The sequence below is a fragment of the Polynucleobacter sp. MWH-Berg-3C6 genome, assembly GCF_018881855.1.
Lineage (GTDB): Bacteria > Pseudomonadota > Gammaproteobacteria > Burkholderiales > Burkholderiaceae > Polynucleobacter.
Genome location: NZ_JACVPN010000005.1, coordinates 1 through 115,343, shown reverse-complemented (window position 1 = coordinate 115,343; position 115,343 = coordinate 1). Strand labels below are relative to the sequence as shown.

Annotated in this window: 83 protein-coding genes, 3 tRNA genes and 1 pseudogene (1 of these 87 running past the window's edge); 55 read left to right on the top strand and 32 right to left on the bottom strand. The window is 45.7% G+C overall.

What is annotated here, in order from left to right; translation table 11 throughout:
* Both ICN13_RS08710 and ICN13_RS08705 read right to left on the bottom strand, forming a co-directional pair.
* Positions 1-52, bottom strand: partial view of an LrgB family protein gene (locus tag ICN13_RS08710; protein WP_216139967.1) — the 5' portion only. 677 nt of this gene lie to the left of the window's left edge; only the first 52 of its 729 coding nucleotides appear in the window; its start codon is at positions 50-52; its stop codon lies off the left edge, out of view.
* Positions 45-392, bottom strand: coding sequence for a CidA/LrgA family protein (locus ICN13_RS08705; protein ID WP_216139966.1), 348 nt, complete (start codon positions 390-392; stop codon positions 45-47). Before ICN13_RS08705 ends, ICN13_RS08710 begins: the two co-directional genes overlap by 8 nt.
* Positions 393-538: 146 nt before the next feature.
* Between ICN13_RS08705 and ICN13_RS08700 the strand changes: the two genes are divergently transcribed.
* From ICN13_RS08700 to soxA, 6 genes are read left to right on the top strand one after another with little or no spacing between them, the layout of a single operon-like run.
* A complete protein-coding gene (locus ICN13_RS08700) occupies positions 539-988 on the top strand; it encodes a (2Fe-2S)-binding protein (RefSeq protein WP_216139965.1) in 450 nt (149 codons plus the stop codon).
* 10 nt (positions 989-998) lie between these two features.
* Positions 999-3,215 carry a xanthine dehydrogenase family protein molybdopterin-binding subunit gene (locus ICN13_RS08695; RefSeq protein WP_216139964.1) on the top strand — a complete coding sequence of 739 codons (2,217 nt, stop codon included), beginning with the start codon at positions 999-1,001 and terminating at the stop codon, positions 3,213-3,215.
* 19 nt (positions 3,216-3,234) lie between these two features.
* On the top strand, positions 3,235-3,681 hold the full coding sequence (gene soxX / locus ICN13_RS08690; RefSeq protein WP_216139963.1) for a sulfur oxidation c-type cytochrome SoxX: 447 nt from the start codon (positions 3,235-3,237) through the stop codon (positions 3,679-3,681).
* Positions 3,678-4,166, top strand: a complete 489-nt coding sequence (locus ICN13_RS08685; protein WP_255534103.1) for a SoxY-related AACIE arm protein — start codon at positions 3,678-3,680, stop codon at positions 4,164-4,166. Before soxX ends, ICN13_RS08685 begins: the two co-directional genes overlap by 4 nt.
* Positions 4,163-4,492: a thiosulfate oxidation carrier complex protein SoxZ gene (locus tag ICN13_RS08680; protein ID WP_216139962.1), complete on the top strand. Its 330-nt coding sequence runs from the start codon at positions 4,163-4,165 to the stop codon at positions 4,490-4,492. Before ICN13_RS08685 ends, ICN13_RS08680 begins: the two co-directional genes overlap by 4 nt.
* A 7-nt stretch (positions 4,493-4,499) precedes the next feature.
* Positions 4,500-5,285: a sulfur oxidation c-type cytochrome SoxA gene (soxA, locus tag ICN13_RS08675; protein WP_370622976.1), complete on the top strand. Its 786-nt coding sequence runs from the start codon at positions 4,500-4,502 to the stop codon at positions 5,283-5,285.
* A 6-nt stretch (positions 5,286-5,291) separates the two neighbouring features.
* Here the strand turns inward: soxA and purU are convergent, their stop codons facing one another.
* The 4 genes from purU to ICN13_RS08655 form a co-directional block, all read right to left on the bottom strand.
* The gene (gene purU, locus ICN13_RS08670) at positions 5,292-6,146 is read right to left on the bottom strand and encodes a formyltetrahydrofolate deformylase (protein WP_216139961.1); all 855 of its coding nucleotides are present in this window, start codon (positions 6,144-6,146) and stop codon (positions 5,292-5,294) included.
* Positions 6,147-6,181: 35 nt separating this feature from the next.
* Positions 6,182-6,610: a hypothetical protein gene (locus ICN13_RS08665; RefSeq protein ID WP_216139960.1), complete on the bottom strand. Its 429-nt coding sequence runs from the start codon at positions 6,608-6,610 to the stop codon at positions 6,182-6,184.
* Positions 6,588-7,001, bottom strand: a complete 414-nt coding sequence (locus ICN13_RS08660; RefSeq protein WP_216139959.1) for a surface-adhesin E family protein — start codon at positions 6,999-7,001, stop codon at positions 6,588-6,590. Before ICN13_RS08660 ends, ICN13_RS08665 begins: the two co-directional genes overlap by 23 nt.
* A 76-nt stretch (positions 7,002-7,077) precedes the next feature.
* Positions 7,078-9,537 (bottom strand): penicillin acylase family protein, encoded by a 2,460-nt coding sequence (locus ICN13_RS08655; RefSeq protein ID WP_216139958.1) that lies wholly within the window; start codon positions 9,535-9,537, stop codon positions 7,078-7,080.
* A 135-nt stretch (positions 9,538-9,672) separates the two neighbouring features.
* Between ICN13_RS08655 and ICN13_RS08650 the strand changes: the two genes are divergently transcribed.
* Together ICN13_RS08650 and ICN13_RS08645 are read left to right on the top strand one after the other, a co-directional pair.
* Positions 9,673-9,761: transfer RNA gene (locus ICN13_RS08650), tRNA-Leu, on the top strand.
* A gap of 149 nt (positions 9,762-9,910) precedes the next feature.
* Positions 9,911-10,981, top strand: a complete 1,071-nt coding sequence (locus ICN13_RS08645; protein WP_216139957.1) for a tyrosine-type recombinase/integrase — start codon at positions 9,911-9,913, stop codon at positions 10,979-10,981.
* On the opposite strand, the gene ICN13_RS08640 is transcribed toward ICN13_RS08645, so the two are convergent.
* From ICN13_RS08640 to ICN13_RS08625, 4 genes are read right to left on the bottom strand one after another with little or no spacing between them, the layout of a single operon-like run.
* Positions 10,968-11,279, bottom strand: coding sequence for a hypothetical protein (locus ICN13_RS08640; RefSeq protein ID WP_216139956.1), 312 nt, complete (start codon positions 11,277-11,279; stop codon positions 10,968-10,970). The genes ICN13_RS08645 and ICN13_RS08640 overlap by 14 nt on opposite strands.
* Entirely contained in the window at positions 11,276-11,620 is a 345-nt protein-coding gene (locus ICN13_RS08635) for a hypothetical protein (RefSeq protein ID WP_216139955.1), read from the bottom strand. Before ICN13_RS08635 ends, ICN13_RS08640 begins: the two co-directional genes overlap by 4 nt.
* Positions 11,617-11,994 carry a hypothetical protein gene (locus ICN13_RS08630; protein WP_216139954.1) on the bottom strand — a complete coding sequence of 126 codons (378 nt, stop codon included), beginning with the start codon at positions 11,992-11,994 and terminating at the stop codon, positions 11,617-11,619. The genes ICN13_RS08635 and ICN13_RS08630 overlap by 4 nt, the downstream gene beginning before the upstream one ends.
* Entirely contained in the window at positions 11,995-12,222 is a 228-nt protein-coding gene (locus ICN13_RS08625; RefSeq protein WP_216139953.1) for a helix-turn-helix domain-containing protein, read from the bottom strand. It abuts the gene before it with no gap.
* Between the two features lie 112 nt (positions 12,223-12,334).
* Here ICN13_RS08625 and ICN13_RS08620 point away from each other — a divergent pair, with 112 nt between their 5' ends.
* The 3 genes from ICN13_RS08620 to ICN13_RS08610 are packed head-to-tail and all read left to right on the top strand — an operon-like array spanning position 12,335 to position 21,071.
* Positions 12,335-12,829, top strand: coding sequence for a hypothetical protein (locus tag ICN13_RS08620; RefSeq protein ID WP_216139952.1), 495 nt, complete (start codon positions 12,335-12,337; stop codon positions 12,827-12,829).
* A gap of 11 nt (positions 12,830-12,840) precedes the next feature.
* On the top strand, positions 12,841-13,725 hold the full coding sequence (locus tag ICN13_RS08615) for a hypothetical protein (RefSeq protein WP_216139951.1): 885 nt from the start codon (positions 12,841-12,843) through the stop codon (positions 13,723-13,725).
* The gene (locus tag ICN13_RS08610; protein ID WP_216139950.1) at positions 13,725-21,071 is read left to right on the top strand and encodes an LPD5 domain-containing protein; all 7,347 of its coding nucleotides are present in this window, start codon (positions 13,725-13,727) and stop codon (positions 21,069-21,071) included. The genes ICN13_RS08615 and ICN13_RS08610 overlap by 1 nt, the downstream gene beginning before the upstream one ends.
* Here ICN13_RS08610 and ICN13_RS08605 read toward each other — a convergent pair whose 3' ends face one another.
* Positions 21,072-21,626 carry a hypothetical protein gene (locus tag ICN13_RS08605; RefSeq protein ID WP_216139949.1) on the bottom strand — a complete coding sequence of 185 codons (555 nt, stop codon included), beginning with the start codon at positions 21,624-21,626 and terminating at the stop codon, positions 21,072-21,074.
* A 296-nt stretch (positions 21,627-21,922) separates the two neighbouring features.
* Here ICN13_RS08605 and ICN13_RS08600 point away from each other — a divergent pair, with 296 nt between their 5' ends.
* From ICN13_RS08600 to ICN13_RS08580, 5 genes are read left to right on the top strand one after another with little or no spacing between them, the layout of a single operon-like run.
* Complete coding sequence (locus tag ICN13_RS08600; RefSeq protein ID WP_216139948.1) at positions 21,923-22,402, top strand: lysozyme; 480 nt, start codon at positions 21,923-21,925, stop codon at positions 22,400-22,402.
* On the top strand, positions 22,399-22,878 hold the full coding sequence (locus ICN13_RS08595; protein WP_216139947.1) for a hypothetical protein: 480 nt from the start codon (positions 22,399-22,401) through the stop codon (positions 22,876-22,878). Before ICN13_RS08600 ends, ICN13_RS08595 begins: the two co-directional genes overlap by 4 nt.
* On the top strand, positions 22,871-23,083 hold the full coding sequence (locus ICN13_RS08590; RefSeq protein ID WP_216139946.1) for a hypothetical protein: 213 nt from the start codon (positions 22,871-22,873) through the stop codon (positions 23,081-23,083). Before ICN13_RS08595 ends, ICN13_RS08590 begins: the two co-directional genes overlap by 8 nt.
* 4 nt (positions 23,084-23,087) lie before the next feature.
* A complete protein-coding gene (locus ICN13_RS08585) occupies positions 23,088-23,525 on the top strand; it encodes a GNAT family N-acetyltransferase (protein ID WP_216139945.1) in 438 nt (145 codons plus the stop codon).
* Positions 23,526-23,527: 2 nt separating this feature from the next.
* Positions 23,528-24,487, top strand: coding sequence for a hypothetical protein (locus ICN13_RS08580; protein ID WP_216139944.1), 960 nt, complete (start codon positions 23,528-23,530; stop codon positions 24,485-24,487).
* 143 nt (positions 24,488-24,630) lie between these two features.
* Here the strand turns inward: ICN13_RS08580 and ICN13_RS08575 are convergent, their stop codons facing one another.
* Both ICN13_RS08575 and ICN13_RS08570 read right to left on the bottom strand, forming a co-directional pair.
* Complete coding sequence (locus ICN13_RS08575; protein WP_216139943.1) at positions 24,631-25,368, bottom strand: hypothetical protein; 738 nt, start codon at positions 25,366-25,368, stop codon at positions 24,631-24,633.
* Positions 25,369-25,625: 257 nt separating this feature from the next.
* Positions 25,626-27,185, bottom strand: coding sequence for a flagellin (locus ICN13_RS08570; protein ID WP_216139942.1), 1,560 nt, complete (start codon positions 27,183-27,185; stop codon positions 25,626-25,628).
* A 385-nt stretch (positions 27,186-27,570) separates the two neighbouring features.
* Between ICN13_RS08570 and ICN13_RS08565 the strand changes: the two genes are divergently transcribed.
* Positions 27,571-28,035, top strand: a complete 465-nt coding sequence (locus ICN13_RS08565; RefSeq protein WP_255534102.1) for a hypothetical protein — start codon at positions 27,571-27,573, stop codon at positions 28,033-28,035.
* A 3-nt stretch (positions 28,036-28,038) separates the two neighbouring features.
* Here ICN13_RS08565 and ICN13_RS08560 read toward each other — a convergent pair whose 3' ends face one another.
* From ICN13_RS08560 to ICN13_RS08540, 5 genes are read right to left on the bottom strand one after another with little or no spacing between them, the layout of a single operon-like run.
* Complete coding sequence (locus ICN13_RS08560) at positions 28,039-28,452, bottom strand: biopolymer transporter ExbD (protein ID WP_216139941.1); 414 nt, start codon at positions 28,450-28,452, stop codon at positions 28,039-28,041.
* Between the two features lie 2 nt (positions 28,453-28,454).
* Positions 28,455-29,147: a MotA/TolQ/ExbB proton channel family protein gene (locus ICN13_RS08555; RefSeq protein ID WP_216139940.1), complete on the bottom strand. Its 693-nt coding sequence runs from the start codon at positions 29,145-29,147 to the stop codon at positions 28,455-28,457.
* Positions 29,148-29,152: 5 nt separating this feature from the next.
* Positions 29,153-29,833 carry an energy transducer TonB gene (locus ICN13_RS08550; protein WP_255534101.1) on the bottom strand — a complete coding sequence of 227 codons (681 nt, stop codon included), beginning with the start codon at positions 29,831-29,833 and terminating at the stop codon, positions 29,153-29,155.
* Between the two features lie 8 nt (positions 29,834-29,841).
* Positions 29,842-30,648 (bottom strand): glutamate racemase, encoded by an 807-nt coding sequence (gene murI, locus ICN13_RS08545; protein WP_216139938.1) that lies wholly within the window; start codon positions 30,646-30,648, stop codon positions 29,842-29,844.
* Positions 30,649-30,672: 24 nt separating this feature from the next.
* The gene (locus tag ICN13_RS08540) at positions 30,673-32,196 is read right to left on the bottom strand and encodes a fumarate hydratase (protein WP_216139937.1); all 1,524 of its coding nucleotides are present in this window, start codon (positions 32,194-32,196) and stop codon (positions 30,673-30,675) included.
* Between the two features lie 175 nt (positions 32,197-32,371).
* On the opposite strand from ICN13_RS08540, the gene acs reads away from it, so the two are divergent.
* Both acs and ICN13_RS08530 read left to right on the top strand, forming a co-directional pair.
* A complete protein-coding gene (acs, locus tag ICN13_RS08535) occupies positions 32,372-34,345 on the top strand; it encodes an acetate--CoA ligase (protein WP_216139936.1) in 1,974 nt (657 codons plus the stop codon).
* 46 nt (positions 34,346-34,391) lie between these two features.
* Positions 34,392-34,482, top strand: a tRNA-Ser gene (locus ICN13_RS08530).
* A gap of 47 nt (positions 34,483-34,529) precedes the next feature.
* On the opposite strand, the gene ICN13_RS08525 is transcribed toward ICN13_RS08530, so the two are convergent.
* On the bottom strand, positions 34,530-35,123 hold the full coding sequence (locus tag ICN13_RS08525) for a DUF1080 domain-containing protein (protein ID WP_216139935.1): 594 nt from the start codon (positions 35,121-35,123) through the stop codon (positions 34,530-34,532).
* A gap of 121 nt (positions 35,124-35,244) precedes the next feature.
* On the opposite strand from ICN13_RS08525, the gene ICN13_RS08520 reads away from it, so the two are divergent.
* The 7 genes from ICN13_RS08520 (at position 35,245) to nadB (ending at position 45,044) form a co-directional block, all read left to right on the top strand.
* On the top strand, positions 35,245-37,620 hold the full coding sequence (locus tag ICN13_RS08520; RefSeq protein WP_255534100.1) for a DUF748 domain-containing protein: 2,376 nt from the start codon (positions 35,245-35,247) through the stop codon (positions 37,618-37,620).
* A 9-nt stretch (positions 37,621-37,629) separates the two neighbouring features.
* Positions 37,630-37,848, top strand: coding sequence for a hypothetical protein (locus ICN13_RS08515; RefSeq protein ID WP_216139933.1), 219 nt, complete (start codon positions 37,630-37,632; stop codon positions 37,846-37,848).
* Positions 37,849-38,022: 174 nt separating this feature from the next.
* Entirely contained in the window at positions 38,023-39,825 is a 1,803-nt protein-coding gene (locus ICN13_RS08510) for an NAD(P)H-dependent oxidoreductase subunit E (RefSeq protein WP_216139932.1), read from the top strand.
* A gap of 21 nt (positions 39,826-39,846) precedes the next feature.
* A complete protein-coding gene (gene fdhF / locus ICN13_RS08505; RefSeq protein WP_216139931.1) occupies positions 39,847-42,744 on the top strand; it encodes a formate dehydrogenase subunit alpha in 2,898 nt (965 codons plus the stop codon).
* Between the two features lie 98 nt (positions 42,745-42,842).
* Positions 42,843-43,070 (top strand): ParD-like family protein, encoded by a 228-nt coding sequence (locus ICN13_RS08500; RefSeq protein WP_216139930.1) that lies wholly within the window; start codon positions 42,843-42,845, stop codon positions 43,068-43,070.
* On the top strand, positions 43,070-43,348 hold the full coding sequence (locus ICN13_RS08495) for a type II toxin-antitoxin system RelE/ParE family toxin (RefSeq protein ID WP_216139929.1): 279 nt from the start codon (positions 43,070-43,072) through the stop codon (positions 43,346-43,348). The genes ICN13_RS08500 and ICN13_RS08495 overlap by 1 nt, the downstream gene beginning before the upstream one ends.
* A gap of 40 nt (positions 43,349-43,388) precedes the next feature.
* On the top strand, positions 43,389-45,044 hold the full coding sequence (gene nadB / locus ICN13_RS08490; RefSeq protein WP_216139928.1) for an L-aspartate oxidase: 1,656 nt from the start codon (positions 43,389-43,391) through the stop codon (positions 45,042-45,044).
* Between the two features lie 3 nt (positions 45,045-45,047).
* Here nadB and nadC read toward each other — a convergent pair whose 3' ends face one another.
* Together nadC and nadA are read right to left on the bottom strand one after the other, a co-directional pair.
* The gene (nadC, locus tag ICN13_RS08485) at positions 45,048-45,905 is read right to left on the bottom strand and encodes a carboxylating nicotinate-nucleotide diphosphorylase (RefSeq protein ID WP_216139927.1); all 858 of its coding nucleotides are present in this window, start codon (positions 45,903-45,905) and stop codon (positions 45,048-45,050) included.
* A 15-nt stretch (positions 45,906-45,920) separates the two neighbouring features.
* Positions 45,921-47,048, bottom strand: a complete 1,128-nt coding sequence (nadA, locus tag ICN13_RS08480; protein WP_216139926.1) for a quinolinate synthase NadA — start codon at positions 47,046-47,048, stop codon at positions 45,921-45,923.
* Positions 47,049-47,213: 165 nt separating this feature from the next.
* Between nadA and ICN13_RS08475 the strand changes: the two genes are divergently transcribed.
* The 5 genes from ICN13_RS08475 (at position 47,214) to ICN13_RS08455 (ending at position 80,352) form a co-directional block, all read left to right on the top strand.
* Positions 47,214-48,980, top strand: coding sequence for a ShlB/FhaC/HecB family hemolysin secretion/activation protein (locus ICN13_RS08475; protein ID WP_216139925.1), 1,767 nt, complete (start codon positions 47,214-47,216; stop codon positions 48,978-48,980).
* A 106-nt stretch (positions 48,981-49,086) separates the two neighbouring features.
* Positions 49,087-49,914 (top strand): peptidylprolyl isomerase, encoded by an 828-nt coding sequence (locus ICN13_RS08470; protein ID WP_216139924.1) that lies wholly within the window; start codon positions 49,087-49,089, stop codon positions 49,912-49,914.
* A complete protein-coding gene (locus ICN13_RS08465; RefSeq protein WP_216139923.1) occupies positions 49,911-50,489 on the top strand; it encodes a hypothetical protein in 579 nt (192 codons plus the stop codon). Before ICN13_RS08470 ends, ICN13_RS08465 begins: the two co-directional genes overlap by 4 nt.
* A 9-nt stretch (positions 50,490-50,498) precedes the next feature.
* Positions 50,499-51,089: a hypothetical protein gene (locus ICN13_RS08460; protein ID WP_216139922.1), complete on the top strand. Its 591-nt coding sequence runs from the start codon at positions 50,499-50,501 to the stop codon at positions 51,087-51,089.
* A gap of 400 nt (positions 51,090-51,489) precedes the next feature.
* Positions 51,490-80,352, top strand: coding sequence for a YDG domain-containing protein (locus tag ICN13_RS08455; protein ID WP_216139921.1), 28,863 nt, complete (start codon positions 51,490-51,492; stop codon positions 80,350-80,352).
* Positions 80,353-80,359: 7 nt separating this feature from the next.
* Here the strand turns inward: ICN13_RS08455 and ICN13_RS08450 are convergent, their stop codons facing one another.
* The gene (locus ICN13_RS08450) at positions 80,360-81,745 is read right to left on the bottom strand and encodes a phosphomannomutase/phosphoglucomutase (protein ID WP_216139920.1); all 1,386 of its coding nucleotides are present in this window, start codon (positions 81,743-81,745) and stop codon (positions 80,360-80,362) included.
* Between the two features lie 24 nt (positions 81,746-81,769).
* Positions 81,770-83,257 carry a glucose-6-phosphate isomerase gene (gene pgi / locus ICN13_RS08445; protein ID WP_216139919.1) on the bottom strand — a complete coding sequence of 496 codons (1,488 nt, stop codon included), beginning with the start codon at positions 83,255-83,257 and terminating at the stop codon, positions 81,770-81,772.
* Positions 83,258-83,357: 100 nt separating this feature from the next.
* Here pgi and ICN13_RS08440 point away from each other — a divergent pair, with 100 nt between their 5' ends.
* Together ICN13_RS08440 and ICN13_RS08435 are read left to right on the top strand one after the other, a co-directional pair.
* On the top strand, positions 83,358-84,491 hold the full coding sequence (locus ICN13_RS08440; RefSeq protein WP_216139918.1) for an NAD(P)/FAD-dependent oxidoreductase: 1,134 nt from the start codon (positions 83,358-83,360) through the stop codon (positions 84,489-84,491).
* A 35-nt stretch (positions 84,492-84,526) separates the two neighbouring features.
* Positions 84,527-84,616: transfer RNA gene (locus ICN13_RS08435), tRNA-Ser, on the top strand.
* A gap of 85 nt (positions 84,617-84,701) precedes the next feature.
* Here the strand turns inward: ICN13_RS08435 and ICN13_RS08430 are convergent.
* Entirely contained in the window at positions 84,702-85,031 is a 330-nt protein-coding gene (locus ICN13_RS08430) for a hypothetical protein (protein WP_216139917.1), read from the bottom strand.
* 58 nt (positions 85,032-85,089) lie between these two features.
* Positions 85,090-85,299 carry an AlpA family transcriptional regulator gene (locus ICN13_RS08425; RefSeq protein ID WP_216139916.1) on the bottom strand — a complete coding sequence of 70 codons (210 nt, stop codon included), beginning with the start codon at positions 85,297-85,299 and terminating at the stop codon, positions 85,090-85,092.
* 551 nt (positions 85,300-85,850) lie between these two features.
* Between ICN13_RS08425 and ICN13_RS08420 the strand changes: the two genes are divergently transcribed.
* The 9 genes and pseudogenes from ICN13_RS08420 (at position 85,851) to ICN13_RS08375 (ending at position 95,575) form a co-directional block, all read left to right on the top strand.
* Positions 85,851-86,783, top strand: coding sequence for a YdaU family protein (locus ICN13_RS08420; protein ID WP_216139915.1), 933 nt, complete (start codon positions 85,851-85,853; stop codon positions 86,781-86,783).
* Positions 86,773-87,015, top strand: coding sequence for a hypothetical protein (locus ICN13_RS08415; protein WP_216139914.1), 243 nt, complete (start codon positions 86,773-86,775; stop codon positions 87,013-87,015). The genes ICN13_RS08420 and ICN13_RS08415 overlap by 11 nt, the downstream gene beginning before the upstream one ends.
* Positions 87,012-87,416 (top strand): hypothetical protein, encoded by a 405-nt coding sequence (locus ICN13_RS08410; protein WP_216139913.1) that lies wholly within the window; start codon positions 87,012-87,014, stop codon positions 87,414-87,416. The genes ICN13_RS08415 and ICN13_RS08410 overlap by 4 nt, the downstream gene beginning before the upstream one ends.
* A gap of 17 nt (positions 87,417-87,433) precedes the next feature.
* On the top strand, positions 87,434-88,750 hold the full coding sequence (locus ICN13_RS08405; protein ID WP_216139912.1) for a terminase family protein: 1,317 nt from the start codon (positions 87,434-87,436) through the stop codon (positions 88,748-88,750).
* Between the two features lie 318 nt (positions 88,751-89,068).
* Positions 89,069-89,872, top strand: coding sequence for a hypothetical protein (locus tag ICN13_RS08400; protein ID WP_216139911.1), 804 nt, complete (start codon positions 89,069-89,071; stop codon positions 89,870-89,872).
* Between the two features lie 4 nt (positions 89,873-89,876).
* Positions 89,877-92,462: a magnesium-translocating P-type ATPase gene (gene mgtA / locus ICN13_RS08395; RefSeq protein WP_216864040.1), complete on the top strand. Its 2,586-nt coding sequence runs from the start codon at positions 89,877-89,879 to the stop codon at positions 92,460-92,462.
* A 68-nt stretch (positions 92,463-92,530) separates the two neighbouring features.
* Positions 92,531-93,901, top strand: a pseudogene (locus ICN13_RS08390) (HD domain-containing phosphohydrolase).
* Positions 93,902-94,057: 156 nt separating this feature from the next.
* Positions 94,058-95,053: an HD-GYP domain-containing protein gene (locus tag ICN13_RS08380; protein WP_216139908.1), complete on the top strand. Its 996-nt coding sequence runs from the start codon at positions 94,058-94,060 to the stop codon at positions 95,051-95,053.
* Between the two features lie 42 nt (positions 95,054-95,095).
* On the top strand, positions 95,096-95,575 hold the full coding sequence (locus ICN13_RS08375) for a hypothetical protein (RefSeq protein WP_216139907.1): 480 nt from the start codon (positions 95,096-95,098) through the stop codon (positions 95,573-95,575).
* Here the strand turns inward: ICN13_RS08375 and ICN13_RS08370 are convergent.
* From ICN13_RS08370 to ICN13_RS08360, 3 genes are all read right to left on the bottom strand, one after another.
* Positions 95,506-95,850: a hypothetical protein gene (locus ICN13_RS08370; protein WP_216139906.1), complete on the bottom strand. Its 345-nt coding sequence runs from the start codon at positions 95,848-95,850 to the stop codon at positions 95,506-95,508. The two genes, ICN13_RS08375 and ICN13_RS08370, sit on opposite strands and share 70 nt — an antisense overlap.
* A 105-nt stretch (positions 95,851-95,955) precedes the next feature.
* Positions 95,956-97,431: an RNB domain-containing ribonuclease gene (locus tag ICN13_RS08365; protein ID WP_216139905.1), complete on the bottom strand. Its 1,476-nt coding sequence runs from the start codon at positions 97,429-97,431 to the stop codon at positions 95,956-95,958.
* Positions 97,432-97,456: 25 nt separating this feature from the next.
* Positions 97,457-98,194: a GGDEF domain-containing protein gene (locus ICN13_RS08360; RefSeq protein WP_216139904.1), complete on the bottom strand. Its 738-nt coding sequence runs from the start codon at positions 98,192-98,194 to the stop codon at positions 97,457-97,459.
* A 259-nt stretch (positions 98,195-98,453) separates the two neighbouring features.
* On the opposite strand from ICN13_RS08360, the gene ICN13_RS08355 reads away from it, so the two are divergent.
* The 6 genes from ICN13_RS08355 to ICN13_RS08330 all read left to right on the top strand — a co-directional run bounded on the left by ICN13_RS08355 (position 98,454) and on the right by ICN13_RS08330 (position 104,773).
* Positions 98,454-98,894, top strand: a complete 441-nt coding sequence (locus tag ICN13_RS08355) for a universal stress protein (protein WP_216139903.1) — start codon at positions 98,454-98,456, stop codon at positions 98,892-98,894.
* A 60-nt stretch (positions 98,895-98,954) separates the two neighbouring features.
* Positions 98,955-99,218 (top strand): hypothetical protein, encoded by a 264-nt coding sequence (locus ICN13_RS08350; protein ID WP_216139902.1) that lies wholly within the window; start codon positions 98,955-98,957, stop codon positions 99,216-99,218.
* Positions 99,219-99,277: 59 nt separating this feature from the next.
* Complete coding sequence (locus tag ICN13_RS08345) at positions 99,278-100,543, top strand: glycosyltransferase family 2 protein (protein ID WP_255534099.1); 1,266 nt, start codon at positions 99,278-99,280, stop codon at positions 100,541-100,543.
* A gap of 29 nt (positions 100,544-100,572) precedes the next feature.
* Positions 100,573-101,478, top strand: coding sequence for a hypothetical protein (locus ICN13_RS08340; protein WP_216139900.1), 906 nt, complete (start codon positions 100,573-100,575; stop codon positions 101,476-101,478).
* A gap of 138 nt (positions 101,479-101,616) precedes the next feature.
* Positions 101,617-103,578 (top strand): hypothetical protein, encoded by a 1,962-nt coding sequence (locus ICN13_RS08335; protein WP_216139899.1) that lies wholly within the window; start codon positions 101,617-101,619, stop codon positions 103,576-103,578.
* On the top strand, positions 103,559-104,773 hold the full coding sequence (locus tag ICN13_RS08330) for a hypothetical protein (protein WP_216139898.1): 1,215 nt from the start codon (positions 103,559-103,561) through the stop codon (positions 104,771-104,773). The genes ICN13_RS08335 and ICN13_RS08330 overlap by 20 nt, the downstream gene beginning before the upstream one ends.
* Before the next feature lie 119 nt (positions 104,774-104,892).
* Here the strand turns inward: ICN13_RS08330 and ICN13_RS08325 are convergent, their stop codons facing one another.
* Together ICN13_RS08325 and ICN13_RS08320 are read right to left on the bottom strand one after the other, a co-directional pair.
* The gene (locus tag ICN13_RS08325; RefSeq protein ID WP_216139897.1) at positions 104,893-106,392 is read right to left on the bottom strand and encodes a Fic family protein; all 1,500 of its coding nucleotides are present in this window, start codon (positions 106,390-106,392) and stop codon (positions 104,893-104,895) included.
* Positions 106,393-106,503: 111 nt separating this feature from the next.
* Complete coding sequence (locus ICN13_RS08320) at positions 106,504-107,109, bottom strand: 3'-5' exonuclease (protein ID WP_216139896.1); 606 nt, start codon at positions 107,107-107,109, stop codon at positions 106,504-106,506.
* Between the two features lie 155 nt (positions 107,110-107,264).
* Here ICN13_RS08320 and ICN13_RS08315 point away from each other — a divergent pair, with 155 nt between their 5' ends.
* Positions 107,265-108,032, top strand: a complete 768-nt coding sequence (locus tag ICN13_RS08315) for a metallophosphoesterase (protein WP_215332298.1) — start codon at positions 107,265-107,267, stop codon at positions 108,030-108,032.
* 29 nt (positions 108,033-108,061) lie between these two features.
* Here ICN13_RS08315 and ICN13_RS08310 read toward each other — a convergent pair whose 3' ends face one another.
* On the bottom strand, positions 108,062-109,369 hold the full coding sequence (locus ICN13_RS08310; RefSeq protein ID WP_216139895.1) for a type II toxin-antitoxin system HipA family toxin: 1,308 nt from the start codon (positions 109,367-109,369) through the stop codon (positions 108,062-108,064).
* The gene (locus ICN13_RS08305) at positions 109,369-109,710 is read right to left on the bottom strand and encodes a helix-turn-helix domain-containing protein (RefSeq protein ID WP_216139894.1); all 342 of its coding nucleotides are present in this window, start codon (positions 109,708-109,710) and stop codon (positions 109,369-109,371) included. Before ICN13_RS08305 ends, ICN13_RS08310 begins: the two co-directional genes overlap by 1 nt.
* A gap of 491 nt (positions 109,711-110,201) precedes the next feature.
* Between ICN13_RS08305 and ICN13_RS08300 the strand changes: the two genes are divergently transcribed.
* From ICN13_RS08300 to ICN13_RS08275, 6 genes are all read left to right on the top strand, one after another.
* Positions 110,202-111,671, top strand: coding sequence for a Fic family protein (locus ICN13_RS08300; protein ID WP_216139893.1), 1,470 nt, complete (start codon positions 110,202-110,204; stop codon positions 111,669-111,671).
* 336 nt (positions 111,672-112,007) lie between these two features.
* Positions 112,008-113,054 carry a phage major capsid protein gene (locus ICN13_RS08295; RefSeq protein ID WP_071461894.1) on the top strand — a complete coding sequence of 349 codons (1,047 nt, stop codon included), beginning with the start codon at positions 112,008-112,010 and terminating at the stop codon, positions 113,052-113,054.
* A 10-nt stretch (positions 113,055-113,064) separates the two neighbouring features.
* Positions 113,065-113,460, top strand: a complete 396-nt coding sequence (locus ICN13_RS08290) for a hypothetical protein (protein ID WP_216139892.1) — start codon at positions 113,065-113,067, stop codon at positions 113,458-113,460.
* A 173-nt stretch (positions 113,461-113,633) separates the two neighbouring features.
* Positions 113,634-114,170: a hypothetical protein gene (locus ICN13_RS08285; RefSeq protein ID WP_216139891.1), complete on the top strand. Its 537-nt coding sequence runs from the start codon at positions 113,634-113,636 to the stop codon at positions 114,168-114,170.
* Positions 114,167-114,520, top strand: a complete 354-nt coding sequence (locus ICN13_RS10230; RefSeq protein WP_216139890.1) for a M15 family metallopeptidase — start codon at positions 114,167-114,169, stop codon at positions 114,518-114,520. The genes ICN13_RS08285 and ICN13_RS10230 overlap by 4 nt, the downstream gene beginning before the upstream one ends.
* Positions 114,521-114,550: 30 nt before the next feature.
* Positions 114,551-115,111, top strand: a complete 561-nt coding sequence (locus tag ICN13_RS08275; RefSeq protein ID WP_216139889.1) for a hypothetical protein — start codon at positions 114,551-114,553, stop codon at positions 115,109-115,111.
* Positions 115,112-115,343: the final 232 nt, after the last annotated feature.

Genomic DNA, 115,343 nt, shown 5'->3' with positions numbered 1-115,343 from the left:
GGCTGCCCGATAGGTAAACCCAAATTTCTACGATTGAGTGTTTTTCACTCATGAGTATCTTCTCTACTTAAAAATCGAACTACTAAAGCACTCGACCCAATAGTCAAAATGACGCTGCCTACAAGAGCGCTGATGATTGCCAGGGCATTTGCTTGCAACTGAGGCAGAAAGACCACTACGCCCACGGCAGCGGGAACAAAGAGCAGGCCCAAGTATTGACTGAAGCCATCCGCAACCATTGCTAGCTCAGCATTGATTCCTTTGCGAAGAACAAGCCATAAAACCAGAAGAACCAAGCCAATCACGGGGCCGGGTAAGGTGGGCAGTACGAATTTAGAAACTAACTCACCTAAGCTTTGAAAGAGCAGTATTTGAACAAGGCCAGAGATCATGGTTTGATCTTACAGGCCAGAATTTATGTTGCATAGCAATAAATTCATTCTTGTTTAATATAGTCACAACAAAAGTAGGGTATAAAAACAGGGGCTTATTTCAACAGAAAGAGTCCCCACATTACAAAACCAATAGGAGAGCACTCATGGCAGAGTTAAATGTCAATGGCAAAAAATACAAGGTGGATGTAGATCCAGATACCCCATTGCTGTGGGTGATTCGTGAACAGATTGGTTTGACCGGTACTAAATATGGTTGCGGTATTGGCGTATGCGGCGCATGCACTGTGCTATTTGAAGGTCAAGCGATGCGTAGTTGCGCGTTGCCAGTGTCGGCTGCTGAAGGTAAAAAAATTGAGACTATTGAAAGTTTAGAAAAGAATGGGCAACTTTCTAAAGTGCAAAAAGCATGGGTTGATAACCAAGTACCTCAGTGCGGCTACTGCCAATCTGGCATGGTGATGGCAACTACCGCACTATTACGCAATACTCCTAAGCCAACTGATGCTCAAATTGATGCAGCAGTAACCAATATCTGCCGTTGTGGCACCTTCCAAGAAGTGCGTGCAGCGATCCATGCTGTGAGCAAGGCATAAGGGGAAAGAGATGACTACAAATACAAATACTTCCCGTCGCCACTTTATCGTTGGCTCTAGCGCAATTGCTACTGGTTTAGCAATTGGCTTTGATTTCTCAATCATGTCTGAAGCCCATGCTGCTATGGGAACTGGTACTACAGCAATGACGCCACTGGCATCACCAGAAATTGGTGTATGGGTCGTGGTTAAGCCAAACGATGATGTGGTTGTTCGTATTGTTCGCTCGGAAATGGGTCAGGGCACGATCACCGGTTTAGCTCAAATGGTTGCGGAAGAGTTGGAGTGTGATTGGAAAAAAGTTTCTTATGACTATCCATCTCCTGCAGAAAACCTCAAGCGCAATAAAGTTTGGGGTAGCTACTCTACAGGTGGTAGCCGCGGTATTCGTACATCGGAGCAATATGTTCGTAAAGGCGGCGCGGCTGCACGCATTATGTTGGTTCAAGCAGCTGCAAACCAATGGAATGTCCCAGCTTCTGAGTGCGTAGCAAAGAATAGCGTGATCACCCATACGCCATCAGGACGTAAAACCACTTTTGGTAAGGTATCTGTTGCCGCCTCGCAATTAGAGGTTCCAAAAGATGTTCCGCTCAAGGATCCAAAAGAGTGGAAGTTAATTGGTAAATCCGTTAATCGTATCGATGGTGTTGCTGATAAAGTCACTGGTAAACAAATCTACGCAATTGATTTGAAGATGCCTGGAATGCTGACGGCAACCATTAAAGAGTCGCCTGTATTTGGTAGCAAATTGAAGAGCTACGATGCCACTAAAGCTCAAAGCATGAAAGGCGTCAAAAAGGTAGTTCAAGTTGGTGATACTGCAGTTGCAGTAGTGGCCGATACATTCTGGCAGGCTAAGACTGCATTGGATCAAGTAAAGATTGTCTGGGAAAGTAGCCCTAATGAGAATGTCTCTAGCGCTTCTATCAAGAAGATGCTGGAAGAGGGTCTTACGGCAGATGATGCATTTGCACACAACACCAATGGTGACGTGAAGTCTGCGCTCTCAAATGCATCTAAAAAGATTGAAGCTACTTACTTCTACCCATTCTTGAATCATGCCACCTTGGAGCCACAAACTGCTACTGCAAAGTGGACAGCAGATTCATGTGAAGCCTGGGTGCCAACACAAGACGGTGAAGCATCATTAGCAGCGGTCATTGCAGCCTCAGGTTTACCTTCAGAAAAATGCAATGTCTATAAAGTAAATCTGGGCGGTGGCTTTGGTCGTCGTGGCGCATTCCAAGACTACACAACTCAGGCGGTGAATATTGCTAAGCAAATGCCTGGCACGCCAATTAAGTTGATTTGGACGCGTGACGAGGACATGACACAAGGTCGCTACCATCCAGTCATGATGTGTAAGATGACTGCCGCAATTGATGACAAGAAAAATGTCACAGGTTTGAATATGCGCTTGTCTGGCCAGTCTATTTTGGCAGCAGTTCGTCCTGCGGTGGTTGCAGCAAATAAAGGTAAAGACCCATTAGCCTTCCAAGGTGTCGAGCCTTTAGGTGAGCATGGCATTACTTATAGCTTCCCAAATCTCAATATTGACCATGCAATGCGTAACACTCACGTACCCCCAGGCTTCTGGCGTGGCGTGAACGTGAACCAAAATGCAGTCTTTATCGAAACTTTCATGGATGAGCTGGCTGAAGCAACAGGTATGGATGCAGTAGAGTTCCGCCGTAAGCACATGCAAGATTTCCCACGTGCAGTGGCGGTACTAAATGCTGTTGCTGATGGCATTGGCTGGACTAAGCCAGCTGCGCCTGGTGTATTCCGTGGTGTGGCGCAAATGCGTTCTTTCGGTAGCTATGTTGCTGCTGCCTGTGAACTCTCTGTGAAAAATGGCAATGAGGTTAAGATTCATCGCATCGTGGCTGCTACAGATCCAGGCTATATTGTTAATCCAGCGCAAGTAGCACGTCAGGTTTCTGGTTCATTTGTGTATGGCCTCTCTGCATTATTCGAGGAAGAGATCACCATCGAAAAAGGTGCGGTCGTCCAGAAGAACTTTGATACCTTTGGCTCCATTCGCTTGTCTCAGATGCCTCCTGTCGAAACTATCGTTATTCAAGGCGGTGGTAAAGATTGGGGTGGTGTTGGTGAGCCAACGATTGCGGTTGCAGCACCAGCAGTACTCAATGCGTTCTATCGTGCAACCGGTAAACGTTTGCGTACAGTGCCATTGAAAAACAGCGGCATTAAGTTGGTATAAAGACTGTGAAGTTGCAACAATGAGAATGAGGTATGTACTGGCAGCCTGCTTGCTAGTCTTCCTCAATCTCGGTAGCGCAAACGCTCAGTTAATTGTGGGGGATTCGATTTTCGAATCCCTTTCTTCTGCGCCTGGTGATGTTAGTAGGGGTAGGGCGATCGTTGCAAGTCGCCAAACGGGTTTATGTCTCTTGTGCCATAGCGGCCCATTTCCGGAGGAGCGCTTTCAAGGAAATCTGGCTCCAGAACTGGGGATGAGTGCGGCTCGTCTTAATGCATCTCAATTGCGCGCTCGCATCGTCAATGCAAGTCACTTCAATCCGGATACCATCATGCCTGCTTATTACAAGACTGGACACCTCAATCGGGTTGCTCCAAAATTTGCAGGACAACCGATTCTCAATGGCCAAGAGATTGAGGATGTAGTAGCCTTTTTAGTCAGTTTAAATAAGTCGAATTCACAATGAATATGAAATTCAAACCCCCTTTAAAAATGCACCGCCGTGATTGGCTCCAAAGAATCCAAAAGCTCGGAATATTCACGCTGGGTGCGTGGATAAGCCCGGCATTTGTTTTTGCTAAAAAAGAAGATGCTGATGAGGTTATCCAAAAAATAACTGGTAATGCCAGGATTCAAGAAGGTCGTGTGACTTTAACAATTCCTCCTTTGGTTGAAAACGGTAATTTGGTTGTTTTGAAAGTCAGTGTTGATAGCCCGATGACTGCTAATGACTACGTTAAAGCGATTCATGTGATTGCTGAAGGAAACCCTTCCCCCAATATTTTTACAGCCTATCTAACGCCTCGTTCAGGCACTGCTAATATCACGACGCGGGTACGCTTGGCCGATAGTCAAGTGGTTTGGGCTATCGCGCAAATGAGTAATGGCAGCTATTGGAAGGGGTCAGCAGAAACCTTGGTAACTCTATCCGCTTGTACGGAGATGGTATGAGTAAGACATCTCGCACCCAAGTGACTGTACCGGCTAGTGCAAAGAAGGGCGCAGTTATTGAGATCCGCGCTATTGTGCAGCATGATATGGAATCGGGTTTTCGATATACCGAGTCTGGCAAACTAATCCCAAGAGATTTGATTCGTGTCTTTACTTGTTCCTATAACAACGTAGAGGTATTTAAAGCGGATTTCTATCCAGGCATAGGCGCCAATCCCTTAATCATCTTTACCACTATTGCAACTGAATCAGGCACTCTCGAGTTCAAGTGGGTTGGTGATGGTGGCTATGAGGCAGTGAATCAAGCGAGCATTACCGTTTCATAGGAACTCTGTGAGCGTAGCAACCATTCTTCGCCTTGCTATTTGCTGTTGCTCTTTATTGCTTGCGGCATCAAACTCTGCTGCTGCTCCTGACGCTACAAATAAAAAACAATCGAGCTATGAGCTCATGTCCCCTGAAAACAAGGCCATGCAGGATGATCCCTCCTTAAATCCTGCCATGTTTTGGGTGGCTGAAGGTGAAAGTCTTTGGCAGGCAAAGTCAGGCTCAAAAAATGTTGCTTGTACAAGCTGCCATGGGGATGCTAAAAAATCGATGCGTGGTGTCGCAACCCAATTTCCGAAGATGATCAAAGGTAAGTTGCAAACCCTTGAGGGACAAATTAATCAATGTAGAACGGCAGCGCAAGGTGCGCCGGTACTTGCTTATGAAAATAAGGCGTTGTTGGCGCTTACCGCTTATGTGGCTGCTCAGTCCAAAGGTATGCCGATTGCCGTTAAAGAAACTTCAGAAAACAAAGCGGAATTACAAAAAGGACGGCAATCATTTAACGAGAAAATGGGGCAGCTTAATTTGTCATGTGCTCAGTGTCACGAGGATAGAGCAGGATTGAGGCTGGGTGGCAGTTTGATTCCGCAGGGGCACCCTAATGCCTATCCTATCTATCGCCTAGAATGGCAAACTTTAGGATCTGTACAGCGCCGCTTACGTAACTGCATGAGTGGCGTAAGAGCACAGCAGTTTGAGTATGGCTCTCCTGAAATGGCCCAGCTAGAACTCTTTCTCATGTGGCGAGCCAGAGGAATGCCCCTAGAGGCTCCAGGAGTCAGGCCGTAAGGAGTATTAGTCTGAGAAGACGACTGAGGTTGCGCCATTAATCAAGACGCGGTCATGCAGGTAGTAACGCAGTGCCCTAGAAAGTACCGTACGTTCTAAGTCACGACCTTTGCGTACTAAATCATCCGGCGTATCTCCATGGGTAACTCTAGTGACATCTTGCTCAATGATGGGACCTTCATCTAAATCGCTAGTGACAAAATGAGCAGTGGCTCCAATTAATTTGATGCCACGAGCATGGGCTTGATGGTAAGGCTTCGCCCCTTTGAAGCTTGGCAAGAACGAGTGGTGTACGTTGATACAGCGTCCAGATAATTTACTGGATAAATCATCTGACAGAATCTGCATATAACGGGCCAGAATGACCATATCAACCTTGGAGTCGGCAACAATCTCGAGTAATTTAGCCTCTTGCGCTGGCTTAGTTTCTGGGGTGACCGGCAGATGGTAAAACGGAATGTCAGCAAAATCGATGCTGGCATATACCTCGCGTGGGTGATTAGAAACAATGCCACAGATAATCATTGGCAATTCACCAATACGCCAGCGGTAGAGCAAATCTACTAAGCAGTGATCCAGCTTTGACGCCATGATTAAGACGCGCTTGAGATTTTTGACGGCACGTAAATCCCATGTCAGCTCAAAACGTTTAGCAATTTCCACAAAACCAGACTTGAGGGTATTGCCATCGGTAGGGCAACTAAAGCTAACGCGCATGAAGAAGCGTTTAGACGCTTTGTCATCAAACTGCTGGGCTTCTTCAATATCACCGCCCGCCTGAAAGATGTAAGTTGAAACTGCAGCAACAATGCCGGGCTTGTTCGGGCAGGTTAGTGTGAGGTAATAGTTTTCAGTAGTCATGAATAAGTCAGTAAAAATGCTTGTAAACAGTCATTTTAGTCTTTTGAGAGTGGGGCAGAGATGTTTTGCTGCTTTGCTGTATCGATCGCTTGATCTGCAGGACCCATTAATGGAGTGCTGTTATCAGTTACGGTTGGGACTAAGACATCTACGCAAATTGGCTTAGATGAGAGGGGGTTAAAAAAACTGCATTCCTTTTTGGTGGCAGCCGAGGCCGCATGCTCTAAGGGAGACTTGCCTGTAGCTGCGGTGGTTGCAAGGCTTGTGGCTGTAGCAGGATTTGCAACTGCGGCGGTAGCTACTGCACCTCCAGCTGTGCTAGCGGCAGCTGAGCCTGAGGCGCCGACAGCTGCAAAGGGTGCAATACAAGCCTGTAAACCTAGGCTACAAAAGATGGGGAGTAAGTAAACCCCGAATTTGAATTGAGATTTTGTATGCAGATTATTTTCTTTGGCAGACAACATTGAAAACCCCAGCTGTCCATGACTCATTAATGACGGGTTCGTACTTGCTATCCGGAGTATTGTTATCAGAAACTACTTTACCTGTACCTTTATTTCCGGAAAATTCTTTGAAGGCGATGGGACGATAGCTGCCCTCAGGGCAGTTATATTCATTCAGGCCAATAATAGAATTCACAGTCTCTTTATTGCTGGGATTTCTTCCGGGCTTCTTGAAGTCCAGCATTGACATGATTTGAGACTTCTCGCCACTAATCCTGACAGTATCTAGATCAACATAAACCACCATTGCCTCGTTATAGCCTAATTCTTTCCACTCGGCATAGGCATTACCAATGCAAGACATTGAGGCGGTAAAGACGGTAGCTGCGATGAAGGGGGTCAATTTTTTCATGGGTCAGAGTCCTAATAAGTAACTGATTTATAGCAATAAGACATTCTAAACGCCTTGGCTAGTGAGGTTAATAGTCTTATTTATTATTCAACTCAAGCTGGCGCTTTGTATTTTCGGGCTTCATCTGTAACGGCAGATATTCATTATTGGCCCATAGGGGATTCATATTCCGATAGAGTCTGCTTTGCACCCACCCAGATTGGCCTGTTTGGTAAATAAAGAGCGACTTCTCTAGATCTGAAAGATCATAGATCGCCCGCATGCTGGGGCCTTGAACTGTTTCATACGGGTTGCTAGATTTCAGGAGCTGAGGTCTGCCGACATTAATAGAGAAGCCATCTCCCGGAAAGGAGGTCTTCAGGTTAAATAGGCTGCCTAATACTGGAACTTTGCTCAGCGGTCGATGCTCTGAGGTTGCGATATGCGCTTTGCCCCACGCCCAAGTTTTAGGGTCATTACCATATTGATTGCTTAAATAATCTAAGGCCTTATCAAGAGCATTGCTAGAGGAGTCCAAGCATGACTCCATTTGATTTGTTTTGGGGTCATCACACCAAGGGCTGTCAGGGTTTTGCAGGGCAAGTATAAGTGGCTGTCTAAAGCTCCGTGAACCATAGCTCTCGGTAAATAAATAACTCAGGCGTGAGAATAGGTTGCGAGTCAGCTGGTCTGCCCAAGCATTAAAAATCAGAGCACCAGCACTGTTGATAGTCATGTCACCATCAAATTTTTGAATCATTTCTTGTGCCTGTGGAGCCAGTTTATGGCTCGATTTACTTGATTTAAATAAATCCAATAAAGGGGTTGCGCCAAGCGATAGGGTATCCGCCTGCATAGTTTTCATGTAACTGAGATCATGGCTATTTCTGGATTTAATGAGCTCAACAATACGGTCGTAACGCGTTGGTAAATCCCAATCTACCGTCAATGGATTTGGATCGTTACTGGCAATGATTCTTTGATTGGCAGTAGCAAGCCAGCCTTGTTCTGGATTGTTGCTTGCCGGCAACTGCTCAAAAGGAACGTAGCCATTCCAGTCATATTGCTTTTCCCAGCCGAGGGCTGGTGCCAGTCCATAGAGCCCTTGATGTAATACACGCTTAGGGGCGACGCCAGCCGCTTGATAGCTGATATTGCCTTCGGCATCTGCCATCACCACGTTTTGCATCGGCGCATAGTTTTTGCGTAGCGCTTGTTTAAATGTATCAAGATCTTTGGCACGATTCATATCTAAAAGACCAACAACAGATTGATTTTCTGCATCCAGTGCTGTCCATCGCAATGCCAAAGCAAATCGTTTGGCATCGATACTGCGTTTAGCCCGCGCATAAGAATCTGAGATCACAGGGCCATGACGCGTTTCTTTTACCAAGAAGGTGATAGATGGTGAGCCTTTGACATCGATGATTTCTTGATGAACTTTAAATGGGAGCAGGCCATCGGGACCGCGATACATGCCAGGATTATTTGCATCTATTTGCTCAATATATAAATCTTGGACATCGGGATTGGTGTTAGTAAAGCTCCAGGCAAATTTATCCGTTCTTCCCAGAACTACACCTGGAATGCCTGGTAAGGTGCCGCCAATCACATTCATTCCAGGGGCATCGAGGTGGGCAAAATACCAAATTGCTGGGGCCGAGAGGCCAAGATGGGGGTCATTCGCTAGCAGTGGTTTACCGCTAGCAGTGAGCTTGCCGCTTAATGCCCAGTTGTTTGATCCAATGCCATCTTTCCCGCCAGGAAAATCTAGAGAGCCAAGTTCGGTAGTAGGAAGCTTTTTTGATTTCTCTTCAGATGGACCTGCTGCAGGATTAAATGCATTCAGGCCTTTATAAAGCTTAGCAAAATCCATATTGCTAGCAAAGCTGCCTGCTTCATAGGGCGGTAATATTTCCCAAATTTGTTTGGTAGTTAGGAATTGGGAAAGCTCAAAGCGTTGTAATTCCTTATCCCAGTTTCCGCCGAGATCGTAGGCCATCATTAACATCCAGGCAACACTATCAGTTGATGACCAATGTCCAGGTTTGGAGCCTGTTAAAAAATACTCGACTGGTAGTGCCCAGCCTAGTTGGGCATTGCCGGTATTCACGCCATCGGCATACGCTTGCAGCAAACGCTTAGCGGCCACAGGATAGCGATCAAACTGGCGCTCTGCAGCACGCTTAATACCCAGTGTGCGAATAAAGCGATCAATCTTGACGGTCTCGCTTCCTAAAATTTCTGAGAGGCGGCCACTGGCAAGCCGGCGATTGACTTCCATTTGCCATGAGCGCTCAGTAGCGTGTAAATAGCCTAGAGCAAATAAAGCATCCGCTTGAGTATTGGCTTTGATATGAGGCACATCACTCTCATCAAAAGTGATGGCAACCGCGTCACTTAGATTTTTGATAGTTCTTTTGCCAGAAGGGGAAGATTGGGCAAAATATAGGTAAGCTAGAACAATCAAAACCGCAATCGCCAACAGGTTGCCGCCGACTAATAAAGAGACGCGTATAAACGAGCTCATAGCCGCAGATTTTGGTCGTAATTTCATGGGGCTAGTTTAGTGCTTTTATAAGCCAACCCGCTGGGCAAGAAGATCTCTGGGGGCTTCAGGCTATGGCCTCTCTGGCATGCTAAAATCCTCAATGTCTTGATTTATTTAGCGCAGCAGTTTCTGTTTGTGCGAGCCCGAGTGGTGAAATCGGTAGACACAGCAGATTTAAAATCTGCCGACTCAAAAAAGTCGTGCCGGTTCGATTCCGGCCTCGGGCACCAAAGATTGCTTTTTAATTCCCACTAAAAAGTAATAAGCAGTAAATATAAGGGTTTGCGGGTTGTGATTTCCGTTTAGTTCGGTTAAATTGAACCAAATCGGAAGCAACTTCCCCCACAATTCCCCCACAAAAACTGCTAAATTCCCCCACATGGCTTCAATAGTAAAAACCGCAAATGGTTATCGTGTCCAAATTGACACCAGGGGCGTGCGCAAAAGTAAATCGTTTGAGAACAAGCGCGACGCAACACTTTGGGCAGCCAAAGAAGAAACAGCTATTCGTGAGGATGCAAACCTAGCGCCGTCCAGCAAACATACCCTGCGTAAAGCATTAGAGAAGTACCGCGATGAGGTTTGCCCTGAGAATGCAGGGGAGCATTGGGAGGTATTGCGGATCAATGCCTTTCTCAATAATGCAGATTGGCTGCCGCTAGATAAAAAGATTGGTGAGGTTGAACCAGAGGATTTTGAAAACTTCTGTAAGGCCAGAGCTAAGACCGTTAAAGACAATACGATTCTCAGAGAAGTGGGCATTCTGTCAGCCATGATGGAAGCGGCTCGGCTGCGCTGGAAGTGGATCAAGATTAACCCCGTGCATGACGCTAAAAAGCCCCAAGAAGGTGATGATCGGGAGCGTTTAATCACTAGATCAGAAATTAAGAAGCTATTGAGAGGGTTTGATTACCACCCATTAGATCAGCGCGTGGACTCAATTACCCAATCGATTGCCATTTGCTTTCTATTGGCCTTGCGAACTGGCATGAGGTCGGGCGATATGACTAACCTTACCTGGGAGGATGTTTACCCGCGGCACCTGGTAGTCAAGGTTGATAAGAACGGCAGAAGGAAAAGAAAGGGTAGAGATGTACCCCTTTCTAAAAAAGCCGTGCGCATTGTTGAGAAGATGCGTGGCTTTGATAAAACCTCGGTATTTTCAGTGGATCCACGGACTAGGGATGCACGCTTTAGAACAATTCGGGATCGAGTGGGCTTGGCTATTAGGCTGCCAGATGGAGCGCTTGATAAAGAGGCTACATTAACTTTCCACGATACCCGTCATACGGCTGCCACTTGGATTGCGGGAAGGTTTAAAAGCAATAAAGACGTTACTGCTCAGCAGGCCATCTTTGATATGTGCAAAATCTTTGGGTGGACAGATCCCAAGAGAGCTCTCAAATACTACAATCCAAACCCAGAGGACGTGGCCGCTAGGTTGGATTAGTCTTTCTGGGATCTACCTGGCGTAATTCCAAATACTTAATTTGTTCATTAGCGTGATATAGCGATGACTGTAGATTAGTGAGGCTATTTTGTAATAAATTACATTGCCGTTTCCAGTAGGTAGCATTTTTTACTGGCTCACCGCCATCATTTAGCTCTTTTACTACTGCCAGCCTCCGACCATCATCATGACCCCTGTTATACCAATATTTTTGCTCTGCACTCATGGTATTTTCTGCTGTTGGTAGCGGTAAAGTATTTAAGAAATTTAATGGGCTTGGTTTATCTATGAAACTCATTTATTGTTAACCTTCCTTAGTAACCAAACTGGCAAACACCTAAATGTTTCATCTGCAAACCCATCGGGGCAAGTGCTTTCAAGCCAGCATCGAAGCCGTTTAATGCCTTTTAGTATTTCATCACTTTCTTTTTTTAACGCTTCTATTTCAGCTTGTTGCTTTGTTATGCAAGTATTGCAATCTTCAAGAGTTTTAGACTCAAAATTACTTAGGGCTTTCCACTGAGTTAATTCAAGCTGTTGTTGAAGGCATTTATTTTTATAGCAGCAGGCATTATGCGGACTTTCGATCCCGTCATGCTTTGCAGCCATTTCTCTATCTTCGCTGGTGAATGTTGTCATTCGTTCCCCAATAAAAATTCAGCTATTCGATAGCATTCCCATGACTCATCGCCATAGCAATATTCTCGGCAAGGGCAGCCTACAAATTCTTCTCTCCCTAAGTTGCAAGGTTCAGTCATAGTCTTTTCAATATAAAGCCCTGATTTAACCGCCAAGTCTTGCAATTCGCCACCATCCCAGTCTCCTACGCACTCATCGCCATGCGCCAATATGGGAATAACAAATTCTTTTAATTTTTTGTTTTCATCTTCAATTTTTTTTATTCGCTCTAATGCCTGTTGCACGGTCTGATAGAACTGAAAACGCGACAACTCATCATTCATAGCCATTTCTATAGGCATTCGCAAAATGCCATAAAACATTACATCACTCATTTAACTCTCCAAATATCGTTTGATTTCAGCCCCAGTAATGCGACCATCTACCGACTTGATCTTCCCTTCCAGGATTCTTTTGGTTAGGGTCTTTGGGGTGATGCCGATTTGCTTAGCAGCGTCTTTAATGTTGTAAGACACTAGGGCGCTAATAGCTTTATCAGCTCCCAGTTGCGCCGCCTGAAATAGCATATTTTGTAGTGATGATTCTTCAATCGTGACGATCATTTTTGATTTCCAATAGAGCACAAAACAGGGAATAGATTAGGGAGCCCAGGTAAGCTCCCAGGAGTAAACCGCCAAGCAAGATGATTGCTTCCCACAGCCACAAAGTTTCCTGGTGATTGAGCATGGGATTTACGTTGATATTTCTTTGGCCTTTAGTCATGTCAGAACGGAATGTCGTCGTCCATTGCAGCAAGGCCGCCTTCTGGTGCTGGCGCTTGCTGAGATTTGCTATAGCTCTCACCGCTATCAGATCCGCCAGATGGTTTACCGCCCAGCATTTAATGAAGGTGTGGATTTGATGAATGCAGGCCAGCAAATTGACCAATTACATAATTTTTCCAATGGGCAAAAGGCTGCAGACAGTATTGCTATTCAACAGGCAGGCTTGATTGATCCAACAAAGGTATTTATTGGAAACATTTTGCAAGCGGCTGGATCTGCGGGAATGATGTACGGCAGTGGAGCAGGCGGTCAAGTGACGGACAAAGCAACTTCCCTTGCCAACGGATCCGCCGATCCTATTGGATCATTGAATGACTCTATGAATTGGACTGGCGGCGGCGATAAATCCTGGATTCAGTCTTTTAAAACTAGCAAACTTTTTTAAAGAGAATATCTATGGCAACTTATGACATTGGCGGCGGTGCCGCAGCGGGAGCACAAAGCGCTGCACAGGGTATCGGTAGCGGATTTAAGGCGCTTGCTATGGCGCCAATGGTGGCTCAACAAGCCGAGCAAAATACTGCTATGACATTAGCTAAAATCTTTGCAAATCAACAGGCTGGAAGCAAGCACGAGCAAGAAGCCCGCGGCTTAAAGATGACTAATGATTATCGCGGTGGTGTTGATGAGCAGATCGCAGCAAACCCAAATATGCCGCAATACGAGCAAAAGCTTTTACAGGCTTTGAAATACGTTGGCGCTGGCAATATTGCCGACTTCAGCCGTGGCGGTCAAATGCAGCAAAAGATTGCTGATATTCAGGCGATTAAAACCAATCCAGCCCTGGCGACACCCGCAGCACAAGCTTATTTTGCTACTAGCGGCAGCGCTCCTTTTGATGATGTAGGCAATACAGGATCATCGATTAACCGCGTTACAGGTGGTCAAGCAGTAGTAAACCCGACCCTAGAAAAGATTTACGAAAACAAAGGCGCTGGCAAAGGCACTAATTACGCTAAAGGCGATCCTGCTGATAAAGGCCGTCGTACTGATATTGCCGAAGATAACCAGATCCGCCTGCAATACAACACGGAATATCCACTCAGCTTTGGTCAGAGGCCTAAAGATGCGCCCAATTTTCAGACGTATTTAGAGGCTGCAAAATCCAAGCGCAACCCGAACAAAAATCCAGCAACAGCTACTACTGGTCAGACAATAAATCCTAGCAAGCCATTTAGCCCTACACCTGAAATGATAAATGTGCAGGCCGATTACCAAGCTGGCAAGATCACAAAAGATCAAGCTAAAAAGAAACTCAAAGATTTAGGAATGCCTGACTAATGAAGATAGACGACTTCCTCGACTCGCCACAATCTAACAATCAGCGAGCCGAGGCGGGTCGGATAGATAATTTTTTAGGTGAGCTAGCACCAAAACCCTCAGCATTCAAAGAGAATGCTCAAGACGCTGCCGCCGCACTTCTAAAAATATTCCCCACTGCAGCTAAAGGTGTTGCGGATATTGCACAATTAGCTACTGGTGGCAAGTATGGTGGTGAATTCTCTGGCCTGATGCAAAAGGGCATGGATACTATTGATAAAGGTATCGGCTCTCAAAAACTCAACGATCAAAAAGCTGCATTTAATGCCGTAATGAATGATCCCAACAAGGGATTAAAAGACCTGGCAATTGCAGCCATGGATAACCCTAGATCATCTATTGATGCTGGCGTTACTACATTAGGCTCAATGATTCTGCCTGCTGGTGTTGCTAAAGGTGCGATTGCTTTAGCTCCAACAGCGGCAAAAATGGCGGCAGCAACAGGCGCAACTATAGGCACAAATGCCATTCAAAATGCTGCCGACACATTTACCAGTATTGATTCTCCAGAATTAATAGACAAATACAAAGGCGCTGGAATATCTGGCTTAGCTTCTTTACTGATTGCCCCTTTAACAGGTGGCGGCGCTGAAGGTGCTATTGCTCGCAAGATGGCTGGAGAAAAATCTGCCAATGGCGCAATCGCAGTAATTAATAAAATTCTTGGCGTTACTGCTAAAGAAGGTGGGCAAGAGGCTGGCGAGGAAATTGGTAATTACATTGGTGAGGCTGTAGGCAACAAAACTGAAATTAACCCAAATCAGTTATTAAAGCGTGGAGCCTACGGAGGCGCACTAGGTGCAATGCTCGGTGGTGGCACAGGCGCCATGACTCAAATTGGTGGCAAACAGTTACCAGAAACTATACAAGATGGCGCAAATGTCACTGTAAGTCCAGCGCCAGCAGAGTTTGACAATGCTCAGCCTATTTCAATTAATCCCATTCAAGGCGATCTATCTGCATCAGCGCAACCAGGAGTCGATCCTATTGCAGCTTTGAGCACGCTGATTGCCGACACTGCTACGCAGGATAGCCCACTCACTTCTGTAAGCACGCCTACAGTAGATCAGTTCTTAGATCAGACAGCAGCACCAACGCAAGCGCCGAAAGACACTTCTGCGGTAAGTCAACAAGACGCTTTTTTGGATGCTTCAGTCAATGCCGTAGAGCCAGGTGCATTAAAGATTTTGCAAATACCTGGCAATGAGCCTGTTAACAACTTGGTAGCCCAAGACGTGATCGATCTGCCACCAACAGAACCGAATGCACCAACAACAATGCAGCAGGCGCAAGCTGCTATTCCTGGCAGTGCGATTGATCCTATCAATCCGAGCACAATTCAAAAAGCCCAAGCCGTCATTCCTGAGTCAATCAATGAGCCTGCCTTTATCGATTTAGATAAGCACAGTCAATTGCAGGCGCCGAAGCCTGGCATGCGCATTGGCGATATTGTGTTTAAGAACGGATCCGTCTTTAAAACCCGCAAAGCAGCTCAAGACGTTGCTAAAAAAGCAGGCAAGGGTTGGGTGGCTGCACCTTCAAATCAAGGGTTTGTGGTGCGCTTTAGACCGCAGACTGATAAACAACTTGCTGCCACTGCCAAGCGCGTAGCCAAGCAGCGCGAAGTCACTGCAAAAGATAGTATGTTGCAGGCCATTTCTAAGTTAGGAGGCATTAACTCTGACGAATTGGTAAAAGACTGGGGCGTATCACTGGCAGATCTGGGTAATAAAGGATCTGGCGTCTTTAGAGTCGCCACTAAAGCGGGTGTATCCGCAGATCGCATGGCAAGCTCATTGAAAGAACTAGGTTTTATCTCTCAAGATGAGAATGGTAAGCATGACCTTGCTGAAATGATGGATCTCTTCATGGAAGAGGCCAAGGGAGGCCGTAAAACCTACGCCAATGCAGAAGGCAGCGGCATTGAAGATCAGTATTCTCAGTACCAAAATGACGGGTATGATGAATGGATTGCTGCCAAAGATGCAGAAGAGGCAGGCCTTAATAAACTCAGCGAATACGCTCAGGAATTAATAGCAAAAGACGTTGGTAAAGACTATGAAAGAACACCAGATGAAGATGAAGGACTCAGAGCAGAAATTGCCCAATGGGAGCAATCAGGAGAACTCCAAGACCGAATCCCAGAATTTAACGACCAAGCAATCGAGCCCACTGGTGGACGCCTGGCGCAAGACAATGGAGGAATCGACTCTAACCCCGCAGGAGAAGATCGAGGCGACCAAGGTGCTAATCAAGCTACGCCAAGCACAGGAGAAAAACAAAGCTCTGTTCGACCAACTGGGACTGGATCACAACGCAATGCCCAAGAATCCTTCAGCCTAGAAAGTCAAACCGAAGCTGCACTCAAAGCTGCGCAAGAGGCTAAGGATGCAGCTGAGAAAGCCAAACAAGAAGCAGACCGCGCTGCCGATGCACGCGCTAAAGCTGATGCCGAAGTCGGTCAATTCAATTTAACTGGCAGTGATCGTGAGGCCGATGTTGCCGCAGCGCAAGGCCAGCAAGATTTACTAGGCAGCACTCCAAGCGAGCCAGCCAAACTCAAATCAGAAATCAAAGACTTTGGCGAGAAGATCGGCGGAGCCCGTAAAGACGTATGGAATCTTTATGGCGATAACCTAGAAGCGGCAACCGAATTAGATGCAGCCAGCATTCCATTTGCAAGAGCCTGGCCTGAACCGAACTACGAAAAACTAATTGAGGCAGGCGCAGATCCTAAGACTGTAGCCGTGGTTCGTGCAATGCGTGAGAGTGTACCCACTAAACCTAAGAAATCGTATCGCCTGAACTCCTGGGCAGATAACGTCACGACCTTGCGTAACTTTGCTAATGAATTAGTCAAAGGCAAGATGCCTGTTAATGAGATTGAGATCCTTAACAAATATAGCGCAATTGGCGGCATGGCAGACTTATATATGGCAGTAGGGCATAGCAAGTCTTTGGCTAACCTACGCTTATCTAGTGGCTCCTATAGCGTCTTTGAAGGTAAGAACTACTCACCAGCTAAGACTATCTGGGCGGTAGAAAAAACTCAAGCCAAGAGCTCGCGTCGCTGGCCTACACAATTGGTCACAGCCGATACCAGAGAAGAGGCAATTGCCAAATTCAAGGAATCATTTGAAAGCTTGATGAATAACGCAACTGAGAAAAAATCGGTTGAGTTTGTGATTTATTCACGCACTAAAGATAAGAAGTTTTACGTTGGCAAAAAGGTCGGACGCAATTACGTTGACCTGGCTGGCGGCTTTTCTACCTCCAAAGAAGCTAGAGAATATCGCGCCGCCAATCAAGAGGAATTAGTCGCCAAGCTGGAGAAGTTTAAAGAAACCCCAAGGGTGCGCCGTGAAGATAACAATCCCCGAGTAGGCGAGGATATGCGCAATGGTGAGGATGTTACGCCGCAATACTTTGGCGAAACCTTTGGCTTTAGAGGTGTGGAGTTTGGTAATTGGGTAGAGCAGGGCAAGCGCCAGGCAGACCTTAACGAAGCTTTTGATGCGCTCATGGATATGGCAGCCGTATTGGGATTGCCGCCTAAAGCACTTTCCCTAAATGGTGAGCTCGGGTTAGCCTTTGGTGCTCGCGGTAAAGGCGGTATTGATCCAGCAGCAGCGCACTATGAGAGTGGCTTTGTGGTTATCAATATGACCAAGAAGAGTGGGGCAGGAAGCTTAGGCCATGAATGGTGGCATGCACTAGACAATTACTTCTCGCGCATGGGCAAAAAGCCATTGGACTTTATGACCGACTCTTCTGCCGTATCTCTGGCGTCCGTTGGCTCACGCTATAAAGGATTAGACGACGTTCGCTTAGAAATGACTGAAGCATTTGGGCGCGTGATGAAGGCAATACGCGAGTCCAAACTCAAGCAGCGTTCGTTGAAGATGGATGGCAAGCGCATCAAAGAGTATTGGAGCACTAGCATTGAAATGTCGGCGCGCTCATTTGAGTCATACTTAATTTCCAAGCTTGAAGATCAGGGTGTGTCGAACGATTACTTAGCAAATATCGTATCGGAAAAAGGTTGGAAAGCGCATGAAGCAATGGGTATGGCTGATGAGAATAGCTATCCTTACCCAATGGTCGATGAGCTCCCAGCGTTACGCGCTGCGTTTGATAGCTTCTTTCAGACTGTAGAAACTGCGCCAACTGATAAAGGTATTCGGATCTTTAGTCGCTTAGGTGAAGGCAAAACGTCAGGTAGCATTTCTACCAAACAAGTAGAAACTCTGGTCACAAACTTGACCAGCCGATTCGGTAGCATTCCCGCTATCAAGGTGATGAACAAGGTCAGCGACCTTTTCCCGTCGGAGAGTGCAGATAGTGACGCCAGGGTAACTGGTGCAGTAGTTAACGGGGAGATTGTGCTTTTCCTCAAAGGCCTTAAAACCACTGAGGATGTTGAGAGAACTGTTTTCCACGAATTGCTCCACTACGGCCTACGCCGATTCTTATCGAAAGATCAGTTTATCACTCAGATGAACAAGCTTTACGCCGTAGATGAGTCTTTGCGTGCGTATGCCGATAACTGGATGAAAACCGATGCCGTGGGTATCGATACGCTCACTATCCATGGCGAGCAGTATGCCAAGGCTAGAGGAATCGATGAGGCCTTAGCAAACTTAGCTGAGGTCAACCCTGAGCAGTATTTCAAGCCAACCGCCTGGACTAAGACTACCGAAACCTTGCGAAAATGGTTAGCGCAATTAGCCGACTTCTTGGGCTTTAAGACCTATGCAACGCAGATTCGGGCAATGAATCCGAGCGAGGCGCAGCTTTTGATTCGCTCCGTCTTTACCAATCTACAGAACAACTCAGCAGCTACGCAAAATCCATTTGTCGATTTGCCTGATACGGCATTCCGTATTCAAGACATGGAAGATGATCTGCAGGACGATATAGATCTGGGCGTACCTAAGCAAAAATTTGAAAAGGTATCGGCTAAAGACCTATTCTCATTAAGTAAAAATGAGTTTGGTCAAACCCAATACACTGCTGGCCTCAAGCTTTATAAGAACCTTTCAACTTTGGCAAGCGAGCATTTAGGCGCTATCAAGCTGGCAGACAATAAGCCAGAAGCCTTTAAGCAAATGATGCGTCAGTTTAAGGTCGATCAATTAAAAGCCAATGAGAACGCCAAGCGCATTGCCGAAGCAGGCATGGAGCTCTCACCAGAGCAGCGCGAAACATTGTCTGATTTGGTTGAGAAGAACGCCATTGTGGGCGATTTGCCTGCGCAAGAGATTGTCGATTTAGCGGCTAAAGTCACTAGCGCATTGGACGTACAAGCGAAGCAATTGATTGATCTGGGCATGATCTCTGATGAGCGCCTAGTGACAAACTACTTGCCACGTCTTTACAAACATGGATTAGCTGCCAAGCTTACTAACCCTGCATTACTGGCGGGCTGGTTTACCAAGGCACGCATGAAGATCCGTGGTGATCGCCTCAAAACTCGCGGTATGTTTGCTGAAATGCCTGCTGCCAATGTAGCGATGGCTAAGAAATTGGGCTGGAATCCATCGTCTATGACTGATGGTAGCGAATTACCAAAAGATCTTTTTGAAGCCTTTGATAAATCACAACCCATTCCGCCAAACTATCAAGATGCCAAAGTCTTGATGTGGCGTGACTACACCGAATCGGAACGCGCAGAAATGGGCGAGATCCGCGACGGCGTATTCCGTTATGCCATGGGCTACGTTGAAACACAAAAGGATATTGCAATTGGTCGCCTGTTTAAAGCAATCTCCACCAACTCAGAATTAGCTAAATCCTTTAATCCTGGTGGCTGGAAACAAGTGCCCACTACTGAGATCAAAGGTGCGCCTGGCGTTAAGCAATACGGCGCTCTAGCAGGCCTGTACGTCAGTCCGCAAGTCTTAGACGCTTTAACTCGCAACACGCAGCCAAAGGGCATTTTGATGGCGGTGTACGACAAGGCGCTGAACTTCTGGAAAGAGGGTAAGACTGTTTGGAACCCTGTATCGCATGGCAATAACGTAGTGAGCAACCTCTTTACTGTTTACTTTGCAGGCGTCAATCCAGCCAGCCCGTCCCATTGGCGTGAAACCTTACGCGAATTTAGAACCAAGGGCACCTATTGGAATGAAGCGGTTGATAACGGCCTATTCGGTAATGAGTTTGCCAATCAAGAAATTCAGCAAATACTCATGCCAGACTTTAATTCGATGGAAGATTTGGAGTCCGTAGCAGCCTCACGCGTAGCCAAGGTCATTGAGTTTTCTAAGAAGTATCCTGGCAAGCCATTGTCTTGGTATCGCGAGAATATGCAAAAGGCGTATGAGTTTGAAGATCAATTCTTTAAATTAATGCTCTACATTGATCGCCGTAAATCTGGCATGGATCCACAAGCTGCGATTACAGATGCTGAGCGCTATGTATTTAACTACTCTGATATGCCAGAAGGTATTGAGCTTTTAAAGCGCACTTACTCACCATTCTTTGCTTACACCTATAAAGCCATTCCAATGGTGCTGCACACTGCCATGACTAGGCCAGATCGCTTGTTGGCGCCGATTGCATTATTGGGCGGAGCTAACTGGCTTGCTTACATGGTGATGGGTGGCGATGAAGAGAAAGAGCGCAAGGGCATGCCAGAGTATATGCAAGGCCGCACTGCGATTGGTACACAAAAATCTATTCGTATGCCATTTGATATTGAGGGCAATCCAGCCTTTATGGACATGAGCCGCCGCGTCCCATTGGGTGATTTGTTTGATATTAATAATCAGACCAATGGATTGCCTTTACCAGCGCCGTTTATGCCAAGCCATCCTGTCTTATCAATCATGCAGGCGGTTATTTATAACCAAGATACCTTTACAGGAAAAGATTTGGTGAAGAAATCAGATACTAAGTGGGAAGCAGCGCAAGCGCGTGGCGCTTACTTGTATCGCCAGTTTGCACCGAATGCCCCAATGATTCTAGGTAGCTACAACTTTAATAAGCTGATGGATGCCAGCGCCAATACCTTTGATACTGAAATGCTAGGCTATACAGGAAAAACCAAAGCAGGTGATCCAATTAAAGCCATTCCTACTGTGCTTGATGTATTTACTGGCACGAAGATCCGCTCATTTGATCCTGAGCGTGGCATTGATTATCAAGCCGCTGGTATTCAGAAAGAGGCTAAAGAGATTGGCGCCAATATCAGTAGTGCCCAAAGAAATCAGGGTATGACTCCTGATTCAAAGGGTAGATATATTGCTTCTCAGCAGGACAAGCTAAATGAACTACGCAAGAAAAATGAGGAATTGCGTAAGTAATTATTGGCAGTAACGGGTTCCGCCGTAGTAATTGCAGATCTGTAATGGCGGGGTGATCGATTGACCAAATGAGTTATTGAAAGCCCTGCCAATACCATTAAGCATAGTAGCCGTTGCAGCAGTATTTCTATATTGCTGTGCTGCATCAGCATAAGCGGAAGCTTGAGCTTGACGCATTCTGTCATTTTCTAATTCAGCCTGTCGAAACGCACGCGCATTGGCTTCTTTTCTATCTTCCATGGCTGCCGCATAACGCTCAACCCTTGCATTTGTGAGCTCATCAAATTGCTTTTGAGATATTGTTTTTTTGGCAAGCTGATCGGAGTAATCTGCTAATGACTGGTAATAATCTTGCGTTAATTTATCGCTTGGAAAATAGGCTTTTGAAGCAATAAGAATTTCTTTTGCGGCCACAGATTGACTAATTTTCTTAGCTTCATATTGAGCAACTATTCTTTCTACTTCTTTACTAAATAATTCAGAATTATTTTGAGCGAACGCTTTTAAAGATACCAGCGCTGCACATACTAAAACAATACTCATGATTGTTTTCATTTTTGTACTCCTTGGATTTTTGTTCATTCTTTAATCATACAAAGATTCATAAGAACTTACCAGCACCAATAGCATGAGTGGATGAAATTTTCACTCAGCCTGTATCCCAATTGGAAAGAGATATTACGCAAGTCCTGGGCGATGCGCTTTGCCATAGCTGCAGGGCTATTTTCTGGCATAGAGGTGTGGAATAGTCTTTACGGCGATCAATACTTTAGCCCTGGCAAGTTTGCCGCCATCTCTGGCATTTGCTCTTTTTGCTCATACGTCAGCCGCGTAGTAGCTCAAAAGAATATATGAATGACAACCAGAGGCGCATAGCTGCCGCCACCGCTATTGCCACTGCGATTGCTATTCCTGCAGAAGGCCTACGCCAAATCGCCTATTACGACCCGCCAGGAATTTTGACTGTGTGTATGGGGCATACGGGATCTGACATTGATCCCAAGAAAAAATACTCGCTAGATGAGTGCTCTCAATTCTTAACTGAAGATATGCGCCAGGCCATTAGCGAAGTAGAGCGTTGCGCTCCAGGATTACCCGCGCCCGTTTTAGCGGCTTTTGGGGACGCTGTATTTAACCTGGGGTCAACCATAGCCTGCAACCAAAAAAAGAGCACGGCAGCCCGCCTGCTTGCAACTGGACGCATTAAAGAAGCGTGTGAGCAACTGACGCGCTGGAATAAAGCAAGCGTCCTTGGAGTGCTTGTGGAATTACCAGGATTGACTACGCGCCGTAACCTAGAAAAAACCATTTGCCTAGAAGGTGCCTTATGAATTCACTTATGAGCTATTTGCTCACCTTTGCTTTATCCATTTCAGGAGGTTTATACCTTGGTCACAACTACACGAAAAACCACTACGAAGCGCAAATCGCCAGCGACAAAGCCAGCCGTCAAGAAGCCATCACCCAAGCGGTCATCACCGAGCAAGCCAAAACCCAAAAAGCCACTGCAGGCTTTATCACCTCGCTTCGAATCGAGCAAGGCAAAAGTGCCATCTATCAAGGACAAGCCAAAGCGCTATACGTTAACGGCACTTTTGGTATCAACCCTAGTAATTGCGCTATTACTTTTGGCTTTATCCGCCTGTTCAACGCCAGCGCCACTGGTGAAGCCTCGCTCCCAATCAGCACTGATGCTCTCTGCTCCCCCATTGACATTGCTGCCGTACTCTCCACCTCCATCGAAAACCACCGAAAGTACCACGAAGTAGCGGCGCAGATTGAAGCAATAAAGGCATCAAATGACTGACATATACGACCAAGCCACTGATAAAGAAATGCGTGATCGTGAGCTTGCCATTAAAGCTGCTCGCGCCCAGAACCAGCCGATTGCTTTTACAGGGCAATGCCTTAATTGTGAAGAGGTGATTACTAGGGGAAGATTTTGTGATTCTGAATGCCGTGAGGATTATGAGCGCTCAGAAAAAATGAAACAACTTTCAGGCCGAAAGTGACGCGATGAGATCAACCCATTTAAAAATTAAATCCGTTGATATTCAAAAAGAAGAGATCCAGGCTGCCCTCAAGCAATTACATAGCCAATTCTTCCGCCTAGATGAGCTGATCGAGTTTGACTCTGGCGCATGGTGGATTGCCTATGACGGCATCAAACCCATTGGATTTTGCGGCGTTAATGCCTCATCTTCCTGGCGCAAGACGGGATACATGTGCAGGGCAGGGGTCAAGTGGGACTACCGCGGCCTAGGACTGCATCGCCGTCTTATTCAAGTGCGCGTGCGTTATGCCAAAAAACAAGGGTGGACGCATTTAGTTACGGACACCACTGATAACTGCCCATCGGCAAACAACTTAATTGCCAATGGCTTTCGTATGTATAAACCGAGCAAACCTTGGGGACTCCCAGGTGCTTGTTATTGGATTAAAAAACTAGGGTAAATATGACAAAGCCGCATAAGTATTCTGACGATCAATTCATCAAGGTGTGGATGGAATTGAAATCTGCCGCTAAGGTATCTAGGCACTTAGGAATGGATCTTAGGAAAGTCAATAGCCGCAGGGTGCAGATTCAATCTAAGCATGGAATTACGCTCCCAGCCACCCACGGAAACGCTCAATACAAGATGACGATCCCTGAAGATAAAGTCAGGATTAAGGTAGAAATGAGCGATGGTGTATTCGTCGTGTTCTCAGACGCCCACTATTTCCCAGGATTAATCAGCACTGCCCATCGTGCACTGTGCAAGCTACTGCCTACAATCAAACCACGCATGCTGATTGCCAACGGCGACATACTGGATGGCACCTCAATTAGCTCTCACGCTAGGATTGGATATGAGGCTAGACCAACTGTCCAGCAAGAGCTTGAGGCCGTTCAGGAGCGCTTAGGCGAGCTTGAGAAGGCCTGCAAAGGTGGCAATACTAAGTTCGTGCGCACCATCGGAAACCATTGCGTGCGCTTTGATTCCAAACTCTCTGGATTCGTACCTCAATATGAAGGCGTCAAAGGCTTTACCCTGGACGATCATCTGCCAGGCTGGAAGTCTTGCTGGTCGCTCATGATTAATGAGGACGTGATGGTAAAGCACCGCTGGCACAACGGGGTTCACGCAACGTATAACAATATTTTAAAAGGCGGAACGTCATTTTTTACGGGTCACTTGCATGCCCTTGGCATGAGTCGGTGGTCGGACTATAACGGCACGCGTTATGGTGTTGATACGGGAACCCTAGCGGATCCCTGGGGCAGTCAATTTGGGTATATGGAAGATAACCCGCGCAACTGGCGCCAGGGCTTTGCAGTGGGTACAATTAAGGATGGAAAGCTTATGCCGCCAGAGCTTTGTGAGGTAGTAGATGAGGATCACGTTTGGTGGCGCGGGCAGATGATTAAGGTTTAAAAACAATTCCCCCAAAATTCCCCCAATTAACTTTTAAAGCCCAGCCAGTAAGCCTCTGTGGTGCTGGCCTCGGGCACCAAAGAAGTGAGCATCACCCCCCCACCACATCAACTATAGGGGTTGAAAAGATAAAGGCTTTAGCCTCATTTCTTTAAAATAAATTCAGCAGCAGTTTTCACGAGCTCATCTTCTTTTTGGTTAAAGCCGTGATAAGCAAGAGCCCAACAAACATTACCGGTACTGATGCCTCCATCCATTGTCACAAATTCTGCCCTAGTGTTTTTTGGACGATTTTTTATCATATCTTCCGATGCTGATATAGGGGTTGTCCAGCATGTATCCTGAACATGATGAATAGCAAGTACTGGCAGCCTTGTATTATCTTTTAAGATAGCGGTCTCCTCAGTACCGGCAACGATGAATCCAGAGATGGTATTTTTATCGCCAAACCGATTTACAAACTCAGTTACGCTCACGCTACCATTACTATGCCCAAATAGCCAAACTGGTACACGATATTTATCCTTGTAATAGTTCACTATGGTTAAGAGCCTATTTTGATAATCTTCAGTAAGTCGACCGCCCCCCTTAATGCTTAAATTATCTTTAGAGTCCACAAGTACTGAATTAATGCCATACTGATGCCATAGAGCTTGCGACCTTACAAAGGTATGATTGCTTCTAGCTGAGCCACCATCAAAAATCCCAACTTTTCCATCGCCACCTATTAATAAGATAACGAGTGCTTTGGGATTATCTGTGGCGATTAGCAGGGTCCTTGTTGTGCTATCGCTTTGGTAGGGAACATCTATTACTTGCGCTATTGACGTTAGGCAAACAAAGAAGATGCCTGCAGGGATTATTTTTTTCAATACTTTCATTGCTATATCCTAATACAAAGTCGATTGGAATTGATGACAATAATTAGAATTAGTTTATAAAATGATCTTTAGAGTGTTTTATCGAACTCCTATCCTCACCTTTTCAGATTGGATGGGGTATTTTTGCAATTATCTAAAAGCGATAGGAGTAGGGCGGCTACCTTCAGTAGTTGCATCACCCCCAGCAGATCAGGCAGGGAGATTACCTCAGAGTTTTATCTTAGAGACAAACGAGATACTTTTTAGATATCTCTAATCTACTTGAGTAACGTCAAAATGACGTTCGGCATCTGATTGGCTTGGGCTAGCATAGAAGTAGCAGCCTGTTGCAAGATCTGAGTACGGGTCAAATTAGAGGTTTCTGCTGCGTAATCGGTATCGACAATGCGGCTAATACCATCAGCTAAATTAGTAGATAGGGTTTGCATGTTATCTACTGAGTATTCCAAGCGATTTAACCAAATACCCAGATCAGATCTATTAGTGGCATTAATCCCAATAGCATCTTGGACTACTGAAGTAGATAGGTTAGCGACATCATCAGCTTCTAAGGACTGGACATTGCCACCGGCATCAAAGTAGGCAGCATTTGTAATGAGGCCAGCAGCATTGGCATCAGCTTCACTTGTTAGGCTATCTGCAACTATGCCAAGTCCACCAAAAGAATTGCTACCCTTGGTAAATGAGGCAATACCTGTATCAACAAATTGAATTTCTCCCCCATCAATTAATTCCAGAAAAAAATTACCGCTGGAATCTGCAGATAGAGTGATGGTGCTTGTGCTATCTGGGTTATCGATTACTGATGTGACAATAAGGTCTGTTCCGCCAAAGTAGGGGGTAATTGGGAAATTATCCACAAGCAGAGAGACTCCTTGGCCTTCTTGTACTCCAAGAGCACTGCTCACAATTAAAGTGCCACCAGCACCCCCGTTGTCAGGCACAAAATAGCCTACCTCCCCAGGGTTAGCACTGCTATTGGGATAGGCACTGCTAGTCCCCGCAGGAGCTGTAATCTGTATAGCGGTTCCATCATCAATGAGGTCTTGGGCATCTTGTTGGGTAATAAAAAGTTTTGCTGATAACGCTTTCTCTCTTGTATTAGCTAACATGAAATAATCTTCACCATTAGCAGGCTCACCGGGCTGCTCGGCTATTACATAATAGGTCTGCCCATCTACTAAATTTGCAATCGGGCTCAAGCCCGAAATCACATGGTAGGTAATAGCATCACCAGAAGAAAATCCATGATTAGGGGCAGAGACATCGTACCAGCCATCTACAAGACCTAAGCCACCGATGGTAAAAGAAGATGCGCTAACATTCCCCAAACTCAAATTAGCTATCTCAATCGTACTAGCCACTCCTGTACCAGTACTTAAGGTATTAGTAGTACCAAAGACTGAACCAGATCCTCCTTGGAACTGGGTACGCTCTTTGACGTTTTGAATTTCATTTAAAAGGGAAGCGATCTCATTATTAATAGAGTCTGTTTGATCAGAGTTCAAAGTGCCATCTTGGCGCTGGGTGGTTAAGGTAAGGACTCGCTGGAGCATCTTGCCAACGACATCTAATGCACCTTCAGCAGTTTGCAATTGAGAAATAGCATCCTTGGTATTGCGAATCGATTGATCCACAATGTTTTTAGTCCCTTTTAAAGACTCAGAGATCCCATAGCCAGCAGCATCATCTTTAGCACTGTTAATGCGAGTACCGGAAGACAGCCTTTGCACAGAAGCAGACAAAGCAGTCTGAGCAGTGCTGAGGTTCTTCTGGGCATACAGTGATGCCATATTGGTACTGAGGACTGCGGCCATATCAATAATCTCTTGTTATTAGTCACCTCCAAAGGGAGGCCCAAGGGCTAAAAAGGCCCTCACGACCCTCAATACGGCTATTTTTAGGAAATCTTTAGCCCTATGGTGAATACCCTTGGCTATGAGTTCTTTGAAAAATAGATGAACTTGAGGTCTTGGCTGGGGCCACCGTTGTGGGGGGCAGGGTACCTGAAAAGTCGGGGTCGAGTTTTAAAAAAGTGCCCCATAGGCCTAGATACAAATTAGATACATTTGACCTAATTTAGATGCATTGGCTAGGCTGCTGTGTACAATGGCTTAATAGATATATGGCTCTGAGGGCCACAACAGTCTGGGGATATACTGGCCTCGGGCACCAGCATTTCAATCGTTTCCTCATCAGATCTTGAGAACATTCCATTCACTCTTCCCACTATTGTTGTCTTGCATCATCACTCCAGTGATGGGGCAATCCGCTTTCTTTGACTGTAAGAGGTCTGAAAAGGATTATGTTGAAGAGTATTCAATGCAACTGACACTTGCTTCGAAGACTCAGAAAGCAAAAGTGTACTTGGATGATCGAGATCTGGATCAGTCTGATGCCTATGGAACACAAGTCGTTAAAAGCGTCACACTTGCTAAGCCGAATATTTATATAGTGATAGAGGCTAGTTTTCCGGCCGAGGAAATTATGGGAGCTAAGTATCCTGCTGGCACAGTGCTAACTCACATGACTCTTGATCCTGCAACCGGCAAGTTAAAGAAGGTTGAAAAAATACAGGGCGGTATCTTGGGTGCGTCTTTGGGAGACGGAACTCACGTGAGTGAAGAAAGCTGTTTCCCAGCTAAAGCACCTGCAAAGCCGCGGTAAAACTTAATCGGGCTCGGTGACAAAGCCTAACTTCGTTAAACCGGCGCGACGAGACGCTGCCAGTACTTGAGCGACATACTCGTACTTCACAGACTTATCAGCGCGCAAGTTAATCTCGGGTTGAGGTTCTTTCTGGGCAGCTTTCTCTGCATAGCCATCAAAGGTTTTTAAATCAATTGCAGTGCTATTCCAGAAAATTTGACCCTTGCCATCAATTGTGAGTTGAACAGATTCTGGCTTGACCTCATTGCGAACACTATTAGCTTTTGGGAGTTCGATCTTGACTGCTTGTTGTATGACGGGCAGGGTGATGATGAAAATGATCAGTAGGACCAACATCACGTCCACCATTGGCGTCATATTGATCTCAGACATGATGCTGTCATCATTCTGATCGTCTTGAATATGAAAAGCCATACTTATTCTCCAGACTTAACGCGAGCGCCAGTCACAAAATAGGCTAGAAGATCATTTGCAAAGCGATTGAGATCGGCAACCATTAATTTGTTAGCACGATTAATGGCGTTGAATGCCAACACCGCAGGAATCGCCACCGCCAAACCTAGGGCAGTCATGATCAGCGCTTCACCAATTGGGCCGGCAACCTGATCAAGCTGTGCGCTGCCTGAGCTACTGATAGCAATCAAGGCATGATAGATGCCCCATACAGTGCCAAACAAACCAATAAAAGGTGAAATCGCACCAGTAGATCCAAGGAAGGTTAGCCCCTTCTGAAAACTCGCTGCAATGCCATCAACACTGTTCTTAAGGCTTCTAGCCATCCACTCAGAGTAATTGAGTGTTTGCAGCAGTTCACGATGATCATGAGCTTGATTCTGATGATGCGCAGAAGCAGTGGCTGCTGATTTAGCAAGATGATAGTAAGGGTTCAGTGCCGGATTGCTAAAGGATTGCAAGCCTTGGTCATAGGACGTGGCGCGCCAGAACTGATCGAGCTCAGGCTTGAGCTTGCGAAGATTACGCAGCTCCCAAAAGCGACTGAGCAAAATGACCCAAGTAACAACTGAGCAGATGAGAAGTGCGATAGCCACAAAGCGGGTAATGAAGTCCCCCTCAAGCCAAAGATTTGCTATGCCAAATGGTGTATTCATAATGTTTACTTGAGATTAAATTTAATTAAAAGATTGGTAGAAATTCTTTGTGGTGAACCATTTACTAAAAAAGGCTTGAAGCGATAACGTCTCCCGATCTCAGTCGCTGCGCGATCAAGCCTCGGAAAGTTACTCGATTGCAAAAGGGCTATATCTTCAACATTGCCCGTTTGATCAATAATTAAACGCACGATAACTGTACCTTGTTCCCCAGACCTTTTTGAAAAAGAGGGATAGTAAGCATCAGCATCTGGTTGGTAGAGCACTTCCAGTTTACCAATGTCGGTCTGAATCGGTGTGCCACTCACTCCGCCAGCAGTGGAGGGTGCTACAGCAGCATTTTGGGGTTGAGATTCGCTCTTGGACTCTGCTTGCTTCGGGGGAGTGGTTGATTGCTTGGGTTCTGCAGGTGCTGGAGTAGGTTTTGGAACCGGCTTTTCCTCTACCTTTTTCTTGGGCTCTTCTTTAGGTTTAGGTGGTGTAGGTTTAGGTGTAGCTGGAGCTTCCTGGCTTTTGGCTGGCGAAGGACTCACTAAATTTGCCATCACCCGATCGTCATCCACTTTGGGCGGACGTGCGCTCAGATGAATGAACTCCAAAGCTGGCAATGCATGCAACACCAGAACAATAGCAATGATGATCCGCTCTGATTTGGTAAACGGTAGACGAGAGTCTAGTTTTTGCATGAAGGTGCTCATGACACTTCACCTAATAATGCTGAATCAATAGCATATTCATTCAAATCACTGGTGAGTAAATCTTTAGACATCGCCAGAAGTGATGCTTCATTTTTACTGCTGATAAATAAAACCGAACCGCGTTTTACAGAATGATTATCTTGTGGCAATACCTCGAGTACGCGTTTAAGCTGCCTCACCACGGCATCGCTTGTATCAATCAAAGTGATGCTGTCACCTAAAAGCTTGCGTATGGGTTTCTTTAAGAAAGGGTAGTGAGTGCAGCCCAAGACCAAAGTATCAGAGCCAGCATCCAAAATAGGTACAAGATGTTTACCTAATAGCTCCAGAGTTTCTTCGCTATCTGCCTTGCCCGCCTCAATCAGGGGTACAAGTCCTGCGCCAGCCTGCTTAATAAAACGACAGTGATCTGGAAGCGTTGCAAGTAGCGCATTGAACTTATCGCTCTTCAGGGTTGCCTCTGTAGCCAGAACTCCCACGATCCCATTTTGCGATTGCATTGCTGCAGGCTTAATGCCTGGCTCTACTCCAATAATCGGAATATCTAATTCAGCGCGGATCTGTTGAATTGCTTCGGCAGTTGCAGTATTGCAGGCTACAACAATTGCATCACAGCCTTGACTTGCGAGATGTTTGCATAAAGCAAGGCTGCGGGCAGCAATCCAGTCGCTAGATTTTTCACCATAAGGGGCATTCGCGGAATCCGCAAGATAAATATAGTCGTGCTGCGGAAGCTGACGCAGAGCCTCATCCAAAATGGATAAGCCTCCGACGCCAGAATCAAAAACCCCTATGAGTGCCAAAGTGATTTAACGGTGCGCGCTTGGTTAAGCAATCTTGACTGGAATACCAGCAATTTTTGCTTGCCATTCTTGAGGGCCGGTCTCGTGCATGGAGATACCTTCAGAGTTCACGGCAACAGTCACTGGCATGTCTTTGACATCGAATTCATAAATTGCTTCCATACCTAGGTCAGCAAAGCCAACAACTTTGGCAGACTGAATCGCCTTAGACACCAAGTAGGCGGCGCCACCCACAGCCATGAGATATGCAGATTTATGTTTCTTGATAGCTTCGATTGCAACCGGGCCGCGCTCAGCTTTACCAATCATCGAAATTAAACCTGTCTTAGCAAGCATCATTTCAGTGAACTTATCCATGCGAGTTGAGGTGGTGGGGCCTGCAGGACCAACTGCTTCATCGCGGACAGGATCAACTGGACCAACATAATAGATGATGCGATTTTTGAAGCTGACCGGAAGTTCTTCGCCTTTGGCCAACATATCAGCAATCCGTTTATGGGCTGCATCACGACCAGTCAGAATTTTTCCATTTAGCAATAAGGTATCGCCTGGTTTCCAGCTTGCCACCTGTTCAGCAGTTAATGTATTGACATCAACGTGCTTCGATTTTTTGGTATCTGGTGTCCAGGTGACATCTGGCCAATCTGATAAAGATGGTTTCTCCAGCTTCGCAGGACCATCGCCATGTAAATGGAAGTGCACGTGGCGGGTGGCCGCACAGTTCGGAATCATTGCCACAGGTAGTGACGCAGCATGGGTTGGGTATTCCATGATCTTAATATCGAGCACGGTTGCCAGGCCGCCAAGACCTTGGGCGCCAATGCCTAATTTGTTTACTTTGTCATAAATCTCAAGACGCAGTTCCTCGGCGCGAGTTTTAGGACCACGAGCAATGAGCTCCTGAATATCTACTGGACCCATTAAAGATTCTTTTGCCATCAACATGGCTTTTTCTGGAGTGCCGCCAATGCCAATACCGAGAATGCCAGGAGGGCACCAACCTGCACCCATCGTTGGAACAGTTTTCACTACCCAATCGACAATGGAGTCTGATGGGTTGAGCATCACCATCTTGGCTTTGTTCTCTGAGCCACCACCTTTAGCAGCGCAAATCACTTCAACATCATCACCCGGAACAATTTCGTAATGGATGACAGCAGGGGTGTTGTCACCTGTATTTTTACGTTTGCCTGCTGGATCAGCTAAGACTGAAGCGCGGAGGGTATTTTCTGGATTGAGATACGCGCGACGAACACCTTCATTCACCATGTCTGAAACACTCATCGTGGCATCAGGCCATTGGACATTCATGCCAATCTTGAGGAAGACAACAGCAATGCCGGTGTCCTGACACATCGGGCGATGCCCTTCAGCGCACATCCGGCTATTGGTCAAAATTTGTGCCAATGCGTCTTTAGCAGCCGCGCCTTGCTCAAGCTCATAAGCCTTGCCCATGGCGGTAATAAAGTCCTTGGGGTGGTAGTAAGAAATGAACTGAAATGCATCCGCAACGCTTTGAATCAGGTCGTTTTGTTTGATATTTGTCATGGTTTTTGGCTTATTTCCACATTATTAGTAAGGTTTGACCTATTTTAAGGGTTTGCCATAGAGCAAATCCCGGGTATTTTCACTTATCTTCTAAGGTTCCGAGGGTCTAAACCCATCATTTTGCGGCATTTTGGCAAAAATAGATCATTGATTATTAGATAGAGGGCAGTGAAGCATGGAACCATTAAAGCAAGAAAACCGCGTATTTAACCCACCTGCAGACTTTGTAAAGGGTGCCGCTATTCCGGGTATGGATGCCTATAAGAAGCTTTGCGATGAAGCGAATCAGGATTATGACGGTTTCTGGGGCCGCCTTGCTAAAGAGAATATCTATTGGAAAAAGCCATTTAGTAAAGTTTTAGACGAATCTAAAGCACCTTTCTATAAGTGGTTTGAAGATGGCACAACGAATGCCTCTTATAACTGTCTAGATCGTCAGGTTGAAGCCGGTTTAGGCGGCAAGACTGCCCTGATCTTTGAAGCAGATGACGGCACAGTTACAAAAGTTACCTATCAAGAGTTACTTGAGCGCGTTTGCAAAATGGCAAACGCAATGCGCAAGATGGGTATTAAGTCTGGTGACAGCGTCATCATTTACATGGCAATGACTATTGAAGGCATTGTGGCGATGCAAGCATGCGCCCGCATTGGTGCAATTCATTCTGTAGTGTTCGGTGGTTTCTCTGCACAAGCTTTGCGTGATCGCATTATGGACGTCGGTGCAGTAGCAGTGATTACTGCTGATGGACAGTTCCGTGGCGGTAAAACACTGCCCTTAAAGGCAATTTGTGACGAGGCTCTTTCCACTGGCGAATGCCCTAAGGTAAAGCATGTGATCGTGAACAAGCGCACTGGTTCTGATATTGCAATGACTGCAGGCCGCGATGTTTGGATGCAAGAAATCATGGCGAATGAAGCTACGACTTGCGAGCCAGAGTGGGTTAGTGCTGAGCACCCATTATTTATTCTGTACACATCCGGCTCTACCGGTAAGCCAAAGGGTGTACAGCACTCTACAGGTGGCTACCTCCTGTGGGCAATTCTCACAATGAAGTGGACCTTTGACATCAAGCCAAATGATGTGTTCTGGTGTACTGCCGATATCGGCTGGGTAACTGGCCACTCCTATATTACTTATGGCCCACTCGCAGTTGGCGCCACTGAGATTGTGTTTGAAGGTGTGCCAACTTATCCAAATGCTGGCCGTTTCTGGGACATGATTCAGAAACACAATGCAACTATTTTCTACACAGCACCAACCGCAATTCGTTCTTTGATCAAAGCATCTAGCAATGACACAACAGTGCATCCAAAGAGCTATAACTTATCTTCCTTGCGTCTCTTGGGTTCTGTAGGCGAGCCAATTAATCCAGAAGCTTGGATGTGGTACTACGAGAATGTCGGTGGTTCACGTTGCCCAATCGCGGATACTTTCTGGCAAACCGAAACTGGTGGTCACATGATTACGCCATTGCCAGGCGCGACCCCAATGATTCCAGGTTCATGCACATTGCCATTGCCTGGCATTCAAGCGGCTATCGTTGACGAAGCCGGTGTAGATGTGCCGAATGGCCAGGGCGGTATCCTGGTTGTGAAGCGTCCATGGCCTTCAATGATTCGTACGATCTGGGGTGATCCTGACCGTTTCGTGAAATCCTATTTCCCAGAAGAGTTGGGCGGCACTTTATACCTTGCAGGTGATGGCGCAATTCGCAATAAAGATACTGGCTACTTCACGATTACTGGCCGCATCGATGACGTCTTGAACGTTTCTGGTCACCGTATGGGAACCATGGAAATCGAATCTTGCTTAGTTGCTAATCCATTGGTTGCTGAGGCTGCAGTAGTTGGTCGTCCAGATGAATTAACTGGCGAAGCAATTTGCGTATTCGTAGTTCTCAAAGGCGGTCGCCCAACAGGTGAAGATGCTAAGAAGATTGCGACTGAATTGCGTAACTGGGTTGGTAAAGAAATTGGCCCAATTGCTAAGCCTAAAGATGTTCGCTTTGGTGATAACTTGCCTAAGACTCGTTCTGGCAAGATTATGCGTCGACTGTTGCGCGTGATTGCTAAAGGCGAAGAGGTGACTCAAGATACCTCAACCCTGGAAAATCCAGCGATTTTGGAACAGCTTAAGGAGTCTGTATAAGCTTTTAAGGCTAAACCCTTTCGGCAATCGTATAATCATCGATTCCGGAAGGGTGGATGAGCGGTTTAAGTCACACGCCTGGAAAGCGTGCGTAGGTTAATAGCCTACCGCGGGTTCGAATCCCGCCCCTTCCGCCAAGCAGTATCTAAACCACCCTCGGGTGGTTTTTTCATTTACAACTGGATTACATCGGCTTAATTTGTAGTTTCTTAAACTTCACTACACCGCCTGCCGATTGAATGGCAATAGGGCCATCAGCAAACTTGCTGTCTTGAGCATCTGCTACCGTAACCTCGCCATTGAGAGTGACTTTAAAGTGCGAGCCATTGGCAACAATCTCCATAGTGTTCCAACGACCGCCGGCTTTATAAATAGGATTCACTTTGGCTACATCCACAATTGCTCCGGTGGAATATTCTTGGCCAGGGCGGGTATCCCAAATATTGACCTCATATGAAGTTGCCGCTGCAATCTTGGTGGGGTCTTGGCAACGAATAAAGATTCCACTATTAGTGTCTGACCCTGCCCAAAACTCTGCGCGAATAATAAAATTTTTATAACTTTTCGTGCTGACTAAATATCCATTCGGTTTATTTCCTTCGATGATTCCATTACCAATGACCCAATTTGCATTGCCAACAATATTCCAACCCTCTAAGCTGACTCCGTCAATGAGGTCGATAAACCCATCTGCATTTTGAGCTAAAGCAGGGTTGCCGCCTAATAAGGTAGCAAGGCAAACTAATAAGGTTGCAATATATTGGTTTAGGCGTTTCATGGACTCTCCTGGGTTTATATTGATTGTTCTATGATAATTTTAATTTTTACTGATATTGCCAAAAATATACAAGTAGATGGCTCAATTTAATTTTTCCCTATTCAAGGCATGGGTCCTGCGATTGGCAGTCGTATGTTTGTTGCTCGCCACTTTTTTCTGGGCTGGCGCCCATTTGTTTATTCCTGGATTTATCAAAAAGTCTGTTGCTGAGTATGGCAACAAGATTGGCTATGACATTGCTTATCAGGATCTCAGTCTTTCTCCTTTGCGCTTGCAAGTAGAGATCGAAGGTCTTCATCTGGCAAAAAACGGCGGTAATCTCCTGCAATTTAAGAAGCTATTGGTTTCTCTAAAGTGGACCAAGTTAGCTATGGGAGAGATCGGGTTTGATGAGATTGCTCTTGAAGAGCCGAAGCTCCTGGTTGAAAAAAGAGCGGCTAAAGGAAGATCTGCTGAGACGGTACTTTGGAATTGGCAAGAATTCATCCGAGCGGTTGAGAAGAATCTCCCCCGAGCAGATACTAAAGAGGTGAAGCAGCCGCTGAAGATTTCTGTTGATCAATTGGAGGTCAATTCAGCATCCTTCAGTTTGATTGATGCTGCTTCTAATTTAAAAGAGGAGCTCAAGCCTTTCTCGATGAAGCTACTCAAGGTGGCGAACTATGACAAAAATGGCGTTGTCTCGGGTGTGCGTGGTCAGTACGACTTCAACTTAGGTTCCTTGGAGTTATTGATACCGGGTATTAACAAAACAATTGCCTTTAATCGTGTAACGATTGCAGGGGGTCTAGACAATCCAAGCCCAGGCGCCCTAGGCTTGCAATTGGATCTGCAGTTGGACCAAGGAAGCCTGCGCTCTCACTGGGATCTTAATACTGTATCCAAGGCGATAGATGGCAAGATCAATATTGAAAATTTGTCCTTGGCACCTATCGTATCCATGCTTCCTGCTAATAAAGAATTAACAGCTCAAAGCGGACTCATGAATGCCGACTTAGCAGTCAAACTTGGTGCGGATGCAGACATCATTGCAGGTGACGTTCATTTAATTGATTTGGCAGTGACAGAAAAGGGCGAAAAAATCCCATTGATTCGCTGGAAGACAGCTGAGTTCCGTCAGTTGGAATACAAGCTCATTAAGTCAGCCAAACAGTCTGCCGGAACTAGTCTGACAATTGATGATTTGCTTGTCGATCGTCCAACACTGCGTTTTGAAATTAACGAAGAAGGCTTATCTAATTTCCGTAGATTATTTTCTAAGCCCCAAAGCGACAAGGCAGAGCAGGAAGTTGCTACAGAATCGGCAAAGACCCCATTTCTTTTAGATATGCGCTCCCTCAATCTGAAGGATGGCGAAGTTCTGTTTTCTGATTTGGCGATGCGACCTCACTTTAAGGTTGATATTAAGAAGTTCAACGCTACTTTAATAGGTGTTAGCAATACCCCAGGACGTTTTGCTAGTGTGGCAATGGATGGGGTAGTGGCGGGCTCGGGCAGTATGAGAACTAAGGGTCAAGCCTCATTTGATGACCCTCGTCGTAATCACGATATCGCAATGAATTTTCGCAATCTCCCGCTCACTACATTTAATCCAGCAGTAATGAACTTTGCAGGCTATCAAATTACTGATGGGCGCTTAAACCTGAATCTGAATTACCGTGCCAAGGATGGCGAGCTCAACGGCAGCAATCAAATCATTATTAAGAAGGTAGTGCTGGGCGATGAGGTGCCAGACTTCAAGGGTAAAAAATTGCCCTTGGGATTGGCGATTGCATTATTAGAGGATGCTGATGACACCATTGATGTAACCGTTCGTATAGCGGGCAATGTGGATTCACCAGAATTTAGCGCTAGCGGTTTAGTTTGGCAGGCTATTAGTAATGTACTGACCAATATTGCTACTGCTCCCTTTAGGGCCTTGGCATCGATTCTTGGAATGGGTAGTAATGAAGGAGTCAATGTTTTACCCGGTGAAGCAGTCTTCTTGCCTGCCGACCAAGATCGCCTGGAAAAGTTTGGCGAGTACTTGGTGAAGCGTCCAAACTCGAGTTTAGAAATTATTGGTACATATGACCCTACTCAAGATAAGCAAGAGTTAGCAAGAGCAAAAGCAGATACCGCTATTTTGAAAGAGGCTGGTTTTAAATTAACGGCAGGTGATCCTGTACCCGTTCCGAGTCTATCTGATCCAAGAGTGCAATCTGGCTTGAAAGCTGCCTATGCACAATACGTTGGTCGTATTAAATTGGGTCAACGCTTGTTAATGTTGCCGGATGGAGAAGCGCGCAACCAGCAATTGCGTTCAGAGCTTATTGCTGACATTGATGTGAGTGATGCCCAGCTTAAAGAATTAGCGAAAACCAGAGCTACGATTGCTTATGATTTGATGATCAAGGCAAATCCAGCTTTGAAGGATCGGATTGTCATTGGAGATGTAAAGTCGGCTGAAGCTGGAAAAGAGGGCATTCCTCTCGATGTTGAGATCAGAATCAAGTAGACTTGAGCCATGAATTTACGAAAACTATCAATCCTCATTATGGCCACCGTTGCCACCATGCTTGTAGGCTGTGGTTCTATTGAATCTGCCGCTCAAGAGGACTGCACTTCTATAGGCTGGCAGATTGGTAGCAAGGGCTATCAAGACTGCTTCAAGGCTAGGGTATATGAGCGCAAGTTGGATTACTCCAATCCCCCGGGCGATAGACCATACCCATCCATGCTATAGCTTAGGGTAAACCCTTAATTCATTCCCTTGAGCGCCGTCAAGGACATGCTGGGTGAAATAACCCAAAATCAAGCGATTATTTGCATTTCCACTAGGGCAAGTCCAGTCTTGTCTGATCGGGAATGCTTATGCGCTTAATGGCAAGACAAGTATAAAAATTAGAGACTACATACTATGAATCACCCAAAGCCTTCCGGAGAAGTCAAAGCAGTTGCCATTGCTACTGCAGATGATTTGAGGGAGACCATTCGTCGTAAGAGCAAACTCAAAGGTCGTCAAGCAGACGATGCATCGCTAGCGGAAGTGCGACAACTGATTGGCAATGCGCCACATCGTCGTGATTTGCTCATTGAAAATCTCCACAAGCTCAATGATGAATATCGGGCTTTGCATGATCGTCATTTAGTTGCTCTGGCAAAAGAAATGAATTTGCCCATGGCTGAAGTGTATGAGGTAGCAACTTTCTATCACCACTTTGAAGTCGTACGTGGCAATGACCCAGTAGCGGATATCACTGTGCGCGTGTGCGATGGTATCGCCTGTGAGTTGGCTGGTGCGCAAAACTTATTAGCAAAGCTCCCAACAGTTTTAGGTAACCCGAATGTCAAAGTCATTGCAGCCCCATGCGTAGGGCGCTGTGAGCAAGCTCCAGTTGCAGTAGTGCACCAATATCCAGTGCTCTTTGCGACAACAGATAAAGTGCAAGCTGCAGTGAAGAATGGCTTAACAACTCAGCCAATGGCTAAAGATAATGCGAACTTTGATCCAGCATCTTTAGCCGAGCAGGGTGTTTCTCCGCAAGGCGAAAATCAAGCCTTATCTCCTGACTATGTGGGATATGAATCCTATCGCGCTCAAGGTGGTTATGCCCTTGCAAAAGAAATTATCGATGGTAAGCGCGATGCTGAAAGCATTATTAAGGCGATGGAAAGTTCTGGCTTGCGTGGCCTTGGTGGTGCCGGATTTCCAGCAGGGCGCAAGTGGCGCATTGTGAAAGATCAAGTTGCGCCAAAACTGATGGCTGTCAATATTGACGAAGGTGAGCCAGGAACATTCAAAGACCGTACTTACTTAGAGCGTGATCCACACCGTTTCTTAGAAGGCTTGTTGGTTGCCGCAAATGTTGTTGGTATTGATGCTTGTTATATCTATTTGCGCGATGAGTATCACGGCTGCCGTGAACTCCTTGAGGCTGAATTAGCCAAACTCAAAGCCAATCCTCCATTTAAGTTGCCAACGATTGAATTACGTCGTGGAGCAGGCGCCTACATTTGCGGTGAAGAATCCGCAATGATTGAGAGTATTGAAGGTAAGCGTGGTGAGCCACGCATGCGTCCTCCTTATATTGCGCAGGTTGGTTTATTTGGAAGACCAACTCTAGAACATAACTTTGAGACTCTCTATTGGGTGCGCGATATTGTGCAACGTGGCCCTGAGTGGTTTAGTTCTTTTGGTAGACATGATCGCAAAGGCTTGCGTAGCTTTAGTGTCAGCGGTCGCGTTAAAAAGCCGGGCGTGAAGCTGGCTCCAGCCGGGATCACTATCCAGGAACTCATTGATGAGTACTGTGGCGGCATGCAAGATGGCCACCAGTTCTATGGTTATTTACCGGGCGGTGCATCGGGCGGTATTTTGCCGGCTACGATGAATGACATTCCATTGGACTTTGATACCCTGCAACCGTATGGCTGCTTTATCGGTTCAGCAGCAGTCATGGTGTTTAGTGATAAAGATAAAGCCCGTGATATGGCGCTCAATGTGATGCACTTCTTCGAGCATGAGAGCTGTGGTCAATGCACTCCATGTCGTGTTGGTACTGGCAAAGCTGCAAAACTTATGCAAGCCAAATCCTGGGATCAAGATACCTTAGAAGATTTAGCAACTGTCATGGTTGATGCCTCTATCTGTGGCCTAGGTCAGGCAGCACCTAATCCCATTCGTTGTATTCATAAATATTTCCCACAAGAAGTAGCCTAAATAGGGAAAGACGAGACAAACATGAACGCACCAACCAATCCAAAAGAACTCGAATTACCAACCGTTGAGTTCAAGCTAGACGGCAAGACAATTGTTTCCTATGAAGGTGAAACCATTCTCAAGGCTGCTAAACGTCACGGTATCGATATTCCCCATCTATGCTTTAAAGATGGCTATCGTCCTGACGGTAACTGCCGTGCTTGCGTAGTTGAAATCAATGGTGAACGTACATTAGCCCCGAGCTGCTGCAGAAGCGCTACTCCAGGCATGGAAGTCAAAGCCAATAGCGAGCGTGCTGTAAAGAGTCAAAAATTAGTTCTGGAAATGTTGTTATCAGACATGCCAGACGAAGGATTTAAGTGGGTTGGAGACAGCAAAGCAGAAGAACAAAAAAATCAGCATGGTGAACTCAGTACTTGGGCAAGTCGCATGGACGTTACAGTCCGTCCAGAGCTCAAAGCATTGCGTCGTGAGAAGGTAGCCAACGACGTATCGCACCCAGCGATGGCGGTAAACCTAGATGCTTGTATTCAATGTAACCGTTGTGTACGCGCTTGTCGTGAAGAGCAGGTAAACGATGTTATCGGCTACGCCATGCGTGGCGCGCATAGTGAAATTGTTTTCGATCTCAATGATCCAATGGGTGATAGCACCTGTGTTGCTTGTGGCGAATGTGTACAAGCCTGCCCAACCGGTGCATTGATGCCTAAAGGTTTAATTGGTTCACAGACCGTTGACCGTAAAGTCGATTCTGTTTGCCCATTCTGCGGTGTTGGTTGCCAGATCACCTATAACGTGAAAGATGAAAAGATTGTTAGCGTTGAAGGTCGTGATGGACCTGCTAACCATAATCGCCTTTGCGTTAAAGGCCGCTTTGGTATGGATTACATCCATAATCCACAGCGCCTCACAAAGCCTCTCATTCGCAAGGCTGGTGTGCCTAAGGATGAGACGGCGATTCAGAACCCACAAGATTGGTCCAATATCTTCCGTGAAGCAACTTGGGAAGAGGCTTTGGAACTGGCCGGCGGCGGTCTGAAGAAACTCAAAGATAAACACGGCTTAAAAGTATTGGCTGGCTTTGGTTCTGCTAAGGGGAGTAACGAAGAGGCTTATTTATTTCAAAAGCTAGTGCGTACAGGATTTGGTAGCAATAACGTAGATCATTGCACCCGTCTTTGCCATGCATCTTCTGTAGCCGCACTCCTGGAGGGTGTTGGCTCTGGCGCGGTAAGTAATCAAGTAAATGATGTCGAGCACTCTAGCTTGATCATGTTGATTGGATCTAACCCAACAGCCAACCATCCAGTAGCTGCTACTTGGTTTAAGAATGCTGCTAAACGTGGTGCAAAGATTGTGCTTTGCGATCCACGTATGACTGAAATTGGTAAGCATGCTTGGCGTACGATGCAGTTCAAGCCCGACACTGATGTGGCGATGCTCAATGCCATGATCTATACGATTATTGAAGAGGGTTTGGCAGATCAAGAGTTCATTAAAAACCGTGCCAATAACTTCGAAGCCTTAAAAGAAAATATTAAGGGCTATAGTCCTGAAGCTATGGCGCCAATCTGCGGCATTCCAGCAGAGACATTGCGTGAAGTGGCAAGAGAATTTGCAACTACCAAGTCAGCGATGATTTTGTGGGGCATGGGTGTTAGCCAACACGTTCATGGCACAGATAATGCGCGTTGCTTAATTGCCTTGGTGAGTATTACTGGTCAAATTGGTAAGCCAGGATCTGGTTTGCATCCATTGCGTGGACAGAACAACGTCCAAGGCGCTAGTGATGCTGGTTTGATTCCGATGATGTTCCCGAACTATCAGCGTGTTGATAATCCAGAGGCTCATGCATGGTTTGAAAAATTCTGGGGTACTCCGCTAGATAAAAAGCCTGGCTATACCGTAGTAGAGATCATGCATAAGATCACTGCGCCCGATAGCGACCCCGATAAGATTCGTGGCATGTATGTCGAAGGTGAAAATCCTGCAATGAGTGATCCTGACTTAAATCATGCACGTCACGCACTGGCATCACTTGAGCATTTAGTCGTGCAAGACATCTTTATGACAGAAACAGCGCTACTGGCCGATGTGGTCTTGCCAGCAAGTGCTTGGCCAGAGAAGGTGGGTACCGCAAGCAATACTGATCGTATGGTACAGATGGGCAAAAAAGCAATCGAGCCACCAGGCGATGCAAAGCCAGACTTATGGATCATTCAAGAAATTGCTAAGCGTATGGGTCTGAATTGGAATTACCAAGGACCTGATGCTGGTGTTGCAGCAGTCTATGACGAGATGCGCCAAGCCATGCATGGTGCCATCAATGGTATAACCTGGGAGCGCCTCGAAAAGGAATCGAGCGTTACCTATCCATGCCTTTCAGCCGAAGACCCAGGTCGCCCAATTGTGTTTGATGATTCCTTTGCTACTCCTGATGGAAAAGTAAAACTCGTTCCTGCAGATATCATTCCTGCAAACGAAAGACCTGATGGTGAGTATCCATTTGTTCTAATCACTGGACGTCAGTTAGAGCATTGGCATACAGGCAGTATGACAAGGCGCGCTACTGTACTCGATGCAATCGAGCCTATGGCTACTGTGTCTATGAATGGCGAAGATATGACTCAGCTTGGTGTTGTAGCTGGCGATGTCATTACTGTTCAATCTCGTCGCGGTGAGGTGGGTATTCATGTGCGTAGAGATGACGGCACTCCAAGAGGCGTGGTCTTTATTCCATTTGCTTACTATGAAGCTGCAGCAAACTTGATCACCAATCCTGCCTTAGATCCCTTTGGCAAGATTCCGGAATTTAAGTACTGCGCAGTCAAATTGGCGAAGGGTGGGCAGGTAGCTCATGTCATGGGTTACGGCACTAATGACCCCGAAAGGCAACAAGTTGTTGCCACATCCCAATAAGTATCTGAATTAAAGCCGCCTTAGGGCGGCTTTTTACAATTCCCCTCATTTCTGTGTTGCTACTTTTGTAGTAAAATTAGGTAAATGGGGAGAATTCTATGGGCATGCCAGTAAGAATTGATGATGATCTTTACGAGTTGGCTAAGCTTGAGGCTAAAGCTGAGCATCGGACTATTGCTGGACAAATTGAGTTTTGGGCAAAAGTAGGTCGTGCTGCAATTGATAATCCTGATTTGCCGGTCTCCTTCATTATGGAGTCACTAGCCTCTTTGGCAGAACCGCGTGGGAGCGGAACCCCATTTATTCCTCGCTCAAGGAAGCTTTAATGGCGTATGCAGTTATGCAAATGCGCCGATTTGCAAGACAATACAAAAAACTAAATGACAAAACTGCTAAAGATGTTGATAAAGCTGTAGTCAAAATCTCAGAAAACCCCCTTATCGGTGAGAGAAAAAAGGGTGATTTGTCTAACTTATTGGTTTGTAAGTTCAAGAGTAACAGCCAGCTTTACTTGTTGGGCTATTCGATTGATGATGGTCTCAGGCTTATTTATCTGGATTCTATTGGCCCTCATGAAAACTTCTATAGAGATATTAAAAGATAAGTGAGCAAACTATCATATCGCCCAGTAGAATTGACCTTCCATGGCTAGTTCAAAACCATCCCCCACGCAATCCCAAGCAGAGTTACCTGTCCTGATTATTGGTGCAGGTCTTGCGGGCTTAACCGTTGCCTTACATATGGCTGAATCTCAGCCAGTGATTCTCATGGCAAAACGAGGCTTGGGCGAGGCAGCTACTGCATGGGCACAAGGCGGCATCGTTGGCGTGGTTGATAAAGAGCATGACAGTATTGATTCTCATGTGGCTGACACCATTGATGCGGGAGCGGGTCTCGTAGTCGAATCGACTGCCCGTTATATTGCTGAAGAAAGTGCTGATGCCATCAAATGGTTAGTGGAGCAGGGTGTGCCATTTACTACTGATGAGGCTGGTCCAATGGGATTGCATCTCACCCGTGAAGGTGGGCATAGTCATCGTCGTATTGCGCATGCTGCTGATGCAACAGGTAAGGCGATTCATGAAGTGCTGCTTGATAAAGCTCGAGCCCATAAAAATATTCAAATCCTAGAGCATTGGATTGCGCTCGACTTAATTACGAACCGTCATCTGGATGAAAAGACACAGCGCACTAAGCCGAATCGTTGTTATGGTGTGTATGCCCTAGACATCAAAAATAATCGCGTTGAAACTATTGCAGCGAAGTCTGTAGTGCTGGCAACGGGTGGTGTCGGTAAGGTTTATCGATACACCAGTAATCCAGATACCGCTACCGGTGACGGCATTGCCATGGCCTGGCGTGCAGGTTGCCGAGTTGGCAATATGGAATTTATTCAGTTTCATCCAACTTGCTTGTATCACCCCAGTGATCGTACCTTCCTCATTACGGAGGCCATGCGCGGTGAGGGTGGCTTATTAAAGCTACCAGATGGCACGCGCTTTATGCAGTCTCACGATGAGCGCAAAGAGTTGGCCCCGCGCGATATTGTTGCCCGTGCTATTGACTTTGAAATGAAAAAGCACGGCTTAGATTATGTTCATCTCGATGCTACGCATTTAGGTGAAGCCTTTATTAAAGAACATTTCCCCATGATTTATGCACGTTGCTTAAGTCTTGGTTTAGATATTACGAAAGAGCCGATACCGGTGGTGCCTGCTGCTCACTATGCCTGTGGTGGTGTAGTGACTGATTTAAAAGGCAGAACCGATCTACCAGGTTTGTATGCTGTTGGTGAAGCCACTTACACTGGATTACATGGTGCCAATCGATTAGCAAGTAACTCACTCCTAGAGTGCATTGTGATTGGTAAAGCAGCGGCTGAAGACATTTCTGGGCTTAAAGCACCAGCTATGCCAAACCTACCTCTTTGGGATGAGAGTCAGGTAGAGGATGCCGATGAGCAAGTGGTCATTGCGCATAACTGGGACGAGTTGCGCTCTTTGATGTGGAACTATGTTGGTATTGTGAGAACCAATCGCAGGCTTGAGCGTGCATTACACCGCATTAAGCTCTTGAGATACGAAGTACAAGAGTATTACGCTAACTTTAAAGTGACGCGAGATCTGATTGAATTGCGTAACTTACTAGAATGTGCTGAACTCATCGTACGATCAGCCCTGATGCGCCGAGAGAGCAGAGGATTGCATTACAGCCGTGACTACCCAGGCACTTGGGCGGTGTCTTATCCGACCATTCTGACGCCTCAAGCCGAGGGTGCAGAAAACACCAAAGAAGCTTAAGGATTAACCCAGAATCCGCATCGAAAAATCAACCGCATAGACATCTTTGGTTAATTTTCCAAGAGAAATGCGATCAACACCGGTGGCAGCAATAGCGCGCATCTGATCCAGATTAATACCGCCAGAAGCTTCTAGTAGTGCACGACCTGCAGTTAAGGCTACCGCTTGTTTCATTTGATCGGTAGTGAAGTTATCAATCAGAATACTTTTAGCACCTGCAGCTAGAGCCTCTTCCAGTTCAGTAAAGTTTTCAACTTCAATCTGAATATCTACCCCCGCATTGAGTGCGGCAGCATTGTTGAGTGCCGCAGTGATGCTACCAGCAGCAGCGATGTGATTTTCTTTAATGAGGATGCCATGCCAGAGTGCAAGGCGTTGGTTCTGACCGCTACCAACTCGTACTGCATATTTTTGAGCCTGGCGTAATCCGGGAATAGTCTTGCGAGTATCCAATACAGCACAACCCTTGGGATTGGGACTCACGCCAGCAATGGCCTCAACGTGTTGGCGGGTAATGCTGGCAGTCCAAGAGAGTGTTTGGAGAAAGTTAATGCAAGTACGCTCAGCAGAGAGTAGGGCTTGAGAGTCAGCCTCGATATCACAAACTTTGGTATCGGCTTTCATGAGATCGCCTTCCAAGTAATGCCAAGTCACTTTGGCATTGGGATCTAACTTCTTGAGCGTGCCCTCAAACCAATCCACACCACACAGCACAGCATCTTGACGAACAATCAGCTGTGCTCGAACATTTTTGCTGGGTACCAGTTTGGCTGTCCAATCACCAGTACCAATGTCCTCCATGAGCGCATCATGAATATTGCGTTGACGCGCTTGCTCGAGGGATTCGTTGTAATCAAACATATATCAATATAAAAATTAAGCAGCGCCGATATTTTTCACAAAGCCATGCTGGGCTTTGGCAAGAAGGTTTGGATGATTCTTGGTGAAGTCGAGCATACGATCAATGCAAGTTAATGCCTTAACGCTGACAGACTCTTCAATGAAGATTTCACCGGAGGCATTCTCAAGGCAATCTAAGATTCCTTGCAAACCATTCATGGCCATCCAAGGACAATGGGCGCAGCTCTTACAGGTAGCGCTATTACCGGCAGTAGGGGCTTCAATTAATTTCTTATTTGGTGCCAACTGGCGCATGCGGTGCAAGATACCCTTGTCGGTAGCAACGATATATTCCGTAGCGCTGCCATCAACCACCGCCTTAATCATGGCAGAGGTAGAGCCCACCACATCTGCTAAATTGACTACAGCTTGCGGTGATTCAGGGTGAACCAAAATCATCGCATTAGGGTGGGCCGCTTTCAGAATCTCTAACTCAGCAGCCTTAAATTCATCATGCACAATACAAGCCCCGTTCCAGAGCAGCATATCTGCGCCAGTCTGCTCTTGAATATATCTACCGAGGTGGCGATCTGGTGCCCACAGAATCTTTTTGCCTTCTACTTTCAGTTGATGCACGATCGCTAGAGCGCATGAACTAGTGACCATCCAATCAGCTTGCGCTTTTACTGCAGCACTCGTATTGGCATAGACCACAACAACGCGATCTGGATGCATGGCTCTAAAAGTTGCAAAGTCATTAGCATCGCAACCTAGATCTAAAGAGCAGGTAGCTTCTAGGTCGGGCATAAAGATGCGTTTCTCAGGACTGAGAATCTTGGCAGACTCTCCCATGAAGCGCACGCCGGCAACAATTAAATTCTTGGCGGGATGGTTTTTACCAAAGCGCGCCATTTCCAGGGAGTCAGCAACAAAACCACCAGTCTCCATGGCCAGATCCTGAATATCACCATCAACGTAGTAGTGGGCAACTAAGGCAGCATCTTTTTCAATGAGTAATTGCTTAATGCGGGCAATCACGGCTGCCTTTTCAGAACCATGCAAATGCGGAGGGGTCTTTGCCCAAGCTTGGGCAGTACAAGTTACCCCTGCGGAGTCTTGCTGGGGGTAATCAAAGGAAATGGGGCTGCTAGCAGTTGAACTCATATGAAATCTTAATCGAGAGAGGGTATTTTCACCTGTTTTTGAGTATTGGCTCTCTAGCCTCCCATTAGCCATAGGGCTAATGGGAATTTTCCCTATAAACCTTTAAATTTATGCATTATTTATCAAGACCTTACGGTTATTTTGCGCCAACTTATGCATCTCACCTTGAAACACGCAACATCCATTTTTCGATTGAAAAGATTATTCGCCCTAGCGGCAATCAGTACTCTCATTACTGGGCAGACTTATGCGCAAGTAGACGCTGGAGCATTGCAACAGGGTTTAGAGCAACAACTCCCTTTGCCTTCTCCACTAGCTTTGCCAGAACCAGGCAGGGCTGCACCAGTTCAACCGACCCAGCCCAAAGAAGGTGAATTACGCTTCACTGTGAAGTCATTTGCAATTGAGGGTGTCAATATTCTTCCTGAGGCTGAAGTGCAAATGGCAATTCGCTCTTGGGTTGGAGTGCCTGTCAGCTTTGATGATTTGCAAAGAGCTTGTGATGCCATTCAGAATCTGTATCGCAGCAAGGGCTACACAGTTCAAGCGATTTTGCCTCCGCAAAAAATTGCTGATGGCATTGTCAAAATTTTGGTAACCGAAGCTAAGTTAGGTAAAGTTGTTGTAGAAAATCCGCAAGGACCCACTCGCTTTAGCAAAGAGCGCGCAGCTGAATACATTACTTACGCAAATACTCCTGGCGAGCCATTGAATATGGATAAGCTTGAGCGTGCGATCGTGATCCTCAATGAAACCCCAGGCGTCATGGTTTCAAGTCAATTAGAGCCAGGTGATAAAGATGGCGAAACCAATGTACGCGTGCAGTTAACGCAGCCTAATATGGTGCAGGGGAGGGTTGAAGCCAATAACTACGGTAGCCGTACAACTGGCGCAAACCAAGGGGTGGTTGCCTTAAATCTCAATGGCGTTCTTGGTATTGGTGACTCCGCATCCATTAATGGCATTAGCTCAGAAGGCTCACAATATCTGCAAGGCGCAATTTCTTTACCGGGCTCAGACAATGGCTTGAGGCTGGGTTTGGCCGGTACTTTTTTGCAATATAAAAACGTAAGTAATTACGCATCAACCGGTGGCGCTGGTGACGCATGGACTACAGGCTTAAGTGCTGCCTATCCATTGATTCGCTCGCAAACAGGCAACTTAAATACCAACCTCAATTACGACGTCAAGAGCTATAACAACCGTAATACGATTAGTAATTCCGTGATTAGCGCCTACAACATCAATAACATTTCTGCTGGTTTATCTGGAAACATAGTAGATGGCTTTGGTTATGGAGCTGTGAGCAGTGGATCTGTAACAGCTGTGCTGGGCCATTTAGATATTTTGAGCACAAGCACGCCGTATTACAGCCAGTATTTAGTGCCAGGATCAAGTCCTGCGGTTTATCAGCCAATCACACCATCCAATTTTAGTAAGCTCACTTTTTCTGCAAATCGCAACCAGCAATTAGTCGAAGATGGCACAACGACTTTGTACACCACGGTTTCTGGTCAATTTGCATCAACCAACCTCAATTCTGCTGAGCAGTTTTATCTAGGCGGCCCATACGGTGTGCGCGCCTACCCGGTAGCGCAGTCGGGTGGCTCTCAGGGCGGAATCTTTTCGGTTGAATTAAGACATCAGCTGCAGCCTAAGTTAATGGCATCCGCATTCTTTGATGCTGGTGTAGTGCAGCAGTACAAATTCATGTACCCGGGCTGGCAAGGTCAAACCAATGCTAATAACACCTATTCACTCATGGGTGCCGGCTTTGGTGTGAAGTGGGATTATGAAGGTTGGAACATCGGCGCAATGGTGGCTTGGAAAGTGGGCCAGAACCCTTTGTATAACTCCTTTGGACAGGCTGTTAATACTGACGGCACCACTACTCAACCTAGAGGTTGGATCACTGGTAGTTACAATTTTTAATTTTGTTGGTGGCATTTAGGCTTGTATGTCTGAAAAACTGGATTTCAAATCACTTCGTAGTGATCAATAACTCAGTAGATTGATCTTTCTCGTTCTCGGAGATTTTATGAAGCATTATTTCTTGGCAATATGCATGCTTCTCACCTCCTCTGTGATTTATGCCCAAGATGTCAAAGTTGCATCTAGCCCTTCAAAAGATTTTGAATTCATTGCCACTGTCAATGGTGCCCCCATTAGCAAAGGCTTATTTGACATCAGCCTTAGAGCAGCACTCGCGCAGGGGCAAAAAGACAGCCCTCAGCTCAGGGAGGCTATTAAGAATGAGCTCATCAATCGCCAGCTGATTGCCCAAGAGATAGTAAAGCAGGGCCTTGATAAAGAGATTGATCTGCAAGATCAAATCACTCAACTAAAACAAAATCTATACCTACAGGCATTGATCGAAGACCGTTTCACTAAGAATCCCATCACTAATGAGCAGTTACGTGAGGAGTACAACAAGCAAAAGCAGTTCTTGGGTAACGGTACGGACTCTGCTACCCAATATAAGATTAGTCAGATCGTGCTTGGCTCTGAGTCTGAGGCCATTGCCGTGATTGCACGATTACAGGCTGGAGATTCCTTTGCCAAGGCTGCTAAAGAGGTTTCGCTAGATGCCTCAACCAAATCTCAGGGCGGAGTGTTGGGGTGGGTATCCGTTCAGCAATTGGCACCACCGGTAGCTAATGTTGTTGCCAATCTAAATAAGGGTAGCTTTAGTAAGTCACCTATTCGACTTTCTGATGCTTGGGCCATCGTGCGTTTAGACGATGCTAAATCCTCCAAACTTCCCACATTTGAGGCATCCCAAAACCAGTTAAAACAGGCGCTCATTCAGCAATATTTAGGTGAAACGATTAAACGCCTGCGTGAGTCTGCGAAGATCATTCAATGAAGTTGATTCATGCATTAGCTCTATCTTTTTTGCTGATTGCAGCCAATACTGCCTGGGCAGGGGAGAAGATTGTCTATCAAAACTGGACTACTGAGCTTAGTGGAAAGACTAACGAGGCCTACACCATTGGAGACCCAAACACCTCCTTTGGGTCTTTTTGCTCTGGTGAGGAATGCCTTTTTTATTTGCGCCAAAGCTTTAACTGCACACCAGGGGCAAAATACTCTGTATTGATGAATAGCCTCAGCGTTTCCACCGCTTTGACGATGGAGTGCACCCCAATTAACGGAACTCTCTTTCAGATACTCAGCCCATTTGAGGCAGTACTAAAGGCAACCCAGATTGGTGACAGTATTGGTTTTGCCGTAGCCCTGCAATCCGGTGCTTTTGCTGTTAGTCGCTTTAGCCTCGCGGGTGCAAAACCTGCTATTGATCGGCTCTTGATAGAGGCTGCAAGCAGTAAACAGAAGGAGCAAAAAATGACCCCAAAATATGCGCCTCCACCAGCTCAAATTACCCCAAAAAACACCCCCAATTTGAACCAAAAACCACCTTCAAAAGAAAATTCTATCTAGGTCAATATCATGGGCATCAAGCAATTTAACGGTACATATTTAGTGAATGAGGACCGAATATTATTTCGGTTCAATACTCAAAACCAAGATGAATATCGGCTCTGGTTTACTCGCAGAACAACACTTTTTATTCTCGCAGCAACTGCATTTTTGCTTGCAAAAAAGATGGAACAAACACATTCACCGGATGCTGCAAAAGCCATCAATCAATTTGAAAGAGAAGCAATTTTAGAGCTCGCAAAGAATCAAAATACAGAGCTACCAGCATACGAATCTGGTCTCCATTTTCCACTTGGATTTGATCCAATTTTGGTCATGGATGTGACCTGCGCTTTAACCAAAAACGGTGAAAAATTGATGCAATTAAGTGATCTAAAAGAAGGTGAAATTGATCCCGATTTGTCGATTGATTTTGCGCTTCCAGGTGGTGCAAATTTAAACCTCAAATTACCTCCTAATACACTTCAAACGATGTGTGTTTTGCTTGATCAATTACGACTACAAGCAGGGTGGGGAGAAGCAGTTTTGCAGATCAAAAATGTAGCAACTGAAGAACAAAATTCAGAAGTGAAAATGAGTGAAAATATCTCTATTCATTAAGCAGTAAACACTTCATTTTTTGAGTCAAAGCTACTAGCAAAATTGACCAAAAAACACCTTGCGCCTAAGGCGCTAAAAACACCCCTCAGTTGCTCCAATTTTTAGATATCGCTATTTTTTTCATTCCTGACAATTTTTGGGGTTTAAAAGAGCCTCAAAATTCAAGGCTTTCAGAGCGTTATCCCCAGGGCTAATATCAATGGATATAGGGCTTTGGGAAAATTCTGCTTCCGGAAATAACCCTGAGTTTGCATTGAAAAAAGCCCATCAGAAAAGGTCGCTCCTTTCTCTGAAAATATCGTTGAAAAATTGTTTTGCAAAAGTCAATTTTGCAAGCAGTATTTCGCATACTTTTTTCATCTGTGCACTGCTAGTTTCTGCAAGTGCATTTGCAAATCCCATGGTTCCTGTTTTGCCAGCATTAGCCCTCCCAACCGGTGGTCAAGTCGTCGCTGGAAACGCAACAATTTCACAATCACAAACTGCCACAACTGCAACCTTAAATGTGAACCAAACTTCACAGCGTGCAGTAGTTAATTGGGATAGTTTTAACGTCGGTAAAAATGCAACCGTAAACTTTAATCAACCCAATGCCAATGCAGTGACACTGAATCGTATAACAGGACCAAGTGCTTCTGTTATTGAAGGTGCAGTCAAAGCCAATGGCCAAGTCATTTTTGTTAATCCCAATGGCGTAACTTTTGCAAAAGGATCACAAGTTGACGCTGCTGGTGTTGTAGCAACAACCATGAATATCTCCAATAAAGACTTCATGGAAGGTAAGTCCACCTTCAAAGGTAATGGCGCTGGTGCGGTGATCAACGAAGGCAACATTAAGACCAATGTTGAGGGCGGTTACATTGCATTGCTAGCGCCCGAAGTTCGAAATGAAGGCTTCTTACTGGCCAAAAAAGGCTCGGGCACAGTGGCCATGGCTTCTGGTGAGCAAATTACATTGGACTTTAAGGGAAATTCGCTCATTAGCGTCAAAGTAGACGTTGCTACCTATAACGGCCTGATCGAAAACAAGCGGGTGGTTGAGGTCAATGGCGGCTTAGTAGTGATTGCCGCAGGATCAGCTAACCAACTGATGGCCAGCGTGATTAAGAACACCGGCAGAATCTCGGCCAGCTCAGCCATCAACAACGGCGGCGTGATTGAACTGGTAGCCAATACCGTGACTCAGGCTGGCAAAGTAAGTGCCAATAGCCAAACAGGCCAGGGTGGTCAAATTAATATCGTTGCCAATGACATCACCATTGCGCAAAACTCCAAAACCACTGCTACTGGTGCAACAGGTGGTGGACAAGTGAACATTGGCCTAGCCAATACCCAAGTCTCAGGTGGCACCCAAGTTAATACACAAGCAAGCAATCCTACGCAAGCTGCCCAAGTAGCAAAAGCCAATGCTGATGCAGCATCTAACAACAAACAACTGGCTAGAACCGTCACGATTGAGCAGGGCGCTCTAATCGATACCTCTGCCACCCAGTCTGGCAATGGTGGCTCTATTGCGATCTGGTCTGAAGTGAGAACCACAGTAGCGGGCATCCTCAAATCCCTGGGGGGCGCCTTGTCTGGTAATGGCGGCTTTATTGAAACCAGTTCTAAAGGAACTGTGGCGCTAGCTCCCCAAACCCAGATCGTTACAACAGCCGCCAATGGTAAAGCCGGTACTTGGCTCTTAGATCCGATTGATCTGACCATTGGTCAGGCAACGGCAAGCCTCATCTCAGCAGTACTGTCCAATAGCAATGTGAGCATTGCTGTAACGGCCAACACCACCGCTTGCCCGATTGGTAGCTGTACTCAAAACGGTACAGGCAGTCTGACGATTGCTAGTGGGGCGGATATTCTCAAAGCTGGCAATAACTACACAACCTTGACCCTATCTTCAAGCGGCATCTTTAACCTTAATGCCAATATCAGTGGTCAGAACTTAGATGTAATCATCAGCTCCTCCATTGCGTACCTTAACGTAGGTAGCAGCATCACAGCAAGTAAAGTCACGGTTCAGGCGCAGAGCATCTATGCTGCTGGCAACATCAACACCAGTCTCTATAACCTAGCTGGTAATGCAGGCTCTTTGGGTAATGCCATAGAGTTGTTAGCCCAAGCAATTTATGTGTCGGGTGGTCTTAACCTTAGCACCAGCTTGCCAGCCAATAGCGCTACTACCATTACGGTCAACGGCACAGCCAAGCGCCCAGAAGAATTACCAGCATATCTCATTGCGCAAAATGCTGATCAACATCTGAATCAGGTTTACTCAAGCACAGCAGCCAATGATGAAAGCGCGTTGCAAGCTACAGCAGCTACTCAAACAAACAGTAATGTGATTTACCTCACCGGCAGCAACTTGCTGGACTTGCAGGCGACGGCCCAGGTAAAGGCAAATGGCACAACGGGCGGATCAATCTATGCATCTGCTCCAATAATCAATACCCAAGCGGGTAGTGTGGTGCAAGCCAATGGCAATAATGGGCCGGGTGGGGCAATTGCATTTTCAGGTGATCAAATTACAGTAGCAGGCAACATTGCAGCAAATGGCACAACAGATGGTGGCGCCATCACGCTCATCGCCAATAACGGTGATCTCAATATTCAAACTAGCACTATTCAAACGAACGGTTCAACAGGCCGTGGCGGAAGCATTGGTTTATCCGCAACTAAAAATGTCACTATTACCAGTAGCGCAATCGAAGCAACTGGCTATAACCAGGGTGGACAAATACTCATAGGCAATGATGCAAGCAACGGCACTTTGCCTTTTGCTTTATCTACAAGCCTAGATCAGTATTCAAGCATTAATGTAGCTCAGCTAGATCAAAATCTAAGCAATCAAAATGGGGGTTTCATCGAAACCTCTGGCCAAACTCTCAGCATGATGGCGAGCATTAATGCGGGTAGGGGAGGAATGTGGCTACTAGACCCGACTAACGTCACTATAAGCACCACCGCAGGAACATCAACCGGAACTAATCCGCTTACATTTACCAATCAAACAAACGTTAGTGCCACACAAATTCAAACGGCGATTAATGCTGGAACGAGTGTTCAAATCATTGCTGATGGCACCATTACTCAAACAACTAACTTAACATTTGCTCCAGCTTCAGGGGTTAACGTTAGTCTTACTTACGACACTAGAACTGGTACAGCGCAATCGATTACCTTAACAGGCACTACTACCAATACCGGTGCCGGTAATCTAACCCTAAATTATTTATCCAGTGGCCAAGTTATTGTTAATGGCGCAATTAATTCCACTAGTACCGGAAAGATCAATGTCGTAGCCCAATCTTTCTTCGCCTCAAATACGACAACCACAGTAGCCGGTTCAAATATTAGTATTTCTAGCAACATCACTACAAAAGGTGGCTTTATAGCGCTGGATGGAACTGGCGGCTCAATATCATCAGCTGGAGTGATTACTAGAGGCGCTATTGTCAATGGCACTGTTGCTCTTGTCGCGCCTGGTAGCGTCTTCAATACCACGAGCACAGGTACAACTGCTGTAACAGCAGCCACAACCGGTGGAAATGTGGCAGTCACCACATCATCAAATCTTGCCCCTATTTTTGGGATCTTTGGAGCTTGGTATATCGGCGGCTCCATTGATATTAATTCAAACCCTAGCGGAGCTGCACAGTGGGGTTTTGTATTTAACAGCTATTCAACTGCATTCCCTATAGCTGCTGTAGGCAATATTAATATCACGGTAAACAATACATCCACCTCTATTACCGCCAACAAGGGTGTGATAGATATCACCTCACCTGTGACATCTTATGCTGGTTCAGTCAATTTGACTGCTACGACTACTGGTTCGGTCATTGCTATTACTACTTCCGCTGCGATTTCAGCAGCTACAGGCGTTACGATTTCCGGCACATCTGGAACAGCAGCTACTGTTGTTAACCTCGGTGCATCAACCATTACAAACGCAGCCGGAAATATCACCATAACTGGAAATAACATAGCTGCTGGCGGTAATACTGGCATTAGTTCAACTGGCGCCATCACACAAAATGCTAATGGCGGCAACATCACCTTTTCATCAAATAACATCATTAATCAAACTGGCGCAATCAACTTAGCTGCCAATACATCTGGAACAGCGAGTGCCATTACCTATAGCACTACAACCGGTAATCTCAACAGCTCTATAACCAGTGGCGCTCTCTCAACCTCGGGCACATCTACAGCTGCAATTAACTATATTGCAAAATCAGCTGGATCCACTATTGCTGTTGGGGGGGTATCAGTTCCTGGATATATCAGTTTGATTAATACCTTCGGTGGTACTGGCGGTGTTGGTGGAACTCCGTCTTCAGGTTTTATTACTACCGCTAATGCTAGTACGTTAACGCCAGTAGTTTCTGTCTCTGGTATTGCCGCTAGTGGGGCTCTGACTGCTGGATCCTTAGCCAGTACAACTGGTATATACATCAACGGTATATCCAATAACTATTATGGTTTTTCCTCTGGAGGTTTTGCACTTAGCTCAAGCTCTGGCGGCATCACCATTTCAGCTAGCACGTATTCAACAACAGCAACAGTGCCAATTATTGGACTTGGTAGCAGTACCTTTACCATTAGCGGTAATGGCAATTTATATATTCAAGGTAATGGTAGCGTCGCGGGTTCGTTAACTGGAATTAATAGTACTGGAGCTATAACAAACAATGTATCTGGAAGTAACATCAGCTTTATCTCTAACAATGTCATCAACCAAACTGGCGCTATTACGTTAGTAGCGAATATCAGCGGATCCACTTCTACCATCCTGTATGACGGCCGTACTGGTAATAAATCTTCGGCTATTACAGCAGGAGCATTTACTTTGGCTTCTGGCAGCACATCTGCAGTAAATTATTCAATCTTTTCCGCTGGCGCTGCCCTAACAGCTAATGGAGTTAGTGTTAACGGCACTATCAGAATTAATAATACCTACGGTTGCGCATCGGCTCCATGCATCCCTTTATTTGCAGTAGATAACTACATTACCACTGCTAACTTTTCTACATTAGCCACTACAGCAGCAAACGGTATCACTGTGAGCGGAGCTTTAACCGGTGGTTCTGGCGTTATTCTGGATGGTGTTACCTATAGCGGTAATCATGGTGTTTACTCTACGGTAGCAATCACAGCGACTACAGGCAATATAGACGTATTGGGTATTACTAATACCGGTAGCGGTATTTGGGCGCAAAGCTCAGCCGCTACTTTTACAGCCAGCACCGGCAATATCATCATGAATGGCTCTCAACTTGCTGGTAACGCTGCAGTTAATCTCAATGGTGTTCTCACTGCCACAGCTGGATCGGTAACCATTACCGGTTCAAACACTACTGGTAATTTTGCATTTTGGGATAACGCTAGTATTTCTGCGGCAACTGGAATCTTTATTACTGGTACTTCTGCCCCAGGCAATGGTAATGCCACTATCAGCATGAGTGGCGCCATGACAGTGACAGGAACAGGTGCACCAATTACGCTTATTGCAACCAATACTGCCAATCCAGGAGTGGCAGCGATTGCTGATACAGGCGCTATCACTGGAGCTAATGGGACTAACATTACGTTCATAAGTAATGGCGTTATTAATCAAACTGGCGCCATTACCTTAGCCGCAAATAGAAGTAGCACTGCTACAGCCATCACCTTCGACACCACCTCAGGCAACAAGAACTCCAATATCACTACCGGTGCTCTGACCATCGGCTCAGGATCAACTGCGGCGATTAACTATATTGCTAAATCACTTGGTTCTGCGATTAATCCAGGCACTATTGCAAGTACCTCTGTTGCGCTTCCTGGTTATGTCTCGATTGACAATACCTTTGGTTGCACCGGCACAGGCTGCACTCCAGTTACCGGCTTTATTAATACAACCACCAATAATTTAGCTACCTTAGCAACAGGCTCAGTTGGTGTAACTCTGAACAATGCTATTTATGCCACGGGTGCTATTACCGTGAGTGGCGCTGCTAACGCTAACCAAGGTATTGGTATCTCGGCAGTCATGACATCTACCGGTGGGGCGGTCACACTCAATGGCGCAACAACGAATAACTATGGTGTCTATAACCCATCATCCCTCATTACCGCCAACAGCATCTCGGTGACGGGCACCTCAACTGTTGCTACTGCAGGGTGGGATGTTCAGCTTGCTGCTTTAACAATCAACAGCGCTGCAACGGGTGGCAGCATCACGGTTACCGGCAATGTGATTGGCACTCCGGGTGCTGCGAATGGCATCACTCAGTCAGGCGCCATTACCGGTGCTAATGGCTCAAACATTAGCTTTATCTCCAATAATCGCATTGATCAAAATGGCACGATCACTTTAGCGGCCAATACGAGCGGTAGTGCATCGAATGTGATCTATGACGTGACGACTGGTAATAAGCTCACCACCATTAGTACCGCACCGTTAAATATTACCGCAGGCTCTACTTCGGGTATTAATTACGCGCTGCTCGCTTCTGGAGGTGCGATTACAGTTGGTGGTGCAGTGAGTGTTCCAGGAACGATTACCTTAGATAACACCTTTGGCTGCTCAGGCTCAGGTTGCACGCCAGTAACGGGTTATCTCAATAAGAACCTAACAAGCTGGGCAACATTAGTTACTACTAGCAATGGTATTACGATCAATACCGCTCTGAGTGGCACAGCAATTACGATCAACGGCATTAATGCAGGTAGTAATGGTGCTGTCATGGTGATGGCTGGTCTAACAGCAACGACGGGTAATATTAATATTACCGGCACTACCACGACTGGTAGAGGTGTCTCTAACCTAACCAGCGTCTGGGGTGTTAGTCCAATCGTTGCTAATAGTGGGGCAGTTAACATTACTGGAACATCCACTACTACTGGTGATGGTGTTTACCTTGGCCCCAATAACTCCATTAGTGCTAAATCGATTACCGTTATTGGCTCCGAAGTTGGTGGCACTTATGCTGTATATCTCAATACCTTAACAATCGTAGCAGGTGGTACGAACCTGAATGTCACTGGTACTGTAGGAGCGACTACGCATACCGGTATTTATCAAAGCGGCGCCATTACTGATAATGCAGTAGGCTCAAACATCAGCTTTATTACCAACGGTATCATCAGCCAAAATGGCGCAATCAGTCTGGTAGCGAATACGGGTAGCACTGCTACAGCCATCACCTTCGACACCACCTCAGGCAACAAGAACTCCAATATCACTACCGGTGCTCTGACCATCGGCTCAGGATCAACTGCGGCGATTAACTATATTGCTAAATCACTTGGTTCTGCGATTAATCCAGGCACTATTGCAAGTACCTCTGTTGCGCTTCCTGGTTATGTCTCGATTGACAATACCTTTGGTTGCACCGGCACAGGCTGCACTCCAGTTACCGGCTTTATTAATACAACCACCAATAATTTAGCTACCTTAGCAACAGGCTCAGTTGGTGTAACTCTGAACAATGCTATTTATGCCACGGGTGCTATTACCGTGAGTGGCGCTGCTAACGCTAACCAAGGTATTGGTATCTCGGCAGTCATGACATCTACCGGTGGGGCGGTCACACTCAATGGCGCAACAACGAATAACTATGGTGTCTATAACCCATCATCCCTCATTACCGCCAACAGCATCTCGGTGACGGGCACCTCAACTGTTGCTACTGCAGGGTGGGATGTTCAGCTTGCTGCTTTAACAATCAACAGCGCTGCAACGGGTGGCAGCATCACGGTTACCGGCAATGTGATTGGCACTCCGGGTGCTGCGAATGGCATCACTCAGTCAGGCGCCATTACCGGTGCTAATGGCTCAAACATTAGCTTTATCTCCAATAATCGCATTGATCAAAATGGCACGATCACTTTAGCGGCCAATACGAGCGGTAGTGCATCGAATGTGATCTATGACGTGACGACTGGTAATAAGCTCACCACCATTAGTACCGCACCGTTAAATATTACCGCAGGCTCTACTTCGGGTATTAATTACGCGCTGCTCGCTTCTGGAGGTGCGATTACAGTTGGTGGTGCAGTGAGTGTTCCAGGAACGATTACCTTAGATAACACCTTTGGCTGCTCAGGCTCAGGTTGCACGCCAGTAACGGGTTATCTCAATAAGAACCTAACAAGCTGGGCAACATTAGTTACTACTAGCAATGGTATTACGATCAATACCGCTCTGAGTGGCACAGCAATTACGATCAACGGCATTAATGCAGGTAGTAATGGTGCTGTCATGGTGATGGCTGGTCTAACAGCAACGACGGGTAATATTAATATTACCGGCACTACCACGACTGGTAGAGGTGTCTCTAACCTAACCAGCGTCTGGGGTGTTAGTCCAATCGTTGCTAATAGTGGGGCAGTTAACATTACTGGAACATCCACTACTACTGGTGATGGTGTTTACCTTGGCCCCAATAACTCCATTAGTGCTAAATCGATTACCGTTATTGGCTCCGAAGTTGGTGGCACTTATGCTGTATATCTCAATACCTTAACAATCGTAGCAGGTGGTACGAACCTGAATGTCACTGGTACTGTAGGAGCGACTACGCATACCGGTATTTATCAAAGCGGCGCCATTACTGATAATGCAGTAGGCTCAAACATCAGCTTTATTACCAACGGTATCATCAGCCAAAATGGCGCAATCAGTCTGGTAGCGAATACGGGTGGTACTGCAGCTTCTATTACGTATAACACCACAAGTGGTGATAAGAGCTCTACGATCACGATGGGTGCATTGAGTATCGCTACAGGTACTAATTTATCCGCAATCAATTACATTGCCAAATCATCAGGTTCACCGATTAATCCGAATACTATCGGAAGTAGCACCGTTCCATTGCCTGGCTATATATTGCTAGACAACACATATGGATGTTCCGGTGCAAGTTGCACCCAAATTACCGGCTTTATTAATACAACCACCAATAATTTAGCTGCCTTAGCGACTAGCTCAGTTGGCATCACTATCAACAACTTAATCTATGCCATAAATTCAATTACGGCGAATGGCGTAAGTAATAATAATCAAGGGGTTGGTTACTCTGTGGCTCTTACGTCTACGGATGGCGCAGTCATTCTCAATGGTGGAACTACAAATAATTATGGCGTGTATGCTGGCTCCGCATCTATTACAGCTAATAGCATCACGATTACCGGTACCTCCTCTGTAGCGGCTGCCTGGAATGTATATCTAGGGGCATTAACCATTAATAGTGGTGCTACTAATGGCAGCATCACGGTTACCGGTAATGTAATTGGCACTCCTGGGGCGGCTGGCGGCATTTATCAGGCTGGGGCTATTACCGGTGCGAACGGCTCAAGCGTCAGCTTTATTTCTAATAACAATATCAATCAAAACGGTGCGATTAGCTTGCCTGCAAATACTAGCGGCACAGCTGCCAATATTACCTATGATGTGACATCGGGCAACAAGACTTCAATAATATCCGCTACTGGCACATTAAATCTTACTGCTGGCTCAACATCAGCAATTAACTATATTGAAATTTCAGCTGGTGCAGCTTTAACAACATCTCCTATTGGTACTAGTGGCGTACCTTTACCTGGATATGTCTTATTTGATAACACTTATGGGTGTGCTGGGTATGGCTGTACACCGGTTAGTGGATATATAAATAGCGCGCTCTCTGGTTGGGCAGCACTAGTGACAACTAGCAACGGCATTAATATCACTGGCAATATTTTTGCTCTGAATTCAATCACAATTACTGCGGTTAATGCGGGCGGTAGTGGTTCGGGTGGCGGTGCAATCTTATTGCAGTCAGGTTTAACTTCTACATCAGCCAACATTAATCTATCAGGAACTACGACAACAGGTTTAGCAGTAAGTAACTTCAATGGTGGTGGATGGGTCGTTACTCCAATTACTGCCAATAGTGGGGCAGTGAATATCACTGGTATTTCAACAACGACAGGTAATGGTGTTGAGCTAGGTCCCAATAATTCTATTACCGCCAAGTCAATTGACGTGATTGGTTCAGAAGTCGGTGGTACTTATGCCGTTTATCTCAATACGATGACGATCGTGGCTGGCGGCACGAATCTAAACGTTACTGGGACTGTAAATACCAATACAGATACCGGCATCTACCAGGCAGGAGCTATCACTGACAACGCAGTCGGTTCTAATATCAAATTTATTAGTAACGGCATCATCAACCAAACTGGTGCGATTGCTCTGGTGGCGAATACGGGTGGCACTGCAGCAAACATCACCTACGATACGACCTCCGGTACTAAAGCTTCTAATATCACCACTGGCACCTTAACAATTGCTGCTGGCACTAATGCTTCAGGTATTAACTACATTGTGAAGTCTGCTGGCTCAGCTATTAATCCAGGTGCGATCGGCAGTTCAACCCTAGCATTACCTGGTTATGTATTGATCGATAACACCTTCGGTTGCACTGGCACAGGCTGCACACCAGCTAGCGGCTTTATTAATACCACTACGAATAATCTAGCCTCATTAGCAACAGCGTCTATTGGTTTGACAATCAATAACGCGATCTATGCCACTGGTGCCATTACTGAAAACGGCGTCTCTAGCGGCTCCCAAGGCATTGGTTACTCTGCAGTAATGACATCAACGGGTAGCAACATTACCTTAACGGGGGGAACTACTACTGGTTATGGCGTATACGGCACCACTTTAATCACTGCCAATAACATCACGATCACCGGCACCTCATCTGGCGCGCCTGCTTATGCTGTGCAAATCGCTGCTCTGACCATTAATACTGGCGCCACAGGTGGCAGCATCACGGTTACCGGTAATGTGATCGCTACCCCAGGTACTGCAGGTGGTATCTATCAGTCTGGCGCAATTACTGGAGTGAGTGGCTCAAACATCAGCTTTATCTCTAATAACAATATTAGCCAGAACGGTGCAATCAGCTTAGCAGCAAACACCAGCGGTACGGCATCCAATATTATTTATGACACTACTACTGGTAATAAGACTTCGACTATTAGTAGCGCTGCCTTAACGATTACCGCTGGATCTACCTCAGCCATTAATTACATCATCAAGACCAATGGCGGCACGATCTCGCCACCAGCCATTACCGTCCCTGGTTACATCCTGTTAGATAACACCTGCCTAGGCTGCGCAACGGCTACAACACCAGCTAATGCTGCAGTGAACGGTAATGCGATTACTTTAGGCGGCGCATTATCTGCTGGTACTTTAGCGGGTACTACTGGTGTGACGATTAATGCAGTAGCCAATGGTACGGGCATAGGTTTTGTGCAAGGCGCCAATACCATCGCCTCTAGTGCTGGTGGCGTTACTATTACTGTGAATGGTCAGACAGGCACTGGGTATACCAGCTCAGGCGCTATTACCGCTACTGGCCAAGCGGTAACGATCAATGCAACTGTCACCACAGGTTCAGCTATCAACGACACTGGCGCCATCACCGGTGGAGTAGTGACGATCACAGGCACGCAAACAACTGCAGCCGCAACCGCAACAGTCGTAACAGTAACTGGCCTCATTACAGCTAACAACGTCACGATCACTGGTAACGGCGGCGCAGCATCAACTATCGTCTCACTCGGTGCAGTAACGATTAATGCCGGCGGTAGCAACCTCACGGTAACAGCGAATAACGTCGCAGGAGGGGGCACCACTGGTATTACCCAAACCGGCGCCATTACAGACAATGCGGCTGGTAGCAATATCACCTTTACCTCAAATAACATCATCAACCAAACTGGTGCGATTGCTCTGGTGGCGAATACGGGTGGCACTGCAGCAAACATCACCTACGATACGACCTCCGGTACTAAAGCTTCTAATATCACCACTGGCACCTTAACAATTGCTGCTGGCACTAATGCTTCAGGTATTAACTACATTGTGAAGTCTGCTGGCTCAGCTATTAATCCAGGTGCGATCGGCAGTTCAACCCTAGCATTACCTGGTTATGTATTGATCGATAACACCTTCGGTTGCACTGGCACAGGCTGCACACCAGCTAGCGGCTTTATTAATACCACTACGAATAATCTAGCCTCATTAGCAACAGCGTCTATTGGTTTGACAATCAATAACGCGATCTATGCCACTGGTGCCATTACTGAAAACGGCGTCTCTAGCGGCTCCCAAGGCATTGGTTACTCTGCAGTAATGACATCAACGGGTAGCAACATTACCTTAACGGGGGGAACTACTACTGGTTATGGCGTATACGGCACCACTTTAATCACTGCCAATAACATCACGATCACCGGCACCTCATCTGGCGCGCCTGCTTATGCTGTGCAAATCGCTGCTCTGACCATTAATACTGGCGCCACAGGTGGCAGCATCACGGTTACCGGTAATGTGATCGCTACCCCAGGTACTGCAGGTGGTATCTATCAGTCTGGCGCAATTACTGGAGTGAGTGGCTCAAACATCAGCTTTATCTATAATAACAATATTAGCCAGAACGGTGCAATCAGCTTAGCAGCAAACACCAGCGGTACGGCATCCAATATTATTTATGACACTACTACTGGTAATAAGACTTCGACTATTAGTAGCGCTGCCTTAACGATTACCGCTGGATCTACCTCAGCCATTAATTACATCATCAAGACCAATGGCGGCACGATCTCGCCACCAGCCATTACCGTCCCTGGTTACATCCTGTTAGATAACACCTGCCTAGGCTGCGCAACGGCTACAACACCAGCTAATGCTGCAGTGAACGGTAATGCGATTACTTTAGGCGGCGCATTATCTGCTGGTACTTTAGCGGGTACTACTGGTGTGACGATTAATGCAGTAGCCAATGGTACGGGCATAGGTTTTGTGCAAGGCGCCAATACCATCGCCTCTAGTGCTGGTGGCGTTACTATTACTGTGAATGGTCAGACAGGCACTGGGTATACCAGCTCAGGCGCTATTACCGCTACTGGCCAAGCGGTAACGATCAATGCAACTGTCACCACAGGTTCAGCTATCAACGACACTGGCGCCATCACCGGTGGAGTAGTGACGATCACAGGCACGCAAACAACTGCAGCCGCAACCGCAACAGTCGTAACAGTAACTGGCCTCATTACAGCTAACAACGTCACGATCACTGGTAACGGCGGCGCAGCATCAACTATCGTCTCACTCGGTGCAGTAACGATTAATGCCGGCGGTAGCAACCTCACGGTAACAGCGAATAACGTCGCAGGAGGGGGCACCACTGGTATTACCCAAACCGGCGCCATTACAGACAATGCGGCTGGTAGCAATATCACCTTTACCTCAAATAACATCATCAACCAAACTGGTGCGATTGCTCTGGTGGCGAATACGGGTGTGCCAATAGCCAATGTGATTTATGACACCACGAGGGGCACTAGGGCTTCTAATATTACTGGTGGAGCGCTTACCTTCACTTCAGGCGCAAACTCTATTATTAATTACATCGCTAAATCAGCAGGGTCTGTCATTGACCCCGATGTAATTGGCACCTCAAGTTTGTCCTTGCCAGGCTATGTGTTGCTCGATAACACCTTCGGTTGCACTGGTACGGGTTGCACTCCAGTAAGCGGCTTTATTAACCCCACTACTAATAATTTATCTACCTTAGCAACAGCTTCAAACGTTGGTATCGGTATTAACAACGCAATTTATGCTACTGGCAATATCGTGATCAACGGCGTCTCAAGTAATTCTTCTGGCGTGAATTACTCCGCAGTAATTAGAACTACTAGCGGCGCAATTACTATCACTGGAAGCTCAACCGCTAATTTTGGAATTTACGCTAGCAATGCTGCGGCAGTGATGAGTGCAACCAACGCGACATACGGTGTAATTACATTTAACGGCCACTCAACTGCGGTAAGTGGCCAGGCAATTAATACTGTAGCATCTGCAACCATTACCGGCGCTGCTGGTGTCTACTTAACCGGTCTAGGTACTAGTGGAAATATCACTACTGCTGCGCTTATTCAGAATTCAGGAACAGTAGGTGGCGTCATCGTTGATTCTGTTGGTAACGTCAGCCTTGCCGGTGTAACGAACTCTGGTGTTGATGGTATTCGAATTACGGGTGGTGATGGTATAGCTGCGGGTACAACTACGGGCGGTAACGTTACAGCCGTTGGCACCATTACCAATACTGGTGGGGTAGTGGGCATCTCCATGGCGGCTCCTGAGAATGCAGCCTGTACCACTGGTTGCACAATTGCCAATGCCATCGGCATTACCACTGCAAATGCTGATGCTACCAAAAATATCTCCTATGGCATTCTTGGCGGCGCACTGGTGAAGGCCTCTGGCTATGTCAGCGGCAACTTCATTAACTATCGTCAGAGACTCACTAATACTCTGGCTATTTCTGTCACCCTCAATTCCAACTATTCTGCAGCCTATGGCACAGGCTATAACTCAGCCTCAGCCAATGCTTGGTTGCAGGCTAACTCGACAGTGAGCTATACAGGTTCAATCACTGCAAGCTTTGGTGTCACCACGACTACACCGGTATACGTTAAATCAGTGCTGATGTTTAGCCCAACAGTAGGGGGTACTACAGCCTCAAACGGTGCTAATGCCAATGCAGTGCAGACTAACACAGCCCTCACTGCAGCTAGCGTATCAGCAACCGATGGTTCAGCAGTCACGGTAGTGCCAGCAGGGCGGACTTATACGATTACACCAACAGTATTAGGTATTACCGTTAGCGGCGTGTATAACGGCACAACTTCGTATTCAAATCAAAATGCAACTATCGTCACAACAGGTTTGGCAGCATGGGATACGATTACCAACGTCACAGTGAGTTCTGCAAATGCTAATGCTGCAAGCGCCTACGTTACCGCGATTGCTGGTACTGCAACCGGTGTCAATACATTCTCTTCACTCAATTACTTAATAAATGGCACATTCAATAGCACCTTAACTAATGGCTTACCAGTTAATACATCACAAAGCGCTGCAACCAATAGGGTCTCTATTACTCCAGCACCATTAGGTGTAACTATTAATGCTATTTATAGTGGCACTACGACAGTTACTCCAACAGCCTTTACTGTCACTGGCTTAGTCAATAGCCAAACAATTAGCAGTATTAGTTCTGCAACGATCAATGCAATCAATGTATCGGCCAACAACAGTAACTATGTCACGGCAATTACTCTTGGCGGAGGTACTGCATCGATTGGTAACTACGTTATCACTCCTGCTTACAACACGGTTAGTAGTAATACTCAAAATACTGTCACGCTGACACCAAAAGCCTTGACAGTGACCGGCATCACCATCGCTGCTAAAACCTATGATGGCACGAAGAGCGCTAATGTGAGTGGCGGATCCTTAGTTGGGGTGGCAACAGGGGATCTGGCTAATGTCACCCTTGCTCAAACTGCTACATTTGTTTCACCGAATGCGGCTAATAATGTAGCCTTGGTGATGGTGGCCAGTATTTCAGGATCTGCTAGTGGTAATTACACCTTAACTCAGCCTACAGGGATTACTGCCAATATCTCCCAAAAGGTGCTCATGGTAGGTGGTACTACAGTTGCTGCTAATAAAGTCTATGACGGCACTACTGCAGCAACTATTGCGGGTGGAACTTTGGTAGGTGTTGTTACTGCTGACCTTGCAAACGTAAACTTAATTCAGTCAGGTAGTTTTGCACAAAGCAATGTAGCTAATGCCATCAGTGTCACAATTAGCAATAGCTTAAATGGTCCAGCAGCATCAAACTATATCTTGACCCAGCCAGCCAATGTGACTGCTAATATCACGCCCAAAACATTGACTGTTACTGGTACTACAGTTGCAAACAAGGTCTATGATGGTACAACTACTGCCACTGTAACGGGCGGTACTTTGGTTGGTGTTTTGAGTTCTGATATAGCGAACGTAGCTTTAATAAAAGCTGGTAGCTTTACCACTGCAAATGCAGGCGCTGGTATCGGAGTCACTCTTACAAATAGTATTAGTGGTAGTGCAAGCGCAAACTATGCCTTAACTCAGCCTACTGGAGTGATTGCCAATATCACTCCAGCACCTTTGGGCATCACGCTGGCTGCTGTATATAGTGGCTCAACTACGGTTACGCCAACATCATTCACTCTGACTGGCTTAGTTAATGGCGAAACTATTAGTGCTATTTCAGGTGCCACTGTGGCCAATATTAATGTCGCTGCCAATAGCAGCAACTTTGTACGTTCGATTGTGATTGGCAGTGGGACAGCACTAGCAAGCAATTACGCATTTAACACTGTTACTAGTGCAACCGCAGGTACGGGTTTAAATACCGTCACACTGTCTACTAAAACATTGACTGTAACCGGCACGCTTGCGGATTCTAAGGTGTATGACGGCACAACTAGTGTCAATGTTTGGGGCGGATCCTTGGTTGGAGTGGTGGGTGGTGATGTAGTAAGTCTCAAACAGGCTGGTACATTTAATAGCGCTAACGTTGGTACAGCAGTGACTGTCTTGGTAAACGATAGTATTTCAGGGGCATCCAGTGGTAACTACACCTTGGTTCAGCCTACAGGTGTGACCGCAGCAATCACACCTAAGACTTTAACTGTTAGTGATGGCACGGTTGCTCATAAAACCTATGACGGCACAACGAATGCAACGCTTACTGGCGGTGCTCTGATTGGCTTGGTTGCTGGTGATGCTAATAGAGTGACCCTGATCCAGGCTGGTAGCTTCTCATCACCAAACGTCAGTAACGGCATCATCATTATTGTGAATGACTCCATTACGGGTGTGGCAGCAAGTAACTATCGCTTAATACAGCCAACGGGTATTACAGCCAATATCACTCCGGCAATGTTAGGAATATCAGTAGTGGGTGTTGCCAATGGCACTAATAACATCACTCCGATTTCTTATACGATTAATGGCTTAATCGGCGGTCAGACCATTACTGGATTGAGCAGCGTTACTGTTAATAGCTCTAGCATTGGCAGTAATGGCAGCAACTTCGTGACCAGTATTGTGATTTCTGGTGGAACAGCGCTAGCAACAAACTATGCCTTTGCACCCAGCTATAGCGCCACATCCGGTATTGGCCAAAATATTGCAACTCTAGTAGCTGCAAGTCAAAAAGTATTGACTGTTACCGGTACGGTTGCAGTAACCAAGGTATATGACGGCACTACCGCGATCACCATTACAGGCGGAACTCTAGTTGGAGTGACTTCAGGTGATACGGTCAATTTAGTACAGTCGGCCGTACTTACTAGCGCCAATGTCAGCAATACAGCCTCGGTGATTATTAACAACACCATCACCGGCGCATCTGCTGCAAACTACATCTTAGTTCAGCCAAGCGGTATTACGGCTATCGTCACTCCAGCCCCACTGGGAATTACCATAACCGCTGAATACAACGGCACCACTACTGTTACCCCAAGTGCATTTACAGTAACGGGCTTAGTAGCAGGACAAACTATTACAGGCCTATCTAGTGCTACAGTTAACAATGCAAACGTAGCCAATAACGGCAGTAACTATGTTACTTCGATTGTGAGTAGCGGTGGTACTGCATCACTTAGCAACTACAGTATTAATTCTGCCTATAACGCGACGACAGGCAATACCAAGAACGTTGCCACCATTACTGCAAAAGCCTTGACCGTAGGTAGCGGTTCAGTAGTTGCCAATAAGGTCTACGATGGCACGACCACCGCAACGATTACTGGCGGCGCTTTAGTTGGAGTACTTGGTTCAGATGTTGTTAGTCTTGCTCAGGCGGGTAGCTTTGCTCAAAGTGCTGTCGGTAACAGCATTACCGTGACAGCAGCAAATACTCTGAGCGGTACATCGGCTAGCAATTACTCCATTATTCAGCCAACTGGCCTAAGCGCTAACATCACGCCTAAGTCATTAACAGTGAGTGGCATTACTGTTAGCAATAAAGTCTATGATGGAACAACTGCGGCAGTCGCTACTACCGGTACCTTAGTTGGCTTAGTCAGTGCTGATGCTGCAAACGTGACATTAACTCAGAGTGCTAATTTCTCAAGCGCCAGTGTTGGTAATAGTATTCCCGTGACTGTAATTGATAGCATTACAGGTACTGCTGCTTCCAACTACACCATTGTTCAGCCAAGCGGATTAAGTGCCAACATCACACCAAAAGGATTGACTGTTACCGGTACGACGGTTTCCGATAAGGTCTATGACGGTACAACGTCAGCTACAGTAACAGCCGGCACTTTGGTTGGTCTAGTAGCATCTGATGCAGCTAATGTGACTTTCACGAAGTCGGCTACATTCACCTCTGCCAATGCTGGTAACGCCATTGCCATCGTTATGAATGACAGCATCAGTGGTTCTGCTGCTGGCAATTACACATTGACCCAACCTAGCGGCATTACCGCAAATATCACGCCTAAGGCACTGACAGTGGCCGGAACTGTGATTGCTAATAAGGTCTATGACGGCACAACTACAGCCGCCATCTCTGGCGGTAGCTTAGTAGGGGTAATTTCTGGAGACACGGTTGGATTAAATCAAGCCGCAAGCTTTAGTCAGTCTAATGCGGGTACAGGTCTCGCCGTAACGGTTGCTAACTCGCTTACTAACAATGCTGCTGGCAACTATACGCTCACTCAGCCAACAGGATTTACTGCCAATATTACGCCTGCACCAATTACGGTTTCTATTGCTAGCCAAACCAAAGAATATGACGGTAGCAATGCCGCAAGCTTAACGGCTGGAACCAGTAGTAACGCTGGTAGCTACACTCTCGCTGGATTCGTGAGCGGGCAGGGTGCTTATATTAATCAGGTTAATGCCACCTATAACAGTGCAAACGTTGCCAATGCAACAACAGTTACTGCTTCATTAAGCCCTAGTAACTATATTGCTACCGGTAGCACAAATTTATCCAACTATGCATTGCCAACTTCTGTAAGTGCTACTGGCACAATCACTCCAGCTACCTTGACGATGACTGTAAACGCCTCAGCTAAGTTTGTAGGTCAATCTGATCCAAGCTTCACATATACCTTATCTGGCCTCAAAGGTGCTGATACATCGAGCGTTCTAAGTAATGCAGGCGTCACCCGTGCAGCGGGTGAAGTGGCAGGTGCCACTTACACTCTGACTCCAAGTGCAACAGCTGCAAATTACACCATTGTTCCAGCGACAGCCAGCTTTACGATCATGGCTCAGGGCCAGTTGCTCATTACAGTAGCCAATACTTCAAGAGCGTATGGCACCTTAACAAGTTCTAATATTGCTGCCGCTGCATCCGTGTCTGCATCTTATTGCACAATCGGCGCTGATTGCTCCCTATCAGCATCAATCATTACTCTGAATATATCGGCTGGCTCATCAGCGAATACTTGGATCGCAACCGATACCAAGCCAGGCGCAACTCAAGGTAACTACACCCTCACCATTACACCACCAACATTAACTGCAGCTAATAGCAGTACTGGTGGCTACTTAAACGTGGGTAGCTATACATTCACACCGTCAACCACAGTAGTGACCAACCCCGGCTTCTCTACAAACTATGCTACAGGCTATCCAATTTTGGTCGTGCCAGGCACAATTTCCATTACTCCATTGGCGCTGACTATTAATGCACCAACACAAACTAAGGTGTATGACGCTAGTACTGCAATTACTGGTAAGACCCTAACAGCAAGCAACGCTATTACGGGCGATCAACTAAGCATTAGCGGCTCTGGTGCTTACACTATTGCTAATGCTGGCACTGGTTTGTCCTACACCATTAGCACGATTGTTCTTGGTGGTGCAGATGCCGGTAATTATTCGTTCCCAGCGAGCGTTACTGGCACAAACGGCATTATTACCAAAGCATCCCTAACGATTACCGGCGCTACCGCAGCGAATAAAACCTATGATGGTACTAACGTGGCAAGTTTTAGTGGTGGTACGCTTAATGGGGTAGTTAGCGCCGATAGCGCCAATCTCACACTGACACAAGCTGGCACGTTTAGCCAGGTAAACGTTGGCAATAACTTAGTAGTGACTGCTGCGAACTCCCTTAGTGGTTCAGCGGCCGATAATTACACGCTCATACAGCCGACTGGATTGACAGCCAATATCACTCCTAAGGCATTAACCGTTACTGGTACTGCAGTAGCCAACAAAACCTATGACGGTACAACTACTGCCACTGTAACGGGCGGCACTTTAGTGGGCCGTATTGCTGGTGATACAACTACTGGTTTAACTCAGGCTGGCACTTTCAGTTCTGCTAATGTAGGTTCTGGTCTGACAGTGACTATTACAGATGCATTGACAAATAACAGTCTTGGTAACTACACCCTGACACAGCCAACAGGCTTAACAGCTGACATTACCCCTAAGGCGCTGACTGTTACCGGTACAACCGTCGCAAGCAAGACCTATGACGGCACAACAACAGCAGGTGTGACTGGTGGCACTTTGGTAGGTAAAGTTGCTGGCGACACAGTAACGCTGGTTGAAGCTGGAACATTTAGCCAGGCTAACGTAGGTAGCGCTTTGGCCGTGACTGTTACCGATTCTCTAACAGGGGCTTCTGCCGGTAATTACACATTGACACAGCCAACCGGATTAACTGCCAACATTACCCCAAAAGTCTTAACCGTTACTGGCACTACAGTCGCAAATAAAGTGTATGACGGTAGTAATGCTGCAACAGTATCAGGCGGTAGCTTAATAGGGATAATTTCTGGTGAGTCGATTGAGCTAAATCAAGCAGGCACCTTTAGTTCGGCCAATGTTGGCAACGGCCTTGCCGTCACGATTACCGATACTTTGAGCAATAACTCGGCTGGTAACTACGTATTAACTCAGCCAACTGGATTTACTGCCAATATTACCCCTAAAGAATTAACTGTGACTGGCACTTCAGTAGCAAACAAAACTTATGATGGCACAGCTACTGCAACTATCACTGGTGGCTCTTTAGTAGGTAAGGTGGGTAATGACGTAGTCACTCTGACTCAAGCTGGTAATTTCAGTCAAGCGAATGTTGGTAGCAATCTGGCTATCACGATCACCAATTCTTTGGGCGGCGCTGCTGCCGGTAACTACACGCTGACACAGCCAACAGGCTTAACCGCTGACATTACAGCAAAGACGCTCACTATCACAGGGGCAGCTGCAGCGAATAAGGTGTATGACGCTACTACGGCTGCTGTAATGTCAGGGACATTAAATGGAGTCATCAGTGCTGATGCAGCCAACATCACATTAATTAGGGCCGGAGACTTCAGTCAGGCGAGCGTAGGCAGTGGTTTGGCAGTCACTGCGGCTTATTCCATCAGCGGTAGTGCAGCTGGCAACTACGACTTGACTCAGCCAACCGGCTTAACAGCAAACATTACCACTAAGGCCTTGACCTTTACCGGAGCTGCAATAGCAAACAAGACTTATGACGGTAGTAATGTGGCCACTTTCAGCGCGGGCACCTTGAATGGCATCATGGGTTCCGATGCTGCTAGCTTGACCCTGACTCAGGCTGCGACATTTAGTCAAGCCAATGCAGGTAATAATCTAGCAGTAACAGTCGCCAATACTATCAGTGGCCCAGCCGCTTCAAACTACTCTTTAACTCAGCCGACTAGCTTGACCGCCAACATCAGCCCTGCACCATTAGGTATAGCAGTCGCCGCTACCTATAGTGCTGGCATGACAGTCACTCCGACTGCCTTCACCGTAACCGGTTTAGTTAATAGTGAAACGATTAACACTATCAGCAGTGCTATCTTTAATAGTGCTAGCGTAGCCGCTAATGGCAGCAATTATGTAACTGCTATCACAATCGGCAGCGGTACCGCAGTAATGAGCAACTACACTATTGCGCAAAGCTATAACAGTACATCTGGAACCGCACAAAATACTGCGACTATTAATGCGAAGGCATTGACAATTACTGCCAATGATGTGAGCAATGCTACGTATGGCACTCCTTATGCACTGGGAACAACAGCCTTTACTAGCTCAGGCTTAGTCAGTGGCGATACTATTATCTCAGTAACCCTGACTTATGCCTCGGCTAATACTGTTTCAGCTATTACTAACGCAGGAATCTATACCGCTGGCATTGTTCCTGGTGCTGCTATTGGCAGTGGATTAGCTAACTATGCAATTACTTATGTGCCTGGTAATTTGACAGTAGGGCGAGCAACTTTAACGATTACTCCAAATGCAGTTTCAATGCCCTATAACGGCAATGCTTTAAATAACGCAGCCTATTCTCAAGCAATTGCTAATTACACTGTTTCCGGATATAAGAACTCAGATTCTGTAGTGAACGTTCCTGTGACCCTGAGCGGAAGCATGGGCTTTAGTGGTGCTACTAACACTGTTGTGCAGAATGCCGCTAGCTATAGCCTAGCTGTAGGAACATTGGCTGGCAGCAGTAGTAATACGAACTACACAATTGCATTCGCAAATACTGCTAATAATGCCTATGTCATTACCCCGCTAACACTCGCCATCTCAGCAACTAAAGTCTACGATGGCACAACAGCCTTTGCTGGTAGCGCTGTTACAGCAACTACCGGTATTGGTAATCAGACCGTTGTCTTAACAGGCTCAGCAACGGCTAATAGCGCTAATGTTCTTGGGGTGAGCAGTCTTAATACCACTGGTCTGCAGATTGCTGACGGGATAAATGGTGGTCTAGCGGTCAACTATGTGCTACCAGCAAGTACTGGTAATGTATCGATTACTCCAGCCCCAATTACAGTAACCATTGCCACCCAATCTAAGGTTTATGACGCAACTACTACAGCAAACTTAAGTGCTGGAACAAGTAGTAGCGCTGGTAGCTATCAGCTAAGTGGCTTTGCGACAGGACAGGGCGCTTATATCAATCAAACAAATGCAAACTATGACAGCGCAAATGTTGCTGGCGCTACAACAGTTTCTACAACTTTAAGTAGTTCAAACTATATTGCTACAGGCAGTACTAATTTGTCGAACTACTCATTACCTCTCTCTATTAGCGGTAGTGCTTCCATTACTCCAGCAACCCTCACCATGACTGCTAATGCTGCAGCTAAGTTTATTGGTCAGGCTGATCCATCCTTTACTTACACCTTGTCAGGCTTAAAAGGCGCAGATACCTCTAGTGTGCTGATTAGCCCCTCTGTGACACGTCCGGCAGGTGATATAGCAGGCGCCACTTATACCTTGACACCTAGTGCAACAGCTGCAAACTACACCATTGCTCCAGTAACATCGACATTTACGATCATTGCGCAAGGCCAGTTACTTCTCACTGTTGGTAATACATCCAGAGCCTACGGCACATTAACCTCTAGCAATATTGCGGCCTCAGCTCCAGTGACTGCTTCCTATTGCACTATCGGTAGCGACTGTTCTGCTCCAAATATCGTGAGTCTATTGTTGACTCCAGGCTCTTCGGCCAATACTTGGATTGCGGTAGATGACAAAGTTGGCGCTGCCCAGGGGAATTACACCTTAACAGTGGCTCCGCCAACATTTACGGCTGCCAATAGCAGTAGCAGTGGCTACTTGAAGGTAGGTAACTATACCTTTACACCATCGACAACTGTTGTGACTAATGCTGGATACGCTACAAACTACGCTACTAGCTACCCAGTGCTCAGCGTACCAGGCACAATTTCTATTGCGCCATTGGCCTTGAACTTTAATACCTCAGTGCCATCGAAGGTATATGACGCAACTAATGTGATCAATGGAATAAGTCTGGTTGCGGCTAATGCAAAATCAGGTGATCAACTAAGCCTGATTGGCTCGGGTGTATTTTCTGCAGCCAATGCCGGTACCAATTTGCCTTACACCATTAATAACGTTGCGATTAGCGGGGTGGATTCCAGTAACTACTCATTTAGCGGTAATGTCACAGGTAGTAATGGCGTCATTACACAGGCGGCATTGACGGTGAGTGGTATTAGTGCAAATAATAAAGTGTATGACGCAACTCAGGCAGCTACTTTCTCGGGCACCCCAAGTTTAATTGGGGTCATACAGGGTGATACCGCCACGATCGCTGGATCCCCAGTGGCTACCTTTGCTCAAGCTAATGTGGCAAATCATATTCCGGTTGCATTTGATAGCACCAGCTTGACTTTAAGCAATTCGAATTACTACATTAGCGGTTTAACCCAGAATCAAACTGCCAGCATTACACCAGCACCGATTACAGTTACTGCCGCAAAGATATATGACGGTAACACCACAGTTGCATCATCCGGCTTAGTCATTGTTGGTATTGCTGGTCAAACTCTAGGCGCTAGTTCAGGTAGCGCCATTCTGACTAATCCCAACGTTGGAGCAGCAGGACTTCAGAGTTTAAGTAATCTTGTGCTGGTCAATGGTACCGGCCTCGCATCGAACTACACCGTAGTTAATCTCATATTTGGAAATGTCACTATTACCCCTGCGCCATTACTTATTACTGCAATTAATGATAGTAAGGTATATGGCAGCACAACGACAGCCAATCATGCTACTTACAACGTGCTAGGGGTTGCAACGGGAGCTTCTGGATATTCAGTATCTGGTCTGATTACTGGTACTGCTGATGCAATCGGCTCAGTTACCCTTGCTAGCTCAGGTGGCCTCGCAAGTGCTGGCGTAAATAATGGCAATACTTATGTCATCACCCCAAGCGCAGCTGCAGGTAGTGGATTGACTAACTACAGTATTACTTATGTTGATGGTGCGATGACTATTACTCCAGCACCAATTACTGTGAATGCTACTGCTGCTTCAATGGTCTATGGATCTAGTGTGCCTAGCTTGGCTTATACCTATACAGGTTTAGTCAACGGCGATGCATCTGCAAACTTTAGTGGCAATCTCACAACAACAGTTCTAAGTAATTCTAATGTTGGATCCAATTATCCTATTGGTCGCGGTACTTTAAATGTCTCCGGCGATTACTTTATAACGAGTTATGTACCGGCCAATATCACCGTTACCCCAGCGCCAATCACAGTCACTGCATCAAAGGTGTATGACGGAAGTACGGCAGTTTCTGCTTCTGGTTTAACGATTGTTGGTGTAGCCGGTCAAACCCTTGGAGTTGCTTCTGGGAATGCTATTTTGACAAACCCAGATGTTGGATCTGCGGCCCTACAAAGCATAAGCAATCTCGTGTTAGCCAATGGAACTGGTCTTGCATCTAACTACACCATGTTAAATCCAGTATTTGGTGCAACAACGATTACCCCAGCACCATTAACTATCAATGCTACAGCTGCGTCGATGGTCTATGGCGGAACAGTGCCCAGCCTGACATATACCTATACTGGATTAGTGGGTAGCGATACTACGGCCAATATCAGCGGAAACCTAACAGCAAGTGTCACTAGCACTTCGAGTGTGGGTACGAATTACCCCATTGGCCGAGGTACATTGGCCGTTAGCGGCAACTACGCCATCGCAAACTATGTGCCAGCGAATATCACTATTACTCCAGCGCCGCTCACGATTACTTCCCTAGTTGATAGTAAGGTGTACGGAAATACTAGCACTTCAAGTAGCATTACTTATAGCGGTAGCGGGGCAGTAACTGGATCAGCGGGATACAGTGTCTCTGGTCTACTCAATAGTGATACCGTTAGTGCCGTGACGCTAAGTAGCCCTGGTGGCTTAGCAAGTGCATCAGTCAACGGTGGCACTCCATACGCTATCACTCCAAGTGCGGCTGTAGGCACTGGTTTATCGAACTACTCCATTAGCTATATCAATGGTCAACTGACTGTTACACCAAGGCCGCTGACAATCGTTATAGACAATAAGAGCATGGTATATGGCGCATCTGCCTTGCCTAATCTTACTTACTCGATTGCTGGGCAAGGATTGGTAAATGGTGATGCGATCAATGTTGCCTTAAGCACAACAGCGACAGCTTACAGCGGTGTTGCTGGATCTGCTTCTAACGTTGGTACGTATCAAATTAACGCAGCGCCTGCAAGCAACCCCAATTACACCTTCAGCGCACCTGCCAGAACACTTACCGTTACACCAGCCAATCTCACGATTACTGCAACCAATCAAACGACGACCTATGGGTCTCCACTGGTCCTCTCTCAATCAGCCTTGACGACTTCAGGCCTTGTTAATGGAGACTATGTCACTGCAGCAACTATTTTGAGTGATACAACCCAGACAGGTCAGAGTGGTGGTAACAGCCAAGTTGTTTCTGGCCTCATTAATGCTGGAAGTTATGCATCCAACTTGCTCATTAGCAATGCCAGCGGATTAGGTTTATCTAATTACAATATTACTTACGTTAAGGCTAACTTGACCGTCAACAAAGCAATCTTGACGGTCTCTGCAGTGAGTGATGGTAAGTTCATTACCCAGACTGATACTGTCGGCTCTGCAACAAATTGTGGCTCCGGTTGCGTAGGTGGTTATGCTGGCGTAGCTTATTCTGGATTTGTAAATTCTGATAATGCTAGCAATGGTGCAATCACAGGTCAGGTGACGGTGACTCGTAGCGATGCAAACACCAGCTCTAGTGATGCAATTGGCCTTCACGCTGGCGTCCTGATACCTGGCGGTATATCTTCTACTAACTACATCATTGTTCCTAGAAATGGTGATTACACCGTATCTCCTGCTAATCAATTGGTCATTAAGGCTGGACTGGTTAATACGGTCTATGGAACAACGCCAAACTACGGCACTGTATCTGCCGCCTACATGACCTATGACAGCAATAACAATCCACAAGTCTTAGCTAATCTGTCAGTGAGTCTGAGCAGTAATGTTGTGACTGTGAATGACAATCTTGGTACAACGGCTACATTTACCCTAACTGCTAACCCTGCAATTTTGAGTGGCTCAGGCAATATCCATGTTGGTGGCTATAGCATCAGTAACCAAAGTTCCAATGGAATTGGTATCACCAATCAAACAATTGCTGGCAATAACTTCAGTAACGGTATGGTAGTAATGGGCCATCTCAATGTAACTCCGAAGGTTCTCAGTTTTTCTGATCTTGGTATTACTGGCGCGAGCAAGGTATACGACGGCTCTGTATACATGACTAATCTAGCTTTAACGACTGGCACTAGTGGATATGTGGGTGCCGATAGTGTGCAGGCACTTGCAACAGGTACCTTCAATACGAAAAATGTGGGTACAGCAATAGGCTATACTGTAGGCATTACCTTCACGGGTGCTGATGCTGCGAATTATGTAGTGTCGGGTGGAGCAGTTTATGTAGCGGGCGGCAATGGCTCTGATGGCCCAGCTAATGGCACGATTACTCAGCTCAATTCTGTAACCTACACTGGCCCATCCGGAGGTAACTGGTCCAATCCAGCGAATTGGACCACAACCGGTACAGCCTTAATCGGCGCCGTTCCAACACAATCCAGTTATGGTCCAAGCGGCGGTATTCCCAACGTTGCTAATGTCATTATTCCTGTGGGCAAGAGTGTTGTATATGACGCAGCTGTCGGCACTCCTGTTACTTCCAGCGTGACGGATAACGGCAATCTCAGTTTTAACTTGCCAAGTGCAGAAACCATTCCGATGCCGATCAGTGGCAGCGGCTCCGTGACGATTGCTGGATTAGGCAGAATTACCCTATCTGGTAACAACACTTATAGCGGCCAGACCATTCTGCATTCTGGTACTAGCTTGATTGCTGGCTCTAATACCGCTATTGGTATCGGCAATATTCAATCCAACAACGGGTCCTTCGGTGCTGCCAATGGAGTCGTACTATCCAGTCTAAATGTGAGTGGTCTGCTGACGCTGTTAAGTGATATTTCTACTTCAGGAAGCCAGTCATACGAAAACTTGACCTTAGACTCAACAACTAATTTAACTTCACTGGGCAACGGCAATATCAATCTATTAGGAACTATAGATGGCGCGGTAGACAAAACACAATCATTGGTAGTTAATGCCGGCTCAGGAGTAGTAACGCTTGGCGGTAGTGTTGGCTCTGTCGCGCGTTTGAATTCTCTAGCGATCACTGGCTCTAGAATCAATATCTTGTCTGATGTGCTAACCGCTGCGCAGCAGACCTATAACGGCAGTGTATTTATTGGAGACTCTTCCTATATAGGTCGAACACCTACTATTGGCTTCTTGTTCTCTGGGTATAGCAGATACTTCCAGTATTCAATTTCAACGATTACTAGCACGATTGCATATCTAAATAGCAATCCAATCTACGTTCGTACGATGGTGTCTGAGGATCCAAGCATTACCTTTAATGGATCTGTAAATGACTTGATTGCGGATACCCATACATTATTAGTAGCTGCTATAGCACCTGATAATTCAAATGCTTCAAGCGCTGCTTCTAGCATCAACTTTGCCGGCTCCGTTGGCAATTTATCTCCGCTTTATAGTCTGAATGCTCAGGTGGTTGTCAGTCAGTCTCAAGCAAATGCAATATCTAATTATGTTGGCACAATTAGTCTTACTGGAAATATTGCAACGTATTCTGATCAAACCTATCGTGCGAGCGCGATGACAGCCCAAGCTAGCACCCAACCTGGAACCGTGACATTCTCAATTTATGACCCTGCTGCAAGCATTAATTACTTGCTACCTTTGCAAACTAATGGTGCTGGTGCTGGCCAAATGAATTTGCAAAATCCAAGCAGCCTAGATGCCTTAGTGATTAATGGCACGAATAACTATGCTTTGGTTCAAAATCAAAACGGGCTAAATAATTGGGGTGCTCCAGCAACCATTAGCGATGCCTTGGGTTATGTGCCACCAGTTTACGTGCCGCCAGCATTTACACCTGTAGCACCGGCAATTCCAAGTAGTCAAAATACCGCATCTGCAATTCAGGATATAGCGAATTTCATTATGAATACTGCTGCGCAGAGCAGAGCAGCGGTTAGTGTTGCCATGAGTTCACCTAGTACAGAGGTTCGCATTACTGATATGGTGATGCATGCTGGAAATGTACCCATTCCAAATCCTGGCGAGGGTATGTTGAATGTCCTCATTAAGATTAACTTGGGTGGGCAAGTGGTAACTTTTAGTCGCTCGGCTTCCGTGAAAGACTTTAAATTTACTGTCCCAGAGGCATTGCTACCACCATCGATTATCTCTACAACGAATCGTTCTGATGAATTGGTGGAGAGGGCTGTTCAGGCTAATGGTGATCCGCTGCCAAGTTGGATTAAGTATGATCCAGAGACAAATACCTTTATTGCTAATGAAGTGCCTGCAGGTGCCAAGGCAATAGATATTCGGATTCAGACAATCAAGGACGGTAAGGTCTTGGAAGAATCCCCGCCGATCACCATTGATGCCAGATAGCCGTTAATTAAAACGGCAACTTTGCATCTGGCTTAGCAGCCAACAGTACAGCCTTAAATTCTGCCTGAATGCGGGCAATCGCCTCTTCGCTATCCGCCTCAAAACGCATGACCACGACTGGGGTGGTATTGGATGGTCTCGCAAGTCCAAAGCCATCGGCATATTCCACCCGCACGCCATCAATCGTGTTGATGGACTCTGAAGTAGGGAACTTGGCATTAGCTTTAATGGTTTCGAGCAATGCAAAAGGCTCACCTTCAGCGCAAGCCAGTTGCAGTTCTGGCGTGCAAATCGCATTAGGGAGTTCATTGAGCGTTTGATTGGGATCTTTTTCTTTAGAAAGAATCTCTAACAGGCGGGCGCCGGTATACAAGCCATCATCAAATCCAAACCAGCGGTCTTTAAAGAAGATGTGACCAGACATTTCACCTGCGAGAGGTGCGCCTGTTTCTTTGAGCTTGGCTTTGACTAATGAATGGCCTGTTTTCCACATCAAAGGCTCGCCACCATGCCGTTTAATGTAGCTAGCCAGGTTACGCGTGCACTTGACGTCGTAAATAATCTGGCTGCCAGGATTGCGGGAGAGAACGTCTTTAGCAAAGAGCATCATTTGGCGGTCTGGAAAAATCACTTGACCATCTTTGGTAACCACGCCCAAGCGATCAGCGTCACCGTCAAAGGCAAGACCTAATTCATTATCGGTAGTCTGCAGATTTTTAATGAGATCTTGTAGGTTCTCAATATGGGCAGGATCAGGGTGGTGATTCGGAAAATGCCCATCAACCTCACAAAAGAGTTCTTGAACTTCACAACCTAGAGCTCTAAATAGCTTGCCAGCAAATGCACCGCCGACACCATTGCCGCAATCAACGGCAATCTTCATAGGGCGAGTCAACTTCACATCACCGACAATGTGCTTGAGATACATCGGGAAAATGTCAAATGTAGAGCGACTTCCTTGGCCAGTCGCAAACTTCTTAGCTTCAATTCGCTGACGCAAAGCTTGGATCTGATCGCCATAGATTGCAGCACCACCCAAAACCATCTTAAATCCGTTGTAGTTTGGTGGGTTATGACTGCCCGTAATCATGATGCCGGATTTAGGTTTCTTGCCATCAAGGGCCTGATTGGCGCCAAAGTACACCATGGGTGTAGCCACCATACCTAGGTCGATCACATTGATACCAGTCGATAAAAGACCTTCGGTTAAGGCTGTAATTAAGCTAGGGCCAGATAAGCGACCATCACGACCGATGACAATTTCAGTTTCACCAAGCTCACGCATTTCGGTACCAAAGGCTTGGCCAATCAATTTGGCGATAGATGGATCTAAAGTCTCATCAATAATGCCGCGAATGTCATAAGCTTTAAAAATGGATGGCGATAGCTGCACGGTAAACCCTAACGTTGATCAAAACTAACTATTTAATAAATTAATACGCGCAGCAGTAACAGCATCGATACTGTCATTGGCTTCTATAGGCGAGCCAGTCAGAAGTGCTTTCTCAATCGGCTTGGCCAGGACCTTGCCGTACTCAACCCCAGGTTGATCAAAGCTATTGATATTCCATAGTGCGCCAAGGCTAGCAGCACGGTTTTCATAGAGGGCTAAAAGAGCACCCAGATAAAAAGCATTGAGCTCTGGCAAAAGCAGTAAGTTACTCGGACGATTGCCAGGATAAACATCGTTCGGATTATCGGCGGCTTTACCGTGCGCTAAAGCCTGCGCCTGGGCTAAGCAGTTAGATAGCAAGATACGGTGATGTGCTACAGCTTCTGGGCGATCACTCATCGGCTTACTCACTGCAATGAAGTCAATCGGGACTATATCGCTACCTTGATGGAGCAGTTGGAAGTAGGAGTGCTGTGCGTTACTACCGGCGCTACCAAAGACTACGGGTGAAGAGTGCTTTACTGGCTTGCCATCGCGGTCGATAGACTTACCATTGCTTTCCATATCGAGCTGCTGCAACCACTTCGGGAACCAATCCAAAGCATCCGCATACGGAATGGCTGCGTAGGCCTTAATACCCAGAGTTTCTTGCTGATGCAAGAGGGCAAGCGCCATGATGACTGGCAGATTTTGCTCAAGTGGCGCATTCTTAAAATGCAAATCCATGGCATGAGCACCAGACAAAAATTCTTCAAAGGTTTTAAACCCATATTGCAGGGCAATTGGCAGACCAACAGCAGACCATACTGAATAACGACCACCTACCCAGTCCCAGAATGGGTAGATATTGTCTTCCTCGACGCCAAACTCTCTGGCGGCAGGAACGTTGGCAGTTACAGCAAATAAAGAATTTGTAATTTGACTCTTAGTGCAGTCATTTGCCTTGAGCCAAGCCAAAACAGCCTTGGCATTCATGGTGGTTTCTAGAGTCGTGAATGATTTAGAAACAATCACAACGCGGGTGCTGTTGGGTTGAGCGCGATCCAGAATGCGGGCTAGCTCGGCAGTATCAATATTGGCTAAGAAGTGCATGCGCATGCCACGGCTCTCAATGCCAGGAACATGGGCTAAGGCTTCAATGGCCAAGCGGGGGCCAAAGTCTGATCCACCAATACCAATATGAATGACATCTGTGACTCCAACCCATTTATTGCAAAGCGCCTCGATGCGGCGCCATACCTCTGTAACTGCTGGCATAACATCTTTGCCATCAAGCATGACGGGTGATTTAGAAAGATTGCGCAAAGCAGAATGGAGGGCAGGGCGATCTTCGCTCAGATTGATATGTTTACCCGCAAACAGATCGGCAATAAAACCTTCAAGCTTGGATTTTCGGGCAAATGTGAATAGCTCCACCCACTGTGCCGCATTGATATTTTGGTAAGCGGTATCGAGCACCACATCAACGGCTGTATGGGTGCTGGTATCGATATTTTCAGGTCTAGAAGACATTCTCAGATTTTATCAAGAAGGGCCGCTAAATCCCCTAAAACACTGAAAATGCTAGGATTTCGGTATATTCCTAGTTATGAATGCAAAGCGGAACCAATAGATGGAGTATGTTGACTGTGTCGTTATCGGCGCTGGAGTGGTTGGGCTAGCGGTTGCACGAGAAATGGCGCTCCAAGGCCGGGAAACAATTTTGCTAGAAAGAGAAGGCTCTTTTGGCACGATTAGTAGCGCTCGTAATAGTGAAGTGATTCATGCTGGCATCTACTATCCAAAAGATTCCCTCAAAGCAAAGTTATGTGTCGAAGGCAATCGATTGCTTTATGAATACTGCCGTAGTCATCAAGTAGCGACTCAGCCTTATGGCAAGCTCATCGTTGCCGATGACTCCCAGATAAATGATCTGCAAGCGCTTCTGTATAAAGCACAAAATAATGGTGTCCCAGAAATTAAACTGATTTCAGGTGAAGAAGCAAAACAGCTCGAACCAAAACTGAAGTGTTCTGCCGCAATTCTTTCTGGAAGCACCGGTATTGTGGATAGTCATGGCTATATGCTTTCCCTGCTTGGTGGGCTTGAAGATGCCGGCGGCATGATTGCTTATCATTCACCGCTAGTATGTGCAACGCCTATTGGACAAGGGGCAGATGGTGGTTTTGAATTAGAAATCGGTGGACCCGATGGTATGAAGCTGCAAACCAAGTTACTAATTAACTGCGCTGGTATGAGCGCTCCTGCAGTTGCGCAAAAGATTGAGGGCCTTAGTAATGATCAGATACCCAAAGCCTACTTTGCAAAAGGAAATTACTTTTCACTTTCTGGCAAATCACCGTTTACTCATTTGATTTATCCCATACCTGAGCCTGGTGGTCTTGGCGTGCATCTCACCTTAGATATGGGTGGCCAAGCGAAGTTTGGACCCGATGTGGAATGGTTGGACATTGATGCTGAAGAGCGGATTGATTACACCGTTGATCCTAAAAGAGGTGAGGGCTTTTATGAGGCTGTACGTCGTTATTGGCCAGAGCTCAAAGACAACTCCTTACAGCCAGATTATTCGGGGGTGAGGGCTAAAATCGTGCCACCGAATAGCCCAGCAGGAGATTTCTGCTTTAACACCCCTCAGGACCATGGTCTCCAAGGCCTATATAACTTATATGGCTTTGAGTCCCCAGGACTAACCTCCAGCATCGCTATTGCCAGGTATTTAGAAGGAAAAATCAAAAGTTCTCTATAATCTAGGGCTTGGATCCAACCGAGGTTCACACTAAAGGAAGAGTGGCAGAGCGGTTGAATGCACCAGTCTTGAAAACTGGCGAGGATGAAAGTCCTCCGTGAGTTCGAATCTCACCTCTTCCGCCACATACAACATCAGAGCCCCTAAACAAGGGGCTCTTTGTTTTTGGGGTCCCTCTACCCACCACTCTACCCACCAGCAAAACATTGTCTAGATTTGGATTGAGTTGGATATAGATGGGTGAGAAACTTCCCCGCAACGCTTGGCAAGATACTCGTAAATATCAAAGGAGGGTAGGTTCTCGACGCCGTTAATGACTGGAACATCCCCATAGCTCAAAAAAGCAGTTCTGAGCCGTTCAGAGCCTATAAATGCGTTGATGGGGGATTGAAGAAAGTCGTCCACAACCTTCTTGCATGCTTCGATTGCGTCGTCCAGGTTGTCAAACTCCCCAATGCGTACCCAGGGGCCCTGTTTGCTCCTTCTAAAGTCGCTGTAAACATCAACGCTAAATAATTTTGATAAGTTGATTGCTTCCATAGTCATCCCCTGAGTTTTCCGTAGGATTGTTAGCTTACCCTCAGGGGATACCCATCATTCAATTGGTGGATTGTGCAGACCGCTCTCGAATAAATGCTTGTACTTGTTCGATTGTCCAGAAAGATGATCGACCAATCTTGATTGGTTTCGGAAATTCACCTTTCTGAACCATTAGCCAAAACTTAGATTTAGAAACTGGCATCACTTTCAATATTTGAGGAATTCTCATCAAAGTAATAGGTGGGATTTGGGGGCTGGATTGACTCATCACCATCTCCTTAGCGGGCGCGTTTTACATTTTTACGATAAACCTGCAACGCCATCTTTGCAGAACTCATTTTTGTGTATCCATAAGATCGATACAAACTATACAAACGAAATGCCACCATTTAATTTAATCTCCTATTGTGTTTTGTTATGCATCATTTTGTGTGCTGCTGAAGTGCAATGTAGTCAATGGAATTTTGGTGGTCAACCAAATGTCAATACCCACTTTGAAGACGCATATTAATTTTTGACTACAAAAAAATATTTATTCATAGAAGTGTCACAAGCCATATAAATAAATGGCTACAGACTTGTCAGAAGTTTCTGATAGCACAAAGAGGTTGGTGGACACGCGTAGATCAATAAACACTTCAGACAAAGAAAATCATTCTCACGAATATCTCAAACATGGATTACAGCGAATTGATGAATAAATAAATTAAAGAAAAATTCAGAAAAAACGCGTTTGACGATACGCTTTCTGATTGTTAGATTCATCTCTTGCAAAAAATATTGCACGCAAGAAAAAGAACTACACGGAGACAGATCGAGATGAATTACTACGAGCATCACATTGGGGATTACGCAGAGGCGACTGCGCATCTTACATTCATAGAGGATGCAACTTACAGCCGCCTCATCAGAAAGTACTACGCAACAGAAAAGCCCCTACCTATTGAAATCAAGTTGGTACAAAGATTGATCAACGCACGATCAAAAGAAGAAAAAAATGCAGTTGTCTCCGTTCTCAATGAATTTTTTACCCTTTGTGATGATGGCTGGAGACAAGAGCGCTGTGACCATGAAATTGCCCGCTTCAAAGACAAACAACTTAAAGCCAGGCGTAGTGCAGAAGGTAGGTGGCAATCATTTCCATCGGACGAATCTCAACCCGAAATCACCCCCAATAAAGGATGCGAACGCAATGCGACCGCAATGCGAACGCATTGCTCACCAGACACCAAACACCAGTCACCAGTAACCAATCTCCATACACCAGGCAAACAAAACAATGGGGGTGAAAAGGAAAAAATTCCCCAAGGACCACCCATTCCAGCTGACGAAGAAAAAGTTTTTCAGGCGCGTATTGAAAAATATAAAAGCTTTGCAGCCATGATCAGCAAGGAGGGCAGAGCTATAGCCGTAGATGACTACCGCATTCGGGACATCGTCAATCTCGGGGTAACGGAGGCTGAGGTGGCAGAGGCTATCGCCACGGCAAAGGAGACGCGCATGAAGGTCTCAAACCCAACCCCGATCAATGCGGGCTATGTATTGGCAATACTCAAAGGGGCGCGTAAGAAGGCAGAGGCTGCTAGCGCAGACGAAGAAGCCTGGTGGAAAACCAATGAAGGCATAGACGCCAAAGGCAGGGAACTAGCAATGAATGCCCAAGGATCTGAAAGCTACGATTCCTTCAAAACCCGAATATTTACCGAGCTACGCAAACGCCAGGAAGCCATGGAGAAGTCCAATGCAAGTTAATCACGCCATAGCCGGAGTCATTGATCGCTTAGACATGGAAGACTTTCCCATCGGATCAAAGGTAAAGACTCCAAGTGGGCGCGTAGGTACAGTCGTAAAGCATCGTGGAGCCCAAAGCCGACATGACTTATTCCAAAGAATCATCATTGAATTTGATGAGCCTATTGGTGATTCAGTTGCATTGCAACCCCATCTGTTGAAGCTCATCAAAGAACCAACAGTCACCTCATGATTGAAAATAATCAAAAGAAATCAAAGGGCGGAAAAAGACAGGGGGCTGGTCGTAAGACTGGCAGCCTAACTAAGCGCACCCGCCAGATTGCTGAGGCTGTTGCTACCCAGGGGATAACACCCCTAGAAGTCATGATGAAGGTAATGCACCAACTATATGAAGAAGCTGGCAATGTTCAAGAAGAGGGGTTTGGCGATAGGGCATCAGCAAATGAAGCTCGCATAAAGCTTCTGAACCTGGCTGCCACTGTCGGAAGACATGCCGCACCTTATGTTCATCCACGCCTATCCGCTATTGAGCACACCGGTAAAGATGGCGCACCCCTACAAAGCGGAGTCTTGGTAGTGCCAAGCGCTATGAGCATAGATGAGTGGGAACAGGCTGCCCAAGCAAAACACTAGTGAATTAAACAAAACCAATGAAAACCATCTGGGCACCATTGCCCGGTAGCCAGACTTTGTTTCTAACTTGCCCTGTATATGAAGTACTCCTAGAGGGCACCAGAGGAGGAGGTAAGACTGATACCTTGTTAATGAGCTATGCCCAGCATGTAGGTAGAGGCTTTGGTGATCATTGGCGCGGCACACTCTTTCGATTGACCTATCCCCAACTGGCTGACGTAGTAGCCAAGAGCAAGCGCTGGTTCTATCAAATCTTCCCAGGCGCCAAATTTAATGAATCAGACTATGTATGGAAGTGGCCAACTGGAGAGATGCTGTACTTCCGTTATGGAGCGAATGAAGATGACTACTGGAATTACCATGGCCACGAATACCCCTGGTTAGGATTTGAAGAACTTACCAACTGGCGCAACCTCTCTTTTTACGAGGCCATGCATTCCACTTGCCGGTCTTCTCATCCTGGAATGCCGCGAATGGTGCGAGCTACTTGCAATCCATTTGGAGTGGGCCATGCATCGGTCAAGGAAAGATTTCAGATTGGGGCAATACCTGCTGGACAGATCATCAGGCAAGAGGGCGCACTCCCAAGAGTCAGAATTCATTCGACTATTTATGAGAACACCCATCTCCTAAAAAACGACCCGAACTATCTGATGAGTCTAGAGTCATTAAGCGATCCAAACAGGCGCAGAGCATGGTTAGAGGGAGATTGGGATATCCACGTGGGAAGTTTCTTGGAAGGCGTATGGCAGCCCTCTAAGCATGTTGTAGAGCCTTTTGCTATACCGCCAACATGGAAAGTATGGCGATCTATGGATTGGGGCTATGCCAGACCATATGCTGTTTATTGGTTTGCCTTATCCAACGACGGAGTCTATTACCTATGGAGAGAGCTCTATGGAAGCGGTGATAAAGAAAACACGGGTACCAGAGAGGATGCAACGGTTGTGGCGGAGAAGATCAAAAAGATAGAAATTCATGACCAACGACTTGGTTATGAATACCGCATGAACTTAGCTGACCCATCTATCTTCTCAAAAATTGGCGCAGAGCGATCCATCGGCCAGATCTTCAGGGATAAAGGAGTGAAATGGACCGAAGCCTACAACGCCCCTAGAAGCAGAGTAAACGGCGCACAAGAAATCATCCGACTACTAGCTGAGGATAGACTCAAGATCTTCTCAACTTGTAAGCATTGGTTAAGAACCATCCCCCAACTGCCACCAGATTCATTGAATCCGGAAGATGTGGATACCGATGCAGAAGACCATGCTTGGGATGCAACTAGATACGGGGTGATGCGGGCGAGAAGAGTTGCCGATACTGTTGTTTGATAAACGAAAAGTCTGCTTTACATCCCATTTCTGCCGTTCAGTTAAGTTTTTTTGTGGCGCCTGATCGGCGGAGAACGGCCAATATCTAACACTCCAGTATTTGCATTGGAGATAAAAGTAATTTTGTTTATTGAGCAATCCTAGAGTAGGATAGAGATGAATGTCTCCTACTGGCTGTAAATTCATACCTGCGGAATTTGCAGGTATTTTTTAATTTTTAACGGGATTTTCAATTGAGAGTTATTTACATTCAATTGAAGAGAGTGATTCGAGCGTTGAGCATGTCTAAATGCAGGTTTCATAGGTCAAAATAAGTCCATGACAACAGTAATCGTTCAAGGAAGCGGGGATGTCGGATCAGCCATCGCCCATCAGCTATTTCTTCATGGTGCAAAAGTCATTATTTCCGATGAAATTGCACCCGCACATCTTCGCAGAGGGATGAGCTTTGTCGACGCCTACTACCAAGGTTTTGCACAATTGGAGGGGGTTGCTGCTCAATACGTAATTCATTTGCCGTCCGAGCGTCTCGAGGAGATATTGGTTTGTAGCTTAGATGTTGAAGCATTACTTGCGCAAACGAAGGCTGAGGTTGTTATTGATGCCCGTATGAAGAAGAGATCCACCCCACAAATACCGGCTTGGAAAACCCAGTACAAAACCTTATTGATAGGTCTAGGCCCAGGCTTCGAAACTAACACTAATTGTGATATCGCAATTGAAACTGCCTGGGGTGAATCATTAGGTGGGGAAGTCATTGGGTCTACCAAACCCCTGGAAGGTGAGCCTCGCCCCATAGACGGCTTTACAAGAGAGCGCATTGTTTACGCTCCAAAAGCAGGCATATGGAATAACACACAAAATATTGGCGATGTGGTTCAGGCGGAAGATGTTTTAGGGCATATTGGTGGTGATGCAATTATGGCGCCAATGTCAGGCATTCTTAAGGGAATTAGTCATCATGGCTCGTATGTAAAAGTGCAGCAAAAGATTATTGAAATTGATCCTTCTGGAAATGCTCAGTTAGAAGGCATAGGTGAGAGGCCAAGAAAAATTGCTCAAGGCGTGGTCAATGCAATAAAAAAGAGAGGCTGGGGTAGGACATTGAGTGGCATAGAATGATTACATGACAAATCTAAACTTAGATAAAGCATCGGAAATAAAGAATCTGGCATTAGTAGACTTTTCATCGCTATATCTAGACTTAAATTCATCGCCACAGGGGTTGTCTTTAGAGCAATGGCAGCTCAATTATCAAAAATATGGCAAAAATATTCTCGCTATTGAAAGGCGAGAGTGGCTCATCATTCGATTTCTACGTTTATTTTTCTCCCCTCTCTCGATTTTGCTGATTGTTTTATCGCTTGCCTCCTACTTGACTGGGGAATCAAGAGGGGCTGTATTGATAGCTTTGATGGTATTTTTATCAGCTACGCTAACCTTTGTTCAGGAATATAAATCCAACAATGCGGCGCAGAAACTGAAAGCCTTAGTTAGCACCAAAGTTTTGGTTTGTAGGGCGGGTGTTGAGATTGAGGTCGATCTTGATCAGATTGTTCCTGGTGATGTAGTCAGGTTAACAGTAGGTGATCTCATTCCGGCAGATGTCAGAATTATTAGCAGCAAAGATTTATTTGTTAATCAAGCATCCCTGACCGGTGAATCTCTGCCAACTGAGAAGTCACATATTTGCTTAGATAAAAACGCATCCTCTTCTTTTGACTGGAGTAATCTAGCCTACATGGGAAGCCATGTGGTGTCAGGTATGGGTGATGCTTTGGTCCTCAAAACAGGTGGTTCTAGTTTTTTTGGGGAGATAGCAAGGCAGACGACAGCACAGGTCAAACAATCGAGCTTTGATGAGGGAATTACTCAGTTCACCTGGCTGATGATCCGAATCATGATGTTCATGATCCCAGCAGTATTTTTAATTAATGGGCTAATCAAGGGCAGCTGGCTAGAGGCAGCCTTATTTGCTATTGCCGTGGGTGTTGGTCTGGCTCCAGAAATGTTGCCGATGCTAGTGACAGTCAATCTAGCAAAAGGTGCGATATCTTTATCCAAGAAAAAAGTGATTGTTAAGCGCTTAAATGCGGTACAAAACTTGGGCGCAATGAATATCTTATGTACTGATAAAACAGGCACTCTGACGCAAAACGAAATTATTTTAGAAAAGCATATCGACGTTAATGGAAACGATAGCGCTCAGGTATTAGAGTATGCATACCTTAATAGCCATTACCAAACAGGCTTAAAAAATCTAATGGATGTGGCGATACTCAAGCACGTTGATATTCATGAAAGGCTACATGGCAATGATTCTTATCAGAAGATAGATGAAATACCCTTTGATTTTGAAAGACGACGCTTATCCGTAGTGCTTAGAAAAAATAATGAAAAAAATATATTAATTTGTAAAGGAGCTGTAGAGGAAATATTTACTTGTTGCAGGTCCGCACAAATAGGTGACGATCAAATAGTATTGACTTTAGAGCATCGGAAAGATCTTGAGCGGGTTGTTGCGGATCTTAATAATGATGGGTTTCGGGTAATAGCTGTGGCCATACGCCAAGAGCAGTCGCTAGATAAGGCTTATAGTCCGGCCGATGAAGTGGACTTGATATTAATAGGGTATGTAGCTTTTCTTGATCCCCCCAAAGAATCTGCCAAGCAAGCAATCGCAGCTTTGCGGGGCTGTGGAGTTGAGGTCAAAATTTTGACTGGTGATAATGAGCTCATCACCCGTAAGATTTGTCATGAGGTGGGGCTGCCTATTAATCAGGTAGTTTTGGGGTCTGATATTGAAGCTATGAATGATGAAGAGCTTGCAATCAAGGCAATTTCGGCTCAGATCTATGCCAAAATGTCCCCCCAGCAAAAGGCAAGAGTTATTCGAGTTTTGCAGATGCAAGGCCATGTTGTGGGTTACTTGGGCGATGGTATTAATGATGGCCCTGGGCTAAAGACTGCAGATGTGAGTATTTCTGTAGACTCAGCAGTTGATATTGCTAAAGAGTCAGCCGATATCATTTTGCTAGAGAAAAGTTTGATGGTTCTCTATGAGGGTGCAGTTGAGGGTCGGCGAGTATTTGGCAATATTATGAAATACATCAAAATGTCCGCCAGCTCAAACTTTGGCAATATGTTTAGCATGCTTGGGGCAAGTGCATCGCTTCCATTTTTACCAATGGCGCCTGTACAAATTCTTCTGAATAACATGCTGTATGACTTATCGCAAACTGCAGTCCCGACAGACTCAGTTGATCCTGAATATCTGCAAAGTCCAAGAGAGTGGAATGTTAGTGGCTTAGCGCGCTATATATTTTGTATGGGACCGATAAGTTCCATTTTTGACTATCTTACCTTTGCTTTATTGTGGTTTATCCTTCGTGCGAATAGCGTGGAGATGTCGCCTTTATTTCAGACCGGTTGGTTTGTAGAGTCTTTGCTTTCGCAAACACTGGTTGTGTATATCATTCGAACCGGAAAAATTCCCTTTAAAGATAGCTGGCCAAGCCTCCCATTAGTGCTAACTACTTTGTTCATTTGTGCAGTGGGAATTGTGCTGCCTTATACAGTGCTTGGACAGCAGTTTCAGATGAGTCCCTTGCCATCAAACTATTGGTATGCAATTGCTTTCTTGCTGCCATGTTACTTGCTATTAACCCAGCTGGTGAAAATGTGGTTTGTGAAAAAGTGGGGCATTGTTTAGCTTCAAGGGCCATGTTATAAGGGTATGATTGAGCTACGAGGCAGTTAAAAATTTAACAGAGAAATAAGATGGCAATAGACTCCAATAGCTTCCGGCAAGTGTTTGAAGAAATGGGGGATCCTGCTTTTTTTCATGATTCTCAATTTAGATTAATACTTGCTAATGCAGCCTACTATCGTGAGGCTGGTGTGACTGAAGGTGAGGCTTTGGGAAGGCCATATTGGGAGATTTTCCCCAAAGGCGTCGGGCCCTTACCAGGTTGTAATGCAAGCGTGACAGGTGAGAAGCATTCATCAAATACGGATGAATTTACTGTGGGCGATAAATCATTTATTTCCCATGGATATACATTACGTGATGATTCTGGGGAGCTGGTTCATTCACTACATGTTTTGAGTGATATTACTGGGCGGATAGCCGCTGAAAAATCTTTGGCAAAAATTGCCTCTCAATTTAAATTACTGTTTGAGTCCTCTCCAGATGCCATTATGTTGCTTGATGGCAAGGAGTTTTACGATTGCAACCCAGCAACATTATCAATATTTGGCTGTGCTAAGCGTAGTGAATTTGTGGGCAAGCATCCATCTCAATTTTCTCCACCTTATCAGCCTAATGGCATGCCCTCTGATGGGATGGCCAATCAACGTATTGCTCAAGCATTTGAGAATGGTAGTAATATATTTGAGTGGGTGCATTGCAGGTTAGATGGCACTCCATTTCCGGCCGAGGTCTTACTCGTTGCATTTGAGCATGAAGGTAAACACGTTTTACAGGCTACTGTAAGAGACATTACCACTAGGGTAAATTACGAAAAAAAGCTTGCTGATGAGGCGGATAAGCTTAATCGATCTCTAGCAGGAACCGTAGCTACTATGTCTAAGGCAATGGAGTTAAGAGATCCTTATACGGCTGGGCATGAATCGCGGGTGGCACAGATTGCTTGTGCGATCGGTCAAGAGTTGGGATGGGACGAGCATCGGATAACAGGGTTGCGAATGGCGGGGCTTATTCACGATATTGGGAAAATGGGTATCCCTTCGGAAATTTTGACAAAGCCTTAGAAATTATCTGAGTTTGAGGAAAAATTAGTGCAGCAACACGCCCAGTATAGGTATGATTTATTAAAGGATATTGAGTTTCCCTGGCCAATTGCTGATATGGTGCATCAGCATCATGAGAGAATTGATGGATCTGGTTACCCATTAGGATTGAAGGGCAATGCGATTTTGCCCGAAGCAAAAGTATTGGCTGTAGCAGATATGTTGGAGGCAATGTCAACTAATCGCCCTTATCGATTTGCTCCTGGATTGCCTCTTGCAATTGCGCAAATTAAAAGTGAATCGGGAAAGCAGCTAGATGCAGATGTGGTGGCTGCTGCTGTCAGGCTATTTGGAGAAAAGCAGAGTTTAGAGCTCGCGGGATACGATATTCAGTCTTAAGAATCTTTTAGGTCGTCACTTCGCGCTGTATTTGTAGCGGATTAACAGACCTAACAAATGACCATCAGACACATAATTTGATCTTTATCAATAGGTTTGCTTGACTGTCATCCTATTGTGGAAGAATATGGAACATAATCATAAAAAATAGATTAAATGCCAAATACTCCGCAAGAAGAAAACCTTCGCTATAGACGCTTATTTGAAACCGCCTACGACGGTATTTTGATATTGGATTTTGAGACAGGGCGTATTCAAGATGTAAACCCCTATCTTATTCAAATGCTCGGTTACACCAAAGAAGAGCTTGTTGGTAAAGAGCTTTGGCAAATTGGCGCAATGGTGGATAAGAATGCTTCCATCAGAGCCTTTGCGACACTGAAAAAAGATGGCTATATCAGATACAGCGATTTGCCACTGCGCACTAAAGATGGCGATATTATTAGCGTTGAGTTTGTTAGTAATGCCTATGGCGTGAATGGCGAGAGTGTTATCCAATGCAATATTCGTGACATCACTAGCAGAAAAACCGCTGAGAGTGAATTACTTCAGTTCCAGCAAGACTATGTTCGCAATATGTATGAGATGGTTGATGCCTTAACGAAAGTGGTAGTGAGTAGAGATGCCTACACTTACCAGCATCAATTACGTGTTGCCAATTTGTGCGTAGCGATCGCTACAGAAATGAACCTACCAGTCTTTATGATTGAAGGCCTAAAGTTAGCTGCCCTCATCCACGATATTGGCAAGATTGGTATTCCTATTGAGATCCTCACTAAACCCATTGCATTAACTCAGGTGGAGATGGGCTTATTAGAAAGTCATGTTCAGACTGGCTATGACATTGTTAAAGACATCAACTTTAAGTGGCCTATTGCCCAAACCATTTATCAGCATCACTGCCGTTTAGATGGCAGCGGTTATCCAAACCACCTCAAAGGTGACAGCATTATTCGTGAAGCAAGAATATTAGGAGTGGCTGATACGGTAGAAGCAATGAGCCATAACCGACCCTATCGCCCATCACTAGGTATAGATGCGGCATTACAGGAGATTGAAAATGGCAGAAATACCAAATTTGACCCTATTGTTGTTGACGCGTGTTTGAAGTTGTTTAGGAAAGACGGATATCAATTTCCATCGATTTCGTAGAAATTAATCGGGCATAGAAGACTGCCCAATAAGGAGAGTGTGATGGCTGAAGAAAAGTTTAGTGAATATACGCAAAAGCTATATGACACCGTTTTATCCCTTCGCATCGAAGTAGATAACCTACGTAAAGCCTACAGCATTGTTCATCAACGCATTGATGAGATGGCGACCTTAGCGGATAAAAGTACCGCTGATTCACTTGCTGATGCCATTAGTATTGAAGAGTTGGCAAGGCTTGCGATGGTCGCATCTACTGTTGCTCATAAGGCGGCCACACTGATAAATGACCCCAGAGTAATTGAGAGAACTCATCAAACAGTAGTAGCGGCAGACGAGGCTTATAAAACGGCGGCATCTGCCACGATTGCCAACCAAGGCAGAACAACCAGCGGAGGGTCCCTTAAAGCGGGGGGGGGGGTAAACGTGAAAACTGATTTTAAGTGGGCGATAAATTATTTTGTATCTCGGTGCCCTTGCTTAAACTTGGCAATCATTTCGTCCAAGTCTTTTGCTGTTTCGTGAGATGTGGCGGAGCACTGAATCAGTGCTTCGTTTTTAGTGAGCCTTGCCATGTCTTCTGTAAGGCTCGCCGCTTTTGTGGATAAAGCTGCAAATTGTTCCACCAGTTTTGCTTCATTACTAAATCTTTTTTCCATGATGAATAGCTCTTGTGCATTCGCATCTAATCTATCCCGCATAATTCGATAGGCAGTTCTTAAGTTATCCACTTCTTGCGTCAAAGCAATGACCCTATCTAATAACTTTTGGGCGTATTCACCGATTTCGTCTTTGGGCATATTCGATTCCTCTTCTTAATCAAGCTACTGTGTTTTGGGCTATTTTTTCAGACTGGATGTAGCATCTTATGAAAGTCTGGAGGTTGGCTATGGTGGCTGAAAGACTTATCGGATTAGAGGCATGAAGTTGATATGGCCCATTTCTACGTCGGTTGAGACCAATTTCACCCGTATTTTATTGCCAATAAAGGCATCTTTGGACAGCTTTAGCAGCATACCTTCAGCGGGCGGATTAAAAATGCGCACCCACCCATAGTTGGGTGTAATGCCGGTAATAACGCCATCAAATTCTTTGTCGATATAAGGCTCTAGAAATAATGCGGCTTCTGATTTTCTGACTCTACGTTCGACTTTCCGAATAGCATCTTCTTGAACGGTGCAATGGACCGCTAATGAAAAGAGCTCTTGCTTGGTATAAGGGCTTTCTATATTGCTGATGGCGTGCTTGAGCATGCGAATGGTAATCAGATCAGGGAAGCGCCTATTTGGGGCAGTTGAGTGCATATAGTCTTGCACCGCTAATCCAAAGTGCCCAATTGGTTCTACCCCTGGCTGCTCCAAAACATATTCCCCTGGACCCATAAGCTTCACAACAACTAAAGATAGGTCTGGAAAGCGGATGGGATCAGCCAGATGGCGTTTCGCTAGAAAATCTGAAAGTGCTTTAGAGTCTGGGTTGTTTGGCAAAGACTCGCCATATTGCTTGGCAAGCTCTACGATACGAGCCCAGCGATCAGGGCTACGCACCACTCTTCGTAGTGAGGGGATGCCTTTTTTAAGAAGGTAGCGAGCGGTTGATTCGTTGGTAGCAATCATAAATTCTTCAATGAGTTGGCGGCCACGATTTTGGTCTTGCTGGGCTATGCCAACTATTTGCTCACCCGAAAAAATTGCCTTGGGTTGAAAGATCTCTAGCTGGAGTGATCCTGCGAGTTGACGTTTAATGCGAAGTTGCTGGGCTAGAGCATCTTGAGTTTTGATTTGCTCATCCATTCCTGGGATGCCTTCAATACCCTCAGGTATCGGACCCTTGTCTTCTATCCAGGCGGATACTGCATCATAAGCAAGTTTCGCTTTATTTCTAACTTTTGCTCGATAAATGGTAGAGCCCTGAATTTCTCCAGAATGTCCAACAACAATCTCAGTAACCAATGCCAACCTAGTTTCATTCAGATTTAAAGAGGTAAGGTTGGTAGAGAGTTTTTCTGGCAGCATCGAGAATATGCGAGCTGAAGTGTAAACTGAAGCAGTATTGCATTTGGCATGCTCATCAATCGGAGTATCCTTTTTAATTAGCGCGTCAACATCAGCCACGGCAATATAGATCTTGTAAGTGCCATTGCCAATACTACTGCATGCCGTCAATTGATCAAGATCTTCTGAGTCATCATTGTCTAAAGAGCACCACAAGAGCTCAGTCAAGTCTTGAATGCTGGCATCAGAGTCTTCGCCGGGAGAGTTTATTAAGTGGAGTTGATCATGAACTTCCTTAGAAAAGTCTGGCTCCAGCCCCTTTTCTTTCATCACAATCACAGCGATTCTGGCCAAATCAGCCTTGGTATAGCTCTTTTGTCTACGCATTATTGTCGAGCAATCTGATAAATTTTCACAACATTTGACAGCAGTTTCTGCCTGAATTTTTAGCCTGGTACATTGCATCATCTGCTTTTTTCACAAGCTCAGTAAGTAGCTCCGCTTTATTGCTACTCAAGGATTTGGAAATCTCAAAAGTTGTCACCCCAATGCTGACTGTAATGCTTAGTGGATCCTTGTAACTAGTTATATGCAAAGTATTGGCGATATGCTTACGGATACGCTCAGCCGTATCAATTGCTTCAGCTTTATCTGTTTCGGGCAAAAGAACAAGAAATTCTTCGCCACCGATTCTGCCTAAACTATCGACATTGCGTAAGGTTTGCTGAATACATCGCACTAAGCTAATCAGTATTTCATCCCCGACTTGATGGCCATAGAGATCATTTATATCCTTAAAATGATCTATATCAAGCTCTAGTAATGCAAAGGTATTGCCCGTTCTGAGGGTGCGTTCAATTTCGCTAGAGGTCTTATAGAGAATTTCGGGGCGAGATAAACATTGAGTTAAAGGATCGGATGCTAGTAAAAGTGATAGTGCGCTGTTTTCTGCGCCTTCCTTTTCAAGAAAGCGCTTGATTCCTAATACTCCAATCGCCAACAAGGCGGAGATTAAAAATGCGGCTAGTGCATCTGTCGCGATATAGCGACCCGTACTGTATACCTCATAGGCTGGAATAAGGCGCCTTGAGATCATCAAAGCAAGCCCAGCTGCCAAGGATAGCCATGCCCATCGGTAGACATTAGTCATTTTTTTGACTAGCTTTAAACAGGCGAAAGCGGCTATTGCTTGTAATATTAAAGAGCAAAAATAAGCAAAGATGACTATGGATAGCATATTGGGACTAGTGTTTGATAGCTAATTGCCCCATCCTACATGGTTTTTATACTTTTTATAATAAGCAAAGATTGATCCAAGGGTAAACCTTGGGGCACTTTGATATAAATCAACATTAATCAGCAAAAAGAGCGCACAATTAAAAATAGATTTTTACTAAAAAGGTTTACCAATGTTCAAAAAATTATTAGTGCCTATTAGCAATGACGTTATTACTAAAAAAGAATTAAAGAAAGTGATAAAGCTAGCAAAGCTCGATAATGCAAGAATAACTCTTGTTTATGTATCGGATCCTTTGGCTCCATATATCTATACAGAGAGCGTCAATAATTTAATGATTTCTGAGGCTGCTCATAAAAAAGCCTGCGAAGCATTTGCAAAAAAATTGTTTCTCAAGGCAAAGGTAGCGTTAGGGAGTGATTTGGCAGTTGATTCCTATCACATAGTGCATCCAAATATTGCCGACGGGATTCTAGAGGCTGCTAAAAAAGCAAAGGCAGATGCGATTGTGATGTCATCTCATAAGCGCACTGGTTTGGCTGGGCTATTACTTCATAGTGAAGCGCAAGAGGTGATTTTGCACAGCACAATCCCAGTTGTCATTCTTAATTAAGCGCCCAATCGGTTTATTAAGAAATATCTCTAAAATTTTTTCACCGAAGGACGTAAGAAAATGATAATCAAGTTTATTGGCCCAGCTTCTTTGGCCCAAGATGGTGGGATTCAATATTTAGCAACCTTAAATGGCAATCCTCTTGTATGTCATTTTAGTTATGAAGTTTTAGAGGATGTCGATCCAGGGGAAATTTTTGGTAGCGCTTTAGAGCATTTTTCTAAGCATAAATTAAAACTTCTATCTATTGCTGAAGAAAAAATTCTAAGCGGTCATGTTCATGCCGGCCAAATTCAAATTTTTAGCAATGATTTACCGCAATAAATTCTTGCGATAAGAAAACTCATATGTATTTCTCGGTACATGCAAAATATATAGTCTCTTTGCTATTTTCACTTGCTTGGATGGGCTTTTCTTTTTGGTATTCCCAGCCTTGGTATTCTGATCTTGGTGCTGAAATAGGTATTTTCCCAGCGTATTTCATCATTACCTTCATCGCCATCATTCCTGGGTTTATGAATGCTTTTGTAGCAATCGCCTTATTGCTTGATCATCGCCCTAAGGTAATGCGTGATCAACGATACCCCCCTGTAACAATCCTCATCGCTGCTTATAACGAGGAAAGATCCATTGCCTCAACCTTGTCGGGAATCTTTGAGCAAGACTATCCGGCTAATATTCAGATCATCGTGATCAACGATGGATCAAGCGATAAGACGCTTGATTCTGTTAGAGACCTTCAAGGGGAGCACCCCAATTTGGAATTAATAGACCTTAAGCGCAATGGTGGAAAAGCGTCTGCTTTAAATCATGGCTTAGCAAAATGCATGACTGATATTGTCATTTCGATTGATGCTGATAGTTATATCTTAAAGGACGGTGTCCAGCATTTAGTGGGGCGCTATTTGTCTGATCCCGTCAATACCAAAGCAGTAGCTGGAGAAATTCTGATTCGCAATTCACGTGATAATTGGATTACTAAGGCGCAGGAGTGGGATTACTTTTTGGGTATTGCTACCATCAAACGCATTCAGTCATTATTTCAAGGTACTTTGGTGGCACAAGGCGCCTTTTCTTTGTATGACCGAAAGACTTTGATTGAACTAGGCGGTTGGCCTGAGATGGTTGGCGAGGATATTGTGCTGACGTGGAAGATGCTGCTCAAAGGTTATCGCATAGGCCATGCGGAAGATGCTCTTGCCTTTACTGACGCGCCAAATACACTAAAAAAATTCGTTAAACAAAGGCAGCGGTGGTCGCGTGGCTTGATTGAAGCATTTAAAGAAAATCCACTAATTTTCTTTAGGCCAAGACTCACTACCTTATATGTTTGGTGGAATATGCTGTTCCCGCTGATGGATATTGCCTATGTATTCGGCTTTATTCCAGGGCTGATCCTTGCATGCTTTGGTATCTTTTGGATTGTCGGGCCTATGACGCTCTTTTTATTGCCAATGGCTTTTTTACTCAATTGGCAGATGTATTTAACGGGTCGAAGCATGTTTGAATCCGAACATTTAAAAATCAGAGCGAATCGATTGGGTTTTATTTTTTATGTATTTGCATATGGGCTAGTGCTACAGCCTGCTTGTGTTTATGGGTATTTTTCTGAGTTTTTGAATCTGCGAAAAACTTGGGGTACCAAATGAAAAATTTTCATAGGCTAGGGTGGTTTTTAATGATTGCCTTACTTACCGCTAATGCAGAGGAGCAGCCTGCTTCTAAAATGGCAATATCTGCTCCTAATGCCTATATTGCTTCAGATAGCGAAGGCTTTTCAACCTACAAATACAACGCGGGATTTTTGCCTTTGTATGAGCATGGGGAAAAATATACAGGCATTAGCTATCAGCATAATTATTTCACCCAAGGTGGCTGGGACTCTTCAGCAGAGGTTTATACATTACTAACTAAAGCTATTAATCCAAGAACAGGTTTAGGTTACAACGCCAATATTGGCTATAACTTAGAGAATGGCCATAAGTTAATTACTACCGATAGTAATTATGGATTTCGTGTAACGGACTCTACAAAAGCAGAAGTCATGGTTAACAGAGATAGAGTCGAGACACAAAACTCTTTAAACAACGGCATCTATTACACCCTGGGTGGCGTGAGTGTTGAGCAAAAAATTCTTGAGCGTTTATCGGCTGTTGTGATGGGTGCTAATATGTATTTCTCTGATACCAATACTAGGCCAATAGTCAAAGCAAAACTCATATATGACCTAGTGCCAGACTACGGGCTAACAGCGCAACTGCGTTATCGCCAATATAGGGATACCAATACTAATGTTGCTAATAATTACTTCAACCCATCAACCTATAACGAGACAATGATTGCGTTTGGCGCAAGAAAACGAATTTCGGGATGGATGCTTAGTGGAACAGCGGGCGTTGGACGACAAACAGTTAATCAAGACCCTAGCACCACTACACAGCTTTATGAGTTCGCAGCAACCAGCCCTGTTGCTTCAAATGACTATTACTTTAAGACTCGAGCAGGTTACGGTAAGATGGCAGGGTTTCTTGGGCCCAACTACTTTTATCACTATGTAATGGAAGAATTGATTATTCCTTTTTAATGGCGATGTCTCCTATGGGTCGTTCTCTGCCTGTTAGATTTTGACATGAGGATGTCTGCTCTTAATCCTATAGCTGACCTACTAATATTTATCCAGAATAAATCCACGAGCAAAGAGCGAGCCATCTATAAATAGGATGTGCCCCAAGACTCAAGAGCTCTCCAGCAAAAATGGACCGCCCGCATCACACATGCGCGCGCTCACTGGGCAACCTTTCATAAGCGTGTAAGACACAATCGCAATACAGTGGCCGGCTTTAACTGGAATGCCGACCCTACTGGCAAAGACTTCTATAGTCTGAGGGCTAACCTCATACACGGCACCATCTCAGCAGTCCTTCCCAATGTCTACGCTCGCAATCCAGAAATTTCAACAACCCCAACCCACTCGGGCGCGGATATCAAGCTCTTCTGTAAAACACTAGACAAAGTCACCAATAGAGCACTTGAACATGCCCAATTAAAGAATCGAGCCAAGTCCACCGTAAGGGCAGCGCTGACCTGTAGCTTCGGCATTCTCAAAGTGATGTATCAGCGGGACCCAAGCAAGGATTCATATATCCAGGGTCGCATCAACGATGCACAAGAAAACCTTCTGGCCATAGAAGACTTGGTTCGAGATCTCCATGACGATGACCAGGCCCATCATCATGATGCCAAGAGGGCGGAGCTAGAGGAGCTCATCAAGTCGCTTCAGGAGCAATCAGAAGTGCAATCTGCCGAAGGCTTAGTAATCGATAGAGTTCTTACGGAAAATCTTCTTATTGACCCCTCAGTCTGTGAGTTCTGGGACTACACCGATGCTGACTGGATCTGCCAAATCATTCCTATGAAGCGCGGTCAAGCAGAAGCACTCTACAAAAAGAACCTTGCTAATGCCAAGATCTACCAACCAGGTCAAGGTGAACCATCTCATAAAAAAGCCAAGCGCCTAGCCTCAATGCAAATGAATGCTGGTTCAGGCCTTGTGACCGATGATCAGCAAATCGCAGTACTGGAGATCTGGGATAGATCTACCCAGCGTGTCTATACGATGGTGGAAGGCGCGACAGAATGGCTACGCGAACCTTATTCACCACCCAGAGCAGGAGAGCGCTGGTACCCATTCTTCTTATTGCCATACCAAGTAGTAGATGGTCAATTCGTAGGCCCAAGCCTAGTTGACCTAACCGAGCGCTTGCAAGATGAACACAACGAAGCAAGAGATCGATTCAATCAACATCGCGACCTCTGTATACCGGGATGGGTAGCCTCTGCTGATATCAATGAAAAGACCATCAAAAAGCACTCAGATTCAAGATTCGGCGAGATCACGATTATCGATACCGAAGGCAAGCCACTTAACCAAGTCATTATTCCTAGAGGTCACCCCAAGATAGACCCCATCGTCTATGACACCAGTGCAGTGCGTTATGACTGGGAGCAAGTTACGGGCCTTCAAGATGCTGCGCGCTCCACAGTAGTAAGACCCAAGACGGCTACCGAGGCCAATATTCTGCAAAGAGCCTTATCCGGGCGCATATTTGAATTCAAAGACCAGATCGAAGATTGGCTGCAAGAGATAGCGCAATACAGCGCCCAAGTTCTTTTGCAGGAACTCACCAAAGAGCAGGTAGAGCGCTACATGGGGCCACCAAGTACTAAGACCACCATGATCAATGGCGAACTAGTCATGACCATGGAGAAAACCTACGACTGGCCAGAACTTACCAAAGATCGAATCTTTGACATGGTGGATTTACGCATTCGGGCGGGCACTACCGGCGCACCTGATGGCATAGAAGATAAAGAGAGCTGGCTCAAGGTTCTGCCCATGATTGCGAATCTATCAATCCAGATGCAAAACCTGCAAGCAAGAGGAATGGATTACGAGCATATCCGTAATCTCCTACAAGAGACTCTCTTGCGATATGACGATCGTATCGATTCAAATCTATTTATACCGAATGTAGAAAAGCAAGCGGAGGGATGGTCACGCGATGACGACTCAAATTTAGGAATGAATTGGTTTTCGGAGCGAAAGCAAAAGACAAACGCTGAAATGAATTGCAGCAGCAACTTATTAAAAGAGGAGACAGGCAATGACGCAAGTAGCAAATGAGGTCGAAGGTTTTAAGTCGGAGGTACTAAGCAAGGGTGGCTCAATTCAAAGAGTGCAGGATAGAGAGGCCAAGAAAGAGCGCGAGCGCCTTGAAAAAGAAGCCTATGAGAAGCACGCAGCCGAGAGCGCCGCCAGGCGCAATAAGGCAAGGGAAGAGCGCGCACTTGAATTGATAGCGCAAGCAAAGGCTAGGCAGGCAGAAGCTCAATTGGATAAGGAGCGTAGCGCTCAGATTAGCGCTCAAATACAACAAACACAAAAGGCGGAACGTAAGAGCCAGAGTCGGAGCCAAGCAACCAACTTGCTAGATGATTTAAGTAAGACCCCTAATGCATCTCTTGCCAAGCTATCTGAGGATATTGATGAGGGCGAAGTATTAGAAGAGGAGTCAGAAGCTCTAGAGCCTGAGTCTATATTTTCGCCAGTAAAGGGCGAGGTGCATGTGCCGTCCTTTATGCCCGCTTCAGCAGATAAGACAGCACCACAAGCCCATGACCTGGGAGAGTTATTGCCTGCACCAGCTGCCATCACTGTAGATGTACTCCCACAGCCAGCCATTCAGACTGAAAGCGCAGAAGAATTCATCAATCGGGTGTTGAACCCTGGAGCTGAGGATTCGAGCCCCGAGAACAATAACAAGCCTAATGAAGAAGCCTCTGGCGACATCAAGTCAAAGCGTGGCTGCGAACGGATCCAAAAGATCATTAATGAAAAGCGAGATCTAGAAAAGCAAGTTGAAGATTTACAAGTTAAGGTGGTCAGCTTGCAAGATGTCATACGTAAATATGAGATCGAGAGTCAATTTGTTGATAACACTATGGCGCTCACTACCAAGCAGAAGAAACCTGCCGAACTAATCTCAGAGGCTAAGCATCAAATCATCAAATACTTAAACTCTCGAGAAGATGAGATTGATCATTCAGCTAAGGCTCAATGCTTTTACAAGTATTTAACTGATCCGTTTTACATGCAGGTGTTTGTGCAAACCAATAAACCAGAGCAATGGCAATCTACGATTGAATCCATCTACGACTCAATAGGGATGCCAGAGCCTAGCTTCGCCAACGCAAAGATCACGCCACTGCAGACACTTCAACCTATTCGGGCGCGAACATCCACCTTAGGTGCGCCACTGGCTAGCTCCGAAAACCCGATGGATCGGATTGCCCAGCATTTAGGCAATATGGGGATATAGATAGGTCTGAATTACATGCCACTCAAAATCAGTGGCATGTAGACAGAAATGTCTTTAGGCACCATAAGCACCTCATTTTGTCTACAAAACAGCAGATATAGCCCTATTTGGTCTACAACTTAGCTTATATCGTGAGGATCAAGCAATTGATACTGTGAAGGGTTGTCTGTAAATGCGTTGCAAACCTTCATTTTTTCCCAAAGATTCGGGAAGTTCGAATAATCAAATCCAGCAGTCCAACGCCATGCACGAGTCATGGATCGAATGAAAGGATCGGGATCATTATTTTGAGACAGCGCTTTTAATGGCAGTAAATATTCCTCACGATAAGCTGTGGGAATAATGATGCGAGAGGCGTAATGTTGAGTTAGGTAGGTATTCATCGTTAGGCGCGCAGTTCGGCCGTTACCATCCATAAATGGGTGTACTTCAGTAATAACAAACATCGCCATCAATGCGCGCGCAAAAGGGTCTTCTAGTAAAGCGACGCGCTTGAATCCTTCGCGCAAAGTACCTTTTACAAGCTCTGGGTGAACAAAAATGGTATTGCCCGCTTGGTTAGTTTGCTCTTTCCATTCGCCTGGATTTTTATCTGGACGACTAGAGAGTATTTGGAGGTTACATTGCAAAAGCCACGCTAAGAAATCATCTTCATCTTTTGGGGGCTTAGAGCGAAAGGGCTGCTCCATGATTGCTTTAAAGGTACCCAATACATCATGCGAATCTTCATTTCGTTTTGGAATCATCTTCCCATCGAAAATAATCTCGGAGGCCTCTTCGACGGTGAATGTAGTTCCTTCAATGTAGTTCGAAAAGTACGATTCAAAGAATGCGAAATTAAAGGCGCTTTTACCAGTTTTTGCCTGATCTTCAATGATGGGAAAAGGTTTTCTTAATGCAGAAAACAAAGTTTCGAAGATCTCAATGCGATCAGGATCATAAGGTTTACCAGCTGCGCGCGCTAATGCATCAGCTGCCCTTAAAGAGCGAGCCTTACCGGTTTGCATTAAGGCCGAAACAATCGTGTTTAGTGTTTTAAATTGAACCTCTAGACCTAATTCAGGGGCAATAGCTTTAGCGTCATCACGCAGTGCATTGAGCTTATGTTCACCACGAATGGTGCATAGCTTACTTAAATAAGACTCAACCCAAGGGCGACCCATAGTGCGAAGATCTGAGCCTTTTCGGCTATAGAGGTTCTCCAGTAACCGCCTAGCCTCCGAGGATATAAAGAGTTTTCCATACGGGGTATCGTTTAGCGAATCTTTGTGCGATTGAACTGCAGCAGGACCTGGCAAGATATTTAGAGTCAACCCTGGAAATGCTATTTGACGTGCTCTATTGCCAGACACCAAAAATATATTCCCACTATCATCCGGTTTGCAAAGGTGAGCAGAGCGGTAAGCTACTACGGAGCCTGGATAAAGATATTCGGTAATTTGCCGCCAATTTGGCCGAATGATTTGCTCGAGCGGGCTGGTGAGATCGCTGGTGTAAATGCCGCGATAAATTTGACGCAAACGACCAGATCTAGCCAAGCGGGAAATTCTCTGGGCATTGGTTTTGTCTTCTCTCGAACTAAAAAGCAAGAGGGGCAGCTGGTCAACGGAAGTGTTCATAGGGTCTCAATTTATCCATTAATGTCAACAACTATGCATATATTATAGTTTAATGTCAACAAAAGTGCGAATAGAATCAAAATAACCCTATTTTTAGGTATATAGACACGGCTATTTCAAGGCCTTGGCATCGTTTACCAGTTGATATATCCGATTGTGCCTGTGAAGGATTTCAAAGAAAAGCCTCAAGGTATTGAGAGCATCAACATCTGCTCTATGTGGACTGCCTTCAAATTGAAGCTTAAAAGAACCCAGACCTGAGGATAGACCGCCACTGGGTTTTTTGCCCATGGCAAGCATGTGCAGGCTATACCAAGTTTTGACATCGATCCAGCGACGACCAAAATGGGGAAAGCTGATACCTCGATCTTTAAATTCAGATTTCAGTTCAAGTGAATCGCCACCGCCCCAGGTAATGGGATTAACAAAGCAATTACGCGTAGTAATAATTTCCCCAATTTCTTTAGCTACTTGTTCATGTGGAACTGAATAGTCAGAAATATCCTGATTGCAAATGCCCGTTAATTGGGTGATGAACTCAAAAATAGGCTCTTGAGGATCTAAGAACCATTTATACGTAGATAGGGATTGATTGACATAGTCATGGTAGTTTCCGACTGCTAACCCTATTTGAATGATCTTTGGATTTACTGTGGAATTATCTTGAGCATTATTGAGCTCTAAATCAAGCGAGAAATAGTTTTGTTCTTGATGCATTTTTGATGAACACGGTTTTTAGTAGTGTGTTGATAATGTAGAGTCCCCCAAGGCTAACGTCAATGCCAAGCCCAATTCCTTGTAGGACGTCATGGTTAATTTATTGACTACACTAGATCTCAATATCAAGATCATCATGGCGACATATCTAAATTATGAAAATTCATGTACTAAGTGATTTGCATTTAGAATTTGCCGACTTTTCACCTGCATTGAATGTGGCAGATGTTATTGTCCTGGCCGGTGATATTAGCCTGCGCTCCGAGGGTATAACTTGGGCTAGAAAATCGTTTCCGAATCAAGAGATTATTTATGTGGCTGGCAATCATGAGTTCTATGGTTCCCAGCGTGTTCACGCCATTGAACGGATGAGGAACGCATCCACTGAGAACGGAATTCATTTTCTAGATGATGATGTGCTGCAACTGCAGGATCCAAAATCAAATGCCCCCATCCGCTTCTTGGGAGCTACGTTATGGACTGACTTTTTATTATTTGGTCAGGATCTGAAGTCTAAATGCTTATCGTATGGCGAGCTTTACTTAAATGACTTTAGAGCAATACGCGATGGAGGAAGAAATTTTTCCCCGAAAAAATCGATTCAATTACATGAAAAATCATTGGCTTGGCTACAGCAGGAGCTAGAGAGACCATTTGATGGCAAGACAGTGGTGGTTACGCACCACCTACCCTCAATGGGCTCAGTTGCAGAGCGCTATAAGCAAGATTTATTGTCCGCCTGCTTTTCTTCGGAGTTGGCGCACCTCTTTGGCAAGATGTCTCTATGGATTCATGGGCATACGCATGATTCCTGCGATTATGAAATGAATGGCACTAGGGTGGTTTGTAATCCTCGCGGTTATGTTCGATCTAACCACGCCGAAAACCCAGAATTTAATCCATCGCTTATTGTTGAAATCTAGTTACCCACCATACGCTTCATAATGAGAGCTTAGTTTTTAGCTAGGGTCTTGATTAATTCAGGGCTGCAAATATCATCGATACGCCTAAAGGCTAGAGAGATTTCTTCGATTTGATCTGCAGCAATTCCAAGGCTTTCAAAGTGTGTTTTCCATTGCCTAGTTACTCGCCATACACGATCGATAATGTCGCTTGCTTGCTGCGCAGATAGGCCAAAGCGCTCTTTGGCACCATAGGCATTATCTAGTGTGGCTAATTTACCTTGTGGTCCAACACCTAGATGTTGATAACGCTCACTTGCAATGACTGCATGAGGCATCACGTCATAGAGTGGACTCAGGCTCCAGCCTTTAAGTGCATGGCTCCATAAGAATGCATGATTGCGTAGATGATCATCATCGTTACTGACAAAAAGATTAAAGATCATGCGTGCATATAGTTCTTCAACATCCGATTTGACTGTTTGAACTAGGCAATATCTGCGTATGGCATCTGCAATATCCATATAGCTTTTTGTATTGGACTCCGATTCGTGGCAAGCAACGAGTGTGAGGGCGCTAACCACATGATGACGAATTTCTACTGAACGAGCTGCAGCAGTCCAAGAGCGATCAAAGCGTTTGACCATCAATACCTTTTTCTTGCCGACTTGCTCTAATTGAGTTTGAGCTACATTGAGGCCAGCCAATTCTGCAAGTTTGAGGGTGGCGTATTCAATACTCGGTACATCTAAGACTCCATCAGTATTGCCTGGGAACTTTGCCATCCATAAAATGTTGTCATCATCACGCACACTTGCCTTTGGGCGCATACCTCCTAGGCCGCTACCCACAATCAAAATTCTGGATAGTGCTTCGGAAACTGGTAAGCCAGCCTCAATCTTTTGCGCACCCTCTAGTACGTAAGATAGATTGTGAATACTTTCATGTGCAGGGCGCTCTTCTTGATCTAAGGAGGCTCGAACATCTAACGCCCCAATGCGATCGCTACCAGCCTCAAGAAGGTAGGTTGATTCTGGTAGGCTATTGGCTGGCACCTTCAGCCTAGCTTCAATAACTCTTCTTCCCCAAGAATCAGGAGCGGCATCCCGAATTCCGCCAAAAGCTTCTAGGCCATTTGGTGGAACGAGACGTTTGCCTTTGATCCCACTTTTATTTTTAAGGCTAAGGGCGACAGGATCAATTTCCTGTGCGTTGCCCCTATCTAAGTAACGCAAGCCATAAGCAAATGAAGAGGCAATAAGTCTTGAGCCTTCCTCATCTACTTGTAGCTGTCCTGCTGGCACAAATTCACCATCAAGATTTGCAAAGACAAATAGGTCTTTAGGCGTGTTTGCCATCAGAAATCAAGCGCTTTCATTTCAGCCGTACTTAAGTCACGGACGCGTTGAGGGCGCGAGCGACGCTCCAAGGCAGCGATCGCAGGATCATTGCCGCTTAACAGTTGCAATAAGGTCATGCCTGGAGCGATTGCATCTAAGTAACGTAGCAGTGCGCCAATGGCAACGCCAGGATCACCCTTTTCAATACGCTGGGCAGTTGCACGAGCAAGACCGGCACGAACCGCAGCCTCACCTTGGCGAACATGACGGGCAAGGCGCAAGGAAACTAGGCATTGCGCTATTTCAGCGGATTGGCCAAGTTGCTTTGATGCTAGGGTCAGTTGTTGATCTACGCGCATAGTTGCCTCATGCTCTTCATTAAATACGAGACACTAATATACCTGTTTAGACGTCATTCGTCAATAAAAATGACTCATAAATAAGTCCTTAATACACATAAGAACTTATTTATGAGTCATTTATTTATTTAAACTAGTGGAATACAGCGGTCTATTTGCGTCAAGGGCACCCTGGTCGGCGGCATGTCAATAAAAATGCATACATCACGCTAAATTGAGTCAATATATCAACAAAACTGCCCATAACTGGCTTTATTGTCAACAAAACTGCATATTGCAATTGAATTCATATCTTTTGGGCTGTTTAGTAAAAATTGCCCAAACGACTATTTCGTAAGAAAAAGTGAGGATATGTTTAAAAATGTAGGAATCTATTGAAATATGTAAGAAAAAGTGTGTAAATATTTGTAATCGTAAGAAAAAGTGTGTATATGTAAGAAAAAGTGTGGGAAAATAGCTATTCGAACGAAAAAGTGGGGCTTGGGGGAAATATGGGCGATATAGGCTATTCACAGGTAAAAAGTCAGCTTGATCTCAGTGCTTTTGACCCACTTGTACCCGCACGCCTTGCTTCGGTAACCAGTGTAACGCCCACCCAGGGCGAGTTGTTGATACCCGCAAAGGTGGCTCCCAAAGATGATCGCCCACTAAGCCACCTGTTGTTTGCGCTAAAGCATGAAGGAGTTAATCTCCAATTGTTATCGCAGGCCTTAAGAAAAATCCCAGCCCAAGAGATGCTGGCCGCAATTAGCGAATCGCCAACAGGCGTTTACATTCGTACGGCTTGTTTTTTGTGGGAAGCCTTTAATAAGCAAGAGTTAAAGGGCGCACCAGTAATTACGGGGCCAATGGTTAATTTATTTGACCCCAAAAAATACATTACAGGACCAAGCATACGCAATGCCAAATGGCGAGTTAACTTCAATGGCTTGGGTTCTTTGGATTACTGCGTAACTGTTGAGCGAACCACATGTATTAATAGCCTGCTTGAATCTAATATCCTCCAGAAAGCAAATGAATTTCTATCAGAACTAGGTGGGGCCGCATCCGATAGGGCAATGTCTTGGGCTTATTTAAGTGAGACCAAAAGCTCTTTTGAGATCGAGCATGAGACACCGAGTGCCACAAAATCGGAGGCATTTGTAGAGCTACTCAAAAAAGCCCACCTGACTACCCAGTTAGATGAAGAGTACTTTGTTGGCTTGCAAAATACCGCCATTATCAATCCTTTGGATAGAGCGGTTAACTATCGCCACCAACAAAACTGGTTAAGCAGTCCATTGCGTGGTGCTGCTGGCGTAACGTATATTCCACCGCCACCTGAAATCGTTAATGACTTGATGAAAGGTTTGGTAGATTTTGCCAATACCGCACCAAAGCAGATCGATCCTTTAATTGCTGCTGCGATTGTTTCCTTTGGATTTGTTTTCATTCACCCATTCATGGACGGTAATGGGCGCTTATCGCGCTTCTTATTTCATCATGCGTTGTGCCAGTCGGGTGCCTTAAAGAATGGCTTGCTATTGCCAGTATCTATTGCGATGAAGCGCAATGAAGATTTATACCTAGCTGCTCTAAAGAGTTTTTCTGAGCCTGCTCGCAAGCGCTGGGAAGTCATCTGGATTGATGGCGATGAATATCAAATGACCTTCAAATCAGATGATTCCTTATATCGCTATTGGAATGCCACTGCCTGTGTTGAGTTTGGATTGGAGATGGCCAAGCAGGCGCTAGAAAAGGACTTAAGAGAAGAGACTGAGTTCTTGGCAAAGTACGACCTCATTTACCGCGCTATTGATGGGCAGTACGACATCAGAGGCAAAGATCTCAATTCATTAATTCTGGCTTGCATGGAGCAAAACGGAAAACTATCGGCTAACCGCCGTAAGAAATTTGCTGCAACAGTACCTGAAGAAATATTTGATGCAATTGAGGTTGAATATGCGAAGGTGGTGGGCTGATTCAAAAATCCCCAGAGTAATTCTGTCAAGGGCACCCCAAAGGGGGGTGGCTTGCGAACCCTTGACGGCCACGAATAAAGCAACGCTCTTTTATGCCCAAGGTGGCAGAAAGACACATTGGGCATAAAGACCCAAAGCGAGTTCATTTAGTAACTCAACAAAAAACCCACAAATGTCCCGAGCCTATATCTACCGCCTCAATAATTGATCTCAGTGCTTCACGCCTATGCGTTAAAGCTAGAGTCGCGCCTAGTAGCGTAGCAATGGATGGGTTCACGCTTCATCACCAGGTATTGAAGCCACCATTTTATTAAATAACTATTGATGGGGTGGCATATGCCAATTTCAAATACAGACTTGCAAGAGTTAGCTAAGGTTTCCTTGGATGAGTACCTTCGCAACCTACCAGTCGATCAAATCGCTGTAGAGAGACCTTTCCTTAAAAAACTCATGGAAGGGCGCAAAAGCCTATTAGGCGCAAAACAGAACGTAGTCGAGAACATCCGTAAAGAACACGGCAGTAACTTTAGCTGGGCGTTTGGGGAGGAGACAGTTAAGTTCAATAAACGTAATACAACCGAGCAAGCTTCCTTCCCATGGCGTAGAGCAGTCGATGGCCTCTATATTGACTATGACCGCCTATTTAGCAATGGCATCAAAGTGCGTGAAGGCGGGGCTCGAGGTTTTCAGCTCGAATACAACGAGCGTGTACAACTCATCAACCTCTTGGATGAGCAACTTGAAGTCTTGAGGGAGGGCTTTCTGAATAAGTTAGACCTAGAACTACACCGTGACGGCTCACACGGCGCAGATGCGGTAGTAGGTCTAGATAGTTTGGTGAGCTTAGCCCCTGATGCTGGCACCGTAGGCGGTATAGATCGAGCCAAAGCAAGCTACTGGCGTAATTACGCCGTCAAAGATATTGCCTCAACATCCCCAGGGAACCTAGTGGGCGAAATGGAAACAGCATGGCGCCAATGTATTAAACATGGCGGCAGTCCGGACTTCATCATCGCTGGGGGTAAGTTCATTGATACCTATCGCAAACAGGTGACAGTGACTCATATCGCTGGATCTGGTGAGACTAAGTACATCGATGCCGGGGTAGGTGCTGGAGTAAACACAGGCTTAGCCTTCAAAGGTGTAGAGATCATCTGGGATCCCCAGTTTGATGAACTTGATGCCATGGCCAATCGCACAGTGGAGTGGAGTAAGCGCTGCTATTTCCTCAACACGCGCTTTATGAAGCTGCGTGACGATGATTTAGATATCGTTGCCCCAATTCGTCCGCACGATACCTTGGCTATGTACGCCATGGTGAACCTACGCTGCGCCTTATCTATCTCACGTGCAAATGCCCATGCGGTATTGGCAATTCAATGAGGAGGAATAAATGAATAACGGCATGAATCATAAAGAGCTCATTCATAGCGACTTCCAAATTAAAGAGGTGGAAGCGGTAGTACGCAGGGATGCATTCACAACCATCCATGTGCATGTACCGCCTTATGAGACCAACATCCTTCGTAACCTGTTTGGGCGCGAGAACGTCACGGTGTTCGAGCGCCCATCAAAGACCACTATTACTCCAGAGCAGGAGTACGACCGCTTATGCGCCAAGTATGGCCATGAGGTCGTAGCCAAAGTCTTTGGTGAGGATGATGGTGATCGGCTAATGGAGATCGTAGAAGGCTTGATGAAAGAAGGTCAGCTCCCAGCACAAGAGAGGACATTAGAAGGAACTCTTGCGCAAGAGCCATCAGAAACCAAAGGAGCCAAGAAACGCTAGCAGAAGGGAAGACCACCGCTAGCAGCAGGTGTTTGGGTGCGGCTGCGGGTGTTGAAGTAACCATGGTGTGTGGGCGCGCGTAACTGCGCCCCACTGCCAACACCAAAAAACCCCTAGGCGGTAGTGGGGCGGTGGACTTCCATATTCCAAGCATCAAGAAAAGAGCTAATGACATGCTTCCAATCATCACATCTCTAGTACAAACCTTGGCCGTCAATGGCCTTGGTCTGCTTGCGGGCGCGGTACAAGCTAAAGGCAAAGAGTTTATTGAAAGCAAGATTGGCGCGCGCATTCCGGACAACCCCAGTCAGGAAGATCTCATCAAGCTCAAGCAGCTAGAGATTGAACAAGAGCAGCTTCTATTGCAATACACGCTAAAGCAAAAAGAGCTTGAGATAGAAGAATCTAAGCTTCTAGCTGAGATGCATCGAGCCTCGCAAGACAATGCAACCACTCGCTGGCAATCCGATATGGGTAGTGACTCCAAGCTATCCAAGAATATCCGCCCTGGAACGCTGGTTTATATCCTGACGGCCTATCTATTATTCGCATTGCTCTCGGCTATAGGTATTGATATCAATGAGGCCTATGTAAAGCTCCTCGGCGAGTGGGGTCAGTTAGTGATGCTTGCCTACTTCGGCGGTAGATCGGTCGAGAAGATCTTTGAGATGCGCATGCATAGCTCAAATAAAAAAGAAGAAGCTACGTGAATACAAAGGTAAGCGCTCTAGTAGCAGAGCAAGCAGCCTTTCTAATTGACGTTAGCAGGCTTATTCAGTTTGCTACTGCGGAAGGATGGGTGGTTACAGGAGGTGAGCTTTGGCGTTCTCCGGAGCAACAAGAGATCTACTTAAAGGCTGGCAGATCAAAGACCATGAATAGCAACCACTTAAGGCGTTGTGCTATTGACCTTAATTTCTTCTGGAAAGGAAAACTTGTGTGGGATAAAGAGCTTATCCGTACGGTTGGTGAATACTGGGAAAGCCTGAGCCCCAAGAATAGGTGGGGTGGGAATTTTAAGGGGTTTGTGGATGTTCCGCACTTTGAGAGAGTGTTGTAAATTAAATGAAATTTGAAAGAGGTATTTTTTATGAATCTATTTAAAGCATTTCGTGACTTTCCTAATGAAGCAAATGCTATTGGAATGATTCTTTCTTCTTATACCTCATTAGAGGTGGATTTAATGAACTGCGTTAAATCAGTTCGCTCAGATTTAGATACCGTTCTTAAGGTAATGTATAGATCTCGTGGCGAAGGCAATCGAATTGAAATTGCAGATGCATTAGGGTTTCAGGCTTACAAAGAAATGAATTTAGGAAACGAATTTAAGGATGCAATTACAGCCATAAAGTATTGTGTAAAAATTCGGAACCAATATGCGCACTGTATTTGGTGGAATGATTATTCTGGTCATCTAGCATTTTCTAATATTGAGACGCTAGCAAAGTCCAATCAAAAAATTACCGACTTAAAAAATATGAATATTTGCCATGTCGATTTAAATATTCTTCATGATCAGCTTAGTTATTATGAATATGCCTCAGACTATCTAATGTGGATTTTGAATGAAGGCTTAAGAGTGCGCGGCAATCCAAATATAGTCTTACCAAATAGACCTTCTGTGCGAATAGCACCATCATTATGTAGTTGATTCGTGATTTATAAAGCCACACCAGTCCCGCATTAACAAGGATCGCTTTTCCAGTTGATCCTGCCGTCTATATGCTGCTTCAGCCTTATTTTTGATCGTATGCACTTGAACTGACCTGATTTTTAGTACCACTCCCAAAGAGAGGATTTTTGATAATCTTCACCTTAAAGGAGTGCTAAATATGGCAAAAGGCCAACGTCTTAAACCCGAGCAAATCGTCACCTTATTGCGT

Excerpts from the sequence above, each read along its gene's own strand:
- ICN13_RS08590 (WP_216139946.1), top strand. The coding sequence starts at position 22,871 with ATGACTGACATATACGACCAAGCCACTGATAAAGAAATGCGTGATCGT.
- ICN13_RS08525 (WP_216139935.1), bottom strand. The coding sequence starts at position 35,123 with ATGAAACGCCTAAACCAATATATTGCAACCTTATTAGTTTGCCTTGCT.
- ICN13_RS08540 (WP_216139937.1), bottom strand. The coding sequence starts at position 32,196 with ATGACAAATATCAAACAAAACGACCTGATTCAAAGCGTTGCGGATGCA.
- purU (WP_216139961.1), bottom strand. The coding sequence starts at position 6,146 with ATGACTACTGAAAACTATTACCTCACACTAACCTGCCCGAACAAGCCC.
- ICN13_RS08695 (WP_216139964.1), top strand. The coding sequence starts at position 999 with ATGACTACAAATACAAATACTTCCCGTCGCCACTTTATCGTTGGCTCT.
- ICN13_RS08555 (WP_216139940.1), bottom strand. The coding sequence starts at position 29,147 with ATGAATACACCATTTGGCATAGCAAATCTTTGGCTTGAGGGGGACTTC.
- ICN13_RS08355 (WP_216139903.1), top strand. The coding sequence starts at position 98,454 with ATGTTCAAAAAATTATTAGTGCCTATTAGCAATGACGTTATTACTAAA.
- ICN13_RS08685 (WP_255534103.1), top strand. The coding sequence starts at position 3,678 with ATGAATATGAAATTCAAACCCCCTTTAAAAATGCACCGCCGTGATTGG.
- ICN13_RS08340 (WP_216139900.1), top strand. The coding sequence starts at position 100,573 with ATGATTGCCTTACTTACCGCTAATGCAGAGGAGCAGCCTGCTTCTAAA.
- ICN13_RS08360 (WP_216139904.1), bottom strand. The coding sequence starts at position 98,194 with ATGACTAATGTCTACCGATGGGCATGGCTATCCTTGGCAGCTGGGCTT.
- ICN13_RS08610 (WP_216139950.1), top strand. The coding sequence starts at position 13,725 with ATGAAGATAGACGACTTCCTCGACTCGCCACAATCTAACAATCAGCGA.
- ICN13_RS08300 (WP_216139893.1), top strand. The coding sequence starts at position 110,202 with ATGGGCGATATAGGCTATTCACAGGTAAAAAGTCAGCTTGATCTCAGT.
- ICN13_RS08605 (WP_216139949.1), bottom strand. The coding sequence starts at position 21,626 with ATGAAAACAATCATGAGTATTGTTTTAGTATGTGCAGCGCTGGTATCT.
- ICN13_RS08305 (WP_216139894.1), bottom strand. The coding sequence starts at position 109,710 with ATGCGCGTAGATCAACAACTGACCCTAGCATCAAAGCAACTTGGCCAA.
- ICN13_RS08410 (WP_216139913.1), top strand. The coding sequence starts at position 87,012 with ATGATTGAAAATAATCAAAAGAAATCAAAGGGCGGAAAAAGACAGGGG.
- ICN13_RS08665 (WP_216139960.1), bottom strand. The coding sequence starts at position 6,610 with ATGTTGTCTGCCAAAGAAAATAATCTGCATACAAAATCTCAATTCAAA.
- ICN13_RS08600 (WP_216139948.1), top strand. The coding sequence starts at position 21,923 with ATGAATGACAACCAGAGGCGCATAGCTGCCGCCACCGCTATTGCCACT.
- ICN13_RS08560 (WP_216139941.1), bottom strand. The coding sequence starts at position 28,452 with ATGGCTTTTCATATTCAAGACGATCAGAATGATGACAGCATCATGTCT.
- ICN13_RS08430 (WP_216139917.1), bottom strand. The coding sequence starts at position 85,031 with ATGGAAGCAATCAACTTATCAAAATTATTTAGCGTTGATGTTTACAGC.
- ICN13_RS08500 (WP_216139930.1), top strand. The coding sequence starts at position 42,843 with ATGGGCATGCCAGTAAGAATTGATGATGATCTTTACGAGTTGGCTAAG.
- ICN13_RS08550 (WP_255534101.1), bottom strand. The coding sequence starts at position 29,833 with ATGCAAAAACTAGACTCTCGTCTACCGTTTACCAAATCAGAGCGGATC.
- ICN13_RS08630 (WP_216139954.1), bottom strand. The coding sequence starts at position 11,994 with ATGAGTGATGTAATGTTTTATGGCATTTTGCGAATGCCTATAGAAATG.
- ICN13_RS08380 (WP_216139908.1), top strand. The coding sequence starts at position 94,058 with ATGCCAAATACTCCGCAAGAAGAAAACCTTCGCTATAGACGCTTATTT.
- ICN13_RS08460 (WP_216139922.1), top strand. The coding sequence starts at position 50,499 with ATGGGCATCAAGCAATTTAACGGTACATATTTAGTGAATGAGGACCGA.
- nadA (WP_216139926.1), bottom strand. The coding sequence starts at position 47,048 with ATGAGTTCAACTGCTAGCAGCCCCATTTCCTTTGATTACCCCCAGCAA.
- ICN13_RS08470 (WP_216139924.1), top strand. The coding sequence starts at position 49,087 with ATGAAGCATTATTTCTTGGCAATATGCATGCTTCTCACCTCCTCTGTG.
- ICN13_RS08420 (WP_216139915.1), top strand. The coding sequence starts at position 85,851 with ATGAATTACTACGAGCATCACATTGGGGATTACGCAGAGGCGACTGCG.
- pgi (WP_216139919.1), bottom strand. The coding sequence starts at position 83,257 with ATGTCTTCTAGACCTGAAAATATCGATACCAGCACCCATACAGCCGTT.
- ICN13_RS08570 (WP_216139942.1), bottom strand. The coding sequence starts at position 27,185 with ATGGCCGCAGTCCTCAGTACCAATATGGCATCACTGTATGCCCAGAAG.
- ICN13_RS08310 (WP_216139895.1), bottom strand. The coding sequence starts at position 109,369 with ATGGCAAACACGCCTAAAGACCTATTTGTCTTTGCAAATCTTGATGGT.
- ICN13_RS08495 (WP_216139929.1), top strand. The coding sequence starts at position 43,070 with ATGGCGTATGCAGTTATGCAAATGCGCCGATTTGCAAGACAATACAAA.
- ICN13_RS08580 (WP_216139944.1), top strand. The coding sequence starts at position 23,528 with ATGACAAAGCCGCATAAGTATTCTGACGATCAATTCATCAAGGTGTGG.
- ICN13_RS08615 (WP_216139951.1), top strand. The coding sequence starts at position 12,841 with ATGGCAACTTATGACATTGGCGGCGGTGCCGCAGCGGGAGCACAAAGC.
- ICN13_RS08515 (WP_216139933.1), top strand. The coding sequence starts at position 37,630 with ATGAATTTACGAAAACTATCAATCCTCATTATGGCCACCGTTGCCACC.
- ICN13_RS08510 (WP_216139932.1), top strand. The coding sequence starts at position 38,023 with ATGAATCACCCAAAGCCTTCCGGAGAAGTCAAAGCAGTTGCCATTGCT.
- ICN13_RS08655 (WP_216139958.1), bottom strand. The coding sequence starts at position 9,537 with ATGAAATTACGACCAAAATCTGCGGCTATGAGCTCGTTTATACGCGTC.
- ICN13_RS08320 (WP_216139896.1), bottom strand. The coding sequence starts at position 107,109 with ATGCATCAAGAACAAAACTATTTCTCGCTTGATTTAGAGCTCAATAAT.
- soxX (WP_216139963.1), top strand. The coding sequence starts at position 3,235 with ATGAGAATGAGGTATGTACTGGCAGCCTGCTTGCTAGTCTTCCTCAAT.
- ICN13_RS08640 (WP_216139956.1), bottom strand. The coding sequence starts at position 11,279 with ATGAGTTTCATAGATAAACCAAGCCCATTAAATTTCTTAAATACTTTA.
- ICN13_RS08275 (WP_216139889.1), top strand. The coding sequence starts at position 114,551 with ATGAATCTATTTAAAGCATTTCGTGACTTTCCTAATGAAGCAAATGCT.
- ICN13_RS08595 (WP_216139947.1), top strand. The coding sequence starts at position 22,399 with ATGAATTCACTTATGAGCTATTTGCTCACCTTTGCTTTATCCATTTCA.
- ICN13_RS08330 (WP_216139898.1), top strand. The coding sequence starts at position 103,559 with ATGACGCAAGTAGCAAATGAGGTCGAAGGTTTTAAGTCGGAGGTACTA.
- ICN13_RS08415 (WP_216139914.1), top strand. The coding sequence starts at position 86,773 with ATGCAAGTTAATCACGCCATAGCCGGAGTCATTGATCGCTTAGACATG.
- acs (WP_216139936.1), top strand. The coding sequence starts at position 32,372 with ATGGAACCATTAAAGCAAGAAAACCGCGTATTTAACCCACCTGCAGAC.
- ICN13_RS08350 (WP_216139902.1), top strand. The coding sequence starts at position 98,955 with ATGATAATCAAGTTTATTGGCCCAGCTTCTTTGGCCCAAGATGGTGGG.
- mgtA (WP_216864040.1), top strand. The coding sequence starts at position 89,877 with ATGACAAATCTAAACTTAGATAAAGCATCGGAAATAAAGAATCTGGCA.
- ICN13_RS08375 (WP_216139907.1), top strand. The coding sequence starts at position 95,096 with ATGGCTGAAGAAAAGTTTAGTGAATATACGCAAAAGCTATATGACACC.
- ICN13_RS08295 (WP_071461894.1), top strand. The coding sequence starts at position 112,008 with ATGCCAATTTCAAATACAGACTTGCAAGAGTTAGCTAAGGTTTCCTTG.
- ICN13_RS08285 (WP_216139891.1), top strand. The coding sequence starts at position 113,634 with ATGCTTCCAATCATCACATCTCTAGTACAAACCTTGGCCGTCAATGGC.
- ICN13_RS08465 (WP_216139923.1), top strand. The coding sequence starts at position 49,911 with ATGAAGTTGATTCATGCATTAGCTCTATCTTTTTTGCTGATTGCAGCC.
- ICN13_RS08455 (WP_216139921.1), top strand. The coding sequence starts at position 51,490 with ATGGTTCCTGTTTTGCCAGCATTAGCCCTCCCAACCGGTGGTCAAGTC.
- nadC (WP_216139927.1), bottom strand. The coding sequence starts at position 45,905 with ATGTTTGATTACAACGAATCCCTCGAGCAAGCGCGTCAACGCAATATT.
- ICN13_RS08635 (WP_216139955.1), bottom strand. The coding sequence starts at position 11,620 with ATGACAACATTCACCAGCGAAGATAGAGAAATGGCTGCAAAGCATGAC.
- ICN13_RS08705 (WP_216139966.1), bottom strand. The coding sequence starts at position 392 with ATGATCTCTGGCCTTGTTCAAATACTGCTCTTTCAAAGCTTAGGTGAG.
- ICN13_RS08660 (WP_216139959.1), bottom strand. The coding sequence starts at position 7,001 with ATGAAAAAATTGACCCCCTTCATCGCAGCTACCGTCTTTACCGCCTCA.
- ICN13_RS08400 (WP_216139911.1), top strand. The coding sequence starts at position 89,069 with ATGACAACAGTAATCGTTCAAGGAAGCGGGGATGTCGGATCAGCCATC.
- ICN13_RS08440 (WP_216139918.1), top strand. The coding sequence starts at position 83,358 with ATGGAGTATGTTGACTGTGTCGTTATCGGCGCTGGAGTGGTTGGGCTA.
- ICN13_RS08325 (WP_216139897.1), bottom strand. The coding sequence starts at position 106,392 with ATGAACACTTCCGTTGACCAGCTGCCCCTCTTGCTTTTTAGTTCGAGA.
- ICN13_RS08405 (WP_216139912.1), top strand. The coding sequence starts at position 87,434 with ATGAAAACCATCTGGGCACCATTGCCCGGTAGCCAGACTTTGTTTCTA.
- ICN13_RS08425 (WP_216139916.1), bottom strand. The coding sequence starts at position 85,299 with ATGAGTCAATCCAGCCCCCAAATCCCACCTATTACTTTGATGAGAATT.
- ICN13_RS08370 (WP_216139906.1), bottom strand. The coding sequence starts at position 95,850 with ATGCCCAAAGACGAAATCGGTGAATACGCCCAAAAGTTATTAGATAGG.
- ICN13_RS08290 (WP_216139892.1), top strand. The coding sequence starts at position 113,065 with ATGAATAACGGCATGAATCATAAAGAGCTCATTCATAGCGACTTCCAA.
- ICN13_RS08700 (WP_216139965.1), top strand. The coding sequence starts at position 539 with ATGGCAGAGTTAAATGTCAATGGCAAAAAATACAAGGTGGATGTAGAT.
- ICN13_RS08625 (WP_216139953.1), bottom strand. The coding sequence starts at position 12,222 with ATGATCGTCACGATTGAAGAATCATCACTACAAAATATGCTATTTCAG.
- ICN13_RS08315 (WP_215332298.1), top strand. The coding sequence starts at position 107,265 with ATGAAAATTCATGTACTAAGTGATTTGCATTTAGAATTTGCCGACTTT.
- nadB (WP_216139928.1), top strand. The coding sequence starts at position 43,389 with ATGGCTAGTTCAAAACCATCCCCCACGCAATCCCAAGCAGAGTTACCT.
- ICN13_RS08575 (WP_216139943.1), bottom strand. The coding sequence starts at position 25,368 with ATGAAAGTATTGAAAAAAATAATCCCTGCAGGCATCTTCTTTGTTTGC.
- fdhF (WP_216139931.1), top strand. The coding sequence starts at position 39,847 with ATGAACGCACCAACCAATCCAAAAGAACTCGAATTACCAACCGTTGAG.
- ICN13_RS08680 (WP_216139962.1), top strand. The coding sequence starts at position 4,163 with ATGAGTAAGACATCTCGCACCCAAGTGACTGTACCGGCTAGTGCAAAG.
- ICN13_RS08365 (WP_216139905.1), bottom strand. The coding sequence starts at position 97,431 with ATGCGTAGACAAAAGAGCTATACCAAGGCTGATTTGGCCAGAATCGCT.
- ICN13_RS08645 (WP_216139957.1), top strand. The coding sequence starts at position 9,911 with ATGGCTTCAATAGTAAAAACCGCAAATGGTTATCGTGTCCAAATTGAC.
- ICN13_RS08585 (WP_216139945.1), top strand. The coding sequence starts at position 23,088 with ATGAGATCAACCCATTTAAAAATTAAATCCGTTGATATTCAAAAAGAA.